99 protein-coding genes and 1 riboswitch (1 of these 100 cut by a window edge) are annotated in these 115,242 nt (G+C 34.9%); of the genes, 47 read left to right on the top strand and 52 right to left on the bottom strand.

What is annotated here, in order from left to right:
• The 9 genes from ACFFLS_RS24195 to ACFFLS_RS24155 all read right to left on the bottom strand — a co-directional run.
• Nucleotides 1-3,333, bottom strand: a 3,333-nt coding sequence (locus ACFFLS_RS24195) for a cadherin-like domain-containing protein (protein ID WP_379689696.1), incomplete at its 3' end; no start/stop codon positions are given.
• A 377-nt stretch (nt 3,334-3,710) separates the two neighbouring features.
• Entirely contained in the window at nt 3,711-4,793 is a 1,083-nt protein-coding gene (locus tag ACFFLS_RS24190) for a helix-turn-helix domain-containing protein (protein WP_379682843.1), read from the bottom strand.
• A 227-nt stretch (nt 4,794-5,020) separates the two neighbouring features.
• Nucleotides 5,021-6,847: an alkaline phosphatase gene (locus ACFFLS_RS24185; protein ID WP_379682844.1), complete on the bottom strand. Its 1,827-nt coding sequence runs from the start codon at nt 6,845-6,847 to the stop codon at nt 5,021-5,023.
• A 143-nt stretch (nt 6,848-6,990) separates the two neighbouring features.
• Nucleotides 6,991-8,526 carry a RagB/SusD family nutrient uptake outer membrane protein gene (locus ACFFLS_RS24180; protein WP_379682845.1) on the bottom strand — a complete coding sequence of 512 codons (1,536 nt, stop codon included), beginning with the start codon at nt 8,524-8,526 and terminating at the stop codon, nt 6,991-6,993.
• A gap of 19 nt (nt 8,527-8,545) precedes the next feature.
• Complete coding sequence (locus tag ACFFLS_RS24175; protein WP_379682846.1) at nt 8,546-11,935, bottom strand: SusC/RagA family TonB-linked outer membrane protein; 3,390 nt, start codon at nt 11,933-11,935, stop codon at nt 8,546-8,548.
• 66 nt (nt 11,936-12,001) lie between these two features.
• Complete coding sequence (locus ACFFLS_RS24170; RefSeq protein WP_379682847.1) at nt 12,002-12,922, bottom strand: FecR family protein; 921 nt, start codon at nt 12,920-12,922, stop codon at nt 12,002-12,004.
• 103 nt (nt 12,923-13,025) lie between these two features.
• The gene (locus ACFFLS_RS24165) at nt 13,026-13,580 is read right to left on the bottom strand and encodes an RNA polymerase sigma-70 factor (RefSeq protein WP_379682848.1); all 555 of its coding nucleotides are present in this window, start codon (nt 13,578-13,580) and stop codon (nt 13,026-13,028) included.
• A 464-nt stretch (nt 13,581-14,044) separates the two neighbouring features.
• The gene (locus tag ACFFLS_RS24160) at nt 14,045-14,497 is read right to left on the bottom strand and encodes a response regulator (protein ID WP_379682849.1); all 453 of its coding nucleotides are present in this window, start codon (nt 14,495-14,497) and stop codon (nt 14,045-14,047) included.
• A 1-nt stretch (nt 14,498) separates the two neighbouring features.
• The gene (locus tag ACFFLS_RS24155; protein ID WP_379682850.1) at nt 14,499-17,153 is read right to left on the bottom strand and encodes a PAS domain-containing sensor histidine kinase; all 2,655 of its coding nucleotides are present in this window, start codon (nt 17,151-17,153) and stop codon (nt 14,499-14,501) included.
• Between the two features lie 337 nt (nt 17,154-17,490).
• Here ACFFLS_RS24155 and ACFFLS_RS24150 point away from each other — a divergent pair, with 337 nt between their 5' ends.
• The 8 genes from ACFFLS_RS24150 to ACFFLS_RS24115 all read left to right on the top strand — a co-directional run bounded on the left by ACFFLS_RS24150 (nt 17,491) and on the right by ACFFLS_RS24115 (nt 27,552).
• Entirely contained in the window at nt 17,491-17,925 is a 435-nt protein-coding gene (locus ACFFLS_RS24150; RefSeq protein WP_379682851.1) for a hypothetical protein, read from the top strand.
• A gap of 5 nt (nt 17,926-17,930) precedes the next feature.
• Complete coding sequence (locus ACFFLS_RS24145) at nt 17,931-21,527, top strand: DUF4132 domain-containing protein (RefSeq protein ID WP_379682852.1); 3,597 nt, start codon at nt 17,931-17,933, stop codon at nt 21,525-21,527.
• 21 nt (nt 21,528-21,548) lie between these two features.
• Nucleotides 21,549-21,938, top strand: a complete 390-nt coding sequence (locus tag ACFFLS_RS24140; RefSeq protein ID WP_379682853.1) for a hypothetical protein — start codon at nt 21,549-21,551, stop codon at nt 21,936-21,938.
• 54 nt (nt 21,939-21,992) lie between these two features.
• On the top strand, nt 21,993-22,547 hold the full coding sequence (locus ACFFLS_RS24135; protein ID WP_379682854.1) for an HD domain-containing protein: 555 nt from the start codon (nt 21,993-21,995) through the stop codon (nt 22,545-22,547).
• 104 nt (nt 22,548-22,651) lie between these two features.
• Entirely contained in the window at nt 22,652-23,458 is an 807-nt protein-coding gene (locus tag ACFFLS_RS24130; protein ID WP_379682855.1) for a helix-turn-helix domain-containing protein, read from the top strand.
• 94 nt (nt 23,459-23,552) lie between these two features.
• Nucleotides 23,553-25,205 carry a serine hydrolase domain-containing protein gene (locus ACFFLS_RS24125; protein WP_379682856.1) on the top strand — a complete coding sequence of 551 codons (1,653 nt, stop codon included), beginning with the start codon at nt 23,553-23,555 and terminating at the stop codon, nt 25,203-25,205.
• 14 nt (nt 25,206-25,219) lie between these two features.
• Complete coding sequence (locus ACFFLS_RS24120) at nt 25,220-26,353, top strand: hypothetical protein (protein WP_379682857.1); 1,134 nt, start codon at nt 25,220-25,222, stop codon at nt 26,351-26,353.
• Nucleotides 26,350-27,552, top strand: a complete 1,203-nt coding sequence (locus ACFFLS_RS24115) for a DUF1028 domain-containing protein (RefSeq protein WP_379682858.1) — start codon at nt 26,350-26,352, stop codon at nt 27,550-27,552. The genes ACFFLS_RS24120 and ACFFLS_RS24115 overlap by 4 nt, the downstream gene beginning before the upstream one ends.
• A 19-nt stretch (nt 27,553-27,571) precedes the next feature.
• On the opposite strand, the gene ACFFLS_RS24110 is transcribed toward ACFFLS_RS24115, so the two are convergent.
• The 14 genes from ACFFLS_RS24110 to ACFFLS_RS24045 all read right to left on the bottom strand — a co-directional run bounded on the left by ACFFLS_RS24110 (nt 27,572) and on the right by ACFFLS_RS24045 (nt 45,589).
• Nucleotides 27,572-29,005: a glycosyltransferase family 2 protein gene (locus ACFFLS_RS24110; RefSeq protein WP_379682859.1), complete on the bottom strand. Its 1,434-nt coding sequence runs from the start codon at nt 29,003-29,005 to the stop codon at nt 27,572-27,574.
• A gap of 10 nt (nt 29,006-29,015) precedes the next feature.
• Nucleotides 29,016-29,837 (bottom strand): hypothetical protein, encoded by an 822-nt coding sequence (locus tag ACFFLS_RS24105; RefSeq protein ID WP_379682860.1) that lies wholly within the window; start codon nt 29,835-29,837, stop codon nt 29,016-29,018.
• A gap of 2 nt (nt 29,838-29,839) precedes the next feature.
• A complete protein-coding gene (locus ACFFLS_RS24100) occupies nt 29,840-31,054 on the bottom strand; it encodes a YaiO family outer membrane beta-barrel protein (protein WP_379682861.1) in 1,215 nt (404 codons plus the stop codon).
• Complete coding sequence (locus ACFFLS_RS24095) at nt 31,054-31,419, bottom strand: response regulator transcription factor (protein ID WP_379682862.1); 366 nt, start codon at nt 31,417-31,419, stop codon at nt 31,054-31,056. Before ACFFLS_RS24095 ends, ACFFLS_RS24100 begins: the two co-directional genes overlap by 1 nt.
• Before the next feature lie 75 nt (nt 31,420-31,494).
• Nucleotides 31,495-33,480, bottom strand: coding sequence for an ATP-binding protein (locus ACFFLS_RS24090; RefSeq protein WP_379682863.1), 1,986 nt, complete (start codon nt 33,478-33,480; stop codon nt 31,495-31,497).
• Nucleotides 33,481-33,580: 100 nt separating this feature from the next.
• Nucleotides 33,581-34,363, bottom strand: coding sequence for a hypothetical protein (locus ACFFLS_RS24085; RefSeq protein ID WP_379682864.1), 783 nt, complete (start codon nt 34,361-34,363; stop codon nt 33,581-33,583).
• A 73-nt stretch (nt 34,364-34,436) separates the two neighbouring features.
• Nucleotides 34,437-35,846 (bottom strand): TolC family protein, encoded by a 1,410-nt coding sequence (locus tag ACFFLS_RS24080; RefSeq protein WP_379682865.1) that lies wholly within the window; start codon nt 35,844-35,846, stop codon nt 34,437-34,439.
• Nucleotides 35,846-38,995, bottom strand: a complete 3,150-nt coding sequence (locus tag ACFFLS_RS24075) for an efflux RND transporter permease subunit (protein ID WP_379682866.1) — start codon at nt 38,993-38,995, stop codon at nt 35,846-35,848. Before ACFFLS_RS24075 ends, ACFFLS_RS24080 begins: the two co-directional genes overlap by 1 nt.
• Nucleotides 38,996-39,021: 26 nt before the next feature.
• Complete coding sequence (locus tag ACFFLS_RS24070) at nt 39,022-40,164, bottom strand: efflux RND transporter periplasmic adaptor subunit (protein ID WP_379682867.1); 1,143 nt, start codon at nt 40,162-40,164, stop codon at nt 39,022-39,024.
• Nucleotides 40,165-40,431: 267 nt separating this feature from the next.
• A complete protein-coding gene (locus ACFFLS_RS24065; RefSeq protein WP_379683390.1) occupies nt 40,432-41,184 on the bottom strand; it encodes a LytR/AlgR family response regulator transcription factor in 753 nt (250 codons plus the stop codon).
• A 5-nt stretch (nt 41,185-41,189) separates the two neighbouring features.
• Nucleotides 41,190-42,278 carry a sensor histidine kinase gene (locus ACFFLS_RS24060; RefSeq protein ID WP_379682868.1) on the bottom strand — a complete coding sequence of 363 codons (1,089 nt, stop codon included), beginning with the start codon at nt 42,276-42,278 and terminating at the stop codon, nt 41,190-41,192.
• An 84-nt stretch (nt 42,279-42,362) separates the two neighbouring features.
• Nucleotides 42,363-43,406 carry a beta-ketoacyl-ACP synthase III gene (locus ACFFLS_RS24055; protein ID WP_379682869.1) on the bottom strand — a complete coding sequence of 348 codons (1,044 nt, stop codon included), beginning with the start codon at nt 43,404-43,406 and terminating at the stop codon, nt 42,363-42,365.
• A gap of 10 nt (nt 43,407-43,416) precedes the next feature.
• The gene (locus ACFFLS_RS24050; RefSeq protein ID WP_379689693.1) at nt 43,417-44,745 is read right to left on the bottom strand and encodes a hypothetical protein; all 1,329 of its coding nucleotides are present in this window, start codon (nt 44,743-44,745) and stop codon (nt 43,417-43,419) included.
• A gap of 13 nt (nt 44,746-44,758) precedes the next feature.
• Nucleotides 44,759-45,589 carry a universal stress protein gene (locus ACFFLS_RS24045; protein ID WP_379682871.1) on the bottom strand — a complete coding sequence of 277 codons (831 nt, stop codon included), beginning with the start codon at nt 45,587-45,589 and terminating at the stop codon, nt 44,759-44,761.
• Between the two features lie 287 nt (nt 45,590-45,876).
• On the opposite strand from ACFFLS_RS24045, the gene ACFFLS_RS24040 reads away from it, so the two are divergent.
• Nucleotides 45,877-46,671 (top strand): hypothetical protein, encoded by a 795-nt coding sequence (locus tag ACFFLS_RS24040; RefSeq protein WP_379682872.1) that lies wholly within the window; start codon nt 45,877-45,879, stop codon nt 46,669-46,671.
• A gap of 62 nt (nt 46,672-46,733) precedes the next feature.
• Here ACFFLS_RS24040 and ACFFLS_RS24035 read toward each other — a convergent pair whose 3' ends face one another.
• The 7 genes from ACFFLS_RS24035 to ACFFLS_RS24005 form a co-directional block, all read right to left on the bottom strand.
• Nucleotides 46,734-47,678 carry a DUF4465 domain-containing protein gene (locus tag ACFFLS_RS24035; protein ID WP_379682873.1) on the bottom strand — a complete coding sequence of 315 codons (945 nt, stop codon included), beginning with the start codon at nt 47,676-47,678 and terminating at the stop codon, nt 46,734-46,736.
• A 65-nt stretch (nt 47,679-47,743) separates the two neighbouring features.
• Entirely contained in the window at nt 47,744-48,958 is a 1,215-nt protein-coding gene (locus tag ACFFLS_RS24030; RefSeq protein WP_379682874.1) for a hypothetical protein, read from the bottom strand.
• Nucleotides 48,959-48,962: 4 nt separating this feature from the next.
• Nucleotides 48,963-50,198: a PKD domain-containing protein gene (locus ACFFLS_RS24025; RefSeq protein ID WP_379682875.1), complete on the bottom strand. Its 1,236-nt coding sequence runs from the start codon at nt 50,196-50,198 to the stop codon at nt 48,963-48,965.
• A gap of 41 nt (nt 50,199-50,239) precedes the next feature.
• Nucleotides 50,240-51,520, bottom strand: a complete 1,281-nt coding sequence (locus ACFFLS_RS24020) for a hypothetical protein (protein ID WP_379682876.1) — start codon at nt 51,518-51,520, stop codon at nt 50,240-50,242.
• 4 nt (nt 51,521-51,524) lie between these two features.
• Nucleotides 51,525-52,670, bottom strand: a complete 1,146-nt coding sequence (locus ACFFLS_RS24015; protein WP_379682877.1) for a DUF5074 domain-containing protein — start codon at nt 52,668-52,670, stop codon at nt 51,525-51,527.
• Complete coding sequence (locus tag ACFFLS_RS24010) at nt 52,667-54,712, bottom strand: TonB-dependent receptor (RefSeq protein ID WP_379682878.1); 2,046 nt, start codon at nt 54,710-54,712, stop codon at nt 52,667-52,669. Before ACFFLS_RS24010 ends, ACFFLS_RS24015 begins: the two co-directional genes overlap by 4 nt.
• A 110-nt stretch (nt 54,713-54,822) precedes the next feature.
• Nucleotides 54,823-55,031, bottom strand: a riboswitch (cobalamin riboswitch).
• A 132-nt stretch (nt 55,032-55,163) separates the two neighbouring features.
• Nucleotides 55,164-57,026 (bottom strand): TonB-dependent receptor plug domain-containing protein, encoded by a 1,863-nt coding sequence (locus ACFFLS_RS24005; RefSeq protein WP_379682879.1) that lies wholly within the window; start codon nt 57,024-57,026, stop codon nt 55,164-55,166.
• Nucleotides 57,027-57,421: 395 nt separating this feature from the next.
• Between ACFFLS_RS24005 and ACFFLS_RS24000 the strand changes: the two genes are divergently transcribed.
• The 3 genes from ACFFLS_RS24000 to ACFFLS_RS23990 all read left to right on the top strand — a co-directional run bounded on the left by ACFFLS_RS24000 (nt 57,422) and on the right by ACFFLS_RS23990 (nt 58,549).
• Entirely contained in the window at nt 57,422-57,868 is a 447-nt protein-coding gene (locus tag ACFFLS_RS24000; RefSeq protein WP_379682880.1) for a response regulator, read from the top strand.
• A gap of 119 nt (nt 57,869-57,987) precedes the next feature.
• Entirely contained in the window at nt 57,988-58,317 is a 330-nt protein-coding gene (locus ACFFLS_RS23995; RefSeq protein WP_379682881.1) for a hypothetical protein, read from the top strand.
• A 25-nt stretch (nt 58,318-58,342) separates the two neighbouring features.
• Nucleotides 58,343-58,549, top strand: coding sequence for a YtxH domain-containing protein (locus ACFFLS_RS23990; protein WP_379682882.1), 207 nt, complete (start codon nt 58,343-58,345; stop codon nt 58,547-58,549).
• 65 nt (nt 58,550-58,614) lie between these two features.
• On the opposite strand, the gene ACFFLS_RS23985 is transcribed toward ACFFLS_RS23990, so the two are convergent.
• Nucleotides 58,615-59,106: a hypothetical protein gene (locus ACFFLS_RS23985; protein ID WP_379682883.1), complete on the bottom strand. Its 492-nt coding sequence runs from the start codon at nt 59,104-59,106 to the stop codon at nt 58,615-58,617.
• A 268-nt stretch (nt 59,107-59,374) separates the two neighbouring features.
• Between ACFFLS_RS23985 and pdxR the strand changes: the two genes are divergently transcribed.
• Nucleotides 59,375-60,787, top strand: a complete 1,413-nt coding sequence (pdxR, locus tag ACFFLS_RS23980) for a MocR-like pyridoxine biosynthesis transcription factor PdxR (RefSeq protein ID WP_379682884.1) — start codon at nt 59,375-59,377, stop codon at nt 60,785-60,787.
• Nucleotides 60,788-60,910: 123 nt separating this feature from the next.
• Here the strand turns inward: pdxR and ACFFLS_RS23975 are convergent, their stop codons facing one another.
• Complete coding sequence (locus tag ACFFLS_RS23975; RefSeq protein ID WP_379682885.1) at nt 60,911-61,174, bottom strand: DUF2024 family protein; 264 nt, start codon at nt 61,172-61,174, stop codon at nt 60,911-60,913.
• Between the two features lie 334 nt (nt 61,175-61,508).
• Here ACFFLS_RS23975 and ACFFLS_RS23970 point away from each other — a divergent pair, with 334 nt between their 5' ends.
• Nucleotides 61,509-62,240 carry a YggS family pyridoxal phosphate-dependent enzyme gene (locus tag ACFFLS_RS23970; RefSeq protein ID WP_379682886.1) on the top strand — a complete coding sequence of 244 codons (732 nt, stop codon included), beginning with the start codon at nt 61,509-61,511 and terminating at the stop codon, nt 62,238-62,240.
• Between the two features lie 74 nt (nt 62,241-62,314).
• Nucleotides 62,315-63,019, top strand: a complete 705-nt coding sequence (locus ACFFLS_RS23965; RefSeq protein ID WP_379682887.1) for an AAA family ATPase — start codon at nt 62,315-62,317, stop codon at nt 63,017-63,019.
• Between the two features lie 338 nt (nt 63,020-63,357).
• On the opposite strand, the gene ACFFLS_RS23960 is transcribed toward ACFFLS_RS23965, so the two are convergent.
• Nucleotides 63,358-64,800 (bottom strand): glycosyltransferase family 2 protein, encoded by a 1,443-nt coding sequence (locus tag ACFFLS_RS23960; protein WP_379682888.1) that lies wholly within the window; start codon nt 64,798-64,800, stop codon nt 63,358-63,360.
• A 518-nt stretch (nt 64,801-65,318) separates the two neighbouring features.
• On the opposite strand from ACFFLS_RS23960, the gene ACFFLS_RS23955 reads away from it, so the two are divergent.
• Both ACFFLS_RS23955 and ACFFLS_RS23950 read left to right on the top strand, forming a co-directional pair.
• Nucleotides 65,319-65,768, top strand: a complete 450-nt coding sequence (locus ACFFLS_RS23955) for a response regulator (protein WP_379682889.1) — start codon at nt 65,319-65,321, stop codon at nt 65,766-65,768.
• 11 nt (nt 65,769-65,779) lie between these two features.
• Nucleotides 65,780-69,400 carry a PAS domain S-box protein gene (locus ACFFLS_RS23950; protein ID WP_379682890.1) on the top strand — a complete coding sequence of 1,207 codons (3,621 nt, stop codon included), beginning with the start codon at nt 65,780-65,782 and terminating at the stop codon, nt 69,398-69,400.
• Nucleotides 69,401-69,470: 70 nt separating this feature from the next.
• Here ACFFLS_RS23950 and ACFFLS_RS23945 read toward each other — a convergent pair whose 3' ends face one another.
• Nucleotides 69,471-69,854 (bottom strand): lipocalin family protein, encoded by a 384-nt coding sequence (locus ACFFLS_RS23945; protein WP_379682891.1) that lies wholly within the window; start codon nt 69,852-69,854, stop codon nt 69,471-69,473.
• 268 nt (nt 69,855-70,122) lie between these two features.
• Between ACFFLS_RS23945 and ACFFLS_RS23940 the strand changes: the two genes are divergently transcribed.
• From ACFFLS_RS23940 to ACFFLS_RS23925, 4 genes are read left to right on the top strand one after another with little or no spacing between them, the layout of a single operon-like run.
• Complete coding sequence (locus tag ACFFLS_RS23940; RefSeq protein WP_379682892.1) at nt 70,123-70,293, top strand: hypothetical protein; 171 nt, start codon at nt 70,123-70,125, stop codon at nt 70,291-70,293.
• Between the two features lie 8 nt (nt 70,294-70,301).
• Nucleotides 70,302-70,472, top strand: a complete 171-nt coding sequence (locus tag ACFFLS_RS23935; RefSeq protein ID WP_379682893.1) for a hypothetical protein — start codon at nt 70,302-70,304, stop codon at nt 70,470-70,472.
• Nucleotides 70,473-70,494: 22 nt separating this feature from the next.
• On the top strand, nt 70,495-70,665 hold the full coding sequence (locus ACFFLS_RS23930; protein ID WP_379682894.1) for a hypothetical protein: 171 nt from the start codon (nt 70,495-70,497) through the stop codon (nt 70,663-70,665).
• Between the two features lie 12 nt (nt 70,666-70,677).
• Complete coding sequence (locus tag ACFFLS_RS23925) at nt 70,678-70,845, top strand: hypothetical protein (RefSeq protein WP_379682895.1); 168 nt, start codon at nt 70,678-70,680, stop codon at nt 70,843-70,845.
• 79 nt (nt 70,846-70,924) lie between these two features.
• Here ACFFLS_RS23925 and ACFFLS_RS23920 read toward each other — a convergent pair whose 3' ends face one another.
• A complete protein-coding gene (locus ACFFLS_RS23920; protein ID WP_379682896.1) occupies nt 70,925-72,046 on the bottom strand; it encodes a hypothetical protein in 1,122 nt (373 codons plus the stop codon).
• 336 nt (nt 72,047-72,382) lie between these two features.
• Between ACFFLS_RS23920 and ACFFLS_RS23915 the strand changes: the two genes are divergently transcribed.
• The 11 genes from ACFFLS_RS23915 to ACFFLS_RS23865 all read left to right on the top strand — a co-directional run bounded on the left by ACFFLS_RS23915 (nt 72,383) and on the right by ACFFLS_RS23865 (nt 80,735).
• Entirely contained in the window at nt 72,383-72,565 is a 183-nt protein-coding gene (locus ACFFLS_RS23915; protein ID WP_379682897.1) for a hypothetical protein, read from the top strand.
• A gap of 51 nt (nt 72,566-72,616) precedes the next feature.
• The gene (locus tag ACFFLS_RS23910) at nt 72,617-74,326 is read left to right on the top strand and encodes an ATP-binding protein (protein ID WP_379682898.1); all 1,710 of its coding nucleotides are present in this window, start codon (nt 72,617-72,619) and stop codon (nt 74,324-74,326) included.
• 6 nt (nt 74,327-74,332) lie between these two features.
• The gene (locus ACFFLS_RS23905) at nt 74,333-75,001 is read left to right on the top strand and encodes a response regulator (RefSeq protein ID WP_379682899.1); all 669 of its coding nucleotides are present in this window, start codon (nt 74,333-74,335) and stop codon (nt 74,999-75,001) included.
• 150 nt (nt 75,002-75,151) lie between these two features.
• Nucleotides 75,152-75,382, top strand: a complete 231-nt coding sequence (locus ACFFLS_RS23900; protein WP_379682900.1) for a hypothetical protein — start codon at nt 75,152-75,154, stop codon at nt 75,380-75,382.
• A gap of 1 nt (nt 75,383) precedes the next feature.
• Nucleotides 75,384-75,662 carry a membrane protein insertion efficiency factor YidD gene (gene yidD / locus ACFFLS_RS23895; protein WP_379682901.1) on the top strand — a complete coding sequence of 93 codons (279 nt, stop codon included), beginning with the start codon at nt 75,384-75,386 and terminating at the stop codon, nt 75,660-75,662.
• A 30-nt stretch (nt 75,663-75,692) separates the two neighbouring features.
• Complete coding sequence (locus ACFFLS_RS23890) at nt 75,693-76,748, top strand: type I restriction endonuclease (RefSeq protein ID WP_379682902.1); 1,056 nt, start codon at nt 75,693-75,695, stop codon at nt 76,746-76,748.
• Nucleotides 76,749-76,883: 135 nt separating this feature from the next.
• The gene (locus ACFFLS_RS23885; protein WP_379682903.1) at nt 76,884-77,231 is read left to right on the top strand and encodes a hypothetical protein; all 348 of its coding nucleotides are present in this window, start codon (nt 76,884-76,886) and stop codon (nt 77,229-77,231) included.
• Nucleotides 77,232-77,261: 30 nt separating this feature from the next.
• Nucleotides 77,262-77,675 carry a hypothetical protein gene (locus ACFFLS_RS23880; protein ID WP_379682904.1) on the top strand — a complete coding sequence of 138 codons (414 nt, stop codon included), beginning with the start codon at nt 77,262-77,264 and terminating at the stop codon, nt 77,673-77,675.
• A 12-nt stretch (nt 77,676-77,687) separates the two neighbouring features.
• On the top strand, nt 77,688-77,900 hold the full coding sequence (locus tag ACFFLS_RS23875) for a hypothetical protein (protein WP_379682905.1): 213 nt from the start codon (nt 77,688-77,690) through the stop codon (nt 77,898-77,900).
• A 205-nt stretch (nt 77,901-78,105) separates the two neighbouring features.
• On the top strand, nt 78,106-79,458 hold the full coding sequence (locus ACFFLS_RS23870; RefSeq protein ID WP_379682906.1) for a GH1 family beta-glucosidase: 1,353 nt from the start codon (nt 78,106-78,108) through the stop codon (nt 79,456-79,458).
• A 155-nt stretch (nt 79,459-79,613) separates the two neighbouring features.
• Entirely contained in the window at nt 79,614-80,735 is a 1,122-nt protein-coding gene (locus ACFFLS_RS23865; protein ID WP_379682907.1) for a nuclear transport factor 2 family protein, read from the top strand.
• Nucleotides 80,736-80,867: 132 nt separating this feature from the next.
• Here ACFFLS_RS23865 and ACFFLS_RS23860 read toward each other — a convergent pair whose 3' ends face one another.
• Together ACFFLS_RS23860 and ACFFLS_RS23855 are read right to left on the bottom strand one after the other, a co-directional pair.
• Nucleotides 80,868-81,233 (bottom strand): hypothetical protein, encoded by a 366-nt coding sequence (locus ACFFLS_RS23860; protein WP_379682908.1) that lies wholly within the window; start codon nt 81,231-81,233, stop codon nt 80,868-80,870.
• Nucleotides 81,234-81,604: 371 nt separating this feature from the next.
• Nucleotides 81,605-82,243 (bottom strand): hypothetical protein, encoded by a 639-nt coding sequence (locus tag ACFFLS_RS23855; RefSeq protein ID WP_379682909.1) that lies wholly within the window; start codon nt 82,241-82,243, stop codon nt 81,605-81,607.
• 615 nt (nt 82,244-82,858) lie between these two features.
• Between ACFFLS_RS23855 and ACFFLS_RS23850 the strand changes: the two genes are divergently transcribed.
• Both ACFFLS_RS23850 and ACFFLS_RS23845 read left to right on the top strand, forming a co-directional pair.
• Nucleotides 82,859-83,065 carry a hypothetical protein gene (locus tag ACFFLS_RS23850; RefSeq protein WP_379682910.1) on the top strand — a complete coding sequence of 69 codons (207 nt, stop codon included), beginning with the start codon at nt 82,859-82,861 and terminating at the stop codon, nt 83,063-83,065.
• 133 nt (nt 83,066-83,198) lie between these two features.
• Nucleotides 83,199-84,824 carry a tetratricopeptide repeat-containing sensor histidine kinase gene (locus ACFFLS_RS23845; protein ID WP_379682911.1) on the top strand — a complete coding sequence of 542 codons (1,626 nt, stop codon included), beginning with the start codon at nt 83,199-83,201 and terminating at the stop codon, nt 84,822-84,824.
• A 44-nt stretch (nt 84,825-84,868) separates the two neighbouring features.
• Here ACFFLS_RS23845 and ACFFLS_RS23840 read toward each other — a convergent pair whose 3' ends face one another.
• From ACFFLS_RS23840 to ACFFLS_RS23795, 10 genes are all read right to left on the bottom strand, one after another.
• Nucleotides 84,869-85,240 carry a hypothetical protein gene (locus tag ACFFLS_RS23840; RefSeq protein ID WP_379682912.1) on the bottom strand — a complete coding sequence of 124 codons (372 nt, stop codon included), beginning with the start codon at nt 85,238-85,240 and terminating at the stop codon, nt 84,869-84,871.
• Nucleotides 85,241-85,576: 336 nt separating this feature from the next.
• Nucleotides 85,577-87,016: a TolC family protein gene (locus tag ACFFLS_RS23835; protein ID WP_379682913.1), complete on the bottom strand. Its 1,440-nt coding sequence runs from the start codon at nt 87,014-87,016 to the stop codon at nt 85,577-85,579.
• The gene (locus ACFFLS_RS23830) at nt 87,009-90,176 is read right to left on the bottom strand and encodes an efflux RND transporter permease subunit (RefSeq protein ID WP_379682914.1); all 3,168 of its coding nucleotides are present in this window, start codon (nt 90,174-90,176) and stop codon (nt 87,009-87,011) included. Before ACFFLS_RS23830 ends, ACFFLS_RS23835 begins: the two co-directional genes overlap by 8 nt.
• A 103-nt stretch (nt 90,177-90,279) precedes the next feature.
• Nucleotides 90,280-91,362, bottom strand: a complete 1,083-nt coding sequence (locus tag ACFFLS_RS23825; RefSeq protein WP_379682915.1) for an efflux RND transporter periplasmic adaptor subunit — start codon at nt 91,360-91,362, stop codon at nt 90,280-90,282.
• Nucleotides 91,363-91,532: 170 nt separating this feature from the next.
• A complete protein-coding gene (locus ACFFLS_RS23820) occupies nt 91,533-91,913 on the bottom strand; it encodes a hypothetical protein (RefSeq protein ID WP_379682916.1) in 381 nt (126 codons plus the stop codon).
• A gap of 154 nt (nt 91,914-92,067) precedes the next feature.
• Nucleotides 92,068-92,472 (bottom strand): GNAT family N-acetyltransferase, encoded by a 405-nt coding sequence (locus ACFFLS_RS23815; protein WP_379682917.1) that lies wholly within the window; start codon nt 92,470-92,472, stop codon nt 92,068-92,070.
• Between the two features lie 102 nt (nt 92,473-92,574).
• On the bottom strand, nt 92,575-93,183 hold the full coding sequence (locus ACFFLS_RS23810) for a hypothetical protein (protein ID WP_379682918.1): 609 nt from the start codon (nt 93,181-93,183) through the stop codon (nt 92,575-92,577).
• A 149-nt stretch (nt 93,184-93,332) separates the two neighbouring features.
• Entirely contained in the window at nt 93,333-95,204 is a 1,872-nt protein-coding gene (locus ACFFLS_RS23805) for a M1 family metallopeptidase (protein WP_379682919.1), read from the bottom strand.
• Nucleotides 95,205-95,436: 232 nt separating this feature from the next.
• Complete coding sequence (locus tag ACFFLS_RS23800; protein WP_379682920.1) at nt 95,437-97,017, bottom strand: NADP-dependent glyceraldehyde-3-phosphate dehydrogenase; 1,581 nt, start codon at nt 97,015-97,017, stop codon at nt 95,437-95,439.
• A gap of 77 nt (nt 97,018-97,094) precedes the next feature.
• The gene (locus tag ACFFLS_RS23795; RefSeq protein ID WP_379682921.1) at nt 97,095-97,406 is read right to left on the bottom strand and encodes a rhodanese-like domain-containing protein; all 312 of its coding nucleotides are present in this window, start codon (nt 97,404-97,406) and stop codon (nt 97,095-97,097) included.
• A gap of 360 nt (nt 97,407-97,766) precedes the next feature.
• Here ACFFLS_RS23795 and ACFFLS_RS23790 point away from each other — a divergent pair, with 360 nt between their 5' ends.
• Together ACFFLS_RS23790 and ACFFLS_RS23785 are read left to right on the top strand one after the other, a co-directional pair.
• Entirely contained in the window at nt 97,767-98,396 is a 630-nt protein-coding gene (locus ACFFLS_RS23790; protein WP_379682922.1) for a Crp/Fnr family transcriptional regulator, read from the top strand.
• 220 nt (nt 98,397-98,616) lie between these two features.
• The gene (locus tag ACFFLS_RS23785) at nt 98,617-99,402 is read left to right on the top strand and encodes a sulfite exporter TauE/SafE family protein (RefSeq protein ID WP_379682923.1); all 786 of its coding nucleotides are present in this window, start codon (nt 98,617-98,619) and stop codon (nt 99,400-99,402) included.
• 129 nt (nt 99,403-99,531) lie between these two features.
• On the opposite strand, the gene ACFFLS_RS23780 is transcribed toward ACFFLS_RS23785, so the two are convergent.
• On the bottom strand, nt 99,532-99,918 hold the full coding sequence (locus ACFFLS_RS23780; RefSeq protein ID WP_379682924.1) for a helix-turn-helix transcriptional regulator: 387 nt from the start codon (nt 99,916-99,918) through the stop codon (nt 99,532-99,534).
• Nucleotides 99,919-100,153: 235 nt separating this feature from the next.
• Nucleotides 100,154-100,558 (bottom strand): hypothetical protein, encoded by a 405-nt coding sequence (locus ACFFLS_RS23775; RefSeq protein WP_379682925.1) that lies wholly within the window; start codon nt 100,556-100,558, stop codon nt 100,154-100,156.
• 338 nt (nt 100,559-100,896) lie between these two features.
• Between ACFFLS_RS23775 and ACFFLS_RS23770 the strand changes: the two genes are divergently transcribed.
• Nucleotides 100,897-101,448: a hypothetical protein gene (locus ACFFLS_RS23770; RefSeq protein WP_379682926.1), complete on the top strand. Its 552-nt coding sequence runs from the start codon at nt 100,897-100,899 to the stop codon at nt 101,446-101,448.
• Between the two features lie 151 nt (nt 101,449-101,599).
• Here ACFFLS_RS23770 and cydB read toward each other — a convergent pair whose 3' ends face one another.
• From cydB to ACFFLS_RS23755, 3 genes are all read right to left on the bottom strand, one after another.
• Nucleotides 101,600-102,676 (bottom strand): cytochrome d ubiquinol oxidase subunit II, encoded by a 1,077-nt coding sequence (cydB, locus tag ACFFLS_RS23765; protein ID WP_379682927.1) that lies wholly within the window; start codon nt 102,674-102,676, stop codon nt 101,600-101,602.
• A gap of 2 nt (nt 102,677-102,678) precedes the next feature.
• Nucleotides 102,679-104,025: a cytochrome ubiquinol oxidase subunit I gene (locus ACFFLS_RS23760; RefSeq protein WP_379682928.1), complete on the bottom strand. Its 1,347-nt coding sequence runs from the start codon at nt 104,023-104,025 to the stop codon at nt 102,679-102,681.
• Between the two features lie 355 nt (nt 104,026-104,380).
• Nucleotides 104,381-104,971 (bottom strand): HD domain-containing protein, encoded by a 591-nt coding sequence (locus ACFFLS_RS23755; protein WP_379682929.1) that lies wholly within the window; start codon nt 104,969-104,971, stop codon nt 104,381-104,383.
• Between the two features lie 203 nt (nt 104,972-105,174).
• Between ACFFLS_RS23755 and ACFFLS_RS23750 the strand changes: the two genes are divergently transcribed.
• From ACFFLS_RS23750 to ACFFLS_RS23705, 10 genes are all read left to right on the top strand, one after another.
• Nucleotides 105,175-106,590, top strand: a complete 1,416-nt coding sequence (locus ACFFLS_RS23750) for an MBL fold metallo-hydrolase (protein ID WP_379682930.1) — start codon at nt 105,175-105,177, stop codon at nt 106,588-106,590.
• 88 nt (nt 106,591-106,678) lie between these two features.
• Nucleotides 106,679-107,248 (top strand): YeeE/YedE family protein, encoded by a 570-nt coding sequence (locus ACFFLS_RS23745; RefSeq protein WP_379682931.1) that lies wholly within the window; start codon nt 106,679-106,681, stop codon nt 107,246-107,248.
• 10 nt (nt 107,249-107,258) lie between these two features.
• Nucleotides 107,259-107,738 (top strand): DUF6691 family protein, encoded by a 480-nt coding sequence (locus ACFFLS_RS23740; protein ID WP_379682932.1) that lies wholly within the window; start codon nt 107,259-107,261, stop codon nt 107,736-107,738.
• Nucleotides 107,739-108,031: 293 nt separating this feature from the next.
• Nucleotides 108,032-109,618 (top strand): glycerol-3-phosphate dehydrogenase/oxidase, encoded by a 1,587-nt coding sequence (locus ACFFLS_RS23735; protein ID WP_379682933.1) that lies wholly within the window; start codon nt 108,032-108,034, stop codon nt 109,616-109,618.
• Between the two features lie 291 nt (nt 109,619-109,909).
• Nucleotides 109,910-110,368, top strand: a complete 459-nt coding sequence (locus ACFFLS_RS23730) for a MarR family winged helix-turn-helix transcriptional regulator (protein ID WP_379683391.1) — start codon at nt 109,910-109,912, stop codon at nt 110,366-110,368.
• Between the two features lie 13 nt (nt 110,369-110,381).
• The gene (locus tag ACFFLS_RS23725; protein ID WP_379682934.1) at nt 110,382-111,014 is read left to right on the top strand and encodes an NAD(P)H-dependent oxidoreductase; all 633 of its coding nucleotides are present in this window, start codon (nt 110,382-110,384) and stop codon (nt 111,012-111,014) included.
• A 31-nt stretch (nt 111,015-111,045) separates the two neighbouring features.
• A complete protein-coding gene (locus ACFFLS_RS23720) occupies nt 111,046-111,612 on the top strand; it encodes a YceI family protein (RefSeq protein WP_379689690.1) in 567 nt (188 codons plus the stop codon).
• A 204-nt stretch (nt 111,613-111,816) separates the two neighbouring features.
• Nucleotides 111,817-113,097, top strand: coding sequence for a beta-helix domain-containing protein (locus ACFFLS_RS23715; protein ID WP_379682935.1), 1,281 nt, complete (start codon nt 111,817-111,819; stop codon nt 113,095-113,097).
• 298 nt (nt 113,098-113,395) lie between these two features.
• Nucleotides 113,396-114,796 carry an anthranilate synthase component I family protein gene (locus ACFFLS_RS23710; protein ID WP_379682936.1) on the top strand — a complete coding sequence of 467 codons (1,401 nt, stop codon included), beginning with the start codon at nt 113,396-113,398 and terminating at the stop codon, nt 114,794-114,796.
• Between the two features lie 72 nt (nt 114,797-114,868).
• Nucleotides 114,869-115,242, top strand: the 5' portion of a protein-coding gene (locus ACFFLS_RS23705; RefSeq protein ID WP_379682937.1) for a hypothetical protein. The gene runs 67 nt beyond the window's last position; 374 of the gene's 441 nt are visible here — the first part of the coding sequence; the start codon lies at nt 114,869-114,871; its stop codon lies beyond the right edge, outside the window.

Below are 115,242 nucleotides of genomic sequence, written 5' to 3'. Positions count from 1 at the left end.
GCCTTCGGCAACCGTGTAAGAGTTGTCCACAGCAACTGGCGCGTCGTTTACTGGAGTCACCGTTATCGTCACTGTTGCGGTGTTTCCGTCAACCGTTCCGTCGTTGGCCTTATAAGTGAAGCTGTCTGTCGTAGTCTCGCTTCCGTCGTGAATGTAGGTGAACGAGCCGTCTGTATTCAGTGTCAGTGTCCCGTGCGAAGGATTCGCAACCAAGACTGCCGTCAAGGCATTGCCTTCCGCATCAGAATCATTTCCTAGGACTCCAGGTGCAGAAATGTTCAATGTTCCGCCTTCTGCAACCGTGTAAGAGTTGTCAACAGCGACAGGCGCATCGTTTACTGGAGTCACCGTTATCGTCACTGTTGCGGTGTTTCCGTCAACCGTTCCGTCATTGGCCTTATAAGTGAAGCTGTCTGTCGTAGTCTCGCTTCCGTCGTGAATGTAGGTGAACGAGCCGTCTGCATTCAGTGTCAGCGTCCCGTGTGAAGGATTCGCAACCAAGACTGCCGTCAGGGCATCGCCTTCCGCATCAGAATCGTTCCCTAGGACTCCAGGTGCAGAAATGTTCAATGTTCCGCCTTCTGCAACCGTATAGCTGCTGTCATCAACAGCAACTGGTGCATCGTTTACAGGAGTAACTGTTATCGTCACTGTTGCAGTATTGCTGTTCAATGAGCCGTCGTTTGCTCTGTAGGTGAAGCTGTCGCTCAGCGTCTCGCTTCCGTCGTGAATGTAGGTGAAAGAGCCGTCAGCGTTCAGCGTCAGTGTACCGTGCGAAGGACCTGATACCAAAACAGCTGTGAGTGGATTATTTTCCGCATCTGTATCGTTTAGCAATATACTGTTTGCTACCGTAACCGTAAGCGTTCCGCCCTCTGCAACTGTATAATTATTGTCGTCGTTGGTAACAGGCGCATCATTCACAGGATTAATTGTAATGCTAACAGTTACTGTCGAACTATCCTCATATCCATCATTTGCTTTATAAGTGAAGCTGTCGCTTAAGGTCTCGCTTCCGTCATGCACATATGTGAACGAGCCGTCTGAGTTCAGTGTCAATGTTCCGTGAGTCGGATTAGAAACTAAAATCGCTGTCAAGGCATCACCATCCGCATCGGAATCATTTGTCAGAACACCCAAAGCAGCGGTAGCTGTTAAAGTTGCTCCTTCGTTAACAGTGTAACTATTAGCTGTAGCTACTGGAGCTCTGTTAATAATACTTAAAACAGCGGTATTTGAATTAGGCTGTGCACAAACATTCGAAGTACTTGTCACATCTAATCTATACATATAACCGTGGAATGAACGTGGAATGCCAGTTAAAGTAAGCGAATTTGTAGTCGCATTAGAAAAAGCCGGATTAGTGCCACCATTTGTAACGGTTGTCCAAGTTGTACCTCCGTTAATACTTTGTTTCCATGTATAAACAAGATGATTACCTGAAACTACTGTACTAAATGTAGCATTACCTCCCACATTTGCATTGCGGTTAGACGGATCAGTTGTAATGGCTACAATATTTGAAACCAAATAATTTGGTTTAGAAGTTCCTGTTGTATTAACTGGAGTAGCATAAGAAGCTCCTACAACTGTACCATTGGCATTTGTTGCAGGCGGTAAACCTGTTCCATAAAAACCATTATTGTCTGGGTCGACTCCTGTATTTCCGTACGCTTCAACTGAATCAGGGCAACCGTCGTTGTCTGAATCTAAATCCAGTTGATCAATCATTCCGTCTAAATCATTATCATATCTGTCGTCAACTGTATCTTTATTCGTATCTACAAAACCAGGTGCGCTTGGATTAAGAAAGTTTGGTTTTAAAGCACCCGTTTGATACGCGAAAGGATCTGGCAAACCTGCAGCTCTTTCTACAGTATCTAAAATTCCATCATTATCATCGTCTAAATCACATTCTATCGAAAGACCGTCTTCATCATCAATTCCAACGTAATTTGGATTTTCTACTGGAACATATAACGAAACGCTTCCACCTGCAGAACCGTTCTGAGATCCATTACGATCTCCTCCTGTATGCTGTCCTCCTTCACCTCCACCAGAATTCAGCGTCACGTTTGATGGTAATGCAGCCATTGAATATAACAACGCACCACCACCACCGCCTCCACCTGGGCCGTGTAATACAGTAGTATTTAAATCCTGACCGTCACCACCTTTGGCAGAAACAGTTAAATTTCCAGTAAAAAGAGGGGTTTTCAAAACAACCGTTCCACCGGCTCCTCCTCCTCCTCCTCCATCTGGATCACCAGAAACATTTACGGGTTGTGGAGAAAAACCATCTGCAATAATAGAATGTCCGTTTCCGACAATCTCATTAGCAAAAATAATTACAATACCACCTCCATCAGCAGCTGAAGAAGGATTGTTTGTTGTAACATATCCAGAACCTCCTGCTCCTCCAAGAAATACTTTATCTTGTGCAAAAAAAGAAGATAAGGAAACACCTCCTAAACCTCCAGCACTATCAGTAGTATTACACCAGCGTCTTCCACCTTCACCTCCGGCACCATAGTTAGATCCACCGCCTCCGCCTGAATCTCCTGCAATACCAGATCCACCACCGTTTGCTCTTGGAGCACGGCCACGGTTAGTATTATTATCATTAATTACAATACCATCTCCTTTCGTATAGGAAGAAGTGGCTGTACTGCTTAAAACATATTGTGTGGTTGGATTAGAATCACAGTTGTTATCCGGACCGTTTTGATCCATCCTGATTCCCTCATAACCTTGCCCTGCTACATCAATATCCGCATTAAATATTAATTTTCCACTTGTTTCTATAGCCAAAACACCACCGTTCCTTTGTGCAGTGGTCCATTCTTTTGCTGTTAATTTACCAGCGATAGTTACATCACCTGTATATCTCGGAACTCTAACTACCTGAACCATACCGCTAGTGGTGTTGTAATTTTTCACTAGAGGATACATAGGTGTCACCACATTCCCCACGATACTTTTTATTTCAAAAAATTCGTAGTTACCTGTGCTGTTTATTGCCGTTACCCTACCAGCAGTAGCTGTATTAGTAGTTTCAATAGTTGCTCCTTTCATTTGGATAATCAAAGCTTTATCTCCTGCGACAAGTCCGGTTGCATTACTCACTGTAATTGTGTGAATACAGCTTGCAACACAAGGATCGCAACTAGGCTGATTGATTCCAGTAACTGAAAAATAACTATTTACTATTCCCGAAATACTTGTCTGTGAAAAACCATTGAGGCTACACAAAAACAAAAAACCGACCAAAAACTGTTTCAAGGTCCGTTCTTTGTTAAACGTTAAAATTTTTAGATAAGTAAAGTTCACCATATATTAAAACAATTTAAAATTCCGAATAAGCATAACAAAGCCTGTACGCTCAAGTCTCTTTTCTGAAACCTGGCGCAAATGGTTTTATTAATAAATTTTTATAATGGCTGAAAAATCAGCAGAGATAAACAATTAACAATCCGAACAACTGATTCTGAAAAGGTTAATTATTTCTTTCGGCGCCAAATGTAAACGAAAAATAAAGCTATGAATAGTCAATTCGGACATATTTTCACTTTAAAAAAAATGTTAATTACTGAAAGAAAATTAGTATATTAACAATGAAAATGGCGTATTTAAAAAACTAAAAATAAAATAGTTACCTGATATCAGGTATATTGATTAAAAAAGTTTAAAAAAGTCCTTTTAGTTTTATTTTATGGAAAAAAGTTATTTTCTACTTCTGAAAAACGCACTTCTGAAGGCAGTTTTCCAAATCTTTTTTTGAAACTTGAAGCAAATCTTCCTGCCGAATCATGACCAGTAATCACTGCAATTTCCTGAATATTAAAATCTGATTTTTGAATAAGCTGCATAGCAAGAACCAAATTCTTTTCTTTGTGATACTGCAACATCGAAAAACCATAAACGGCCTTAAAATTAGATTTCAACTTTGTAGGAGATGTATTCACTTCTTTAGCAATATGTTCAATGCCAATAAAAGGAAGATGCAGATGCTGCAAAACAATTCGTTCTGCTCTGGAAACATTAAGATAATCGAGATTGGTCAACGAGATATTATCTTCTATTCTTGTATCTACAAAAGCATTATCAAAGAATTCGGTTATTAATTTCATTGACTTCTTTTTGAGCTTCAAATTATCAGCTTCAGAATTGGTTTCTGCTTCTAAAATTTCAGAGATATCTGCTCCAATTTTATGTGCTTTTTCAGAAATATCGAGCCAAGTATAGGATCCTCTATTTCCGTTAAAGAAGTTTAGAATTGTTTTTCGGTCTTTAAATTTCTTCGAAGAAAAATTCTCTTTTACCCAATCTTTGGTCATCGCAATACTGAAAAATTTCCCGTCTGCTTCTTTATAAAAATAACTTGAAATCTCTGTACCCGGTTTACTGATTGTCCAACAAGTGCTTAAAAGTGTTAAAGAAGTGCCGTCTTTTAATGGAAATTGATATTCAAAAACAGAGAAAGTCAAAAGATAATAATCACTATTTTTATCTGCATCGTAACCAGACAAAGCCATGATATTCTCTTTGAGCGTCATATAGAATGTAAGCAGCCAGAAACCTTCTTCAAATTCTTTATAATACATCTTCGCCTTGCATAGTGGTGTATTAAAAGTAATGAGGCTTTTTAACGGAAAATGTCTTGTTATAGGTAACTTCAATATACTTTCCAGCATTATTTCCGGTGTATTGAACAAATAAGGAAATTGAAAAAAACCATCTTTGAGCAGAAAAAGATATTTCTGGATATGTTTGGGCCAATTATCTAAGGTCATTTAAAATTTAGCAGTTTGGGGGATAAAATAAATTATGTTTCTGTGCATATATTAGGTTGAGGCAAAAATAAAAACATAGCCGTAAATAACAGCAGGTAAATCTACGTATATTACATTTTTCTCGTTCAAATGCAATTTTTTAACAAATAACCAAGGATATTCCTATAATTTTAAAACAAAAAGCCCTGCTCAATGCAGGGGTTTAATTGTTCTATTTTTTGTCTAAACTATTTTGTAGAAAGCAATTCCATTATTTTGCTGTAAATAGAAGTATTTTGGTAAACACCAGAAAATTTTTCTGCTCCTGGTCCATAGGCAAAAACAGGAACCGGAACTGATGTATGATCATTGGTGCTGAAACTTCCGTGAACATATCCTTTTTCGATGTTTCCATCAATTAAAGACAAACCGCCAGTTTCATGGTCTGCCGTAATAATCAATAAAGTGTCCGGGTTATTGTCTACAAATTCCATCGCTTGTCCTGCCAATTGGTCAAAATCAAGCATTTCGCGTACAACATATTCTACATTAGTCTGATGTCCGCCGTAGTCAATCTGAGCTCCTTCTGCCATTATAAAAAACGGATTTTTTGTTTTTGAAAAAGTGCTGATTGCTTTGGCTAAAGATTTGCCCAAAAAATTGCCTCTGCCGTCTTTTTTAGAAACCACTGCATCATTGTCCAAAACGACAAAACGAGAGTTTTTTAAGGTGTCAAGACTTGCGAACTTATCGGAAAAGGAATACCCTTTTTTTATCAATTCTTCAGCAATATTTTTACCGTCTTTTCTTGAAGTAAACTCCTTACTGCCTCCACCGATTAAAATATCGGCAGAACTATTTAAAAAATCTGCAGCTATAGGTTCACTGAAACTTCTTTCAGGCTGATGTGCATAAAAGGCCGCTGGAGTGGCATCGGTTATATTTCCGGCAGAAATAATCGCTGTTTTAAAATTCTTTTTAGCCAGTTGCTGTGTAATTAATTCTAGCGGTTTTCCTTTTTCATCAACACTTATAAATCTGTTGTTTGTTTTATTCCCGGTTGCCATTGCTGTTGCGCCCGCGGCCGAATCGGTAATATAACTGTCAGATGCATAAGTAATCGAAAATCCTTGGGTTGGAATATTAAACAGATTCAATTGCCCTTTATTGGCTGTATAACCAGAATAAATCTGTGTAAGTCCCATACCGTCTCCAATCAGAAGAATGATGTTTTTTGGTTTTTTATTTTTCGCAAAAGCGGTTGCTTTTTTAGGTACATAAGCCTGATAAAATTCGGTATTCTGATAAAAATTAGCTTTCAGTTTTTTAATAAAATCGGTTAAAGCGCCAACATTATCAGTGCCAATAAAATCAACTTTCAGATTCATTAAAGTCATCCAAGTATTGATATTATCCTGAGTTGCCCAAAATCTGATTTTTTTGTTTTGATCATGTACTTTTTTTATAACATTCTGAACCTTTTCGATATCAGTATGAGTCAAAACACCTTTTCCGTTCCAAGGCGTTATTTCTTTTAAATCCTCACTGATCATTTCGACACGGTCAAGCTGATCCTGAGAATAATTTTCATTCAATCTTCCATCAAAAGAAATAAATGGAGCAAAATCTTTCCATTTATTAGGTGCCGGCCTGTTTCCAGAAATAATTATCCTGATGTTTTTATTAGAAATAATCTCTGGAAAATTTTTAAGTTGCTGTTCGATTAATTTCAAAGTCGCCTCTGCATCCGATTTGACATCAATCATTAAAATTAAAGGTTTCCCACTTGGATAAGCCTTTCCGCCAAGGAATTTCAACTTTGCAGAAAGCGGTTCCAAATACATACTTTTAAGCGAATTCTGGGGTTTGACTTCCTGTAAAGTATGCGATACCAACAACTCATTATTTATTAAAAAAACATCGGCTTCGATTACACCAGCTTCATCAGCATAGGCGGCATAAAAAGGCAGTGGCGCAGCATAATCATTATGTGAATGAATATTAGACGAACTGTATTCCTGCGCATGGGCAAACAGGAAAAAATGGAGGCAAAAAAGGGTGATTATTTTTTTCATTGAAAATAAAATTAATCATCTTAAAGCTGTAGGTAACTTTAAAAATGAATATTATAAGGAGTGTAAAATCAAAATTTTACAACTGCAGAGCTTACAGCAAGCCCTGCAGTGTAAAAAACTAAAAAAACACAATGAAATTACTTTTACCAGCCTTGGTTCTGAAACAAGGCTCCTTTACTTACTGCTATTTCGTCTGGTGGAATAGGCCACACATGGTGAATTGCAGGATTAAAATTACGGGCAGGATAAATTACCGTTCCGTTATAATGATGCAATGGTTTTGCATAGGTTTCTTTTGCATCTCCCCAACGTACCAAATCAAAGTGACGGTCTGTCCATTCTCCAGCCAATTCACATCTTCTTTCTCTTTTTAGATCGGTCATAGTAGCTCCAGCCAAATCTCCTAAACCAGCGCGGTGACGAATCATATTGATTTCTGTATCAGCATTTTGACCTTTCATTAATTTCGCTTCTGCTAACATCAAAATCACATCTGCATAACGCAAAAGCGGTACATTTAAAGCTGTTGAGGGTTTGTCTCCATTTGCATTTACATAACGAATATCTACCGCTCCGGCACCCGTTTTTGGATAACTGAACGGCTCCATATATTTTTTAAACTGATAACCCGTTCTGTTACTTGAACTTACTACATACTTTCCTTCGTTAAAAACAGCAGCTTCTCCAAAATAAGTAAAATGATCTCCTTTTTGTAAAATAGTAGCACTTCGTCTTTTATCAGTCGGATCGTAAGTATCAAATAATTCTTTTGTCGGATAGAAATTTCCCCATCCGTTGTAAACTCCCCATCCTTTATCTTCTAGGCAAACTCCAGGAAAGATTGAGCCCAAAGAAGTATTTTCTGCACTAGAAGTTACAGACCAGATATACTCTGACGACCAGTTGTTTTTGATTGTAAATACATCTGCAAAATTTTCTAGAAGTTTGTGCTTACCGCTTGCTACAATCATATTAGCATACTTAATAGCATTATCCCAGTCTTTTGCATACAAATAAGTACGAACCAAATATCCCCAGGCGGCAGTTTTATGAGCACGACCATAATTGTCTGCTGTCATTTCATCAAAATAAGGAAGCAATTCTGAAGCTTTAATCAAATCGTCAGCAATGTAAGCGTAATTTTCAGCCACATTTTTTGTACGAGGCACGTAAACATTTGTTGGGTCGTTTCTGTCCTGAATCGGAATTCCGGCACGATCATCTCCGTAATGATAAGCCAATTCCAAATGCATAACCGCATGATTAAAATAAGCTTCTCCCAACATTCCGTTTCTTGTTTTTTCGGCTAATGGAATAGTAGGAATGTTACGAATTACATCGTTGCATCTTTTCATGATTTCGTAATGAATACGCCAAATATCTTTAGTATCCGATTCTGCTCCGTCTACAATAAAATTTTTGATTCTTTCTGCATTCTGTCTTGGTTTGGTACCGATATCATCGCTGGCATTGTTAAGCCAGAAAAAACCACGGCCATACATATTATCGTCTGAGTACAATGCGTAGATTGAATTGACCCCCGCTTGCGCATCAGCAGCTGTTTTCCAGAAATTTCCGCTTGACGGAGCTCCCTGAGGCACGACATCAAGTTCGCTTTCGCAAGATACCGTTCCCAGCAGCAGTGCAAAACTCAATAATACAATACTTAAATTTTTCATCTTATGTTTTTTATTTTTTTTAAAAAGTTGCATTTACCCCTGTCATGTAGATTCTTGAAAGCGGATATTTACCCAAATCCATTCCGAAGTTATTTAAACCAACTTCAGGATCCATTCCTGAGTATTTTGTGATTGTAAACAAGTTTTGTCCCGAGATAAAGAATCTCAATTTTGCTTTTCCGTTCAACCAGCTTTCTTTAACGGTATAACCGATAGAAAGGTTTTTCAATCTTAGGAAAGAAGCATCTTCGATATAAAAATCTGAGATACGCCCAAAGTTGTTGTTGTTGTCTGTTGAAGAAAGAACCGGAATATCAGTATCTGTATTCGTTGGCGACCAAGCATCTTTAGAATCTGCAAGCAAGTTATATCCAGGGAATGAAGCGTTTAATCCAGTATGTTTTACCGCATTAAAAACACTGTTTCCGGTAACGGCATTCAAGAAGATATTCATATCAAATCCTTTGTATCTGAAATTCGCATTCAAACTGTAAGTTGCTTTTGGAAACGGACTTCCTAAAACAACCCTGTCGCTGTTATTGATTACACCGTCTCCGTTTACATCTTTAAATTTCATATCTCCTGCAACCGCATTTGGCTGATAAGCTGTTCCGTTTGAGTTTACATAAGCTTTTGCTTCATCATTACTTTGAAACAATCCATCTGTCTGATATCCGTAAAAAGCACCTACTGGACTTCCTACTTGATAAATATTAGCTAAAGGCAAACTTCTTACACGACTTAAATTCAAAGGTTCAAGTGAACTCAAATCATCTTTGATCGAAACAATTTTGTTTGATAAAAACGAAGCGTTTGCTGTAATATCAAATTTAAAATCACCACGAGTTTTTTGATATGTCAAACTTGCTTCGATACCTTTATTTTCAACATCTCCAGAGTTTACGATTCTTCCTTCAGGAGTTCCTGAAAGTCCTGGCAATTGGTCACGCACCAACATGTCTTTGTTCGTTTTTTTGTATACATCAACAGATCCTGTCAAAGCATCGCGCAATAATGTGAAATCTAAACCAAGGTTAGCCTGCTCAGAACTTTCCCATCTTAGATTTGGGTTTGATAATTCGCTTTCTGCATAACCATAATTAATAGAAGGCGTTGCTCCAATTAAAGCTGTAGTTTGGTTTAACGGCACACTAAACTGGTATGGTCCAAGGTTTCCTAAGTTACCAATCTGTCCCCAGCTTGCACGAAGTTTTAAGCTGCTTACAATCGGATTTAGGTTTTTCATGAAATCTTCTTCAGAAATCAACCATCCTGCAGAAACAGAAGGATAAACTTTCCAGCGATTTTCCTGTAATAATTTTGAAGTTCCGTCACGGCGTACAATTCCAGAAAGCAAATATTTCTGATTGAAATCGTAATTAATTCTTCCAACATAAGAAGAGATGATTTCGTCTGACATTCCGGCTGCAGTCTGCTGAATCAATTTTGCGTTTAACAAATAACGTTGTGAAGGATCTTCGTTATCAAAACCAGTTCCTTCAACTGTATAAAAATCTTTTTTAGTTTCCTGATAGGTATATCCTGCCAAAGCTTTAAAATTGTGCTTTCCTAATGATTTTTCATACGAAATGGTCTGCTCGCTCAATAAATCTGTAATTGTCAAAGATTTTTGTGTCAACCTATTAAAATCAAAAATCTTACCTGGCTCCGTAACTTTTACCGTAAAATCTTTTGCATTGTCTTGAATTCTAGTATAACCCCAGTTTGTTTTCAGTTTTAATCCCGGAATTACTTCCCATTCTGCATAAGGATTAATCAATACTGTAGAAATAGGATTTCTGTTGTCAAGTCTTTTTAAATAAGCCACTGGATTGACTACGTCACCATAAGAGCCAATATATTTTTCTGGTACACCTCCAAATTGGCCTGAACCGTCTTCTCTGTAAACTGTAGCATTCGGCGGATAAAAAATAGCGGCTAAAATAGCTCCTGTATATGCATTTGCAGTATTAGCTGTTTGTCCATTTGTAAGCGAGTATGAAAAATTCTCTCCAATTGTAAAATTATCTGCAAGCTTATAAGAAGAATTTGCTCTTGCTGTATAACGGTTTCCAAAAGTATTCAATAAAATACCATCATTTCTTCTGTAACTTCCTGAAAGAAAGAAATTAGATTTTTCTGTTTTTCCATTGATAGAAAGTGACAAATCTTGTATTTCTCCTGTTTGGAATATTTCGTCCATCCAGTTTGTTTTTGTAGTTCTTGCTGTCGGCTCAAAAGCTGTATCAAAAGCAGGAATTCTTGGCATTCCAGCATTGTCTCTAGCAATATTCATTGCATCGGCATATTCTGCTGCGTTCAGTACATCCAGTTTTTTAGCTACATTCTGAAAACCTCCTTGGTAATTTACATTTACATTGATACGGTCTGAAATTCCCTTTTTCGAAGTAATCAAAATTACCCCTCCAGAAGCTCTCGCTCCATAAATCGCAGCCGAAGCCGCATCTTTTAAAACACTAATCGAAGCAATATCATTCGGATTTAAAGTATTTAAAGAACCGCTGTAAATAATTCCGTCTAAAACAATCAGCGGTGTTTCAGCATTCAAAGAACCAATACCACGAATGTTGATTGTTGGAGATGCCGTTGGGTCTCCACCATCATTAATAACGGTAACACCCGCAACAGTTCCCTGCAATAATTCGGCTGCAGAATTATAGGTTCTGCTTGAGGTTTCTTTCATAGAAACAGAACCAACAGCTCCTAAAACTTCATTTTTTTTCACACTTCCATATCCCATAACTACAACTTCCTGAAGCTGTTTCATATCGGCAGCCAGTTTTATGGTAATATTTCTTTCAGATTGCGTTGCTTTAAACTCCTGAGTTACATATCCTACATACGAAAATATAAGCGTTGCTTCTGGGGCATTGATTTCAATCTTAAAAGTTCCGTCAAAATCTGTCGCCGCGGTCGCATTAGAAGTTTTGTCTTTAATTCCGACACCTGGAAGAGGCATTCCGTCGTCTCCTCCAAAAACAGTTCCACTGATAATAATTTTGTTTTGTTCCGCATTTGCTGTTTTAAGGCTTTTTTTAACGACAATATTGTTGTTTACAATTTCGTAGCGCAGTAAAAAACTAGAACATACTTTATCTAGCGCTTGTTCTAACGGAACATTCGTAAGTTTCAAGCTAATTTTCTGACTCGTATTAATCTGATTGCTTTCGTACATAAAATGTACATCGGCTTGTTTTTCTATCTGTTGAAAAATATTTTTTATCCCTTCGTTTTCGACTTTTAAGGTTACTCTTTTATTATTGGTTTCATTTGCCGCTTTGAGCGATATTCCAGTTAAAAGTAATACCGCAAGAAAAAGCAGTTTGGGCGATAAGGCTTTTTTAATGCTTTGAAACTTTGCGGTGTCCCACATTTGTTTTTCATTCATAGTTGTTGGAGTTTTAATTGTTTTTGGATTGTATAAAGTTTCTACGTAGTTATTATTGATTAAGAATTATTCGATTACAAACACTCCAGCTTTCTGATTGTAACCCGCATTGATAATATTGCATACCAAAGCAACAACCTGATCTGCTGGAAGCTCTTTGAAATAGGCGCTTATTTTAAGATTGTTGAGATTCTTGTTTTTGAGTTCTACCACCACATTATAGTCACGACTGATCGTGGCGATTACTTCTGGAAGCGGTGTGTCTTCAAAAACGATTATATTTTTCCGCCAAAGCGAAATCGAATTAATCGGCACATCTGTATAAGCATGAAGCTTGTTGCTTTTGGATTTAAAAACGGCTTTTTGCCCCGGAGTTACGTTGACATTTTCTTCTGTTACAGTCGATTTTACATTTACCTTTCCGGTTACAACCGAAACTTCCTGAATGTTTTTATCTGGATACGCCTGAACGTTGAAACTAGTTCCTAGAACTTTTGTATCCATTTTTGCCGTATGAATGATAAAAGGATGTTTTGCGTCTTTGGCTACATCAAAAAAAGCTTCGCCCGTTAAGCTTACTTCGCGTGTATCTCCATTAAATGTTTTCGGATATTTTAAGACACTGCCCGCATTTAGCAAAACTGTAGTACCATCACTAAGGGTAATTTTGGCATGTTCGCCCAATTTTGCTGCATATTGTTTTGGAGCTATTGCCGCAGTCGATTGATAAAAAAAGTAAGATCCAGCCATTAATAAAATGATAGAAGCTGCCGCAATCCAGTTTTTAGTGTTTAGAAAAAATAGCTGTTCCGATTTTTTTATAGCTCGCAATTCTCTATCTAATTTTGCTTTGGAAGACAAAATGATCACCTTGTCTTCATCATCCAATTGTGGATTGTCGTACCAGTTATTCCACATTTCTTCTCCTTTTAAAGAAGGTTTGCTTTCAAGAAAATGTTTTATATGATTATGTAATTGATCCGGCATTATAATATGTTTAATCTTTCTAATAGTATGTCTCAAAAATTCCTGTTGCAGGTAGGCGCGCCAGGTTACGCTTGTGTTAAGAAATAAATGCTGTTTTAAAACTTCAGTTGAATTCTCCCAAATAAGTGCGCATAAATTTCAATGCATAAGAAATATGGTACTTTACAGTTTCGCTCGAAACGTTTAATTCTTCTGCTATCTCTTTATTGGTGTACTGTTTGAATCTGCTGAGAATAAAAACCTCTTTTGATTTTTTAGGAAGCAATGCTGCTGCTTTATTTACTGCATCATGAAGCTCGTCATGAAAAATGGCGTCTTCGATTGAATTGGTGTTAAGATCTTCTTTTGAACTGCTATCGATAACCTCTTGGATGTATTGGTCGGTGACTGAATTTTCTTTGATGTAATCTAAAGCCGCATAACGTACAGAAGTGTAGATATAAGCCGAAAATTTCTGAATGGATAAATTTTGGCGTCTCTCCCAAATCGTAGTAAAAACTTCCTGGACAATCTCTTCGGCAGCTGGAATCGATTTCATTCTGAGATAAACAAACCGAACAAGGGCGTCGCGGTATCTATAATAAAGTTCGTCAAAAGCTTTGTCTCCGCCATTTCGCAATAACTCGACAAGTTCTTCGTCTGTAAACTTTTTATACATGACCCATTATTTTGGCATGAATAATCAAATGAGCTGTACCGACAGATACACTCCTTCTGATTTTGTTCTGATAATGTTCCTGTTGTTTAAAAAATGACATATACAAAGTATTGGGTTCTTTTTATATGTCTCCAAAATTAAAGATGCGGGTAGGTCAGACAGGTTACGCTTACATTAATAAAAACAGGTTTGTTCAAAACATACAATTAACATACAGGTTCTTATGTTACCCATAAAACAAGGAAAACGGATAGTTTTAACAATACAAATAATGAGTTAGCTTGCTATCATAATCTTTCTCCTAATAAAACAACAAATAGGTGATAAAACCACAATTAAGTGCGTAACAAATTATTAAAACGAAAAAGTTCCCATCAGTCTAAAAATGGAAAAAATATAGTGCGACTAGTTAAAAAAAAACAAGTTTTGGCTAAAGCCATTTTGAAGTTTTTCGAAAAATTTTCTTAGTCAAGATAAAAAATATGCTTTGAGCCTCCGGCGTGAAGATTGATGATAACTTCTTTTAAGTTATCTCCGAGGTTAGACGTAATTAAGTGAAGTATGTTTTTAAAATCCCTAAAATTGCTGGGTTTTACAAAATAACAAAGCGCTCCCAAAGCTGCAGCTGCGTCCATATCATTTTTATGAGAAGAAGTCGAAATCATGATAACCGGAATTTGTCGATACTTTTCTTGTTCCTTTAAAATTTTAAGACAGTCTAGACCATTGAGCAAAGGCATATTCAAATCAAGAAAAATAAGCTCTGGAATCTGTTCTAAACTATAAAGTTTATCCATCATTTCACTGCCATTGACCGAACAATAATATTTTATGGACTGATCGAAGCCATCCAATGCTTCGCAAAACATTTCAGTATCGTCTACGTCGTCGTCTGCCAGTAAAATTACTTTTTCCATATTAAATATCCTTTTGTGTTTGCTTTAAAGGCAATGTAATACTAAATGTAGCACCATTTCCAGCAGTTCCAGACGCGGTTATATTTCCTTCGTGGCGTTCTGCAATTTTTTTACAAAGTGACAATCCTAAACCGGTACCTTCATATCGGTCCTTGGGATTAAGGCGTGTAAAAGTTTCAAAAATCTTTTCGTCTTGAACGGAATCAAAACCTATTCCGTTATCCTCGACTTTAATTAAAGCTTTATCCTCTATTATTTCTGAGGATATTGTAATTTTTGGTGGCGTACCTTCTTTAGCAAATTTAATCGAATTATTGATTAAGTTGTAAAAAAGCTGATACAGCAATACCAAAGCGCCCTCTACAATTGGAAGGTCATGGTATATAATTTTTCCGTCTGATTTTTGAAGCGAAACTTCAAGGTCTGTTTCGATGCTTTTTAGTACGTCATTCAAATCGACCAAAGTCGGTTTTTGGAGGTAGGCATTTATTTTAGAATACGCCAGAACTCCATCAATCATATTAAACATTCGGTCTGCTGCAACATGAATACGGTCCATATATTTTGCAGAAGTCGCATCTAATCCATCCTGAAGATGGTCTTCAAGACGGCTGGTAAACGTTTTTATTTTTCGTACTGGCTCTTTTAAGTCATGAGAAGCAACATGTGCAAACTGTTGTAAATCTGCATTAGAACGCTGCAATTCTTTTGTTCGTTCATCAACAAGAATTTCGAGTTTCTCTGTAATCGATTTTTGTTCATGAATATCGGTACAAGTTCCGAACCATTTCGAAATTACACCGTTTTTGTCTGTAATCGGAACGGCTTTGCTTAAAAACCAACGGTATTCTCCTGTTTTTCCATTTTTAAGTCTGAATTCGAGCTGATATGAATTCCCACTTTCAATGCTTTTGTACCAATTCCCCACAACAAAAGGAACATCATCAGGATGCAGTAATGGAATCCAGCTTTGATCACCAGTCTGATTTTCTTCAAAACAGGTATATTCATACCATCTTTTATTATAGTAATCTACAAAACCATCTGGTTCGCTTGTCCAGATAATCTGAGGCACCAAATCGGCAAGTTGTCTAAATTTTTCTTCACTTTCTCTAATTACTTCCTGAACCTCTTTTTCTGAGGTGACATCGTTAGAAGCTCCAAACCACTCTATGATATCTCCGTTTTGATCCAGTATCGGAACAGCACGCGAGAAAGCCCAACGGAAACTTCCATCAGGATTCGGCACTTTGTGCTCTAGTTCAAATATGCTTTTATCTTCCACGGATTGAGCAATAAGTTCCAAAACCTTTTCTTGATTGTTTGGAGTAATATATTTTTCCAGCCAATTGACTATGTTATTTCCAGCATTAAAAGATCCTCCATCAAGACTTCGCATAACAGTCCAATCGGCATTCATACTGTAAACCACATCTGACGAAGCATTTACCAAAGCCCTAAAACGGCTTTCGCTTTCTTCCAGCTTTTTTCTTGCCAACACTTGCTCTGTCACTTCGACAGCAACTTGAATCATTCCGGTAATCTGTCCGTCTTCAATCAAAGGACGATAAGCCAGATTATAGTAGTAATCTCGTATTTCGCCTGTGCGGTTGTGAGGTACATAGACTTCACTTTGATTAAAAGGAATTCCTTTGTTGTACACATTCTGAACCTGAGTCCAAACATATTGCCCTTCAAGTTCAGGAAGAACGTCAATCAAAGGCATGCCAATAATTTCTTCTCCACGACCAATCATTTGCAGCATATGCTTGTTGATTTGCTCAATTACCAAATCATCTCCTTTAAGAATAAGCGTTGGCGCAGGAGTTTGATCGATCATCGATCTCAACCTGCTCTCTCCTATTTGAAGTTTTTCTTCGGCCTGTTTTATTTCGGTAATATCTCGAGTTGTTCCAGCAATTGCTTCTACTTCTCCATCATCATTAATTACAGGAGCAAAAATATAATCGTAAACACGCCTTCCTAATTCTGCGTGCGGAAAAGAAACGGTTCCCCTAATTGACTTTTTGGTCGCGACTACCTTGTCGATTTCTCGTTCATGCATCAGAGCATGCCATTCCTCATATCCGTTTTCTCTTAATCCGTAACCAATAGAATCTTCTGCAGATTTCCCCCACATGGTAAGCAAAGCCTTATTGGCGTAAGTAAATCTATAATCAAGATCAAACACATACACCAAATCGGGCGTGTTGTTTATGATAGAATCGTAAAGTCTTTTTTGTTTTTCGGCTGCTGCGAGTGCATCGCTTAAAGTTAGTTCAGATTGTTTTTTTTCTGTTACGTCTTTCGCCGTAACCACCAGTACATCTGATTGTATGACAGCCGTAAAGCGAAAACAGTAATTTATATCTTTAATACTATACCATTCTTCAAAATTGGCAGTATTACCGGTTTGGGCCGTTTCTATAAATTTCTCGAGAATACCGTTTTCTTTTACAGAAGGAAAAATTTCACTAAATAATTTTCCTTTATAATCTACATCGCCAATCCATTTGAAGGAATAGTCATTAAACAATAACAACGTAAAATCTTCTACGACTTTCTTCTTATTGTACAAAGGCCTCATAACACCAATACCGTTTGAAGCTGCATTAAAAATATTCTGAAAAAGGTCTTTATTGTCAGTTAATTCCATGATGCACTTACTATTGAAAAAGCATAATAGCTCATTACTTTTGAAAATTTAAATTTTAATGTATGGCGCGCAGCAGTTATTTTTATTAGGATTGATGACCTTTTTACCAGCATTTTGCAATGCTAATATACTACTAATTTATTATAAGAAATAATATTAATTCATAACGCTTTTTCATATTTTCCATGTGTTTATTATTAAAATATAATGGTGAAAAAGTTGATTAAATTTATTTCTTAAAAGCATATGCCCGAGAAATAAAACGTAAGAATTTTATAAAAATATGTTATCTTTCAAGCCATAAATTAGCGTCAAAAAACCAATTACCCTACTTTAAATGATAACCTTTCAAATTCGGGAAAAGCTCAAAACAAAGCCGTATCTCAAAAACTTTACTGTCTACACTTTTCCTTCCTTTATTCACTTGATTTTAGAGTTGTTCGAAAAACATGAGCATGGCCATAAACAGATTTTTGAAATCGAACTTTTATTGGAAGAATTGGGTTATTCTAACCTAAAAGAAATTAAAAAAAGTGAAATTGATTCGGTAAAAAACCTCATTATCTCAAAATTGGAAGAATGGGAACTTAATGACGACAGCGAAATATTGGCCTACAAACTTTTAGCAGCCATTAAAAATAAAAATCTCACTGTTTATATAGACAATCAGATTATACAAGATTTAGAAATGCCCATTTCCATAACACCGGAATCTGTTATTGCATTTATAAACAACTCCAAATTAAACTCCATCTCATTCAAAACCTTATAAGCATTATGAACATCTTAGAGCAGATTTTTCAATTAGAAAATCCAAAATTAGAATATAAAATTTCTGAAGAATTGCACAACCTTCTATTCGATTGGTTTAATGAAAGTAAAATAAGCATTACTGTATTTGAAAAAGAATTGTTTGAGCCTCTTTTTGAAGAGATCGTGCAGAAAAATGAAAATATACAACAATATTACGACGAAGCCCGCCGATCGACTTATATTCAGTATGCATTTAAATATGTTATGTATCATAATCCTAATAATGCAATGCTTGAAAAATTCTTTAAGCTTGATGATCGCGGGATTGTGAATAATGTAGTGAGTTCGTACAAAACGCATGGAAAAGCTGATCCAAATTTATACAAAATCCTAAATACAGGAACAGAGATTGCCCGCTATTATCACGCAATTTATGCCCGAATTGACCAGAATTACAGTTATTTGCCCTGTAATTTTGCTCAGCTTAAATTTGATGAACACGTTCATTTTAATACTATTTTTGATTATGTAAATCAACAGCACTTTGAAGAAAAGCCATACATGCTGTTTTTGATATCTAAATCTCATACCCAAAAATATGATCGCAATAGTGAAGCCTCTGAAATTATTTCAAAAACAGAATATGATGCTCTAATAGAAACCGCCTTTGAAAATAGCATTTCGAAATACAACGAAACCTACAACAGAAGTTTGTCTAAAGAAATGTTTCTTCTTTTAAAAGACTTTTTAGAATTTAAACCGGTAGATAAAAAAGCCAAGATAACTTTTGATACATTCGAAGAGGCAAAAATTCTTATCGAAAAAACCAAAGGACGTGAAATCGAAATCTTCGAGCATATTTTCTATTTCTTAAGAAATGAATATATGTACGAAAAGGATAAATACTGGAATGTTTTACTGTCTGCGTTATGCCGAAATATGGATTGCACGGCAAATTGGCTGCACAAAAAAGTACTCTTTCTGCTTTTACCAGATAATAAATATAATTTCAACCTTATTTTTAGTCATATTACGTCTTTACTTCAAAAACAAGCGCAACAGTTTCATTATCATGACGGACTGGTAAAAGATTATGAAACGCTTTTATTTAAAAACACTATTATTGCTCCAAACGAAAACGGATTGGTATTCCTTCGCACCGTTGCTGAGAATATCGAAAGTAAAAGTTTAAAAAAATTCACACTGCAAAAGCTTGGTTCTTATTACTTTGACGCAAGAAATGCTTTTGATTTTTCTTATTTCAGTTATGATGAAAAAGACAAATCTTTTAAAACCATTAAGCAATTTATTGACGATTTAAACTACTTAACTCCTGTTGCATTAAAAAAGGTAAACAAACCTATTTATTACGAATCCGAAAAAGATGACATCTTCAACATCAATTATTTGGGAGAGGATATTGGTATTTGCAGGCATTATTTTGTACGCGATATTAATGCTGTATTGACAAAGGCTGAAAGTCCGTACAGACTTGTTTCAATTCCGCTTCAACAAATAAAAGAACGTTATAATCGTGAGGAGAATATTCTATTTTCTCTCGCCTTTATGAATGAAGAAGAACATGAGTTTTTTAGACAAGAATATTTGACCGATAAAAATGCTAAAAACTGGTGGTTTGAACGTTCTTATTCTAGTTACGACATTTTCTTTAAACATTTAAAAGAAGCACCCAATGTTAATCCCGAATTTTCTCATTCGACTACTGTTTCTTTTCAAGAACTTAAAAATACTAAAAATGACGCAGGAAGTTCTCAACCACAAAATGCTTTTTTAGAAGATATCAACTGGAAATGGTTTAAAGATCAATATATAGATGAACTGAATTCTAAAGAAAGCTGGTACGAAATAATGAACGTAATCTGCCAGTCTCCAAAAGGCAAAAAACCAACTACAGCGTGGCTTTCTGAACTGAAAACCGTAATTGAAAAACTAGGAACCGAAAAATACTTTAAAGAGTTGCAGGTATTACTTTCATTGTCTTTAAAAGAAGAATCCTGGTTTTTTGATTTGTATGCCAATGCACTGAAAGGTTTAATTTGGTCGTGCGCCTACATTAGTCCAAACGATTTATCGCTCAGTATTTTAAAAACCATTATCGAGTTTTCGTACGCAAAAGTATATGGTGTGGGTGCCAAATCTGTCACAACTGGGAACTTGGCTTTAGAAGCTTTGATTGGAACACAGAAAGAAGAGGCTTTTGGAATTTTAAACATCATGAGAAATAAAACCAAATACAATAAGTTTGTTACGGTTTTAGAAAAATACATGGACAAGTTTAAAGAAAATTCGACAATTCCAGAACAACTTCTTGCCGATAAATCGATACCTAATTTTGGCTTTTTAGACGGAAAGAAAAATTTTGAAATAGCAGATTGGACGCTTATTATTTCTTTCAAAAACAAAAAAATAGTCAAAGAATGGCAACATAATGACGGTCAGATTTCTAAACAGACTCCTGCTCTTATTACATCAGATTATGCTAAAGACTTAAAAGAAGTCAACGAAGAAATCAAGCAAATCAATACTATTTTTAACGATTTAAAAAAGAGAATAAAAACCTACTGGCTGTACGACAGAAGCTGGCAATTTTCTGATTGGGAAAAATTCATCAAAAACCATGATTTGCTTTATCCTCACATTGATGGATTAATCTGGAGCAACATAACCAACGGTAAAGATTTTATTTTAATTAATCATGAAATGCTGGATTTTGAGAATAACAAAGTCATCTCAAATCCTGATGACGAAATTTCTCTTTGGCATCCAGTAAAAAACGACGAAAAAAATACGATTGCTTGGCAAGATTATTTGTGGAAAAACAAAATCATTCAAAGCGAAAGACAGGCTTACAGAGAAAATTATCCGTTTTCTGAAACCGAATTGCAGCTTTCAGAAACACCTCGTTTTGCCAATCATTTTCTTGAAGTAAAAAAATTAATGGCCGTTGCAAATAGCGTCGGATGGATTTTTACTTACGAACATGAGGGTGTAAACTGGCCAAGAGCATTTTTTAAACCTTTAAATATTACAGCACATATTGTCTGCGATTACGATCGTTACAGCTATGCTATTCCAACAAAACAATTGTATTTTACAGAAAACAATTCGACTAAAATCAATGATGACAAAGCACAACAAGGTTTTGAAAAAATAAAATTAGCAACTGTTCCGTTAGTAGCCTTATCCGAAATATGTCGAGACATTGATCTTTTTATTGCCACAACGAGCGTCGCAAATAATATAGAATTGTCTGAAAACAAACAGGAATACAAATCGTATCGCACGGAATATGAAAAAGGACTTTTTTCTGATAATGCTAATGCCAAAATACGAAAACAGATTATTGAGCAAATCAAATCGGTTTTAAAACTGAATGTCGCAGGTTTTGACGGCAATTATGTTATTGTTAAAGGCATAAACGAAAATTTCAGAATTAATTTAAACAGTGGTTTTGCACAGTCTAACGAGACACAGAAGCATATTAACCTTATTCCGGAAATTAGCAGTTTGAAGTCTAACAAAAAACTCCGTCTGCCGATTGAAGATGATGAAACACTATACATTATTTTAGCTAAAATACTGTATTTGCAAACGCAGTAATTTTATCAATGAAATAAAAAAGTGAATCAAATTTCAGTCATAAAAAAAATACAATTAGGAAAAAACGGTTATCCTATAGATAATCTATTCGCTAATTTGAACTTTAGTTTCTATTGTGGTGATGGAAAAGTAAAACACGATATCAATTTATCTTTTCAAAAATCGAAGTTTTTAAGCGAGCTTATTAAAAGCGGAGAAATCACAATAGAAACTCTGGCAAATTGTCAAAAAGTCAAACAGGAAGATTTAGGCAACCCTGAAAAACAGTTTTTGTATCGATATCAGATTTATAACCCTGTCGAATGCAGCAATTCTTATCTGGTGATTTTCTCCATAGATGAATATCGCGAATATTGGAGTTGTTTTATTTATGAGGTATTGCAGATTGAAAGAATTTCGCATACGCTTTAGAATTAATACAATAATTAGTATCTTGTAAAGATATCAGCCTTAAAAATTATTTTTATGAAAAAATGGTCAATAGACAAATTGCAAAATACGTGGCATTTGGTTTCAAAACTTCATCAGGGACAAAAATACGGTGCAAATGAAGAGGGATTACATATAGAATACATCAATCACATCGGAAGTGTGGTTTTTGAAGTCATACAATCGTTGGATCATGAAGATAGTCTCGATGGCGATTTGGCTGTAACCTGCGCGCTCCTGCACGATACCATAGAAGACACCGAAACTACATTTGAAAAAATCAAAAGTTTATTTGGCGAACAGATTGCAAATGGCGTAAGTGCTTTGACAAAAAACACTTCTATGGAAAGAAAAGAAGACCAGATGAAGGACAGTCTGATGAGAATTGTACAACAGCCAAAAGAAGTCTGGTCTGTAAAAATGGCCGACAGAATCTGTAATCTTTATTCGCCACCTTATTATTGGGATTCTGAAAAGAAAAAACAATATCACGCAGAATCACTTTTAATTTATGACACCTTAAAAGAAGGCAATACGTATCTGGCTAAAAGATTAAAAGAAAAAATCGAAAATTATACCCTTCATTTTTAAGCTTTATTATTTTCCTGAACATTGTATTAATTTTCTTAATTTAACATCCGATTAAAATTTCTCTAAAACGAAAAAAACAATTGCACTAAAAAGCAATTTTACGGATGGAACAATTAAAAACAGGACAGTTTTTCGGGCAGACCAGCAGACATATGCAGTTGGGCGGTCTTACCATTACCGATACAGAGTATACGCACGAAAAAGTAGACTGGCATTTTCATGAAAAACCTTACTTTACTTTTGTACTTCAGGGAAAAGTTTTAGAGGGCAACAAAAAAGAAATTTACCAATGTTCTGCTGGTTCATTACTTTTTCATAATTGGGACGATTCTCATTACAACATCAAACCTCCAGGTTTTACGCGTGGCTTTCATATCGAAATTGAACAAAATTGGCTTGATCGGTTTGATTTTTCTTTAGACGATTTAAAAGGAAGCCTTTCTGTAGAAAATCCGGAAGTTAAATTATTGTTTTACAAACTTTTTACAGAAAGCTACATCAATGACAACTACAGCAATTTGTCTGTAGACAGTCTGCTTTTAAATTCACTTAAAAACATCAAAAAAACGGATTTGCTCAATTGCAATTCTGTCCCGAAATGGGTGCAAACTTTAAAGGAAATCCTTCACGAAAATTTTTCTGAAGAGCTTTCGCTGACTTCACTTTCTAAAATTCTAGATGTGCATCCGGTTCATCTTTCGCGCTGTTTTCCAAAATATTTTGGTTGCACTTTTGGTGAATATATTAGAAAAATCAGAATTGAAAAATCGCTTGCTTTACTAAACGACAAAAACAATTCGCTAGTCGAAGTTTCGTGTGTAACAAATTTTTCAGATCAGAGTCATTACATAAGATGTTTTAAAGAACAGATTGGATTAACGCCTTCTAATTATCGCAAACTATTAATTTAATGCATCTTACAAAATAATACTGAATGTTAATTTCATTCTATTTCAATAATATACAACGTTCTATATTTGTCTTTTAACCTAAAAATATATTAGAATGAGAACAACCTTCTGGTGTATCAGCTGCATTTTTTTATTATCAATGTCGAGCAAGGCTCAAAACATTGTAACTCTTGAAACGGTCACCAATCCGATTCAGATTAAAAATACAGGAAAAATCATTTTTCTTTCAAAACCCGCAAAAATAGAAGATTTAAAAGAAACAGACTTTTTAGAATCTATTCTATTTAGAAAAGATGAGAATCTGTATCTTGAGATTTTTACCGCCAATTCACTGACCAATTATCTACATGAACTTAATCCAGAATTAGCTTCAGAGGAACTTCTAAAAAACGGTAACTTCCAATTTAGTTTTTATGTAGATGACAAACTCATTTACACGGAAAATCTAAACACAAGAGCCGGAACTATTGAAAACAAAAACAAAGCGACAAGTTTACAAATTCCGCTTTTTAGTACTACACAAGAAAATTCATGGGGACGTTATCTCTGGTCTCGTTTTTATTTTGGAAACGGTGGCGAAGATGCTCTTTTTTCGGGAAAACATCTGCTTAAAATCGAAATCAAGCCTTATCTAAAATCAGCCGGAACAATTAAAACCGGAAATATAATTGCGCAAGGCACAATCAAAACTGATGCAGTTCCGGTTACAATTGAAGAAAAGCTAACTGTTATTCAGAAAATCAAACCACAGCAGGAATGGGAAGTTTCTTCATCAAAATATGATACGCTTCTTATTCGAAACCTGAATCAGAGAATACTCGAAAAAAGATTTAAGGATATTACGAGCATTGCCGTCATTAAAAAAGGAGAATTACTGCTGGAAGAATATTTTAACGGCGCCGACCGAAATAAACTTCACGATACGCGTTCTGTCGGAAAATCGTTTGCTTCGACTGTTATGGGAATTGCCATAAAAGACGGATTTATTAAAAATGAAAATGAGACATTGAAGCAGTTTTATGATCTGAAAAAATTCGCGAATTATTCTGCTGAAAAAGAAAAAGTCACACTTAAAAGCCTGCTCACAATGAGTTCCGGTTTTGATGGATCGGATCAGGATGAAAATTCTCCTGGAAATGAAGAAAACATGTATCCAACAGACAATTGGATAAAATTCGGCTTAGATCTTCCGATGGACTCAAAAAAACAAATCGGTAAAAACTGGGATTATTTTACCGCCGGAGTTGTAATGCTTGGCGACATTCTGAATCAGCGCGTACCAGAAGGTTTGGAAAATTATGCAGAAAAGAAATTATTCAGCCCGCTCGGAATTAAAGAGTACAAATGGCAGTACACACCTCAAAAAGTAGCCAACACTGCGGGTGGACTTGGTTTGCGAACACTTGATTTGGCAAAATACGGACAACTTTATCAAAATAAAGGTTTATGGAACGGAAAACAATTGCTCTCAAAAGAATGGATTCAAAAAAGCTTTACCAATTATTTTCCTAAAGATGAAAATGTACCCGGCTACGGATTTTTATTCTGGAAAGAAGTTTTTACCGTAAACGGAAAAACGTACGAAACTTTTGGTTGTAGTGGCAATGGCGGCAACAAAGTTTATGTTTTTAAAGACATTCCGCTTGTCGTAGTTGTAACCGCGACAGCTTACAACAGGTCATATGCACATACGCAGGTAAAAAGAATGATGCAGGAATTTATTCTTCCAGCTGTTATAACTGAATAAACCAAAATCTAAAAATGAAAAAGATCTCCTTTATCGTATTTAGCTTATTTGCACTGACTATTCAGGCACAAAAAAGACCGAATGTTATTAAAGCTTCTACTGCTTCAGCTTTTATTCAAGAAGAAAATCAGGAAAAAAAACGTTGGCATCTTAATCCGAAAACCAAGCCTGATGTTTACACTTTAGATAAAAGTGCGAAAGCAAAATGGGTGAAAATTTACACCGATAGCGATTCGCTCAAAATAAAATTAAAGCCTGGAGAAAAATACGATTTTGTGGTGCTCTTAAACCAAAAAGATTCCTGTTTTACGCGTTTTGAAAGTCCAGCATTGAAAAACTCTTTCAAAATAAAACCAGAGATTCACGATACTATTCCGTTTGTGCTTTCTGAGTACAATAATATTATTTTTAAAGTCAGACTGAATCAAAAAGACACAATTGATTTGAAATTTGATACGGGCACAACTGATTTTCTACTGACAAATGAGGGAATTAAACAATTAAACATTCAAAATCTGAATGGACATACTTTTCAGATTGGGAATCAAACTTTTGACAAACAACATATTTATCCTGTAGAACTTTCTGGTCAGGGAACTATCGGCCGTTTTGGCTGGAATATATTTGATGGGAAAATCGTTGAAATAGATTATGATAAAAATGTGTTTATTATTCATTCCAAATTATCTAAAATTTCCAAAGAATATCAAAAATTCGATATTGAATACACCCATACCTTGTTTTGTATTAATGGAGAACTTCAAATCAAACAGAATAAGTACAAAGGAAGATTTTTATTCGACAATGGATACCAAAGAACCATTATGCTGGATGATGATTTGATGAAAGAACAAAAGTATCCAAAAAACGAACTGACGGTTATCAAAAAAGTAATAATGAAAAACGGCGAAGGAAAAGAAATTCCGGTGCTTACAGTCAATAACGAACGTTTAAATCTGGGGCAATATTCCTTGACAGATATTCCGGTGCAACTGCTTTCTGGAAATAATCCTGCACGTTTTAAAACTCATATTCTAGGTAATGAAGTATTGAAAAGATTCAACACAATTCTTGATTTTCAAAACAATACTGTATACTTAAAACCAAATAATTTGTGGAATGAACCTTATACAGAAAAAGTCTTATGAAATTGGTTCGTCAAATTATTTTTTCAGTTTTTGTTTTTACTAAACTAAATGCACAAAATCTGCCTAGCCTTTTATTAGATAAAAATATAAACGCCACTTTTTCTATTACTGCCTTTGATGAAAAAACTCAGGAATGGGGAATTGCAGTAGCCACCAACAACATTTATGTAGGCAATTCGACAGTTTATATTGAACCTGGAATTGGTGCTTTTTCGGTCATCGCCGATACAGAACCAGCTTACGCAATCAACGGATTTAAAAATCTGAAAGAAGGAATGTCGATTAAAGATGCCATCGAGTCTACCAAAAACAAAGACGAAGAATGGTTTTATCGTCAGGTTTCGGGTTTGGATAAAAACGGAAACGCTTTTGCTTTTACAGGGCAGGCATTAGAATATTGGCAGGGAAAATCGGCACATATTGTTGGAAAATCTTTTGTAGTCATGGGAAATCAACTGGCAGACGGCGTCCTTGAATCCATGGCAAAAACATTTACCGAAAGTACAGGAACTCTAGCCGAACGCCTATTGAAAAGCATTACTTCAGGACAAAATGCAGGAGGACAGATTCAAGGAAAACAGTCTGTTGCTTTGGTTGTAAAAGGAACTCAAAACGAATGGTATAATCAGATTGATCTTCGTGTAGACGATTCTAAAACACCTTTTGAAGATTTACAAAAACTATTGAATTACCATTACGGACGAATTCGTCTTAATCAAGCTGTAAATGCAATAAAGAAAAAAAATATTGAAAAAGGCACCAAATTACTAGCCGAAGCACAACAATTGCTCGAAGGATGGAATGGTATTTATCCGAAAATTTCAACTGCTTTCCTTTTGTTGAATGATGAAAAAACTGCTGTTGCTTACATCAAAAAAGGATTAAAAGAAAATCCAAACTGGAAAGAATATCTGCCTGTTTTTTACTGCTTAAAAAATCATCCTGAAATTGCAGCTTTACTAAACGAAAAACAGTTTACAGAAAAAGACTGGACAAACGCTGCTTCTACCCTGCTCACACTTGGCCGTGAACAAGAAGCGTTTCAAATTCTCAATAAAAAACCAAGTTCTCAATTGTATCTTGTTTTCGCCAAAGCATATCAAAAACAAGACAAAAAGAATCTTGCAAAAGAATATGCCGAAAATGCCCTAAAACTGGATGCTAAAAATGCAGAAGCCAAATTGATTTTAAGCCAATAAACCGGCAATAAAAATTACATTATGTCTTTTTGGTGAATCCTTTTCGGGTCATTTCGCCCCAGCCTTTGGTTCCTTTGATTTTGTCTTTATATCCTATCAAAGCAGCATATACGGTAAGCGGATGAAAATATACAGGCTCGATAAAAGCGGCTAACAACAATTTAAAAAAGTCGGCCTGTTTTGGATATTTATGATACGTACGCTCTTCGCTGAAAAGCGCAATAACAGAGAACATAACAGCAAAAGTATAGACAAACAACACGAGCAGTAAGAAGAAATGCCAGTTGAGCAATCCGAATATGATAAAGAAAACTGTAATGACAAGACCGATAAATTCTATTCCCGGAGCCAGAAATTCGAACAATGTCCAATAAGGAACACTCAACATACCGAGAAGTTTGTATTTAGGGTTTAAAAACATTTTTTTATGAAAACTTAATGTTTCTATAGTTCCCCTCATCCAACGACTGCGTTGTTTCTTGAATATTTTGAAATCTTCGGGAGCTTCTGTCCAGCAAAGCGGGTCAGGAATATAACAAACTGTATAAGGAAGTTTATTTTCGAGCATATAACGGCGCATTCTTACTACCAATTCCATATCCTCTCCAACAGTTTTAGTATCGTAACCACCTGCCAAAAGTGCAATTTCCTTATCAAAAGCACCAAATGCACCACTGATCAGCAGAAGTCCGTCTAGTCTTCCCCAAGCCATACGCCCGAGAAGAAAAGCTCTTAGATATTCTAAAACCTGAATTCTAGACAACATTACATCTGGAACATTTACTTCAACCAGACGTCCGTTTTTAATAACACATTGGTTGGCAATTCTAACAACACCTCCAGTCGCAATTATTCGTTTTCCTGAAGATTCTAAGAACGGTTTGGCCAGTTTCAAAAGCGAATCCTTATCCAAAATACAGTCCACATCAATACAAACCACATAAGGGTTATTTGCGATATTAAGCCCAGCATTCAGGGCATCGGCTTTACCTCCATTTTCTTTGTCTATGACTACAAGCTTTTTAAAAGCCGCATTTCTGGAAACATATAATCCTTTGATTTTTTTAGTTTCAATCTGTGGATGAAAATCCCGTTCTGCCAAAACAAGATCATAAGTCTTGATCAGAATTTCCATCGAATTATCTTTACTTCCATCATTTACAACTATAACTTCATAATTATTATAATTTAATGAGAGTAGCGATTTCACGTTTTCTTCAATCGTAAAACTCTCGTTGTAAGCCGGAGCGATAAGCGACAGTTTTGGAGCAAATTCGCTGGTAAGAAGCACTTCATAATCGACAAAGCTGTTTTTCTTAAGGTAGCTTCGCAGTGCTTTTGTCGACAGATAAGCCAATACTAGATAAGAAGACATAATCAAGATTGCATAACCCAAAATCAGGAGTATATACATATCGAGAAACCACTCTAAGTCATTAATTAAAAAATCCATTTTTGTTCTTTTAAAGTGTCAGCGTCTGCAAAACGTTTTGTGCTTCGTATTTTATTAAATTGTTAGTGGTCCTAGCGGCCAATTCGGCTACATAAGGAACTTTTTGTGTAAGCTTTAATTCTTTGATAAGCTTTAGTCCAAGTGCTACTACAGTTGTATTTTGCGATTCGAGTAAAAGCTCAACTCCTTTTGTATCGCCAATATCATGTTTTTTGAAAGCACTGATGATGTTTACCTGCGTCCAGTCGTCAATCGGATCGGAATGTTCTGTAAGATGTACGATTCCTTTGGTTCCGGCAAGTTTTATACAAGCATTTATCGCCGTAATCTTTAACGTTTTGTTTCGGGCTTTAGAAAATGCGACAATATTGCCAAAAGCATCAGAAATATTCAGTTCTGCAAGTTCTGTTATTCCTTTGCACTTAACTTCCCATTTCAGGCTTTTTAGTTTTCTAAACGAACCTTTTATCAATCCCGAATCTTTGTAAAACTGTTCGAGCTTCTGCGCATAAATTCCCTCGTAATTTTTATGAAGATTGATAAGCGATTCTACAACAGTTTCTCTGAAAAAAGAAGTATCAAAAAGCACCATAAGGTTTTTATCTTCTTTAATAACCGAATAAGAAGCGTCTTCAAAAATTATGGAAGCCATTAATTTTTCGATTAAAATACTGTATTCATTTCTTAATCTTTCTTTTTTGATATTCCTGTTTCGGCTTTCGATGATTAACAAGTACAGAAAAACAGATGTTGCAACAAACAAACAGATTGAAAAGATGAGAAACGGCACTTCCCATTGACCGTTTTTGTAAAACTCCCAGATTTTTTCCATGCCTAAAAACGTTTCGTGACAATTAGCTGTACATTAAATCTGTTTCTGTATTCTCCCGGAATATATTCTTCATATTCATAAAGAAAAATCGGGCGTACAAAAAATGAATCTCCTAAACGATGCTGGTACTGAATGCCTGCTCTATACGCTTTAAGCGGTGCTGTAAAACCGTTATAAAGATAGAGATAAGGAACGTTTCCATACTGAAGTTCGAGTCTGATTACGCTTTCTTTCTCCTCATTTGTTTTTTGTAAACTTAAAACGTGCGAAAACAGTTCGTTTTCAGTATCGTAATACGGACGATAAGCGATGCTGTATGAGCCAGCATTATACGCCAACTGTCCTGTAAGAAGAGTTATATCGCTGGCATCAAAATGCATAAAACGAGCGCCCAGCGAGAAATCAAACTTTTTGTATGGAGCAAAATAATATTCTAAGCCTCCTTTTGCAATAGGAAAAACAGTTTCTCCTGTTGAAATTCCGGCATTGGCATACAGATAACTTTTATTTTTGAATGTCTGATAATAATCGGTTTCGAAAAGCATTTGAGTATCATTGTTTGCATGACCAATATTTGCTCTTCCGACAATAGCCGATTTTGAAAATTTATGAGAATACTCGGCATATCCATAATGAAAAGGAGATTGTCCCGGATCGGAAGTAGACACATTTAAATAAGAAACAGAAACTGCATTTTTTGCTTTACGTCCAATTAGTGTTCTTATTCCTCTAAATGCCTGAGTACTGTTTTCGGTAACTGGCAGACCATCGATAATTTCTAAAGCTTCTTGATTGCGATTGAGTTTCTCGAGACAATTTACTTTTATTTTCAAAACTTCGGCATCTTGAGGATTTACTGCCAAATATTTATCGCAATATTGAACACAGGAATCCCATTGCTCCGACCAATAATAAATATTGATAACAGCTAATAAAGCATCTGGATTTGGATTGCTTCTATCCGTCAATGGCTTTATTATTTTTAAAGCTGTCTGATACTCTTTTTTCCAGCTGTAAATTCGTCCTGTATACACCTGAATGTCTTCGTCTTGGGGAAATTTAACTCGCAATGGCTCAATCAATGACAAGGCATTATCAAAATTTCCTTTCTCAACTTCACTTTTTACCTTCTGCATAACCGCATCTGGAGAAATTTCTTGTGCAAATGCTAGAGCTGAGAAAAACAAGAATAGTATTGAGTAACAGAATTTATTCATTACACACGCGTATTTAGCAATTTATTAATTCGAACTAAAAGAACCGCAGGGCTTACGGGTTTGGCTATAAATTCGTTTGCACCTATATCAAAAGAATCCAATTCGGTTTGTTCGACACCTGACGAAGTCAATATAATGATCGGAATATCAGAACTAATGTTCTGTCTTACATATTGTGTAATTTCCATTCCGCTGATGCCGGGCATGTTGATGTCTGTTAGAATCAAATCATAGTTTTTTGTTTCGATAGCATCCAATGCGTCTTTTCCGTCAGAAAACTGATCAACGGTAAATCCTTTGGATTCTAAGAAAAATGATAATGATTTGCGTAGGATATCATTATCTTCTGCTAAAATAATTTTCATTGGTTTTAAATATTTTGGGGCTTTATTCCTCCATATTATCTACATATTGTAAAGCTAGTTTATATTTATGTTTTATCATAATTCCTTCAAAATTTTAACGGCATCTTCAATACCGCAATACAGTAAATTGATTCTATCCTCGATTTCGTTTGTTAATTTTCCTAATGAAGATTCTTCTTCAATTAAAGAAACGTAGCCGCTAAGATCTGTAAGCATAAAAATATCCAAACTAGATTTCATATTATGAGCCAGCCTTTTTACTGCATCTGCATTATTTTGCTGAAAAACTTCTTTAAGCTGTGCCACTTGTTCTGGAATTCTTTCTACAAAAATCTGAATCATTTCTTTTCTGAAATTCTCATCTCCGCATGACATTTCTTCCAGAAAAGATAAATCAAGAATTCTATCAGATTTAGTCTCATTGTCTTTATTCATAGCGGTTTTTATGGCTTTTAAAAGAGCTGCCTGCTTAAAGGGTTTTGGCACATAAGCATCCATCCCGACATTAAAACAACGTTCCTGCTCGCCAACAAGAGAGTGTGCAGTCATAGCTACAATCGGAATGCTCATTTTCATTTCGTTTCGAATATATTCTGTAGTTTGATATCCGTCTTTAATCGGCATCTGCAAATCCATTAGCACCAAATCATATTTGTTTTCTAATAAAAGTTCGATGCCTTCTTCGCCGTTATTTGCAACATCCAATTCAAAGCCAAAATTATTGATTACGCTTTTGGCAAGTTTCTGATTTAGAATATTATCCTCGCAAAGCAGTATTTTAAGTTCCCCCAAATTATTTGAGGATGATGTTTTTGATACAGTCTGGTTTTTAGATGCTTTTTTATAAGTCAAAGTAAAGAAAAACTCAGAACCTCTTCCCTGATCGCTTTTTACATTAATTTCTGCATTATGAAGATCGACCAGCTGTTTTACAATATTTAATCCTAAACCAGTACCTCCAAATCTTCGGGTTGTAGATTCTTCGGCTTGTGTAAATCGGTCAAAAATGGTTTTAAGTTTATTTTTTTCAATTCCGATACCAGAATCTTTTACCGAAAATCGCAGCGAATAATCATCTTCTGTTTCATCAGTTTTTTTAACAGAAACCGTTACTTCTCCTTCAGTTGTAAACTTAAGCGCATTTCCTACCAAATTTACCAGAATCTGATTTAATCTTCCTTGATCTCCAATAACCATTTCAGGCATATCTGCATCAAGATAAAGATTGAATTCTACATCTTTGGCAACCTTTATCTTTAAGAGATTGTAAACATGTTTAAGGGTTTTTCTCAAATTAAAAGGTTCCGAATCTATAGTCAGATTTCCCGATTCTATTTTAGAGAGATCGAGGATGTCATTGATAATCAAAAGAAGGTTTTCGCCAGCAATCTGTACGTTATCAATATATTCACTCTGAATTTCATCTAAGCTGGTCTGCGCCAAAAGATCTGTAAAACCGATTATTGCATTTAAAGGTGTCCTGATTTCGTGGCTCATATTGGCCAAAAAACGATCTTTTGCCAATACAGCACGTTCGGCAATTTTTTTCTGAGCGTCCAGTTCGAAATTTTTTGTTCCCAATTCGAGCTGTGCCATTACGTGTTTTGCTACAATCGACAATGCATTTCTTTGATTTTCATCAAGCTTTTTAGTAACATGGTCAACTGCGCAAATGGTTCCAATATTATAGCCGTCGGGAGTCGTAAGCGGTACACCTGCGTAAAACCTTACATTAAATCCGCCAGTTACATTGGGATCGTCTTTAAAACGTTCATTTAAAAATGTATCGTTTATCTCGACCATTGTAGATTCCAAAATAGTATATCGGCAGAAAGTAATTTCGCGTGGCACTTCAGAAACACCAATACCAATTTCAGATTTAAACCATTGTCTGCTTTCGTCAATAAACGAAATATGAGCGATTGGCACACCACAGATATACGAAACAAGCTTTGTCGCATCATCAAAAGCATGATCTGGCAGTGTGTCTAATATGTTATAACGTCTTAAAGCGGCTAAACGTCCTATTTCATTTTCTGGTATTGGAAATTTATCATTCATTTTGTCAGCGGGTAGTGCCTGCAAAGGTAAACTAATTTGCTCTAAAACACTACAATCCTTATGTTTTAGGCACTAGCCATTATTCAAACTAAAAATAAACCTATAATTCTTCATATCCAAAAAGCTCAATTTTAGCCACAATTACGACAAGCATATCTTCTAAAAGAACTTTTTTATCTCTAAATTCTTTCTGTACTAAGCCGTTGCTTATTCGCAAAATAAATTCTCCTGAACTAACATAATTTGAAGCATCTTCTCCAATTTTTGGCGGAATCCTTTTCAAAGCTTCACGAAGTGTTACAGTGATAATCTTATTATGAATGACTACCAAACCTGAGCCTTTTTCACCCAATTCAAAATGATGTCCTCTATGTTCAAGCAGTTTTATCAAAGCATCCATAAAACAGAGAGCTCGCAGTAATTTTTTATTCGAAACATTAAAAAAAAGAACTCCTTCAGAACGCGAAAAAACGTCGATTGAGATTTCTTTATCAGTCCAAAACAATTTAGTTCTTTCGATTATTTGTTTTGGTTTTTTTAACGAACGTGAAACTTTTAAAGGAGCCTTTAAATCGCTGCGGATTTCTTGAGCCAAATCCAGCAGAGGTGTTGCTTTTGAAGTCTTGCGAAGTTGCAGTTCATAACCTTTTTTTACAATTTCGATATGACTATTTCCAAAATAAACGGGTGAAAGTTCGGGTTTTGGAGCTTTTAAATAAGGTGATTTTGTCCAATACGTGCTTCCCGGAAGTGGTACCTCCAGTTTGAAACAGGCATCTTTTATTCGTAATCGAGGAATATTGTATTGCCTAACGATATGATTCATCGGTAATTTCCAGACCAAATCATACAATTCTAAACGACTGAATTTAACTTTTTCCATATGAATGAATGGCTTAAAAGCATAAAAAACAAATACTCCGTTGTATCAACGAAGTATTTGCTTGTGAATTAATTTAATTTACCCCTCCGCCTAAAGCTCGGTACAGCTCAGTGGCGGCATTTAATTTTTCTAATTTGATACTGATTAGTTCCAGATCATTCTGCAATGCGCTGTTCTGTGCTGCGATTACTTCAAGATAAGTAGCCATGGCACTTTTGTACAATAAGGATGCATCTGTCGTGGCCTTCTCTAATGAAATTGCTTTTTCAGTAGCTCTTTCAATCCGTTCGTCAGCATATTTTAGTTTAGCAAGCGCGCTCGAAACCTCTCCTACAGCAGTAATAAAAGTCTGCTTGAACTGAATTACTGTTTTTTCTTGTTCTAAAGACGCAATTTCATAAGCCGTTCGCAGTGCTTTTTTCCTAAAAATCGGCTGCGCAAGATTGACAGCCAATGTTTTGGTAATCGACCCTGGAAAATCGAACCAGTCATCAAATTCAAATGAATTTGCTCCAATTGATGGATTTATACTCAAAGTCGGATACATATTGGCTTTTGCAAGTCCTGTCTTGGCTGTTGCCGACATTACTGCAAATTCACTTGCCTTAACATCGGATCTACGGCTTAAAAGCAAAGCTGGAACACCTGCTGTAATACTGACATCAATTTTAGCGGCATCCAAATTTCCGGCACGACTAATAAGGTTTGGATATTCACCACATAAAATTTGCAAGGCATTTTCCTGAACCGCAATATTTGCTTTTGCCATCGGAACCAAAAGTTCTGCTGTTTTTTTCTGTGCTTCCGTCTGATTTACAGCCAAAGAACTAATACTTCCCGATTTATACTGAAGTTGCATCATATCTAATGTACTGGTGCTTAACTCAATATTTTTCTCAGCGATTTTCAGCTGTTCATCCAATCCAAGGAGATTGTAATAAGCCTGAGCCACCTGTACAATAATTCGGGTTTTTAATGCCGAAAGATTTTCTCTCTGGGCAAAATAAGCGGCTTTAGCATCACGTTTCTGTAACGCCGCTTTTCCCCAGATATCGGCTTCCCACGAAAGTCTCAATACCGCATTGTAATCGTCCATATAATTTTTGCTGGTAAACTGCGAGCTTAAAGAACCATTCAGCGAGTTTTTAGACATGTAGTTTCGACTTGCCCCAGCTTCAAAATCAAGAGTTGGCAACAGCGACAATTTTGCCTGTTTATAACTCAGATCCAGCTGTTCCATACTTTTCATTGCAATAAGCACCTCGTTATTTTTAACGAGGGCTTTTTCAATCAAATCAACCAGCAAAGGATCTTTATAATAATTTTTCCATGGAAGAAGAACCGTGTCTCCTGTAACCGAAGCTTCTTGATTATACTGCTCCGGAGTCTGCAAATCTGTTCTTGCATATTTCTTTCCGACCACACATGAAGTGAGCAGCAATGCAATGCAGAAAGAACTTATTATTGTATATCGTATTTTCATTACTCTTGCTTAACTGTTTGAATTATTTTTTTGCTTGATACTTTTTCCTGCAGATACTGAAAGACAATGAATAGAAGCGGAATTACAAAAACTCCTAAAATCACACCGCTCAACATCCCGATTGAAGCGCTGACACTAATAGATCTATTACCCACAGCTGTTCCTCCAGAAGCAAACATTAACGGAATCATACCAACAATAAATGCCAGCGACGTCATTATAATGGGTCTTAACCTTGATTTTGCTCCTTCGATTGCCGCTTCAATAATACTTAACCCTGCGAGACGTCTTTGTAATGCAAACTCAACAATCAAAATGGCATTTTTAGCCAGAAGTCCGACAAGCATGATTAATCCGACCTGAACGTAAATATTGTTATCTAAACCTACTGCTTTAACTCCGGCAAAAGCACCTAAAATACCCGTTGGAATTGAAAGCAAAACGGCAAGCGGTAATAAGTAGCTTTCGTATTGCGCTGCTAATAAAAAGAATACAAACAATAGGCATAATCCGAAAATCGCAACGGTTTGGTTTCCTCCTGCTTTTTCTTCCAAACTTAAACCTGTCCATTCGTAGCTGTAATCTGCTGGAAGATTATCCAGAACTTTCTCTAAATTTCCCATAATCTGACCGTTACTATAACCTGGTAAAGCCATTGCTGTAATATTTACCGAATTATAAAGGTTGTAACGGCTTACTGATTCTGGTCCGTATACTTTATGGAATTTAACGATTGATTTTACTGGAACCATTTGCATATCAACATTTCTTACGAAGATTTCATTAAATGCATCTTGATCCATTCTAAAAATTCCGTCGGCTTTTACATTCACTCTGTAAAACTTACCAAATCTGGTAAAATCTGAAGATTGATCTCCTGCAAAATAAGTCTGAATGTTTCCTAAAAGCTCTTTTATATTCACTCCCATCTGGCGGGCTTTGTCTTCATCAACTTCCAATTCCAATTGCGGATAATCGGCTCTAAAAGTCGTATACGCATATTGAACTCCCGGTTGCTGCATAATTTGACCAATCACTTTATCAGACATCTTTTTTAAAGTTTCTGGATCTCTTGCCATTCTATCCTGCAAGACAATTTCTGCTCCACTTGTTACCCCAAATCCTTCCACTGGAGGCATTCTGAATACCATAATCGAACCTTCTTTAATTGTCGATAATTTGGCCGTAACGCTATTCAAAATTTCATCAATATCCTTTACTTCCCCTCTTTCTTTTTTAGGCTTTAGTTTGATAAATCCTAAACCGTAAGCTGTACTGGCACTGTTGCTCAAAATGTTAAATCCCGTAATACTCGTATTAACATCAATAGCTTTTTCTGATTCTAATATTTTCTCCATTCTCTCAACCACTGCAGTCGTACGATCCAACGCTGTTCCTGGAGGCATAGATAAACTGTACACCATGAATCCGTCATCTTCTAACGGAACAAAACTTTTTGGTGTAGACATCATCATATAAACTGCAAGTGCCGTAATTCCGGTAACTAATCCTGCAGCAATCCATTTTTTTCCGATAAGGAAACGAACACCTTTAATGTATCTTCCTGTCAGGTTATTGAAACTTGAATTGAAACCGACGAAAAAGCGGTCTTTAAAACTCGTTTTTTCTTCGTGATTGCCATGTTTATCTCCGTGATTTTTCAACAACAAAGCGCATAGTGCTGGTGTAAGCGTCAAGGCATTTACTGCTGAAATGATGATTGCAATCGCTAATGTATATGCAAATTGTTTGTAGAAAATTCCGGAAGAACCCGTCATAAATCCAATCGGAATAAATACGGCTGACATTACTAAAGTGATTGAAATTACAGCTCCTGTAATCTCCGCCATTGCACCGTGAGTAGCTTCTTTTGCTGAAATTCCTGCATCTTCTTCCATTTTACTGTGAACGGCCTCGACAACTACAATCGCATCATCGACCACAATTCCGATGGCCAGAACCAAAGCAAAAAGTGTTAGGATATTAATCGTAAATCCGAAAACCAATAGGAAGAAAAACGTTCCCACAATCGCAACTGGAACCGCAATAGCTGGAATAATCGTCGAGCGAATGTCCTGAAGGAAAATAAACACTACGATAAATACCAGAATAAAAGCTTCAAATAATGTTGATTTTACCTGCCCTGTTGCTTCGTCCAATCTTTCTTTGGTACTCATTACGTTTACGTATTTAATACCTGGAGGGAAAGACTTTGAAAGTCGTTCTACTTCTTTATTAATCCCGATTTCAATATCGTTGGCATTAGAACCAGAAGTTTGTAAAATTGCCATTGTCACAGCATTTTTACTGTTTGATTTGTTGTCCCCGCTGTACGAAATAGAACCAAATTCTACTCGTGCCACGTCTTTTAATCTTAAAACATTACTGCCATTGTTTTTAACCACAATATTTTCATATTGCTCTGGCTTGTTCTTTTTTCCTTTGTAGCGAATTACATATTCTAAAGCCGCTTTGGATTCTTCTCCTAATTTACCCGGAGCCGATTCTAAACTTTGTTCTGCAATAGCCTGTGTCACATCTGAAGGAACTAAACCTGCATTTGCCATTTTACGCGGATCGAGCCAGATTCTCATGGAGTAATCTTTCTGACCAAAAATCTGAACTTGTCCAACACCTGGAACACGTTTCATTTGCGGTACAAGGTTTATATTCGCATAATTCTGCAGAAACAATTCGTCGTATTTGCTATTATCATCTGTGTACAAGTTGAAAATAACAATCATACTATTCTGTTGTTTCGAAGTCGTAAGTCCCATACGAACAACTTCCTGCGGTAATTTTGGCGTTGCCTGCTGTACTCTGTTCTGAACGTTTACGGCAGCTTGATCTGGATCTATACCTTGCTTAAAAATAACGCTGATTGAAAAAGATCCGTCGTTACTGGCTGTAGACTTAATGTACTGCATATTTTCAACTCCGTTAATCTGTTCTTCCAGTGGTGTTACTACAGAACGAATAACGGTTTCACTATTTCCTCCTGGATACGAACCACTTACCATTACGGTTGGTGGCGAAATATCAGGAAATCTCGTTACAGATAATCTGGTAAGACCTATAATCCCCAATATTACCAATACAATAGAGATAACTGTGGCCAATACCGGCCTATCTATTATTTTCTTTAACATGGAAAATGTTATTTTATATTTTTAAATCAATTATTGTTTGATGGTGTTTTTGGGGCATTTTTAGGAACCACTTCCATGCCGTCATTTAAAACATCAATAGAATTTAAAGCGACTTTGTCACCGCTTTTTACACCGCTTTTCACGAAATAGTTGTTCCCAGCGCTTCCTGCGATTTCAATAGGAACCATTGCCACTTTACTGCTGTCTTTCAATACAAAAACAAAAAATTTATCCTGAATATCCTTGACACTTGCCATTGGAACAGAAACGACTGAAGACAAACTATTCTGAAGCACGATTCTTGCCGAACCGCCTGATCGCAATAGTTTTTTAGGATTTGGAAAAATGGCTTTCATTGTAATTGACCCTGTAGTACGGTCAACATTGCCACTTGCGGTTTCTAAAGTTCCTTTGTGCTCATAAACCGATTCGTCGGCCATAATTAGGCTGACCGATTTTTTTGAATTCGAATCTTTCATAAAAGAAAGGTAATCGGCTTCGCTCATTGAGAAATAAACAAAAACAGTATTAATCTCAGATAAAACCGTCAACGGAACAGCATCTGCTGGCGTTACCAAATTACCGATACGATTCGGAATTCTGCTGATATAACCGCTTACCGGAGCTTTAATCAAAGAAAAATCAGCATTAAGCTGCGAAGATCCTAAAGCTGCTTTTGCCTGTGCTGCCTGTGCTGTTGCTGCGTCAAGATTAGCTTGGGCTGTTTTCAGCTGGATTTCGGTATATACTTTTCCTTCTACAAGCGGTTTTATTTTTTCTACTTCGAGTTTTGCATTTGCTACAGCGGCCAAAGCACTTTTATACGAAGCACGACTGCTGTTTACTTGTTCTGCAAATACATCTCCTTTAATTTTAAAAAGCGATTGTCCTTTGGTTACATAATCGCCCTCTTTAACATAAATAGCTTCAAGATATCCGGAAACCTGTGCTTTAATATCAACATTGACGCTTCCTTCAATAAGTCCAGGATATTTTTTATCTACTTCTCCTGTTAACGATTCAGCTTGAAGAAAGTCAACTTCGGGTTTTGGAGCAGCAAATTCGCCGGCATTTTCGCCTGCTTTACCACAAGAATAAAGGCTGGCAAAAAGTAATAAAACAGCCAGCTTTTTTAGCGGCATATAATTAAGAAAAATTTGTTTTGTCATTTTTATATCATTTAACGAGTATAGAATTCGATGACAAAGAAACGTTTCAAAACCGCCTTAATTTGGGAGAATTTTACTCAAACGTCGTTTTTTAATACTGAAACGATCAATGGATAATCTGAGAAAATTAAGCGGTGATTTCGGCAGGAAGCATTGATTTAAATACTTTCGTCAGATGAAAGTCGTGCCCAAAAATAAAGAACCCGATAAGTTTAAAAAACTGGCGGGTTTCTAAATAAGTATATAAATTTCACTTAAGTGAAAAAACTAACGATCCATCCATTGTTTAAAAAAAGGAGCTTTTTCTCTGCTGATGATCACCTCATGATCGGCAGTTCTTTTGAGCTGGATTTTGAGTTTGGAATTGAAGTAATTTGAAATGGATTTGATGCTTTCTGCACGAATAAAAAACTGTCTGTTGGCACGGAAAAAAAGGTATGGATCAAGTTCTTCTTCCAGTTCTTCCATAGTCTGGGCAATGGGAACCACAGTCATATCTTTTAGAAAAAGGTGCGAGGTTTTAAATTCAGAATAAATAAAATCGATATCTGAAACATTGACACTTTTATAACCATCGCGAAAGTTTACCAAAAATCGAAGACGAAATGCTGGTTTGGTTACAAAATCTTTTATTATTGCAGTGATATCGCTATTTCGCTGCGATTTCGAAAGTGACTTAAATTTTTGCAGCGCCTGTTCGAGCTCGTTTTTCTCAATTGGTTTCATGAGATAATCGATGCTGTTAACTTTAAATGCACGAATTGCATATTCATCATAAGCTGTCGTAAAAATAACGGGACAGTTTATTTTTACTTTTTCAAAAATAGAAAAACTTAAACCGTCAGCCAGACGAATATCCATAGTGATAAGATCCGGCATCGAATTGTTTTTGAACCACTCCACTGCGCCTTCGACAGTATCGAGAATATCCAGAATTTCGCAGTCGGGTTCTAATTCCTGCAGCAGTCTTTTTAAACGGCTGGCATTAATACTTTCATCTTCTACTATTAAAATTCTCATCATTCTTATATTAAAGGCAGTCGCACAAAATAAAATCCGTTCAACTCCGAAAATTCGGGTTGTCTATCAAATAGGATTTTATATCTAAATTTAATGTTTTTATTTCCAATTCCGGTCGAAATCAGAGTTTTTCCAGTTGTGGCCTGCATATTGTTTTTTACTATAATATCTCCATTATCAGAATAAATAGCAATCAAAAGCGGGTTTGAGGTTGTAGCACTATTATGTTTTACTGCATTTTCAACCAAAAGTTGCAATGTAAGAGGTGGTAATTCTTGTTTGAAATGTTCTTCGTCAAGCGAAATAGTAAGCTGTACTTTCTCTCCGAGTCGTTTTTTAAGGAGATAGAAGTAAGCATTTAGAAATTCAATTTCTTCTTTTACTGTAATCGTATCTTTGTCTAAATTTGAAATCATATATCGGTACACCCTCGAAATATTTTCTAAAAACGAAGCCGCCGATTCCTGGTCTTCATGAATCAATTCTGTCAGTGTACTGAAATTGTTAAACATAAAATGCGGATCAAGCTGTAGTTTCAAAGATTCTAGTTCAGAACGCGTTACCGCTTCTTGCAACTGCGATGCCTTTATTTTTAATTCCGCCGCTTCTTCTGACGTAACACGCCAACGGTTGAGCAGAAAAATCCCTGTGTGAAATGAGCTGATAAACAAAGACAAAATTGCGGCAATAATATTCGACTGCCAAATCACTAAAAGTTCGCTTTCATTTGGTTTCTCCGGATACAAAAATGACCAAAGAAATGAAAAAAGATAGTTTAAAAGACTGTTTCCGATAATGATAAAGAAAAACTGTGCAATAGCCCTTATAATCGGTTTTTGCTCCCAGCTGATCCAATAATTAAGACTCCGACCGACAAAGAGACTCAACTCTGTCAAGATTGCGCAGTAAATCAAGATGATTAGAATGTCTTTTGTCCAACCGATTACAATTAAGGAATCAACAGTTCTATCGTATGGATTGAGAAGAAAATACGACCATAAATAAACAACAAACACTGCAGGAATTACGATAACCCTGTAATATTTGTAGAAAAAAAGCCTTCCTTTTGTATTATTTACACTGTTAAATTTCATGTTTAATTTTAAAATCACTGCTTATTCTCAACACATTCGAGTCAAAAATGAAAAGCAGTGATTTATTATGATTTCTTCAAAAGATTACGATAAGCATTCTATTGCTTCCGTTTTTTCAGATTTCTGAGTAACGCTTTTGCGTTCTCTCATAGTTCCCCATTTCAGACAAGTTGCGCCCCATGAAAAACCAGCGCCAAAAGTGGTAATAAGTATATTTTGTCCAGTCTTAAAATCATCTTTAAAATCCCAAAGACAAAGCGGAATCGTAGCCGATGTAGTATTTCCATATCTTTCGATATTAACTTTTACCTTTTCCATCGAAATATCAAGTGCATTGCTTACTGCATTGATGATTCTCAAATTAGCCTGATGTGGCACTACCCAGTCAACCTCTTCTTTATTAAGGCTATTTAGTTCCAAAGCATCAGAACAAGCTGTACTCATTGCTTCTACCGCTTTTTTAAAGACAAAAGCCCCGTCCTGTTTTAGGTAATGCTGTCTGTGAACAATAGAACTCATGCTCGCAGGAACGGCAGAACCTCCCGCAGGAACGTAAAGTGACGAAGTTCCTGTTCCGTCTGTTCGCAAAACGCTTTTATGCAATCCGTAACCCGATTCTGTTTTTTCAAGCAGAACCGCACCGGCTCCATCGCCAAAAAGAATACAAGTCGTACGGTCGTCATAATCGACTATCGAACTCATCTTATCGGCACCTACAACCATTATTTTCTGGTAACGTCCGCTTTCTATCATCGCAGAAGCAGTTTCCAAAGCAAATAAAAATCCACTACAAGCGGCATTTAAATCCTGTCCGAAAGCATTTAAAAGGCCACTTTTTTCGCATACTTTAGATGCTGTTGGTGTAAGAATATGATCTGGAGTTGCGGTAGCTAGAATTAAGACCTCAACTTCCAACGGATCAACTTTATAATTTTCAAGAAGATTTTTAACTGCTTCAGCCGCAAGATCAGAAACGGCCTGATTTTCGCGGTCTGCAATTCTTCTTTCTTTTATTCCTGTTCTTTTTTCAATCCATTCTTCGGTTGTTTCTACCCTTTCTGAAATTGTTTTGTTATTTAAAATAGAAGACGGAACAAAGCCGCCTACTGCTGTAATCGCTGCTTTCATTTTTTTGTTTTTAGAAATAAATGCTTTTAATTTTCCTTTTACAAGGTTGTACAAAATAACGATGAAAATTGAAAAATACAATACCAAAAAGCATAATAGGGAACACAATGCTTATACAGCCCGCTAAAACTATGATTCCAGAAGACAGCAATTCAAAAAATGAGATTTGTCCGACATGACTTACATTAACGGAATACAAGACAAAAACTAGCATCACAATCGTTGAAGCCAAAAGTTGGCGAAAAATTGTGGTACCCGCATCTAATACAACTGTACTTAACATTTTTTCTTCTTTGAAATTATAAATAACCATTTCTGTAAAAGCAAATGCTCCTAATGCCGTAACAATCATGTTTCCGAAAAACACCATTTCTATCAATTGACTGGATTCCCAATTTAAAAAAGAACACAAAATGGTCAGAAAAATGTAATTAGAAAGAATCATTAATGCAGGAATCATTGCCAATGCATAACTTTTGTAGCGATAAACCAAAGCAAAGAAATAAACCAGAAAAGCTGTCATTAGAATCCTGTCATCAGAATCTGCAATAAGAAACAATAAATCGGACTGCAACACTAAAACACTGCCTATAAATGCTGCTAAAGCAGCAAAAACAAGTACCGCCGTTTTTTTATTGCTAACAAGCGAACTTGTAATCCAGACGATTCTTTTGGCAGCAATATCTATTTTTAGATTAATTTTCAGCAACAGCTGCTCCGAAAATGAAAGCTTTAAATCGTCTTGTTGTCTTTCTTCATTAATGTGATACAACAATTTTATGCTTAAAATTGGAAGCAGTAATACGCTGTTTAGAATCAAAACCAAACTTCCGACAGAGATAATCGATTTAAAATCGTTCCCGTGGTGTGAAAGCAAATCTGAAAAAGAAAACAAAACCAACAACAATAAAACCGGCACAACAGCTGGAAAAATAACACTTAACGTTTTAGTTACTGCAGCAACGGCATTCCATTCTGAAGGTTTTTTATTTTGATGAATGAAAAGCAATAAAAAAGTATTCGTTAAAAATGCAACGCCAAGCAGTACAATAAATACTGGAAGATCGGAATTATCGAGACATACATCGAAGAGGTCCATCAAAAAGAACGTCCCCAAAATCGTATTTAAAGAAACAACCATGCTGATAAACACCGAAATCAAATCTTTTAAAAACAAATAACTTGCGCTGGCCGTCAGCAAAAACAAAATCAGTAAGCTGTTTTGGTCTACTGAAAATGGAATTCCGTTTTTTAGTACCGAAATACATCCAGAAACGAAAAGTAAAACTGGTAGAAGGGTAATTACAACAATATTATTATTAGGGTAATTTATTTTCATAATAATTAACTATTTACATCGGATAAGACAATAAAGGAATATCTAGACCAGCCGCCATTATTCTTGTTTTGCTTCTGTGTACCAACGAATCCCAAAATCCGTATTTTTGAGGTACCATAACCAAAATATCAGCTTCATAGCTTTTAATCTCTTTGCAAATTTCATCAATTACTGCGTTAGAACGTACACTTTTGTAAATATATTTTACTTTTTCCATATCAAAATCAGATTCAGGACTCCATAAAAGTTCTGTCTGTTCTGATTTTAACACATCTATTCTTTCGTCAACACTAAAAAATTCAATTTCCAAACCTATTGTACCAACCACCTTTCGCAACCAGCTGAATCTTTTTATAGAAGACAAACTTAGGGAATCACTTGCGTAAAGTATCTTTTTGGTATTAATAAAACGTGCAGTTGACGGAACTGCAAGCACCGGTATATTGATGTTTTTTATGACTGAAGTAGTGGTATTACCGAGCAAATCTTGTTCAAAAGAACGTTCTGCCATTCCCATAACTACCAACTCTGCTTTTGATTCTTCTATTAAAACCTGCAACTGATCTTCTACAAAAGAATACGTACAGGAAGTTTTTACCTCTAGATCAAAAAGCTTGGAAATATCTTCACCTAATGTTTCCAGCTTTTTAGACTGTTTTCCGATTTGCTGCTGCATTGCTTCAGCAGAAATAAGCGAATTGGCACTGTGGACACTTAAAGAAAAGGAATTGAATAAAATAAGTTTTGCTCCGGTCGATTTTGCAAGTCCGGCCGCATAGGTAACGGCATTATTGGCGGTTTCTGAAAAATTGGTAGCGGCGATTATAGTAAGTGATGAAGACATAAAACAATTTATTAGTTTTTATTATTACAAAATTGCTTAATAAGGCTTCTTATTTCTGTAAAAATTAACTGTAGCGGTATATTTTAGCCCTCAAACGGAAATTTTGCCTGCTGAGCTGAAGATGATTTAAGATAAAAATTCGTTTTTTTACAACTATTTGTTTTGTCCTGTTTTTATTATTTTTGATGAAATCATATAGATTCATTTTTTAGATTGAATAAAAAGCAAACGATACTTATTGCAGAAAAAATGCCCTTAAAAAATCAAATTAAAAACCAAAAAACTGAATGAAAAATCACTTTATAACCTGTATCATTCTGATTGTACTTTTTAGTTCCTGTAAGGATAATTCGGAAAAAAAAACCGATTCTGAAAATTCTGTGAAGGAAGAACAAAAAATAGATAGTCTAAAATCGGAAGAAGTAGATTCGATACAGGCAGATCCTGAAATTTCGATTATAAAACCAAAAACAATCCCATTGACGGACGAACTTAAAAAACATATCGGAGAAGAAATTGACAGCGTAAAAACTATCGATTTTACAGGAGATAAAGTTCTTGATTTTATTTGTATAGCAAAACCGGACACAACAGGTATTGCAAACGAATATTGGGTTTCATCTGAATACAAAACAATTAAAAAAGTAAAGAATAATCTAAACACTATTCATCATCGTTGGTTCATCAATCTCGATGACGATCCGGAACCCGAAATATATGAGGCAATTGGTGAGGAAGATGGTGTCAATTATACGATTCAAGATCAAAATTTGCAGACAGGAAAAGACAAAATACTGCTTTATATTAATCCGGTCATAATTGAAAAGAATAAAATATATTGGGGTTACGCGTGGGATACTAAAAACATAATCGCTCGAAAAAATGGAAAGGTCACCGAAGTATTCTGCTCTCTAAACCATACAATCGAAAGAGACGGAAACGAGGAAACAAATCCAAAAGCTCAAAAACAAATGCCTGTGCTCTTTTTCTCAGGACATCACACACAAGAAGGATTTCAACTCATTATTAAAGACGAACAATGGTTATCCCTTAAAGAAATTATAAAAAAAACAAAACGATAAAAAAAGAGCTGTCTTTTCAGACAACTCTTTTTACATAACTAAATCTAATTGTTGAAAAAAATTTAATCAACACGTTTTACAGAAAGCTTATCCAAACAGAAATAAGCTGCTGTATTCATACCATAAATCGGATGAGAATCTGTTGATGCCATTTGGAAAATAAGATATTGTACCTTTCCAAGACTTGCCAGATTGGTTGTGTTTACGTTAACCCAGCCGGTTGGCATAACCAACGAAGACCCTGTGTAATCTGCTAAAGAATGCACTATCGGATTACTTATGATTCCGTTTTCATCAACACCATAAATCAACAGTTCAAAATGATCACCTGTTGCAAAAGGTTGCGCAAAACCATCGCCATTTAGACAGCCGTAATATGGCCATGGATGAATATTAATTTTTAATCCTTTTACTTCATACAAACCTGTATTTCCTACTTTAATCCAGTTTGAAAAATCGCTTTCGCTGAAAGTAGTTCCTTCAGGAAGTTTCGGATCCAGATAACTTGACCAATACGCTACGATATACGGATCTCCGGTTGTTCCTGGAGTTCCGGCAGCAATTGTTGACGAAGTCCCGAAACCGCTTCCTGCCATTGTCCCCCATTGATGAGGCACCCAACCGTCTGATCCACCCGGACCTGCACCAGAGCCGTAATCTGTAATATCGTTTACATTAGAAACTATAAAACCATCCCAATAATTGTATCCTGCTGACGTTGCTGAATGTGAAAAGGTAAAAATATCTACATTCAACTGCGTATTAGACACATAAGTATTCTCCCAATATTTACCACCGGTTGTTGTAATACCACTGGTTAATAAAGCACTCGTAAGATTAAGCGTTGTCGTTGTTCCAATAGCTGGATCTGTAACAGCTGTTTTTGCCGTTTTACCAGAATGTGCAACTGCCGATGCGCTGCCGTCAATCAAAAGATCTTCGTCATTGCTACAAGACCCAAGTCCGAGCATCAAACCAAACGTCAATAAGTAAATTACTTTCTTCATGATTTATAAAATTTAAGGGTTAATAATCTTTTTTAGGTAGTTCTTTATTTCTCGTTGTGTAAAAATTATTTCTTCGGGAAATTTATATCGGAAACCTCGTCGTACATATTGGTCAAAACACCAGCGGAACCCAAAGCCGTGAAAGTAGAAACATATACTTTTACAAAATCGACTCCAGGTAAATGAACTTTTTTTCCGTCTTTATCTACTGCCCAAGAAATATCTATTGAAGGGTCTTTAATACCGCCGTAACCCCATTCAAAAGTTCCGACATTAAAAGTTGTTCCTGCACCATCACTCACATCTTTTGTAGGTATAAATACTTTTGTCCCTTTTAATGTATAAGTGTCACCCTGCCATTCTGGATAATAATTAACTCTTCTATTGTTAAGTGTTTTTGTAATTTTACCTGATCCGTTTTTATTATCTGTCCATGATAGATATTCGGTATCGTACTGCCAAGGTAATGATCCAGCTACTGGACTAGCACTTGGATTAGGTTTGTGATAAGTAACCTCGTAATTTTTTACTGTAGTCGATTTATGGTACTCACTTCCTGCAATTTCATACCATTCATTTTCATCTGCTTTTCCGTTTTTATTCGCATCGTATGCGACTGCGATACTTACAGGAGAAAGTTTTACTGCTGTTGCTCCAGTCGCCATTTGCACTGTAAAATCTCTTTTTCCGTACACATTAATAACAGTATGATCAAAAGCAGTTACAATGTATCCTCCAAATGTTCCCAAATAAACAGAACCACCGTCTTTTATACTTTGTTGAGCTGCTTCAAAAGCTTCTTGTTTTGTACTGTAATTATCTATATTATGTGCAGGTGCGGGTAAAAAATCAATCAGCGTTAAGGCTTTTGCAGTGTAGGTTTTACCAGTTTCAGAAACAGTAACTTTTGTCGAAGCTTGTTTCTCAATTTCATCCACTTTAATCTTAAGATTTACTACATAATCTGCAACGTTTGCTGCAATAAATAGTAATGTTTTATTGTCTCCGATAATCGAATCTTTTGCAACACCATCTTTCCCTGTAACTTTAATAGACCATTGGTATGTTTCCGCTTTTCCGGCAGCATTGTCTATGGTCACTTCTGGAGCAATCTCTACCGCATTATATTTGTCCACAGCAAATTCTGAAGCCAGTTTTAAAGCAATTACAGGATCTTTAGCAGGTTCTATTACTTCTTCTTGTTTTGAATCGTCACTACTGCAGGCATTAAAAGAAACAAAAGCAATTAGCGCTACACTATATTTTAAATACTTTTTCATGGTCTTAGTTCACTTTTTTTAGATTGTATTTTTTAAGTATATGAAGGTCTCCAGCTCCTGCAAAAACAGTTGCCATTGAAGATTGCTGCTGACATAGTCCCATTGGTTCGCTTACGCAGTTCACTACTTTTACAAAATCGATTCCAGGAAGATTGGCTTTATTCCCGTTTTTATCTACAGCCCAATCGATATCGATATCTGGGTTTATAGCATTTGCATATCCCCATTCGGGTGGAGTTGAATACCATAGTGTTGTCTGACCTGCTCTTGCGGTTTTAAAATCAACATTAAGTTTTAAACCTTCATAACTAACTGTAGTTTGAGTAGCCCATAAAGGATAAAATTCTTTTTTACCTCTTGGCCTCGCCAAATAGTATTTATTATCTTGATTATTTTCACAATAAACGTGTTCGTAATCTGTCCAAAGAGCACTTGAAGTTACCAAAGGTTCTCCTGCTGCTTTTTTATTATAAGTAACTTTAAAATTCTTTACTGTAGTCGATTTAGCGTGTTGGCTTCCGATGATTTCATACCATTCCTCTTCATCTGGTTTTCCGTTTTTATTTTTGTCATATGCGACAAAAATCAATCCTGGTGCCGGCGGATTTGCTTTTGCTCCTGTCGGATTTGTGACGTCTCCTCCATAAATTCTAAAATCGTTTATTCCTGGAACATTCACGACAGTGTGATCAAAACCAACCACAATTGAACCTCCGAAACCTCCTAAATCCAGTAAATAACCAACACTTGTTTTATCGATTCTCCCTAAAGCTGTTTTCATAACATCTTCTTTAGAAAAACCGTCTTTGTACAAATCATTTGCAAACATTCCTGGGGCAGGATCAAAATCAAAAATGCGGGTTATATACGGGTTGTAATCAGCGGTTTCGTTTGATACGTTTACAATCGTACTTTTACTACCTTTTTTATTGTCTGCCGTTACATTCAAAGTAAATTCATAAGAACCCGCATAAATAGCGGTAAAAACTAAATCTTTCGTGTTTCCGACAATCGAATCTGTTACTTGGTTTACTGGATTTTTAGTCATAATCCATTCATATTTTGCAGTCGCACCAGCATCTGAAGTTGTAATATCTAAAACCGTAAAAGTTGGCGTTTCATATTTTTCTTGAAGTGTAATATCAATCACATTTGCATTTTCGTCTTTGTCGTCACTGCTGCATCCGATAAAGGCAAATACACCTATCAGCGCTAAAATTCGGGTAACATTTTTTTTCATAATTTGGATATTCTATTTTTGATTTGATACTAGTTAAAAAATTATCTGGTCGGAATATTTTCGCCTAAAAGATGCAAGTCATTCGCCCCCATTATTTCCGTTGAAGTTTCGCCAAGCCAGCCAGCTTGCTGATTTAAACCATTGTAAACTTTTACAAAATCAATTGCAGGAAGATTTACTTTGTTTCCTTTACTGTCGATTGCCCAGTCAATATCTATTGCCGAATCGTTGTCATTGTTTGGAGCATTATCTGCATACCCATACAAAAAGGCATACTGAACAAAATAGCTTCCGTTGCCGCTTTCGTCTACTGCATTATCCGGCAATCTTGTTCCTTTAAAAGTAATTGATGCCTGATCTTTCAACCATTTCGGCCAATATTCCAAAGAATGGTTGTAAGCATTATTCTGCGCTAGATAACCATCTTTTCCTTGATTATCTTTCCAATAGATATATTCCATGTCGGTAAAAAGCACCGTTCCTGTACCACCACCCGGAACTGGAATTTTGTTAGGATCCGGTCTGAAATAGGTAATTTCATAATTCTTGACTGTCTTTTCCATTTTATGCCCAGCACCCTCAATTTCGTACCATTCATCATCCGGAAGTCCGTTTTTATTTTTATCATATGAAACCATGATAACTCCGGCTTCACTGCTTCCGCCACGCATAGTCGCGTCTGGATTCGGATTTGCATCTGCCCAAAAAGCATTGCCTAAAACCCTAAAATCACGTTTCCCTTTAAGGTTTACAATACTATGATCAAAACCAAAAACGACATAACCTCCAAATGCGCCAAGCGAAATCAAGTCGCCATTCTTTTTAGCCAGATAATTATTGGCTCTGGTCAAAATTCTTTCTGCCGTATCTCCATCATTCGCCACTGGCAAATCATTTACAAATTGACCTGGAGCTGGTTTAAATTCATATACTTTAGAAATAAAGCTTTTTAATTCTTTAACAGCTACACCCACAGTAATTTTTATGTTTTCTTCTTGTACTTTTCCGTTCTCCGTTACAGTAACTTTAAGTTCATAGATTCCAGCTTCTGCGGAAGCAAACAAAATTTCTTTTCCATCTGTATTTGGCAAAGAATAATTTTCAGAAGGGACTTTTACGATTGTCCATTTGTAAACAGCTTCAGAACCTGCAACAATTTCGGAGTGTAACGAAATCAGACTGAAAACTTCTGTTTTAAGCTCTCTTGTCTTGTTTTCATTCGAAGGAGAATCATTATCATCACCTCCTGAACAATTTGTCAGCACTAGCGCGGTAAATAAAAAAAGTACCAGTCTAAAAGGTTTTAAAAATTGTAGCTGCATGGTTTTAGTTTTTAGTTATAAAAGCAATATGCGCCGGAATATTTCCAGCAGTTGTTTTCCATTTCAATTTTCCTTCAGGTGTAAAACAGTAGATATATCCCGTTACGACATAATTTTGGGCATCGGTAATATAGATTTCTTTTGTTTCGGGATTAACTTTAAGTCCGTACGGAATCATGATCTGTTTATCGGTACCGTCGGTTATGATTTTATCGCTGATGATTTTTTTAGTTTTGGTGTCGAGAATTCCATAAGTAATTTCATTACTATTCGTCAGATAACTCCAAGAAACGCTGTAATAATAAAGCAGGTCATCCACCAAACACATTCCTAAAACCGGAATATCAAGCTGTTGCTTTTTCTGGTCTGTTTGTGTATCAATCACAAATAAATTGGAAGGTGTATTGTAATAATCTCCTCTTGAACTAACATAAATATCGCCACGACTGTCAATCTGCATGCTGTAAAGATTGATTCCGACGTCTATTTTTTTAATTTCTGTGAAAGTTTCTAAGTCAATTACAGAAATAGTGCGGTCGTAATTCGGAACTCTGTAGCCTCCTGAATTTGCTACATACAATTTACCATTATGAATCACCATTTGTTCGGGCTGATAACCAACAGTTACTTTTCTTTTTATTTCTAAAGAAGTGGTATCAATTTCGGCCACAAAACCAATTTCGGCATTAGGATCTATGGCGACTGGCCCCGCATAAGAACTTACATAAGCTTTGCCTTTATAAAATGCCACATAACGGCAATTTGGAATGTCTATTTTTTTGATGCGTTTTGCAGTCCATTTTTCTAAAACTTCTACTTTGTTGGATACATTAATGACAGCATAAACCTTGTTTCCGTAGATTTGAATATCGTTTCCGACATCACCCAATTCTTTTACAACCGACGGATTTCTTTCTGAGTAAATATCGGTAGTATAATTTCCTGTCCTGTAATTAAAGAGATCAATACTGGCACGATTCATCCCCATATTGCCTTCGTTAAGAAGATAAAAACCTTCTAAATTTCCATCACTTCTCGGAGCAGCGACACTTTTATCAGAAGAAAGAAAAATAGTTTCGTCTTCTCTGCAGGAAACAAAAGCAAGAACTATAAATAAGCTTATTAGTTTTTTTATGAATCTGATTCTCATAACGCTATACTGATTATAAATTTAAAAGTCCGTCTTGGCATCGGATAATTGTAGATCACCTCATAATGCTGATTGAGCGTATTGTTTACCTCAATAGCCGTATTCAATTTATAACCGTTGAAGGCAAATGATTTCTGTACCGCTAAATCGTGTGTATACCAAGGCTGAACTTCGTTTACTTTTATATTGTTGACATTTCCGTTGTAGCGTTTTCCGACATAAATAAAACTATAGTTAAAATTCCACGATTTATAGCCAGCATTAAAAATCCCCGAACCGCTGTGCCACGGCGTGTACGGAATCTGGTCTCCATAAGAAGACATTTCTAATCCGCGGAATTTAGTAAAGTCACGGCTTTCTGAGTAAGTATAAGTCAGATTTGCTGTTAAGCTTAGTGTATTGATGTTCTTGCCGATATTCAAAACCGTTTCGATTCCTTTACCTCGAACTTGTCCCATATTGGTCATCATCCAACGGAATAAATTTCCGGTTGGCGCCGCTACGATTTTGTCTTTTGTATCGGTATAATAAGCATCTGCCTGAAACGAAAGTTTATCAAAAAAGTAATGATTCTGAGGTAAATTATAGGTAAAACCGATATCGTATTGGTTCATATACTCAGGTCTGAGTGTGCTGGAACCTACCATTGTGTAGTACAAATCATTGAAAGTCGGCATCCTGAAAATGCGTTTCGCAAAAGCTCTTAAATTGAAATCGTGTTTTTTAAAGGGCGTATACCCTAAAAACAAGGCAGGCGTATATTCGGTTTTATCGGGAGCTTTGGCATTGTAACGAACTTCTTCCTGAACAAAAGTTCCGAGTACATTTCCTAAAACCTTAAAACCTCCAATTCTATAAGAGCTTGCCAAAGAAAACAAGGCCGTATAACGCTGCGGAAAAGAAAATTGTGTCTGAATACCACGTCTTGTGGCATTTAATTTATTGTATTGAAAATCTGTTGAAAGCGAAACATCCCAAGTAGGAAGAATGCTGTACATATTGACAGCCGAAAAATAAACTTCTTGCTGGTAGTAACTGTCATCAGACTGTGCACCTTCGGTTACGATTTCGCCTAATACATTTGTCGTATCTCTTGCAATGTAATGTGTATAATCATACGCATATTTTGCACGGGCCTGAAACTTATATTTTTCCGAAAAATCTTTGACTAAAAAAGATTGCGCAAAAAAGTTTTTGTCGAATTGTCTGAATCCATCCGAAAACTTATTTTCTACAATTGCACCAGGCGCTCCTCTTTCTGAATCGTAATAATAGACTTTGGCATCCCAAGAACCGTTTTTTATTTTTCCGTAAAGGCCAGATTCAATTCGAAGCGCTTCTATATCGCTGTTATGTCTTATCGCAGTAGTATCATAAGCGGTAGAACCATCCTGATTTTTTCGGGTATATCTAAACTTGAATTCTCCGTTTGATTTTATGTATTCTGAGCTGAGGCTGAAACTTACTTTATCGCTTATTTTTTGTTCCCATCTAAAAGAAGGATCGTAATAATTGATAGACATTGTCTTGAAACGAAAAAGCAGATTGCTCTTTTTGCTTCCTTCAAAAACAGGCCTTTTGGTTCTCAAATAAATAGTAGATGCTGCCGAAAAATCTTTGGCAGATTGGAATATTTCGCTTTTCTGTCCGTTATACAACGTCAGCGATTCCATATCATCCAGAGAATATTTACCTAAATCGGTTACGCCGTTTTGCGCATTTCCAAGCTGGATTCCATCATAAAAAACGCCGACATGGTGCGTACCCATATTACGGACATCAACCGTTTTTAGTCCGCCCAAACCACCATAATCTTTTATTTGTGTTCCCGCAAAATAGCGAAGCGCATCGGCAACATTATGACTGGCCAGATTTTCGAGCATTTTACCCGAAAGCGTCTGAACCGGAATAACTTCCTGATAAGGTTTGGCTTTTAAAATTACTTCTTTTAAAACACGAAGACTATCTGCCGTTTCCTGCGAATACAGTAAAAACGGAAAAAATAAAACAAAAAAAAGTAAAAAGTCTTTGGTTTTAAACATCACTAATTTAATTAAATAAACTTTCTGTGATATATAGAACCATGTGAAAAGAATCCCGTTATCCTAATAACAGGTCGTTTCTTGTTGCTCAACTTCTTACCACGAAAGTCTCAAACTATGTGATCTTGGCAGGTCTCCTGACTTGTTCCATCTTTAAACGGCCTTCTCATCCCGCAAAGCGGAACAATGGCATTAGTAATTGTTTAAAGACTTGTATAGAACTTACAGTAGCGGGCCTGTTCAGGATTTACACCTGATTCCCTTTTAACTGTTTTTAATAAAAATTTTATAAAAACAGACCAAAATCTGGCGCAAATATAGTATTATCTTTATAAAAAACAGGTTTTCAAAAATCAAACTCTTAAAAAAAGGCTTGTACAAAATTTTGAAAACAAAAAAAAGGTGTTCAAAAACTGAACACCTAAAGTAGATTTCTATATTTTATTTTTCGTTAGAAAGTCACAAATTTCACACCCAAACTAAACCATCTTGAAGGCAACGGAACTGCTCCAACTTCATAATAAGTAGTGTTGAATATATTTTGAGCATCTGCAAAAACAGTAAACTTTTCTATAGACTGACTTATTCTGAAATCATTTATCCAATAAGAAGGTCCAGTGACTCTTTCGTTAAAACGAGTTGCAAACAATACCGACAATTTTTTGTATTGAAAGTCGATCGTATTGGTCAGTTGATGCTTTAATGAAGAAATCAGGTATTTTGAATAAATTTCGGTTCTAGAATTTTTGAACTCGGCATCTAGATACGAATAACCTAAAACAAAATTCAGTCTCGAATCTTTAGAGAAATCAATTCTGTACGTACTGCGAAGATTTACGCCATTTGTGCTTAAGTCGCCTGTGTTCTGACTCTGCCAAGCTACTGTCGTAACCATTCGAGTCCAATCGATGTAATTGGTTATTTTTCTGTAGAAGTAATTTGCATTGAAAGTAAATTTTCTTCTGTTGAATTTAAAACCAATTTCACTCTGAAAAGCATTTTCAGAATCTAAATCAGGATTTCCGACATTTCCGGTCTGTTTTAAATACAAATCTGTAAACGACGGAATTCGCTGGCTTGTACCCACATTACCAATGATTTTGAATTCATCTGTAATTTCATAACTCGCATCAACTCCAGGATAAACCTGCCATTTATAATCTGAATTGTAATTAAGATAAGTCCCTAAATTTACACTTAGTTTTTCGAAAAAATTTGTTCTGTATTCGGCATAAATCCCGACATTATCACGATCATGATCCCCAATGTTTGAAGAATGAATATCCTCATTTCTAAATTCGGCACCAAAACCAATTTCGCCTTTAGAAAGTTTTACTGTAGAATTCAATTCTGCCGCAATAGAATTGGTATAGTGTTGGCTTCTGCCGGCATTCAGATTTGCAATACCGTAATAACGATAATCGTCATAATTGTATCGGTAACTTACTCTCGGCATGATTTTCCAGTTTTCAGTAATTGCATGTTTCGACTGGAGATTGGCAAAAGTAGTCTGTACTACTTCACTTGAATTTATGTCACCCGGTGCAGCATAAAATCCGTTTGCTCCAAAACCATTGTTGATATAACCGAATGAACTTAAAATTTCATTAGAATCATTCAACTGTACATTTCCCTGATAAAAAATCTTATTATTCTCAAATGCGGTATTGTAGCGGTATCCGTTGCTTTTATCATGAGAAGCAAAAATCGAATGCTGGTGTTTTTCTTTACTTAAAACTGCTCCAAGCTGAATTCCGGTTCCAAAAAAAGTGTCTCCCGTATCTTGCGAATCTTTTTCAAAATTCGAACCAGCATAGGAACTTACCAAAACACCAGATTCTGTAGGCTTTTTGGTTATAATATTAATAGCTCCTGTAAGACTGTTTACGCCATAAATAAAGGCTGCGGGACCTCGAATAATTTCGATTCGCTCAATTACCTCAACCGGAATCGGGATATTAAGCATATTGTGTGCCGTCTGTGGATCAATGATTTTGGTTCCGTTTAAAAGAACAACTGTTTGCTCGAAACTTCCTCCGTCTATGCTGACATCTGCCTGAGTTCCGAAAGGACCTCTTTGACGAATGTCTACACCATTGGCATATTGAAGCACTTCCTGAATGGATCGTCCTGGAAGTTTTTCGATTACGGTTTTATCAATAACGTATATATTTCGGTTTTTCTTTGAAATCGGAGTGCTGAAACGGTTATCCTGAATAATCACTTCATCAATATTAATGATCGAATCGTTTTGTGCCTGAGCGTTTAAAGCCGCACTGATTAAGCCCAGTACTGCCAGATAAACTTTTGTCATTTTTTTAATTTTTGCCAAAAGTAGTATAGATATTCTATAAATCAGCAAATTCGGTTGGAGTAAGTAAAATAAAATTCATTGTAAAAGCAATAAACAACTCACAATTAATCGGTTAGTTTGATCTATATAAAATCGTTATTATTCAATATTTTAACGATTACTCCGACATTTGACAATTGTTTACAATCGTAAAATGCTACTTTACTCTTACTGTAATAATGTTTTGCATTCATTAATTCTAAAACCTTTCTGAAGGGCTTTAAATGCCAAACCTTAAAATAATATAAGAATTAACCCAAATCCTATAACCGAATACATTTTTAAAAACGCAATTTTTGTAAGCTAAATTCCATTACCGACCAATTAAACTTGTTTAATCAAAATTTTAATAAAAAATGGCTGATAATATTATACAAATTCTCTTAGCTGATGATGATCCAGATGACCGTTTGTTTTTTTCTGAAGCATTTGAAAGCACTTCACTGCGGTATAAATTAAAAATGCTTAACGATGGCCAGGAATTAATGGACTATCTTCTACACCCTGAGACGACACTTCCCTCGATTGTATTTTTAGATTTGAATATGCCTAGAAAAAACGGGATTGATTGTTTGAAAGAAATTAGAGCAGACGAAAAACTTAAAAACTTATCTGTCGCCATCTATTCGACTTCATCGAGCACAGAAGATATTGATAACGCATTTATTCTTGGTGCCAACATTTACATCAAGAAGCCTAACAATTTTAATGAATTAAAAAGGGTATTGCAAAAAGTAGTTACGGTAAACTGGCAGTTTCATACTGCCAATCTCAACAAAGAAACTTTTATGCTCACAGTTTAAATGCTGAATTCAAAAATCTGATTTTAAAAATATTATAAGTTTTAAATTGAATTCTGTAAAATATTTTGATTCAGATTTGCAAATTTTGTATGACATCATTTAACTTAAAACTTGGAGCCATGAAAAAAGATTTGATGAACGATTTCATACAAAATGATATCAATTACCAATGTACGCCAGACCATATTTATACGGCAAACGAAAATGAAGATTTGGATCAAGAATTTACATCGGGAAACAATCCTGATACAAATTACCGAAATGCAACCCAAAACGAATCTGAAGAAAAAATCATAGAAAGCGGCCTGAATCTGGCAGAAGACAATACGCCTTTTTCAACGCACGACGATCATAATCCTCACGACAGTTACAATTTAGATCATGAGGACGAAAAACCCTTTTATAAAGACGATAAAAATACCGCAGACCCGGAGTTTGCAGTTGATTAATTAGTATTAATTTAAATTTAAAATCATGAAAAATACAGAAACAATATGTGTCCTTTTAGGAGGATTCGCAATAGGAGCCGCTCTTGGAGTATTATATGCACCAGAAAAAGGTGAAGATTTAAGAAACAAAATCGCTGATATGAAATCGGACTGTGTCAATAAATTGAAAGACAAACTTTCAAACTTGACATCAAAAGCTGACAATGACATTAATGATCCTGCTACAGTCTAATTGCTGTTAAATCCAAAAAAAAATCTGCTTAAAGCAGATTTTTTTTTGTTCACTTCCATAATTTTTTAAAATGTGATTCTTACTCCAACCTGATTATTAGAAGCTACAATTGTAGTTTTAATTGGTTCAGAATCATTCGTGTTTTCAGCCAATTTACTATTGTAAGAAGTCAAAGCCTGTTTGATTTTTTTAGGATAACCAATCTTAATCGGAATTGAAGCCACCACAAGAATTCCACCAATTATGGCACCTGTCATTTTAGTACGTTCTGCTGTTCCTTCGGCAGTAATATTTGTGGTCGCCATCGCCTTAATGACATTTAGAGTTCCAATTGCTAGTCCGCTGTAAAAAAATACGTTACCAAATGTTTTTTTACTTCTTCCGGCATTGTACAATTTTAGCGCTTCAGGACTTTGGTCCATATATGCCCTTACGGCATTCGAGTTTAATCTTTTTCCTTCAGAATCATAAACTGTTCCGGCTGTTCTGTAATGCAATTGTTGCGCGAATCCTACTGTTGCGATGATAAAAAATAAAATAGTTAATTTTTGTTTCATTGGTTTAAGTTTTTTGGTTGTTATTTTAGGGATGGAGACAAATATATAAAATGGAAAAAACTTACAAAGAATAAAGTTCTAAATTTCAAAATCCAATATTATCCTTTATAAATATTCTTTCTCCTGCATTCTATATTCTATTCTCTATATTCTATTCTCTATATTCTATTCTCTATATTCTATTCTCTATATTCTATTCTCTATGTCTTAAAAACCGTAAATTTGATTTGCAGTAAATTATTTTTCACAATTAGAAGATAGCTCTCAGATGTTACGACCTTGGCCACTAGAAATTCAGTTAAACAAAAAATCAGATAAAGCATTGTATCTTCAAATTGCAGATGCTGTTATAGAGGCAATAAAAACCGAAAAACTAGTCAGTGGCAACGCGCTTCCAGGAAGCAGACAACTTGCAGGATTATTAAATGTAAACCGCAATACCATTATAGAAGCTCTTGATGTTCTAACTGCAGAAGGCTGGCTGGTTACCATTGACAGGAAAGGAACTTTTGTAACTGATTCGCTTGCCGAAATCATTCCTAAAAAAACAAAAAAAGAAGCAACAGAAAACACCATCGAAACAGCAAAATCGCATTTAGTTTTTGATGACGGATTTCCAGACAGTCGTCTGGCTCCTATGGGCGATCTGGCACGTGCTTACAGAGAAATTTTTAGCCGAAAATCACGCTGGCAGCTTATGGGATACAGCAGCGAACAAGGTAATTTAGAGTTTAGAAAATCTATTGCTCAAATGCTTAATTTTAAACGAGGCATGAGTATTTCGCACAATCAAATCTGCATTACAAGAGGCAGTCAGATGGCGATGTATCTGGCCGCACATTGCGCCCTGAAAACCGGAGACGCTATTTTGATTGAAAATCCGGGATACAAACCTGCTTGGGAGGCTTTTGAAAATGCCGGTGCAGCATTACTTCCGGTCGATGTCCAACAAGACGGTTTAGACATTCAACAAATTGAAAAATACCTACAAGAACACCAAAACATAAGAGCCGTTTATGTTACGCCACATCACCAGTTTCCTACTACGGTTACTTTGTCTTTGAAAAAAAGATTAAGACTTATCGAGCTTTCAAATCAATTCGGTTTTACCATAATTGAAGACGATTACGATAACGAATTTCATTTTGCACATCGTCCTGTATTGCCTCTATCGAGTTTTTCGGGATTACAAAATTACATTTACATCGGAACTTTCAGTAAAATTGTAGCGCCTGCACTTCGAATCGGTTATTTGGCAACTTCTTCAGAAAACATACATAAAATAGCTAAACATAGAAAGATAATTGATGTTCAGGGCGATAACATCATGGAAGAAGCCGTTTTAAACCTCATCAACGAAGGCAAGATAAAACGTCATCTAAAAAAGGCTAATTTGGTTTATAAAAATAAAAGAGATTATTTCGAAAGCCTTTTAAATCAACATCTTCAGAACAAAGTCACTTTTACAAAACCCGAAGGCGGACTAGCATTTTGGATTGTTCCCAATTCTAAAATCGACGTTTTACAAGTGCATGAAAAACTGAAATTACAGGGAATTCAGCTGATGAGTCCAAAGAAATTTAGTTATAACAAAACTGTCAAAGGATTTCGTTTAGGCTATGCTTCACTTTCAGAACAACAGATGGAAGAAGGCATTAAAGCGCTTTCTAAACTTTTGTGAAAATTCTAAAAAATTAGACGCGGATTTTACGGATTCGCTATCGCGGAAAATAACTGATTTTAAAATCTGCGCTAATCTGCGTTTTCGCGATAGCAAATCCGTTTTATCCGTGTGGCATTAAATTTAGTTGCAATTTTCCATTTCAATAATAGAGAAACCATTTGCCCGAATCTGATTTTCAACCTCGATTGGAGCTTTATCTATATGGCAAAAACGGCATTCTTTAGACGATAACGTTTGTCCTTCCTGCGCTACAGTTTTTAGGTATTTTTTACCATATTCATACACTTGTTCGGCATCATTCGCATTTTCGTCAACCAAAATATCAAAGTGCATTATTTTTCCGTCTTTACGGGTTACGTAAGTATCCCAAACTGCTATTTTCATCTTTTTAATTTTATAAGTTACTATCAGAAATAGTTTTATTGTTTTTATACTACAAATTTATATTGGATTCAGAAGTTGAAAATCATCCAGTTTTTGCATTTTTCGGAAAATACTGGTCCAGCAGAAGTGTACTAATTTAAGATAATAATTAGGAGCTATTCCAGCCATCCACTTTATCTTTTCCTGCCTAAAGAAGGCAGAAAAAGGATGCCGTTTCTGTCTGGGCTATTTTACAACACCCATTTTCAAAAGAAACTTTTTGCTTTAACTGGACTAGCATAAATACCAAAAACTGGACTAAAACCACAATCCAGATTAAATCTAAATTTGCGAGATGAAAAACGAAATTATTTTTAACTTACTAAAGGTGCATCAGCGCATCGAAAATGCCTGCAAAGCTTCGGGACGAAATCCTTCAGATGTGCAGCTTTTATTGGCTACGAAAACCGTTCCTGCAGATAGAATAAGAATTGCAATTGAAGCCGGAGAAACCTTAATTGGAGAAAACAAAATGCAGGAACTACGCGATAAAAACGACATTTTAAGCCGATTGCCAACCGAACGTCATTTTATTGGCCATCTCCAAACAAATAAAGTAAAAGATGTTTTAAAATATGCTACCTGTATTCAGTCTCTTGACCGTCTGAATCTCGCTGATGAATTGCATAAGCAACTTCTGAATCAGAACCGAAAACTGGATGTTTTTGTGCAGGTTAACACTTCTTATGAAGAAAGCAAATTCGGCTTAGAACCAGAAAATGTTTTGGATTTCATCAAAATAATAAAATCGTATGAAACTTTAAACCTCAAAGGTTTAATGACGATTGGCCTTCTAGATGTCGAAAAAGAAAAAATGCGTCCTTCCTTGCGGCTTCTTAAAACCATCCGTGATCAAATCTATGCCGACCAAATCGACAGGATAACCGATTTAAAACTTTCGATGGGAATGTCACAAGATTTAGAAATTGCCATCGAAGAAGGTTCAAATATGGTACGAATCGGAACTTCAATCTTCGGAAACCGTTTTTTAGGAAAAGAAATCTGGAACGAAAATCTGGCAGAATAAGCCATTCGTGAAATCGAACCTGAAAATTAAAAACATATTGAATAAACCTTACTTTTGCAGCAAAAAATCAAAAAATGAACCTACATGATCTTACCGTAATCGATACAGAAAAAATTGCTCTCGAAGATTTGTTTTTCAGCGATGAAAATAAAAATGCTTTAACGCAGATCATTAAGGAACATCAATACATTCAAGAACTTCAAAAATACAATCTAAAAGCCGACAATAAGATTTTACTGCACGGAAGCTCTGGATGTGGAAAAACGACTACAGCAAAAGCAATTGCGCAAAAACTTCAGAAAAAAATCGTCATCATAAATCTCAGTACCATTATTGACGCAAGAATTGGAGAAACATCTAAAAACTTAAAAGCAGTTTTTGACAAAGCAATTCGGGAAAAAGCGGTTTTGTTTCTGGATGAATTTGACCAAATCGGAAAAAGCCGTGACAGCGAAGACAAAGACGTAGCCGAAATGCGTCGTCTAGTCAATACAATTATTCAGTTGTTTGATTATTTTCCTTCAGACAGTTTGCTGATCTGTGCTACAAATCATTATGATATTATTGACAGCGCACTTCTAAGAAGATTTCAGCTTCGCTTAAAATACGATCTGCCTTCGCAGGAACAGCTTGAAATCTATTACGACAAAATTTTAGGTCAGTTTCCGAAGCATTTTCAAAATATCGAACGCCGTTTCGGAATTTCGTATGCCGAAGTTCTGGATTACATTCATACCACAATGAAAAAACAGATTATCGCTTCGCTTGAATCGGAATAAGTGTTCTAACAATATTATTAACCCGTTCGGTGGAATTATTTTTTTCAACTCTATTAAATCAGTTTATGTATAAATCTGTCTAAATCTGCTTTAATCTGTATGAATCTGCGTGAAAAATTTATAAGTAAAAGAATTTCACGCAGATTTTAAAAGATTTCAGCAGATTAAATTAGATTTTAATTTTGAGTTAAGCTATTTTATTCTATTTCACCCAACAGGTTATTATAAAACAAAAACAGCTGCAAAAGTTATTTGCAGCTGTTCTTCTTTAAAAAAAAGAAAGATATTCACTTGGGGAAGGAATATATTTTAATTTTAAAATATTCCATTTTTATATCTTAAAGACCTCTTGTAAGCCATCCTCTTTTGCTTGCTGTCGCAATTGCGTAAGGCGCGATCCAGAATAAACTGAAGGTGTAAAAAACACTGTAAGAGTAAGCCCAGAAAGACTCTGAAAGATTGTATCTTTTAGCATAAAATATCATCGAAAAGGTTGACAGAATCAAAATTCCTAAAAATGTTGAACTTAAAAATAAAGCAGGATGAACCGCAATAAAAAAGAACATAAACAACAGGAATGGATACGTCATTGCAATTTTGAAAAACTGATTTAAAAACAACAGTCTCGCTCCTACTTTTGATTCTTTTCTAAAGTTTTTGAAAACAAACTTTGCCATTGCAAGATTTTCACGAACATTACTTCTGCTCCATCTGATAAACATTTTATAAAGTCCTTTATAATCTTCAGGAACATTGGTCAATACAACTGCATTACGCTGAAACAATACATGCAATCCTTGTTTTAAAATCATATTGGTCATAGCGCGGTCTTCTCCAATGTCAGACGGTTGTCCCATAAAAGTCTGGTTGATCCACTCAGGAAGACAGTTAAATACAGCATCTTTTCTGTAAGCTGCCAAAGCGCCTGGCGTACACAAAACAGAACCTACTCTACTTTCGGCAGAACGCATAAATTCAAAACTCATTACAAAACTTACGTTCAGCATTTTTGGCAAAATAGCTTTTTCATTGTTCAGAACCTGTACATTTCCGGCAACGGCACCACATTTTTCATTTACCATAAACGGACTCACCAAATTTCTCAAAGTATCTTTTTTCACAATAGAATCACTATCTACCGTTACAAAGATTTCTCCGGTTCCTAGATTAAATCCACGGTACAATGCGTGACGTTTTCCTTGGTTTTTTGGTTGCTGAAAGATGGTTACACGATCTCCCAGTTTCTTTTTTGCTTCTTGCATCCAGTACCAAGTATCGTCTTTACTTCCATCATCAATAGCCAAAAGTTGGATTTTATGAGCTGGATAATCACTCTCTGCAAGACTTAATAAAGTATTGTAAACTAATTTCCCTTCGTTGTAAGCCGGAACAATCACGGTACAAGTTGGAAGCAAATCGTCTGAAACCGACGGAATCGCTTTATATCCAAGATATAGATAAGAGTTATACAAAAACACTCCTGTTTGATAAAAAAATAAAAGCGTAGCAATTATTAAAAACGGAAGTCCCCACGAAGAATTGATTCTTTCCATTTGGAATGCTTCAAAATCTTCTTGCAAATGATAAACAGAAAAAGCTCCTGCAATCATTAAGGCAAACGTTCCTACTACAATAGAAAGTCCAAGTTTGCTGGCCGGCCTGTGTACAAATGCCTTAGACGACGTACTCTGAGAATTAAATATTTTATTGGTTAATGAATCTGTGCGAACGGCACTTTTTGCAGTATAAAATTGGTCGGAGATAATTGTTTCGCTTTCCATGCTTGTATGTCTGTTAGTTTGTACTATGGCTTTTAAAAAATTTTCGTTTTAGATTTATTGATTAGGAAATCCAAAAAACAAATTGATGTAATGCCAATAAACAAGCGGTGTGCCATTATTTCTTTTTATTGATTTTTAGACAGTTAGAACAAAACCCAATAAAATCATGTGTGTAATTTTTTCACACTTGTAACCCGAGGTAAACAAAAAATGTATCTTTTTTTAATGAGATTGGAAAAAATAGAAAACCGAAATTTTCTAAAAACGAGAAGTAATTTCTAAGGCTTTTAACAGCTTTCTTTAATAACGCACTTTTCTAAAAAAAATTGTAATGACAAAAATAAAAATCAAGACATTTTTCTAAATACAGATTTATTTCTAAACAAAACTTTCAGTTTGTAAAAAAAATACTAATTTTTCAAAAAATAAGTTAAATTAATCGTCATACAAGTGCTCAGAGCTGTTGAAATTAGTATTATCTTAGCATAAATAAAAAAACAAAACATAGTTTCTCACCAATGAACCAACTCAATTTCAACATATTATTAGCCGATGATGATGTAGACGACTGCGATTTTTTTAAAGAAGCCCTCGAAGAAACATCTGTAAAAGCCAACCTTTTTATGGTTCATGACGGTGTTCAGCTAATGGATTATTTAGAAAAAAAAACACAAGACAACCTTCCCGATGTCCTTTTTCTTGATTTGAATATGCCTCGTAAAAACGGATTAGAATGCATTTCTGAAATTAAGCAAAATAAAAAACTAGCCGAGCTTCCTATAATTATTTTTTCAACTTCGCTTGACAGCGAAATTGTGGAGACATTATTTAAAAAGGGTGCTTCTTATTATATACGCAAACCAGGCGATTTTTCTAAACTAAAAAAAGTAATAGAAAATGCCTTAACAACAGCTGCTGCAGAAAATTTTAAACAGCCTGCAAGAGCTTCCTTTGTACTGCAACCCTAAATTTATTTTGAATGGACCACAATAAAAAGGAACATTATTTTCTGTCTGATGGTGGAAAAATGGGTGAATTATTCCGTTCAAAAGACTGGAACAAAACGCCTTTAGGTGATCCTGAAAATTGGCCGGCAAGTTTAAAAACAATGACTGCGATGATGCTTAGCAATTCGTCTGCTATGTACATTGCTTGGGGAGAAAAATATACGCTGCTGTACAATGACCCTCTTTTGTCGATTCTTGAAAATTCTAAACATCCGGATGCTGCAGGTTCTCCAGTTGAGATTGCATTTTGCGAGATATGGGATATCTTACAACCAATGTTTAAAGAGGTTATGCAAGGCAAAGCATTAACCTTAAAAGATTATAAAATACAAGTAAACCGAAACGGCATTAGCGAAGACTGCTATTTTGATTTTTCATACAATCCCATAAAAAAAGAAGACGGTACGATTGGAGGAATTTTGGCTGCAGCTGTAGAAACAACACATAAGAAAACTGCTTCTAAGCTTGAAGAAAGTGAACAGAAAATAAGACAGCTTGTAGAAAACGTACCATTTCCGATTGCAGTTTATGCCGGGAAAGAAATGCGTATTGAACTTGCCAACGAATCTATTATTAAAGTTTGGGGAAAAGGTCCCGACGTAATCGGAAAAACATACAAAGAAATACTGCCAGAACTAATCGACCAGTCTGTTTTTGAACAAGTTGCTACAGTTTTAGAAACTGGACAATCTTTTCATACCCAAAATACTCCTCTTGATTTAGTGGTAAACAATCAACTGCAGACTTTTTACTTTAACTACAGCTTTACTCCTCTTTATGATACCAACGGGAAAATTTACGGCGTAATGAATACGGGTGTAGATTTGACCGATTTGAATATTGCCAAGAAAAAAATTGAAGAAAGCGACAAACGTTTCCGCAATACTGTGAAGCAAGCTCCTGTAGGCATTACCATTCTGCGCGGTCCTGAATATGTGGTTGAAATAGCAAACGAAAATTACCTGAAAATTGTAGACAGAGAAGAAAACTCTTTTGTAGGTCGTCCGCTTTTTGAAACACTTCCTGAGGTCGAAGAAACGGTCAGCAAACTGCTTAAGAACGTTCTTAAAACCGGAGTTCCTTTTTTTGGAAATGAAATTCCGGTTCCGCTAAACCGCTACGGGAAACAGGAAATCTCTTATTTTGATTTTGTGTATCAACCTTTGAAAGAAGAAGATGGAAACATTTCCGGTATTTTGGTCACTGTTACCGAAGTAAGTGAAAAAGTTCATACCCGAAAAAAAATAGAACAAAACGAAGACAGGCTTAAAATTGTTCTCGAAGCCAGCGAACTCGGGACATGGGAGTTGGATGTAAAAACAAGAAAACCGAATTATTCGCAACGTTACTTAGAAATTGTCGGAGGTTATACCGAAAATGTAGAACTGAGTCATGATGAACTTTTAAAACACCTTCATCCTGACGATATGCATATCAGAAATAAAGCTTTTAAAGATGCATTAAATACAGGTGTTCTTAATTATGAAGCCCGTGTAATCTGGAATGACAACTCCATTCACTGGATGGAAGGAAAAGGAAAAGTTTTTTACGATGAAAATAAGGAACCCGAAAGATTAATCGGTACTATTCGTGATATTACTGCAGAGAAATCCTATCAGACAAAAATCGAAGAAAGCGAAAAAAAACTGCGAGATCTTATTATGAAATCACCTATTCCGAATGCGATTCTGCGTGGAGAAGATTTTGTGATAGAAATGGCCAATCTGGCATTACTGCACAATATTTGGAAGAAAAACGAAAATGAGGTTCAAGGAAAAAAAATATTTGATTTGTTTCCAGAGCTTCAACAGCAAAAATATGCCGACCTCTTAACGAAAGTTTACAATTCTGGAGAAACTTATTCTGAATCTGAATCGCTTCTTCAGATTGGAAATGATGAAAACGGACATACTGTTTATGTTGATTTTGAATATGCTCCAGTCCGCGAAAGCGACAATTCGATTTCGGGCATCAAAATGACACTTATTGACGTTACCGAAAAAGTAGAAACGAGAAAAAAAATAGAGGAAAGCGAGAAAAAATTCCGCTCCTTGACAGAAAGCCTTCCTCAGTTGATTTGGGAAACCGATGAAAAAGGAAATGCTTTGTTCACTTCAGGAAAATGGCTTGAGTACACAGGAATTGAACCTGGAACAGAAGACGCTTGGAAAAAAATGATTCATCCTGATGATTTTGAAGAAAACACAAAAGTTTGGCAACATAGTCTGACAACGGGCGAAATTTATCGTTCTGATGTACGGTTTAGAAGAAAAGACGGTGTTTACAGATGGCATACTGTTATTGGCGAACCCGTTTTTGGAGTCGAAAATCAGATTGTAAAATGGGTGGGCGCTTTTACAGACATTCATACTGAAAAAGCTTTTATGCACGAACTCGAACAACAGGTCAGTGCGCGAACACGAGAACTGATTCTGATAAATGAATCGCTTCGAAAAAGTGAAGAACGTTATCATTTAATGGTTGAAGAAGTTCAGGAATATGCTATTTTGTACCTCAACCATAATGGCATAATCGAAAACTGGAATGTAGGTGCTGAAAAAATAAAAGGCTACAAAACAGATGAGATTGTCGGGAAATATTTTGCCATTTTTTATTCGGCGGAAGACCAAAAAAACAATCTCCCGCAAAAGCTCCTTCAATTAGCCCGAGAAAAAGGAAAAACTGTACATCAAGGCTGGCGCGTACGTAAAGACGGAACTAAGTTTTGGGCTAGTGTTGTAATTACGGCAATTCATAACAAGCAAAATGAGGTAATTGGTTTTTCGAAAGTTACGCACGATTTAACCGAAAAAAAGAAAGCAGACGACAAATTAAGACTCAACGCCCTCGAATTGGAACAAAAAAACAACGAGCTCGAAGAAATGAACAAAGAACTGCAGTCGTTTGCCTATATCTCAAGCCATGATTTACAGGAACCCCTGCGAAAAATCCAGACATTTGCTTCTCAGATTATCGAAAAAGAATCGCAAAATCTTTCAGATAACGGGAAAGATAAATTCAGGCGTATGCAGAATGCCGCGCAACGAATGCAGACACTGATTAATGACCTCCTTTCGTATTCTCGAACCAATATTCAGGAACGTATTTTTGAGAAAACAGATTTCTCTCGAATTGTCGGAGAAGTAAAAGAAGATCTTAGAGAAGAATTAGAACAAAAACATGCTGTAATAGAAAGTACTCAGAGTTGCGAAATAAACATTATTCCGTTTCAATTCAGACAGTTGCTTTATAATTTGATTAGTAATTCGCTCAAATTTTCGAAACCTGAAATTCCGGCTGTCATTAAAATTACTTGTGAAATCGCAAAAGGTTCTTCACTTAAAAATGAAAAACTGAATGTTCTAAAAAATTATTGTCACATTACGATTACCGATAACGGAATTGGTTTTGAACCGCATTACAGCAAAAAAATATTCGATGTTTTTCAACGACTGCACGGAAGAGATCAATATAAAGGCACCGGAATCGGATTGGCAATAGTGAAAAAAATCGTAGAAAACCATAACGGAATCATAACCGCAAAAGGCGAACTCAACGAAGGCGCATCTTTTGATATTTATATTCCTTCTTAAAAAAATTATAAAAAAAAGCGGTAGCAAATCTAATTGCCACCGCTTTTTCTGATTTAATTAAAATGATAAATTATCTACTGTAAACAGTGATTACACCTGTAGTTTTATTTTTAATTTTCAACTCCTTGTTTGTAAGGTTCATGATATCGCTTGTAGAACTAACGTTACCAACAGTAATCGTTAAATCATTGTGAGATCTTACATAAGTTCCGGTAGTTTCTGTTAAAGCACAATCAGTTCCTGCATAATCCCCCATAACTGCTGTACTACTTAATTTTAATTCTAAATAATCTCCAGGACATCCGGCTTGGTTTTGTGGTGCATCTACTAATTCTTCTTGTCCATTTATAGGATTAATTATTCCTGTTTGGCGAAGGTTATATTTCCCTTGAATAGGAACGATTGTTTCTCCTTCGTTATCGTCATTACTGCATGATGTTGCAAATACTCCCAAGCTTAAGGCTAATACTAATAATATCTTTCTCGTTTTCATGTTTATTTGTTTTAAATTTTGTATGATTTTAATACTGCTAAATTATCCAGTATATACCTACAAACTGTTTCATGATTTTGACAATGATTTATATAAATTTCATCATCATATTATGTAAAACTTAATTCTTTATTTGTAACAGAGAAGTTTCCTTGTTAAAACATTTTTTATATTTTTAATTTTACAATCTGGAATTATTCCAGAACCAAAAATCAATTATAATCATACTATGAAAAAAACAATTTTAGCGGGATTTTGTGCTCTCATGTGCATCGGATTCCATTCTTGTACTTCAGATGAAGACAATCTTGAGTCAAATACCAAAAAAAATTCAGAAATCCTTTCTGTTAAAGAAGGACCTGATGATGATCCAATAAATGTAAAACCTCCTAAAAAATAAGTAATAGAATGAAAAAAATATACATAGCAGGTTTTTTTATCCTTTTTACAGCCATTATGGTTTCCTGCACATCTGATGATGACAGTATTGAAACAAAAACTAAAACCAGTAAAGAAGTTCTTTATGTTAAAGAAGGACCTGGTGATGATCCAGTTCCAATAGAGCCACCAAAAAAATAACAATTAATTATTTCAAAAAGCAATGAAAAAAATAGTTTACGCAGGAGCATTTATCCTTTTTACAGGCATTATGGTTTCCTGTACATCTGATAATGATAGCATTGAAACGAAAAGTAAAACCAGTAAAGAAGTTCTTACAGTTAAAGAAGGGCCTGGCGATGAACCAATAATTGTTCCACCACCTAAAAAATAATCTTTATTCAATATGAAAAAAATATATTTAACAGGGGCTTTTGTCCTTTTTACAGCAATTATGGTTTCCTGTACTTCTGAGGATGACAGTATTGAAACGAAAAGTAAAACCAGTAAAGAAGTTCTTTCTATAAAAGAAGGACCTGGCGATGATCCAATTGTAGTTCCGCCACCAAAATAGCATATCAAATAATTAGAAACAAAAAGGGAAATGATTTTCATTAATCATTTCCCTTTTTTTTAGAACACATTGAATAGAATTATTTGTCGAAATCTTTTGTTACATACTTACCAATAATATACTGTGTAACTGGCCTTAATGCTTTTCCATTTTCTGGATGAATTCCATGTGTATTAAAAAACTCAACACTGTCTCCTACTTTAGTATACCAAACAACTGCTTTTTCATTCTTAAAAAAAACTGTTGTATCACAGACTTTAATCTTTTTTAGGTTTATAATTCTTTGATCATAGGGCTGTGGAGAATTATAAGTTCCTATTCCTTGTATTTCTAAATTGCAACTCACCTCTTCGTAGTGATCACCTGACCACTGCATGCATTCTTTTTGGAAAAAATTAAAATAAATAACTGTAGCTAATGAACCTGTAGCTATTAATACAAAAATAATTGCTGTTGCTGCGATAGTTAATTTTGATTTTTTGAGTATCCTTCTAAAAAATATCTCTTTAGCTTTTGCTGTTTCTTCTTCAATTTTTTCTTCTTTTACTAGTTCTTTAACTTGTTTTGAATTTTCATCCAAAACCGTATTAAATCCCAAATTTTCATTTGGCATACTTGCATCATTAAAAATTTCATCTTGCCAAAATTCCTCTTCTTGATTCAAGATTTCATCTTCTAATAATTCTTCCAATGACGACTCTTCTTTTAAACAATCATCATTGCTCTCAATTTGTTTTTCATCTTCATTTTTAACAAGAACCAATTCCGGTAAATATGGATTTTTTGCAGGTTGATGAATATCATTCATAGGTTCATCTATGTTTACAAAACCTCTGTCTCTAAATTTCCTAAAAGGTCTTGGTTCGAAATTTACAAGAATAGCAGCTAAATCAACAGTACTAATTTTTGCAGTATTCTTTGTTCCTAAATAAAAATCTTTAACCTTTCTAAATTTATCTGTAAACTTAACCGAAATATCTTCGTTCCTTTCGTCAAACTCAAATTTAAAAAAACTACGATATATATTAAGATCATTTGAATTAGGTCTAGAATTGAAAACCTCCCAACATAAATCTCTCAAATTTGCTTGAGTTGGATTATCTAAATAATGAGAAAATGAGCCATCTTTTTCAATTTCATATTTATTTCTAATAGCTTTTCTGTATTCATTTTCAATTTCTTCACGAGTAATGTTTGGCATAAGTATTTGGAATTTTGTGATTTTTAATGGAATTCTTATGGAAAATTCTGAGATAAAGGAATTCCCGGAATTCCGTATCAAAACAGCTCTACACCCCACATAACTTTGCCTCATCGAATCAGTTAAAGCTTTGATCTGCAGGTCTAAGCAAAAGTACTAAACTAGTTCAATCAATAAGTGCGGAAAACCGTAAAACGGAGTTTATCCGGGAAGTATAAATGAAAATTTTACTGTCTACGCACTTCACTTCCCAAAATCATTTGGTATTGCCTTAAACAAAATCTGGAAAAGTTCCGGACAGCAATACCCATGTCTAACTTTTTAACATTAATTAAAATGAAAAAGCTAATCTTTTTGGGTGCGTTGACACTATTATGTAATACATTATTTTCTTGCACCGCAGATGAATTTGAAACTCAAACAAAAAAAGAAAGTAAAAAAGAAGTAAGTCCAACGTATGCAGGCGGTCCTGGTGATATTCCAGTACCGCCACCACCACCACCGCCAGAGGATGAATAAATAAAGTTATTTTTCTATAAATAATTATTAAATTCGGGGAAAGTAAATTTTATGTTACGATCCCCGAATTTTTATTTTATAATTTTTCTTTTTCTGCTTTCCTCCTGTAAGGACAAAAAAGCTATATCTCTTGATATAAAGCCTAGTAAAAAAGAAGCTATTAATTTCCGTCAAAAAGGAATAGAAAACTTTGACAAGAAAAACTTTAATGTCTCCTTCTACAATTTTAATAAGGCAAAAATAGCCTACGAAACTTTAAAAGACAGTGCTAATATTGTTTTCTGCCTTACTAAAATGGCTTCTATACAGCAAATCAATGGTGATTATTACGGAAGTAAAGAAACACTGACCGAAACACTACCTTATATCAAAAAGAGAGGTATTTATACAGTCTCTATAAAAAACTACTTTGGCATTGCTGATAAAGAACTTTCACTTTACGATGATGCTATTTATTATTATAAAGAAGCTGCTAAAGATTGTACAGATTCTATAACAAAACAAGCTCCTTTAGGCAATATTGCATCAGTATATATTCAGCAAAAAAAATATGATCAAGCAATTAACATTTTAGAATCTCTAAATAAAAAAATAGCCAATAACATACCAGGAACCTCTAGTAAAGCAACAGTTATAGATAACTTGGGCTACGCATATTTCAAAAAAGGACTAAGTGATAAAGGTTTTTCATTAATGAATGAAGGACTTGAAATGCGGAAAAAAGATGATGACATTTACGGAAGCATTGAAAGTAATCTTCACTTGGCAGAATACTACAGTAAAATAGACTCTAAAAAATCCAATCAGCATGCCTTAGAAGCTTATAAAACCGCTACCAAACTAAACAGCATTGACGAACGATTAAGAGGTTTGCAATTTCTGATTTTAAATAATTCTGGTATTCAAAGCAATCAATATGCGCAAAAATATATTACGCTAAACGACAGCATTATCAAAATCAGAAACAATTTTAAAAACAAATTTGCCAAAATAAAATACGATTCGAAAAAAGAAAAAGACGAAAATCAGCAACTGCGTTTAGAAAAAGCAGAAAACCAATTATCTCTAGAAAGAGCACAATTCAAACAATTTCTATTCATTGTTATTTTTTGCTTTTTAGCGGTCTTAATCTTTTATCTTAGAAAATACTATCGAAAAATCAATAGAATCGAAAAAATCAAAACTGCCTACGATACCGAAACCAGAATTGCCAAAGACATTCACGACGAATTGGCAAATGATGTTTTTAACACCATTACCTATACACAGACGCAGCCTTTAGTAAACGAGGACAATAAAGAAATGTTGCTGCAAAAACTCGATCGTATTTATAGCCGCGTACGTGGTATTTCTCGCGAAAATAATGATGTTGACACTGGATCAAATTATGCCACTAATTTAAAAGAAATGCTTTCTACCTATAATAGCAATCAAACGAATGTTATCATTAAGGATATAGAAAGAATAGATTGGAACTCTATTGAAGATTTAAAAAAGATTGCGATACAGCGTGTTCTGCAAGAATTAATGGTCAACATGAAAAAGCACAGCGAAGCAGCTGTTGTCGTTGTAAAGTTTGAAAGCAATTCAAATAACTTATTTATAGATTATTCTGACAACGGAAAAGGCTTCGAAAAAGCAAAAATTATAAAAAATGGTTTGCAAAATATGGAAAACCGTATTTTGGCTACAAAAGGAACTATTACTTTTGACACTGAACCTGATAAAGGTTTTAAAGTAAAAATAACAATGCCTAAATAAAAGCCTATGTTTAAAAAAGTAATTTTAGCAGAAGATTTTGAAGAATTCAATTTAGCAGTCAAACAAACTTTAGAAGATTTTAATATTGTTGATTTTCAGCATGCAAAATATTGTGATGATGCTTTAACAAAAATAAGAATAGCGATTCAAGAACAAAAACCATATGATTTATTGATTAGTGACCTTTCATTTAAAAAAGATCATCGTGAAGTAAAAATCGAAAGTGGTGATGAGCTAATTCAGAAAGTTCGTGAAATACAACCCAATTTAAAAATCATTGCCTACTCTATCGAAGACAAAAATCCTCGTATAAAGTCACTTTTTGAAAATTCTGAAATCGATGCTTTTGTGCTAAAGGGCAGAAACAGTATAACTGATTTGAAAAAAGCAATTCAGATACTTTCTAGTTCAGACCAGAAATTTATTTCTCCCGAAATAGCTTCGGCATTACAAGAAAAAAACAATTACGAAATTGATGACACAGACATTAAAATTCTGAAATATTTGGCTGCCGGAACTTCACAAGACGAAATAATAGAAATTTTTAAAAGCTCTGATATAAAACCCAACAGCAAAAGTGCAGTCGAAAAAAGATTATCTAAACTAAAAGACTTTTTTAAAGCGAATAATACTGTTCATTTGGTTTCGATTACAAAAGACATGGGAATTATTTAAATCCTTAAGTCACTCTTTATATCAAGCTCCTTCGGGAGCTTTTTTTATTTCTTTACTTTAATTTTTTCAGATTATGGTTTTCCGTAATATACTGGTTTTTATTGGGGTTACTTTTGGATTGTAAAACAAATTAATTAAAACTAGAAAATTATGGAACATATCGTAGTACCATTTGCAGCTTCAATAGATAGAAGAAAAAATACATCTGCTCAAATTGCCGAACAATTACAAAGCGCAATAAAATATCATACTGAAAAAGGCTGGAAATATGTTCGGGTAGAAAACATCACAACATTTGTCAATGCAGAAATAGGATGTTTCGGAATTGGAGCGAAACCTGCTCAAACACTTTTCACTCACTTAATTATTTTCGAAAAATAGAATGAAGTATTTAATATTACTATTTATTCGATTGTATTGGTTTTTAATTCCACAATCCAAAAGAAGAAAATGCATTTTTAAAAAATCATGTTCAAATTATGTGTTTGAAACAACACAAAAAGAAGGTTTTTTAAAAGGATTAAAAGCATTTCAATTTCGATACAAAAATTGCAGAGGAAACTTCGCAATTTTTCAGAATCCAATTGACAATAAAATTCAAATGATTCTTACTTCACAGATTATAATTAGCGAGGACGAAATTGCAGAAAGACTTGTTTAAAACTTTATAGCAACACTAAAAATTTTTATTATGGAAATGACACTTCAACTTAAATCGTTAGCTGATAAAATTACGCAACTAAAAGACAAAATTGAGACCGAGGAATCTACTAAACATGCTTTTGTTCTTCCTTTTATACATATTCTAGGTTATGATGCTTTTAATCCGCTTGAAGTAGTACCTGAGTTTACAGCAGATTTAGGGTTAAAAAAAGGAGAAAAAGTAGATTACGCCATTTTTCAAAGCGGTGATCCAATTATTATCGTAGAATGCAAAAGCTGGAAAGAAAAACTTACTGTACACAACTCTCAATTATTCCGTTATTTTCACGTAACGAAAACACGATTTGCGCTTTTGACAAACGGAATCCACTATCAATTTTTCACAGACTTAGATGCTCAAAATAAAATGGACGAAAAACCATTTTTTGAATTTGATATTACGAATCTAAAAGAAAGCACAATAAATGAAATCGCAAAATTTCACAAATCAAATTTTAATGTTGACAATATCGTTACCACCGCTAGTGCTTTGAAATACATTAAGGAAATCAAAAAGCTAATAAGTTCAGAATTAGACAATCCTACAAATGATTTCACAAAACATTTTGCAGCTAAAGTGTATACTGGTCGTCTGACAGAAAAAGTTTTGGAAGAATTTAAAGATTTGGTTCAGAAATCACTAAATCAATATATAAGCGAAAAAATTAATGATCGTTTAAATGCGGCTTTATCAAAAGAAACAATCAAACAACAAGATGAACAAATCGAAATAATCGAAGAAGACAATAAAATTATTACTACCGAAGAAGAATTGGAAGGGTATAGAATTGTTCTGGCAATTTTGAGACGAAAAATTCCAATTAAAAGAATCGTTTATCGAGATACACAATCTTATTTCGGAATCCTTCTTGACGATAACAATCGTAAACCGCTTACAAGACTTCATCTTAATGGAAGCAAAAAATATATTGGTCTTTTTAATGACAATAAAGTCGAAGTAAAAACAGCTATTTCCTCAATCGATGATATTTATCTTTTTGAAAAAGAATTATTGGATACAGTTGCATTGTACGAAACTGAATAAAATATAATATCTATCGACAGAAAAAATCGCCAATCTACTAGTAAAAAAGTATTCATTACTAAAAAATCAAAGAGTTTTACAAAATCCCGTATAAACACGCATACATAAAAATCTTTTTCTAATTAAATTATGAATATGAAAACAAAATATTATGTACTTATTGCAATTGGTCTATTTTTAATAATTGCAGGATTAACAAATCCTGGAACTGAAAAACACAAAGAAGAAGTACGGTTAAAAATGAATACAATCTTTCATGAAAAATCTAAAAAAGACGATATCTCTCAAGATGAAAATGCTGTGGGAAGTGTCATAGCGCAATCTATGATAAATATGATTGTTAACAATTTAGTTTCTTCTTCTAATTATATTTTATTCTCAACCACAGAAGTTACTTTCCAAGGAAAAACAAAAACTATTGGTGTAGGCTTTCTAGGAAATATCTTTCTCTCTAGCAAGATGGATGAAGCTTTAAAAGAATAAAGAATTAAATTGACTAAATACCACAAACCTATGCAGAAAAAATACTTTCTCTTCTTTTTTCTATTCTTCCTTATTTCCTGTAAAAAAGCAGATGCTCCCCCACCGAATTTGCAGGTAAATTCGTTTTACAAACCTGTAATAACCGCAGATGACCGCAAGACAATTACGCAGGAAGAAGCCAAAACGTACCACGTAAATACCACTTACAAATACGAATACAGAACCGGAAATCCTGGACATTACAAATACAATTATGATGTAAAGGGAATAAACATAAAAGGCGATTCTGTTTTTGGAAATATCAATACCGAGGGAAAATACGGTGCCGGAATTTTAATCGGTGATACCGTTGCAGAAATCGAAATCAACACCGAATGGATTTCGCACGGAAAACTGAAAGCTCTTGATAAAAAAGGAAACGAATATAATTTAATTGTAAAATAAAAATCCCCCAATATGAAAAATATACTTCTTCTGCTAATTCTAATTTTTCTAACATCATTTAGGCCGCAGGAAAAAAAGGTTTATATGTGTGGCTCTACAGGAGCAAAAAAATATCATCTTAAAGAAACCTGCAGAGGCTTAAGTTCCTGCAGAAGCGAAATTATAAAAACTTCGCTCAAACAAGCTCAGGGTCATGGACTCACTTTATGCGGTTGGGAAGATTAGAAAACCTAATCACATTTAAACATTTGATAATAATCGCTTTACAATAATTTCACATTAGTTTACTTAATTTGAATTAAAACTAATTGTTATGAAATTCTTGAACCTAAATTTTCTGAAATCTTTCAAAGAATGGCTTTTTTTAAGAGCTATGCAATCTTCTTTCCTTCATTAATAAACGACCAAAATAAAAGGAAATTACGATTGAATGAATAAAATTGAAAGCTCATTTTTGAACAAAAACCAATTTGGTGAAGATTTCTTGTGGGGTGTTTCAACCGCCGCTTTTCAAATTGAAGGAGCACATGATTCTGACGGAAAAGGTTCTTCTATATGGGATGTTTTTACTTCTCAAAAAGGAAAAATAAAAAACGGACATCATGCCCTGACTGCCTGCGATTTCTATAATTGTTATCAAGACGATATTGAACTAATCAAGGAATTAAATATTCCGAATTTCAGGTTTTCTATCAGCTGGCCACGTATTATGCCTACTGGTGTTCATCCTGTAAATCAGGCGGGAATTGATTATTACAACAAAATTATAGATGCACTGATTGCTTCGGGAATCGAACCTTGGATCACGCTTTATCATTGGGATCTTCCTCATGCTCTCGAAATAAAAGGAGGATGGACAAACCGCGAATCTGTTTCTTGGTTTAAAGAATATGTCGAGGTTTGTGTACAGCATTTTGGTGATCGCGTAAAAAACTGGATGGTTATCAATGAACCTTCTGTATTTACAGGAGCCGGTTATTTTCTTGGAATTCATGCTCCTGGAAAAAAAGGAATAACCAATTATCTAAAAGCCATGCATCACGTTACGCTGGCAACTACGGCTGGTGCGAAAATAATACGAAACAGAATTCCAGAAGCAAATATCGGAACTACATTTTCATGCACCCATATCGAACCGGCAACAGAAAGCCAAAAAGATGCTGAAGCTGCAAAACGTGTAGACACCTTATTAAACAGAACTTTTATCGAACCAATTTTAGGATTGGGCTATCCGCAAAAAGATCTACCAGTTCTAAAAAAACTGAATAATTATATTTTAGAAGACGACTTAAACAATCTCGACTTCGATTTTGATTTTATAGGCCTGCAATGTTATACGCGCGAAGTCGTAAAATATTCTCTTCTGACGCCTTATATCGGCGCCGAATTGGTAAGTGCCGAAAAAAGGAATGTAATTTCAACAGATATGGGCTGGGAAGTTTATCCGCCTGCGTTGTATCATATTTTGAAAAAATTCAATGATTATGACGGAATCCGGAAAATCATTATTACAGAAAATGGCGCTGCTTTTCCCGATATTGTCACCAACGGAAAAGTCTACGATATAAAGCGAACGCATTTTATTCAAGATAATTTGGAACAAATTTTAAAGGCCAAAAAAGAAGGCTTAAATGTCGAAGGTTATTTCGTTTGGAGCCTGACCGATAATTTTGAATGGGCAGAAGGTTATAACGCTCGTTTCGGCCTAATCCATGTTGATTTTGAAACCCAAAAAAGAACCATTAAAAACTCTGGATTGTGGTTTAAGGATTTTCTTTCTTAAAATCAATCTTTCCTTATAAAAACAAAAGCCTTTCAGGAAATCTGAAAGGCTTTTTCTGTCTCAATTTGTAAATCAGGAGTACTGAATTCCTATATCCGTACCGATTAAAACGCTACCAATCATAGATTTGTGAAAAATTAATTTTCAAAAAGTTTATGAAAAAAGTTATCTATTTTATCGTTCTATTATTTTCGCCAGCTTGCTTATTAGGGCAAACGGAAGAGGCATTAGTTAAAAAATGTATAGAAAATTACATTGAAGGCACCTCATACAACAAACCTGACAACATCGAAAAGGCATTTTATTCTGAAGCCAATCTATTTTTAAGCAATAAAGACAAAGAACTATGGATTGTACCAGCCAGCGAATACACCAAATGGTTTAAAAAAGACAATCAGGGACAATTTAATGGTCGAATAGGAAAAGTTATTTCAATTGATTTATACAATAATATAGCTTTGGCTAAGGCCGAAATACTTATCCCTGACAAAAAAATGGAATTTATCGATTTGTTTTTGCTAAAAAAACTGCAAGGCGAATGGAAAATAATCAGTAAATCTGCAAGCAGTCTAAACACCAATAAATCAGGACAGCATATCTTATTTATTGTTTCGAATGCACATTACTACGGTAAATCGACGATAGCTACGGGCAATAGTTTTTCTGAAATCGTAAATGCTTACGATACTTTTAAAACAGCAGGATTTACAGTCGATTTTGTAAGTCCAGAAGGCGGAAGCATTCCATTAGCCTATATCAATACATCCGACACGTTACAAAAGCAATATTTGTTTGATCCTGATTTTATGTATGCACTAAAAAACACTAAAAAACCCAACGAAATTGATTCCAAAAACTACAAAGCCGTTCATTACATTGGTGGCGGATCTGCTATGTATAATGTGCCCGAAAATAAAGAAATTCAAACTATTGCTTTAAAAGTGTATGAAGAAAATAAAGGCATCATCTCCTCTGTCTGCCATGGAACTGCCGGAATTGCAAACTTAAAAACAAACGATGGCAACTATTTAGTAGCAGGGAAAAAAATCAGTGGTTACCCCGACTCATTTGAAAAACAAGACGGAGAATATTTTAAGCACTTTCCATTTTTAATTCAAAAAACAATAGAAGAAAGAGGAGGAACTTTTAAATTTTCTGCTCGTAATCTATCGCATGTAGAAACAGATGGAAGAATTGTTACGGGACAAAATTTTCAGTCGTCTAGTGGCGTAGCTTTAAAGATTATAGAATTAATCAATAATGCCAAAATTGAGTGATAAAACAAGTATTTAGGAATGTTTTTGTTTTATTTATCCTTCTGTCTTTTTGTTACCCTTTTTCATCAAGTGAATAAAAAAGCCTTTCAGAATTTTACTTCCGAAAGGCTTTTTGCTTACTGTCTTAACGGATTAATGAAAAACAAATTCTCTTTCCTGTTTCAAAATTCCGATATGAATTTTGCCATTCTGTTTTAAGTGCGCCGTCACCATGACGTACTTTTCTTCGGGATATTTTATGTCATAACTAAAGGTTGTGTCTTTTACTTTAATCTGAAGCAAATGTTTTCCTTCGTCTGATATTGCAAGTTCTGCTGTTTGATAAGTAGGAAGCGCATTAGTTGATTTTAGATTAATTTCCTGAACTTTATTTTTATCAAGAAGTATTTCCAGTTTTAAATTGTCAAGTTTTGGATCAGTTGGCTGTTCAAACGCTATAACGTATTTTTTACAACCAAAAGCGCATAAAAGAATTAAGAGTGTCAAAAGCTTTTTCATTAAACATATTTATTAACCGATTATGAGAAATCAAATTCTATTTAAATGTTTTATAAATGTAAATAATTTTATTGCAATTAAGCCATTCAAAAAATTACATTTTAACGGCTTCAAAAATTGATATTGAATGGTGAATTATTTATCAAAAAAAAGATTCAAAAACAACATGAAAATTCAGTCATTTCAGTGATTTTCAATGCGTTTAAAATAGGTTTTTCAAGAATTTATTCTTATATTTATAGTGTAAATAACAGTAAAATATATGCCGAAAAACAAACTCATTAAGTGCTTGACTTACTTCTTAAAAAGCCATTTTTTTTACCACATGATGCATTTTAATTTTCAAAATGCTTTTAAATTTCATTTAGAAATTATTCCTCTTGCCCTTTTTTCTGTACAAAATACAAACAGACAGAAGACACTACCGCGACCGCTCCAACTGCAATCGTAATTACTTTTTCTGGATAGATTTTCTGATTTATTGTTTTAGAAAATATGTCTTTCAAATTCAGCAAAGGATTTCCTTTTACGGGAGACTCTTTAGGCTCTTTATTTTCATTCACCAAACTTTCTTTTTCTATGATTTCATTCTTTAGTTCAGCTTCCTCAATTGGCCCAACGGCAAACTCGTTTTCTTTAGCTTCTATGCTCCTGCATTTTTCTACAAATTTTTTAAAAGGGCGTGGCTGAAAATCAACCATAACTGCGGCAAGATTTATAGCATCGATATTAGATGGATCTGTTTCGCCCTTAAAGAAAGTCTCGATAGGTCTGAATTTATCTTTCTGATCCTTAAACTTATTCTTTTGGGTGTAATCAAAATCAAGGCAGAATAAATTTCTAAAAATATTTAGATCGTCTCGGGTCGGATTATTTTCAAAAATAAGCCAGCACAAATCGCGGAGTTTTCCTCGCGAAGGGCTGTATAAAAAATCGAAATATTCCCCCTCTTTTTCAATCTCGTATTTAATTTTAATTGCCTTTTTATATTCTTCTAATGTTTTATTCATATGGTATCTTTTACAAACTTCTTTTGACTAGTTAATTTCATTTTTCACCAAAATATTTTTTCTATGCCTATACTTTCAATTTTTATTCCAATTCTATATTATTTCTATAATTTTTTTTTACTATTCTCAGCCAACTTTTGTCAGACTTACTGCATCTATTAAAACATAGATCGTTTTCAGCTTTAAATATCTTTTTTGCATCTTAAACTTAATCTTTTTAATATGATGAAAATTCAATCTCAACAAACTTTTAAGCACTTCAAAATCATTTTTTGGTTGCTGAATCCTTTGTGTTCAGTATGAAATTTCGGGAATTTTGAGGAATTCTGGGAAAACGCGGGAATTCTGGGAATTCCCTATCTACAATGGCTTAAAAGCGTCTTTCCTTTGCCATAGAAATTAGTTCAAGTTTTGTCTGCAGACTAAAACAAAAACCGAAACTAGTTCAATTTATCAATGTAGAAATCCGTAAGACCGATTTTATTCGGGAAGTATAAATACGTCTTACAGTTCTACACGATCTACTTCCCAAAACCAATTGGTATTGCCGCCAATAAAAATTCTGGATCATATCCGGACCGCAATACCTATGTCTAATTTCTAAATAATATCAAAATGAAAAAACTATTACTTATAAGCGCTTTTGCGTTATTCTTCACTATATTTTCTTGTACTCCAGATGAGTATGAGACTACTGTAAAAAAGGAAACTAAAAAGGATTTAGATCCTTCAAAATCAGGATATGCTGATGATGGTCCTGGTGATGGTGTTGGTGGTAACGGTGGCGGTGGCACAGTTCCTCCTCCAGAATTGGATGAATAAAATATATTTTTAGTATCTAATAAATTACTATTTTCGGGGAAAGCAAATTTATATGTTTCGTTCCCCGATTTTTCTTTTTATTACATTTCTTTTTCTTTTTTCCTGCAAAGAAGAAAAGAAACTTAATATAAATATGGAACCTATACGGAAAGAAGCGCTTAGTTTACGAAATAAAGGAATTGAAAATTTCCAAAAACAAAATTTCACTACTGCTTTTAATCAATTCAACAAATCAAAAAAATTGTATGAAGTTATAAAAGACAGTGCCAACATTGGATATATAAATATTCAAATAGCTTCAATTCAACAAACTAATGGCGATTATTACGGCAGTAAGGAAACATTAACCGAGGCCCTAACGTTTTGCAAAAAAAACAGTCCTTACACAGCAGCCATAAATAATCTTATGGGCATCGCAGAGAAAGAACTCGCCCTTTATGATGAAGCTATTCTTTACTATAAAGAATCTGCAAACATTTTTACAGGTCTTGATAAAAATTTACCATTGAGCAATATTGCGGCTGTATATATTTTTCAGAAAAAATACGATAAAACTATTGCAATATTAGAATCTATCTTAAAACAGAAATTGATAGACCAAAAGTCTGAAGCCTTCAATAAGTCTCGAATTACAGACAACTTAGGGTACGCCTATTTTAAAAAAGGAGAAGACGAAAAAGGATTCCGCTTAATGAATGAAGCACTGGAACTAAGAAAAGAAATCAAAGATACTTACGGAAGCATCGAAAGTTATTTGCATTTAGCCGATTATTATTCTAAAAAAGATCTTCGAAAATCTGATGAAAATGCGATGGAAGCTTATAAAATCTCAACCCAATTAAACAGTGTTGATGAAAGATTAGAAGCGCTTCAAATTTTAATTTCTAATGATAATAGCAGCCAAGTTCCTAAATACACTCAAAAGTATTTTTCATTAAATGATAGTATTATCAAGGTTCGAAATAACTTTAAAAACAAATCAGCCAAAATAAAATACGACGCTCAAAAAGAAAAAGACGAAAATGAAAAGCTGCGTCTTGAAAAAGCCGAAAACTTATTATCACTGCAAAAGGCCAAATATCAGCGTATTGTTTTTGGAATTATTTTTGTTTTCTTGGTTGTTTTGATAACTATTTTAATCCGTTATTTTCGAAATAAGAATAAGGCCATTAAGGTCAAAACTTCGTATGAAACTGAAACACGGATTGCCAAAAAAATTCACGACGAATTGGCAAACGATGTTTATAATGTGATCGCTTTCGCTGAATCGCAACCATTGGCTAAAGAAAACACAAAAGAAAACCTGTTGCAGAAACTGGATGATATTTATTCTCGTGTTAGAGGAATTTCCAAAGAAAACGACAGTATTGAAACTGGAGCAGATTTTACCAAAAGTATAAAAGAAATGCTCTCTGCTTACAGTACCAATCAGCAAAATGTTTTGATTAGCAATCTGGAAAGCATTCAATGGGAAACTATTGATGACATTAAGAAGATTACCGTAGCTCGAATTTTACAGGAACTTATGGTTAATATGAAAAAACATAGCCAAGCTAGTCTTGTAGTAATAAAATTTGAGAGCACCCAAAATGCGGTTTTAATAAATTACAATGATAACGGAAAAGGTGGTGAAAAAAGCAGTCTTGTAAAAAGCGGTCTCAAAAACATGGAAAGCCGTATACAGGCCGTTAAAGGAAGTATTGAATTTGAAACCGAACTAAATAAGGGATTTAAAGCAAAAATAATACTGCCAAAATAAAAAACATATTAGCCTTTAAGAACGAAGGCTTTTCTCATACTTTTTTAATGAAAAATAAATCCTTCTTTTTGTTTCAAAATACCCATTTGGATTTTGCCATTCTTTTTTAGATAAGGACCTACAATAATATATTTTTCTTCTGGATATTTCACATCATAACCAAATACGGTATCTTTTAATTTTACTTCTAAAAGATGTTTTCCTTCATTTGAGGTATACATATCAAATGTTTCGTAAGAAGGCATAATATTATTTGCTTTTAAATTAGTTTCTTTAACTTTCTTTTTATCTAAAAAGATTTCAAGTTTCAAACCATCAAGTTTCTTTTCATACGGCTGTTCAATTGAGACAATAAACTCTTTTTTAGAATAACTAAAACATAAAAACATAATTGATACTATAAGAAGTTTTTTCATTATAATTTTCTTTAGAATTAACCCGTTGGGTGTAAATAAAATAGTATAAATTTTGACACAGATTACACAGATTCGTTATCACGAAAACGCGGACAAAAACGGATTTTTTGATTCTTTATACAAAATCTGTTTTTGTCTGCGCTTTTACGAAGTAAATCCGTTTTATCCGCGTTCTATTTTACTCAAAGCTGCATTTTCTAAACGTAATTACGTCCAACGAATTTAGATTTATATAAAAATAATATATTTTAAATAAGCCAATTAGTCTTTCCATAAAAAAAGCCTTTCAGAATTTTACTCCCGAAAGGCTTTCTCTCTACAAATTAACAGGCAAAATTATTTCCATCCGCCGCCAAGTTCTCTGTAAACATGAACCGCAGCGTTTAATTGTTCTTTTTTGGTATCTATTAATTCTAATTTTGCTTCTAAAGCATCTCTCTGCGTCATTAAAACTTCAAAATAATCAACTCTTGCCGATTTAAACAAATCATTAGACACATCGATAGATGTATTTAAAGCTGCGACTTGCTGTGATTTTAAATCGTAACCTTTCTGAAGATTTTCGATTTTAGAAAGCTGGGTCGAAACTTCTAAATAGGCATTTAAAATTGTTTTGTCGTAATTGTATAAAGCCTGAAGCTGTCTGGCATTGGCGCTTGAAAATTCTGCCTTAATAGCGTTTCTGTTGATTAGAGGAGCAACCAAATCTCCAGCTAAAGAATACAATAACGATTCTGGCATTGTCAATAAATAAGACGGTTTGAAAGCTTGCACTCCAATTGCAGCCGAAATATCCAATGACGGATAAAATTCGGCACGAGCAGCTTTTACGTCTAATTTTGCGGCAGCCAATTCTAATTCAGCTTGTTTGATATCCGGACGGTTCAATAATAATTGAGATGGCATTCCTGATTTTACTTCTGCTGGAAGCAGGGCTAAAAATTCAGAATGATCTCTTTTGATTTCCTGTGGATACCTTCCTAACAAAAAGTTGATTTTGTTTTCGTTTTCTTTAATCTTCTGTAAAATATCAAATTCTAAACTTTTAGAAGTCAAAACCTCAGCCTGAAATTTCTGAACGCCAAGTTCCGTAGCTCTTGCTGCTTGTTTTTGAACTTTTACAATCTCTAATGCATTCGATTGCAATTGAATAGTTTGTTTTACAATATCAAGCTGACTGTCTAAAGCCAGCAATTCATAATAAGAATCGGCAATTTCTGCAATCAGGTTTGTTACTACGAAATTTTTCCCTTCAATAGTTGCCAAATAGCGGTCTACAGCGGCTTTTTTAGAATTGCGCAGTTTTTTCCATATGTCTACTTCCCAATTCGCGTAAGCAGCAACCGTAAAATCTGGAAGCGGATCCGGAGTTTCGACACCTGGCTTAATCTCGGTAGTTGCATCTCCCGCACCTTGACTCGTATATCTTCCTACTTTTTCTATTCCCGCTCCAGCGCGAATACCAGCAGTAGGAAGCAATAGTCCTTTTCTAACGCGGATATCATTTTTTGCAATTTCGATTTCCTGCAGCGTTATGTTCAGTTCCTGATTGTTTTTAAGCGCTATCTCAATCAGTTCATTAAGATTTTGGTCTTTAAAGAAATCTTTCCATTTAATGGATGCTGTATTAATTGTATCCAGATTTTTTGCATTTCCGAATGACTCAGGTACAGGCGCGCTAGCAACATTTGTCTCCGCTGCAGGGGTTTTGCAACCCGTTACAGCAAGACAAAGCCCCAAAGCAATACCGTATTGATATAATTTTATTTTACACATGATTGTTGTCTATTTCTTCTGTTAATGGATTCTCTTCTTCATGTTTTACCAGTTTGTGCTTTTCGGCAATTATACCAAAAATATAATACAAGCCCGGAATTACGAATACGCCGCAGATAGTTCCGATAAGCATACCTCCTGCAGCCGCGGTTCCGATTGTTCTGTTTCCAATTTTACCTGGACCGGTTGCAAAAGCAAGTGGCAATAGTCCGGCAATAAAAGCAAACGAAGTCATCAAAATTGGACGGAAACGTTCTTTCGCTCCTTCCATTGCGCCCTCAAAAACTGTTTTTCCAGCGGCATGTCTCTGAATCGCAAACTCTACAATAAGTACGGCATTTTTACCCAATAATCCGATAAGCATTACCATCGCAACTTGTGCATAAATATTGTTTTCTAATCCCGTCAATTTTAGCAAAAGAAAAGCTCCAAAAATACCCGCAGGCAGCGAAAGAATAACTGATAATGGAAGAATAAAGCTTTCGTATTGCGCTGCTAAAACCAAATAAACGAATCCTAAACAGATCAAGAATACCCAGATTGCCTGATTTCCTTGTGCCACCTCATCGGCAGAAATACCAGCCCAGTCAATATCATATCCTCTTGGCAATTTTTTCTCAGCCACTTCCTGAATCACTTTAATCGCAGTACCCGAACTGTAACCTGCAGCCGGAGAACCACTGATTTGCGTAGAAGTGTACATATTATGACGCGTAATCTCTGAAAGTCCATATACTTTTTCTAATCTCATAAAAGCAGAATACGGCACCATTTCGTCACGGTTGTTTTTTACATATAATTTTAAGATGTCGTCTGGCTGTGCGCGGTATTCTGGCGCGGCCTGAACAATAACTTTATAGTTGATTCCGAATTTAATAAAACTGATTTCGTAATTACTTCCGACAAGCGTTGATAATGTGTTCATTGCATTTTCGATAGACACCCCTTTTTGCTGTGCGAGATCATTGTCTACCTTCATCATGTATTGAGGGAAACTAGAACTGTAAAAACTAAACACGTTCGACAATTCTGGCTGTTTGTTCAATTCGGCAACGAAATCATTGTTTACTTGCTCCATTCTTTTATAATCTCCAGAACCCGTTTTATCTAATAAACGAAGCTCAAATCCTCCAGCAGCACCATAACCCGGTACAGCAGGCGGTTGAAAAAATTCGATATTAGCACCCGGAATGTCTTTAGATTCCTCTTCTAATTGTTTCATGATTTCAAGAACAGAATGTTTTCTTTCGCTCCAATCTTTAAGATTGACCAAACAAGTTCCTGAATTTGCACCTGTACCTTCAGATAAAATCTCATAACCTGCCAAAGAAGAAACCGATTTCACTCCGTCAATATGTTCAGCAAGTTTCTGCAACCTTTCTGCTATATTGTTTGTTCTTTCTAATGAAGAACCCGGAGGAGTCTGAATAACGGCATAAAACATTCCTTGATCCTCATTCGGAATAAATCCTGAAGGAACCGTACTGCTTATCAACCATGTTCCAGCACAAAATCCAAGAAGCGCTATAATCGTAACCGCTCTTCTGTTTACGATTTTGCCCAGTAAATTTTGGTATTTTCCTTGCGCTAAGTTGAATTTTTCGTTGAAAGCATCAATAAATCTATTTACTGGCGTTTTCTTTTTAGGCGCACTATGATTATTTTTCAACATCATGGCACAAAGCGCCGGTGTCAATGTCAAAGCCACAATACCAGAAAGTATAATCGCAGTAGCCATTGTAACAGAAAATTGTCTGTAAAATACCCCAACTGGACCAGACATAAATGCTACCGGAATAAATACTGCCGCCATAAGGAATGTAATCGCTACAATTGCCCCTGCAATTTCGTGCATTGCTTTTTTGGTCGCTTTATAGGGCGACAGATGTTCTTCTTCCATTTTGGCGTGAACGGCCTCGATAACTACGATTGCATCATCGACTACGACCCCGATTGCCAATACTAAAGCAAATAATGTGATTAAGTTTAACGAAATATCAAAGAAGGTCATAAATACAAATGTTCCTACCAAAGAAACCGGAACCGCAATTGCCGGAATTACCGTTGAACGCCAGTCTCCCAAGAAAAGAAACACGACCAAACCAACCAGAATAAAAGCTTCTACTAAAGTGTGAATTACTTTTTCTATAGAAGCATCAAGGAATTTAGAAACGTCATACGAAATCTCATAATCCATTCCTTTTGGGAATTTCTGTTTGATTTTTTCCAGTTTTGCTTTTACTTCTTCAATAACCTGATTTGCATTACTTCCAAAAGACTGTTTTAATACAATCGCTGCAGATGGTTTTCCATTCAAATTAGAATAGATATCGTACATCGAGCTTCCAAATTCTATCTTAGCGATATCTTTCAGTCGCAGAAGTTCTCCGTTTGGATTTGCTTTTATTACAATATTCTCATATTGCTCTTTTGTTGTAAAACGTCCAGAATATTTCAATACATATTCGAATGCCTGAGAACGTTTACCCGAACTTTCTCCTGTTTTACCCGGAGAAGCTTCTAAACTCTGGCTTGATAATGCCTCCATAACTTCATCAGCAGAAACCTTATACGCAAGCATACGATCCGGTTTTAGCCAGATACGCATAGCATATTCACGTGTACCTAAGATATCTCCCGAACCAATACCATTTACCCTTTTTAGTTCAGAAAGAACATTGATATCGGCATAGTTGTACAAGAACTTCATATCGGTATTTTTGTCTGTACTGTAAAGGTTTACATACATCAACATACTCGGTACTTCACGAGTAATTTTAATACCTTCTCTGATTACCAATGGTGGCAGTTTATTGGTAACAGAAGCTACACGGTTTTGTACGTTAATTGCAGCTTGGTTAGGATCTGTTCCTAGGTTAAAAACAACTTTTATGGTTGCTTCACCATCATTTCCTGCATCAGAAGCCATGTACTTCATTCCAGGAACTCCATTTAAAGCTCTTTCTAAAGGAATAATAACCGATTTGATCATCAGCTCACCATTTGATCCCGGATAATCGGCGGTAACATTCACCATTGGTGGCGAAATGGTAGGGAATTGGGTAATTGGCAAATTCAATACAGAAAGAATTCCCAAAAAGACAATTATCAGCGATATTACTATCGACAAGACAGGTCTTTGAATAAATTTATTAAACATTTTATTTTTTTTAAATGATTAAACCAAAAGGAAATTTTTTATAATCATTTCTAAGGCCATGTTCCAAACCTGAAACCTGAAACTTGAAACAATTACCCACAATCTATTCCGCTTTTAAGCGTAAATGATTCATTACTTCTTTAGGAGATTCGTAATCAAATTTTATCTTGTCGTTTTCTTTTACTTTCTGAACGCCTTCCAGTAAAATTTTATCATTTTCTGTAATACCGCTTTTTATCACGTATAAATCAGGGATTTCGCCAGTAATTGTAATTTCTCTCGAAGTAACCTTATTGTTTTTATCTATTACAAAAACATATTTCTTGTCCTGAATTTCGTAAGTCGCTTTTTGTGGAATCAGGATAGCATTTTTAAGAGGAACAATCATTTGAACCTGTCCTGTTTCTCCATTTCTTAAAAGTTTTCCTGAGTTTGGGAATCGGGCTCTGAAAGCGATATTTCCGGTTTCGTTATTGAATTCACTTTCTATAACTTCAACATTCCCTTTTTCTTTAAAAATATCTCCATTAGCCAAAACTAACGACACTTTGTTATCGGCGCGATCTTTGATATTCGTTTCATAACTAATATACTCAGGTTCAGAAACATTGAAATAAGCAAACATCTGACTGTTGTCTGAAAGGCTTGTCAGTAATTCGCCTTCATCTATAAGACTTCCTAATTTTAATGGAATACGGTCAATCGTCCCGTCAAAAGGAGCTCTGATTTCTGTAAATGACAAATGTAGTTTTGCTAATGAAACTTCTGCTTTAGCCGATTGCAGTTTTGCTTGCGCAACACTCAGTTCGTTTTTAGAAACGATATTTTTATCAGCTAATAATTTAGCATTCTGCAATTCGATTTCAGACGATTTTTGTTCTGCCTGAGCTTTTAGCAATTCTGCCTGATACATATTCGGCATAATTCTGAACAATAACTGTCCGGCCTTTACAAACTGTCCTTCATCGACATAGATGTTTTGCAGAAAACCTTTTTCCTGCGCACGCAGTTCGATATTTCGAACGGATTTTATTTGTGAAACATACTCTTTGGTAAACGAAGTGTCGATTTTTACCGGATTGGTAACTGTAAATTTTTCAACTTCTTCTTTCTCTTCTTTTTTAGATGTACAACTGGTTAAGCACACCAAGGCGATAAAGCCTGCGAACAAGACAATTCTTTTCATGATTTTTAATGGAAATTAAGCGATTGAATGCTTGGAATACAGAGATTCCTTTTAGATGGTTTTAGACATCAGCGCCTTGGTCAGACCTTAATTTTCATATAAGGAGAAGTAAAAGTGTACATCACAAGATATGCATGATCGCAACTAGGCAGCCAATGTATACTTGTAAATCAAATTCTTAATACTCGTTGAGTAATGTATAAAGGATTTGAATGCCCAAAGACAGGCGTAGAAAATTTAAAACGATTAGACTCTTTTGATCCAGACTGATCTGAAAGAGCCAGATACAAAGTATCAATCAAACTGTACGAAGCCGCAAAAAACTTATTCGTAAGTCCATCAACATCATCACTTCCAAGAAGATCTTCTTCGATATCAACATCGGCGTCTTCAATTATTGAAGAACCGCGGTCTTGACTTGTAAATTTAACTCGATGTTTTTTATCAATATTTTCATGATGAGAGCCACCAAGAGTATTTGCATTAAGATATTGACCTCCGCCTGACAGAAGCAAATTCATGAATACTAAAAATACTATTAACTTTCTCATTTGGGTGCGAAAGTACTAAAAGATCGGAATAAAAAAAATAAAATAAGAAATCCTTAACAACTAAAAATAAGCGAAAACGTTTTCATTTCCATTTAAATTTAAAACACAAGAACTAATTTTTCAAAAAGAAAATAATCTACTACAAATCAATTATTTACAAAAATATTTCCATTACAGTAAATTCCTGTCCTGCTTTTGAAAAAACGCGATTTGTATCTCGCATGCCGAATTTTTCGTAAAATGATTTTTTATTCGTCCTTGCATTACACCAAACTTTTTTAAGATTGCTGCTTTTGGCAAATTCAAGGATATAATTCATTAATTCTGAAGCTATTCCTTGCCCTTGATAAGACTCCAAAGTTGCTAGTTTTCTAAACTGCATTTCATCGTCATTGATAAAACAAGATACAATAGAAACTAATTTTTCTTCTACAAAAACGCCGAAATGCTGTCCCGAATTGTCTTCTTCCAACTGAACAAATTCAAACGGTTGATCTGGCCACATTACTTCATGGCGAATCTGCCAAGTGTCTGAAGCATTTATTTTTTCAATTTTCATTGGATATTTTTTTTTAGAATTCAAAATTACTTCAATTAAAAACATCAGGTACTTTAAATCATAATAAAAAAGGGAATCTTTTTAAAGATTCCCTTTGTCATTTTAGATTCGTACATAATACCGTTCCAAATTTTCGGCATTGATTTTTTGAATTCCGTTTTCTGTCTTTACAGCCACATTGATAACATGAAGCACGTTTGATTTTTCATTAATCTGACAGTTCCAGATTGTACCGTCTGAAAGGATTATTTCTGAGAATAAGGATACAAGACTGTTTTCGTCGTTGTAAACCAAATTCTCTTTTTTAATCAAGGTTTTGACTTTTGTTTTTTTGTCAACTTCATAAAATAGAATTTCATCTTTGTTGATTTCGATTATTTCGTCAACACCAGACTGATTCTCTACATTTGTTGAAGCCCAAATCGGCTGATCTCCTGATTTTTTCCAAGAACCGATTGCTTGATCTAGAATGTCTTTTCTTAAAATCTCTCTTAAAGTATCCACTTTTTTAATAGCTTCCTGAGCAATCTGATTTTCAGGTTTAATTTTTGCTGCTAAAGAAAATAAGTCAATCGCTTTAACATAGTCAGCTTTTTTGTAATACGAAATAGCTGCCTCGTATTTACCTTTCTGAAACGCAGTTTTAGGGTCGTTCTGCGCAAAAATCTGAAAAGAAAATAAGAGAGCAACAAACATTAATTTGTTTCTCATTGGTAGTAGGTTAATTTGTTTTTTGCAAACCTACATTTTTTATTGACAAATTCTTACTTTTTCAACATAAATATCACCTGTTATAAACAAAAAATCACCTTTTTGTTTAAAAAGGTGATTTTTTTCTCTCAAATGGAATAATCTTATTTTTACTGCCAGCTGTTGTTTTTTGGAGTTGCATCCATAAAAATACCACCGTCAAGCTCTACTTGCTTTATTTTCTTTGTCCCTTTTAGAATTACTTTTGCTGATTTTTGATTTTTCTCCCAAATTCCTGGAGTCTGATGCAGTGTTTCTTTTGAGTTATCTGCATAAGTAATAATTACGTCAAACGGAATTGCAAATCCTCCGATATTTTCAACAGTAATTACTTTACTATCCGAAGAGACACTTTTTACAGCTATATCAAGATAACTATTACTGAAAAACCAGTTATTAAAAAACCAATTCAGATTTTTTCCTGATGCAGTGTTGAATGAATTAAAATAATCCCACGGAATTGGATGTTTTCCATTCCACGTATCCATATAATGGTGCAGCGATTTTTTGAATAAATCGTCTCCTAACAAATCTTTTAATGCCAAATAAGACAATGAAGCCTTTCCGTATGAGTTGTTTCCGTAACCTGCACCCGAAACCTGCGTTGACATTGTAATGATTGGCTGGTCCTGTTCTCCTGAAGGATCGCCGATGTAACTCTTTACTCTAAAATTTTTATAAAATTTATCGGCAGCTTCTTTTCCGTGTTCTGCGATTCCAATCAAATATTCTAAAGTGGTTGCCCATCCTTCATCCATAAAAGCATAACGGGTTTCATTAATTCCCATATAAAAAGGAAAATACGTGTGTGCTACTTCATGATCTTGCACCAATTGCGCAAAAACAGCATCGCCCATTTGCGAATCGTTGCACATCATCGGATATTCCATATCTGCAAATCCCTGAAAAGCCGTCATTTTAGAAAACGGATAAGGAACTCCTGGCCAATTATTAGAAAACCAATCTAAAGCATATTGATTATTTTTAACCGAATTTACAAAATCGGTTCCTTTTACATCGTAAGCCGCTTGAACACTGGCGCGACGATTTGTTTTTTTATCTACCACAACACTGCTCGCATCCCATAAATAGTGATCGCTTAAACCAAAGCAGACATCTGTAATATTTTTAGCTTCAAATTTCCAGACATTCCAATCGTATTGTTTGGTTACAATACCGCTTTTCATTTCCTGTTCGTTTGCGATATGCAGAATTTCGTCTGTTACATAAGATTTTTTCAAGCGTGCAGCAAAATCAGGTTGCAAAACCTCATCAGGATTTAATAAATCACCTGTTGCATAAACCACATAATTTTTGGGTGCTTTTACAGAATATACATAATCATTAAAATCGTTATAAAATTCCTGACGATCAGTATGAGGAAGTTTGTCCCAACCGTTATAGTCGTCATAAACCGAAACGCGTGGGTAACTATAGGCAACAAAAAATGTAGTTTCGTCAATTTGACCTTCTCTTCCGCTTTCTTTAGATAATGGATAATTCCAATCTATATTCAGGGTTGTTTTAGAATGTGGCAAAATTGCTTTCTTGAGTTTTATCGTTCCGACTGTTCCCCATTTTTTTGCATCTTCTTTATAAATTTCGTTATCGATTTTTAATGAAGTTATTGTAAGACCTTCACTTAAAAAATCATTACTTACACTACCACCACGAGGAGAAGAAGGTTTATGAAGATTATTGACAAATCGGATGACAATAGTTTTTAAAGTATCATTACTATTGTTGTGGTAAATAATACTTTCTGAACCGTTTACCATTCTCGTTTTGGGTTCTACGGCAATTTCCATATTGTATTTCCCGTGATTCTGCCAATAATTTTTTCCTGGCTTTCCGTCTTTAGAACGTGTTTCTTTTGCGTATGCCGCTTTAATATTTCTGGGCATATAAAGTTCTTGTGCAAAATTATTTTGGGCAGAAAGAACAAATGCTATTAGTATAATTTGCAAAAATCTCTTTTTCATAAATGATTCTTAGGTCTTTAAATTGTTTTTGTATGATAAGACTGCTGCCTTAAAGCAATGTTACAAATTTAATTATTAATTTTTAACGGCTGCTAGTTGATCGTTTATTGTTTGTAACTAACATGACTAACAGCTAAAAATCTTAACATCTCAGAATCTCAGTATCTTCCAAAAAAAACCGCCTGAATCAAAAGAAACAGACGGTATCTATAATAATATATAACCTTGATGTCTACAAAATGTAATCGGTATTAATGAAATTTGATTCTTTGCTGTTTAGCAATTCCTGCAGAATCTCATTATTGTAATCGATATCTTTTGAAGCTACGAAAGTACGGATTGAAAAAGATCGCAATGCATCTGGAATACTTAAAGTTCCTACTGCCGAATCTTTACGTCCTGTAAATGGGAAAGCATCTGGACCTCTTTGGCAAGAACTGTTGAGGTTTACGCGACATACTAAATTTACCAAAGCATCGATAAGCGGTGCAAGTGTTTTAATGTCTTTGCCAAACAAACTTACCTGTTGTCCGTAATTTGATTCGGCCATATCTATTAATGGCTCTTTAATATCTTTGAACGAAAGAACTGGAACAACTGGCCCAAACTGTTCTTCGTGGTAAACACGCATTTCCTTGTTTACCGGATACAAAACTGCTGGAAAAATATAATTGTCTGTATGTTTCCCTCCTTTTTCGTTTAGGATTTCTGCTCCTTTTGAAGTCGCATCATCAATCAATCCTTGTATGTATTTTGGTTTGTCAGATTCTGGAAGCGGTGTTAACGAAGCTCCTTTTTCCCAAGGATTTCCAAACTGCAATGAATCTACTTTTTCAGAAAAACGTCGGTTGAATTCTTCTCTTATTGATTCATGAACATACAACACCTTTAATGCCGTACAGCGTTGTCCGTTAAAAGACAAACTTCCAGTAATGCATTCCTGAATAGCCAAATCTAAATCGGCATCTGGAAGAATAATCGCAGGGTTTTTGGCTTCTAAACCTAAAATCAGACGCAATCTGTTTTTGTTCGGGTGCTGATCTTGTAAAGCAATCGCCGATTTACTATTTCCAATTAAGGCAAGAACATCAATTTTTCCAGATTTCATGATTGGTGAAGCTACTTCACGGCCTCTTCCGTAAACAATGTTGATTACCCCTTTTGGGAAACTGCTTCTGAAAGCTTCTAATAATGGTGAAATACATAAAACCCCATGTTTAGCAGGTTTGAAAATCACAGTATTCCCCATAATCAATGCCGGAATCAGCAATGAAAAAGTTTCGTTAAGCGGATAATTGTAAGGTCCAAGACACAAAACCACTCCAAGAGGTCCACGGCGAATCATTGCGTTTACACCCTGTACTTTTTCAAAATGCGAACTACGTCCGTTTAATTCTTTATAGCTAGCAATAGTGTCGTAAATATATTCTACCGTTCTGTCAAATTCTTTTTGAGAATCACCCAATGATTTTCCGATTTCCCACATTAGATATTTTACTACCTCTTCGCGGGTTTCTTTCATCTGTTTCACAAAATTTTCCATGCTTTTAATACGGTCAGCAACTTTCATGGTCGGCCATAATCCTTGTCCCATGTCGTAGGCAGCAGTTGCGGCTTCAACAACTTCGGCCGCTTCTTTTTCTGCCATAAAAGGAATTGACCCTAATAAGGTCGGCGAATATTTTTCTGTTGAGGAAATAGTAGAAAACACAGGTGTGGTTTGCCCTGTCCATTGTTTCAATTCTCCATTTACAAGATAAGTATCTTGGTTTATCAGCGTATTGATCTGATATTCTTCTGGTATAAAACTCATAATTTGGTTATTTAATAGGTCTGGTAATTCTATTTTCAAAAGAAAAAAGAGGCTACTTCTGCCTCTTTTTTATGTTTTTATGGTTGTACGGTTTCGCCTTCCCAATCCAGGATACCACCAAGCAGATTATAGGCATTTTCTATACCCAATTCATTCATAATCTGGCAGGCTTTCGCACTTCTGGCTCCAGAACGGCAGTAAACGTAGTAGTTTTTATTTTTGTCTAATTCTTCGATTTCATAAATAAAACCTTGTCCTTTATGAATATCAATATTTATGGCATTCTCAATGTAGCCGTCATTAAATTCGTCTGCGGTTCTTACGTCAAGTATAACTGCATTTTCGTCAGCATTAAGCTGCGCTACCCAATCTTCTTGTGATAAATTCATAATAAATGTGTTTTTGTAAAATTACGACGTTTCTATTTACAAAAAACGCCTCAAATGCGATTTCGATTATTATTCTCAGAAAACGTTTTAGAGAAAGCATTATAATCAGTGAATTACAAATTTAGTTACTATTTTTAAAATTATAGTCTATAAATTCGATAGAAAATAGGATTTTTTCATTTGCATAAAATTAATCTAAAATCTATTCTTTTGACAATTAATCCCATTTCAAACTATTATCTTTGCAAACAATTACAACATTCAATTCGATTTTGATAAAAACATCTTTTTCGAATTCTAAAAAACTACACGAATTAATTCGCGGAAAGCAAGTAGAATTCAAAGCAAAAAAACGACCAAATGCAGCATTCATTAAAAACCATTTTCCCTAATTTCTCCAACGAACTTATCGCTGCAGTTGAAGAAAATGGAACTCCTCAAGATTTTAAGGCCGGAACAATTTTAATGCGTACGGGACAATACATCAAAAACACCGTTCTGATTACAAAAGGTAGAATCAAAATCTATCGCGAAGGCGAAGATGGAGGCGAATTTTTGATGTATTATCTACAACCCGGACAAGCCTGTGCCATTTCGATGATTTGTACCGCAAAAAGCGAAAAAAGCCAGATTATGGCAAAAGTTGTCGAAGATGTTTCCGTAATGATGATTCCGCTACAGATGATGGACAAATGGATGATGGAACACCGTTCTTGGTACGAATTTGTTATAGAAACTTACCGAAATCGTTTTGAAGAAGTTTTAGAAGTAGTCGACAATATCGCTTTTCGTTCGATGGACGAAAGACTGGAATTCTACCTAAAAAGACATTCTGATGCCTGTGGTTGTTCTGAAGTGAATTTATCCCATCAGGAAATTGCTGCCGAACTGAATACTTCACGAGAAGTGGTCTCGCGTTTACTCAAAAAAATGGAACAACGAGGCCTCGTAAAACTCAACAGAAACCAAATTGAATTACTTAAACACTAAATTCAATTAAACCATTAAGATATTAAGCTATTTAAGTTTTGCTTTCTTTTTTATATTAATAAATGTAATTAAGCTTTATTTTTCTTAATGCTTCTAAAGGAAATTTAGTACTGTTACTTAATTATCTTAATGTCTTAATGGTAAAACTATTTAAGTCTTCTGTGATAAATGTTACTGTAGGTTTGTAATTTCTGAAGCAATTTTGCCTAAAAGATTACAAATGGAAATCGCAGGTTATTTAGCATCAATCATTATTGGAATCACGCTTGGCTTGATCGGCGGAGGCGGCTCGATTTTGACCATTCCGATTTTGGTCTATTTGTTTAAAGTAAACCCAGATCAGGCTACTTCTTATTCTTTATTTATTGTTGGATTAACCGCTATGTCTGGCAGTTACAGCCATTACAAAATGGGGAATTTAAAACTAAAATCTGCTTTGTATTTTGCTCTTCCGTCAGTTATTTCAATTTTGATAATCCGCGAAGTCATTTTTCCTAAAATTGCCTCAACCTTATTTTCTGTTGCTTCGTATACAGTATCAAAGGATTTTTTAATCATGATCATCTTTTCAGTCTTAATGATTACAGCTGCCTTTTCGATGATACGGAAAAACCAGCCGGAAATAAAATCTGCACAAACCAATTATCTGCAACTTAGCCTTATTGGTTTTCTAGTCGGAATCGTAACAGGATTTCTTGGTGCTGGAGGGGGGTTTTTAATTATTCCTGCATTGCTTTTCTTCGCCAATCTACCAATGAAACAAGCAGTTGGAACTTCATTATTAATCATCAGTATTAATTCGGCTATTGGTTTTGCCGGCGATTTATACATTGGCACACCCATAAACTACACTTTTTTACTAAGCGTTTCTGCAATGGCTTTTATCGGAATGTTTATCGGAAGCAGGCTTTCTACAAAAATAGACGGCACAAAACTAAAGCCTCTTTTTGGCTGGTTTGTACTCGTTATGGGATTTTATATTATTGCGAAAGAAGTCTTATTTTAGATTTTAATATTCTCACTAATTGCGCGTTAGTGTAAATTTTTAAATATTTTGAATTTAGTTTCACTTGTAGAGTAATCTTTGTCAAAGCTTTTAAACTTTGACAAAGATGAAACTAAAATCAAGTTGAGCTTACAACTCACCAAACCTGTTTTTATAACGACCAAGCTCGATTTCAGTCTGGCTAAGAAGTTTTTCTAATAATTGAATCTTATCTTCGTACAGTTCTTTTAAAACTGAAGTGTTTTCTGTGTTAATCAAAATACTGCCATTATTATTACCAGTAACCCTATTAAAATTGTTAAAGTATCTATGGTAATCAAAACTGATAATATCTTCTACGCTTACGTCTAAGATTTTTCCTATTTCTACTAGTTTTTCATAACTCAAAGACGTCTTTCCTTTTTCTATTTTACTGTAACCTGCCTGAGTTACACCTAGTTTCTCTGCCATATATTCTTGAGTGTAATTCTTTAACTCTCTAATGCTTTTAATTTTGTTTTTAATTGTTGCGGCCATATAAAATCTGATTTGGGGTCATGTATAGTTAAAACAGCCAGCTGTTCATTTTTTTAACAGCATAACTATACCTATTTTTTGGGAATTCTAAGTTACTTTATCGAGATGAATAAAGTGGTATTTTATTATTTTTTTCGCATGGTAATAACAAAACCATATACAAACGCCGCCATTATGAAAATGAAGTCGTAGCGCGGGATTCCGAATGTAAACATGATTGTTTTTTTTCTTAAATCTATGCCGTTTTTTTAATATTCTGATTAAACTGGAGTTCCAAAAAAGAGTCAATCTGTTTACCAATCAATAGACGATCATTTGATGCAATTTTTATCCTTTTTTCGTTATCATAAACATCTTTTATCATAACCAGATATACAAATTCATCTGTATGGTAAAATCTTGCAATTACGAGAATCGTATAGCATAAAACTGCCGGAATTATATAATACAAATCACTAACATTTGTAAAAATCATAAAGTAATAAGTAATTGCTGTAACGGCGGCAAAAGCGGTATTCTCTAGATAAAACATTTTTTTTCTCCGAACCAGTCCTAGTTCTTTGATTTCATCAAAATGATAATGCCACTGTTTCGATTTGAAGCGAAAGGTAATCTTGTCGGAAGTGAGTGTAATGAACATAATTAATCTGCGTGTAATACTAAAGTTAGGGATTATAAGCAAGAAATCCTCTTTAGGAATATTCTTAGTTTCGCAATATTAGGCAATATGTTCTTTTTTTTCCTACAATTAAAATTATAGAATATAACTGTGAGTTGTAATTAAATCTTTACATAAAAATTAATCATGTTTTGAGTGTTTCCTACAACCATGTTATGTATTTTATTTCATACATCAATTTCTTAATCAAACATTAACTAAATGATTATCAAAACATAAACAAATATTTTTTAAGTATTGAAAAATTATTCTTTCACTGGCATTAAGTTTGATTTGCATAGGTCTTTAACAATTTCGGCATGAAAAAAACTACTTTAATCACAATCTTACTTTCTATTTCCTTTTTCTGTAATAGCCAGATTATTTACAAATCGAACAACTATAATGATACTGAAATTGAAGTCGAATCTGGTTCAGACAGACCTTATTATAGAAAAGATGTATTTGGAAATACAATAATTGAAGATTCTTATGGACAAGCTGTAGTGATTTTAAAAAAAGATATTTTCGACAATATCATCATTACAGATTTAAAGGGAAAAACAATAGCAAGACAAAAAAAAGACATTTTTGATAATGTTATAATAGAGGATGGAAATACTCAAATTATAGTCAAACAAAAAAAAGACATCTTTGACAACATTGAAGTCGTTGGAAAAAAAAATCAGGTTTTGGCAAAACAAAAAAAAGATTTTCACGGAAACATTGCAATTGTCGATAAAGACGATAAAATTATATCTTATCGACAAGATGATATTTATGGAGTTATAGTAATCGAGAGAGAAAATGATAGAGCAATATATCTTAAAAACTGGCAGATTTATGGAAAAATGAAGGTCTTTTTCGACTAAAAAAAAATAATTACTTGAAGCTTAATTCAGACTCGAATCAATTTTAAATATTTGCATAAAAAAAACCTCCAGCAAAAACTGGAGGCAATTGATATAATTTCTATACAGATATTGATTTGTGAAAATTTGTGCAATTAGTGGCAAAACAAAATCAATGTTCTCCATATCCAATATCATCCATTTTCCCACTGAAAACACGATATTGAATAATAAAATACACAATTACTAAGGCCAAAGCGATAAAAAACCAGCTCATTCCGGCAGATAATCCGTATTCGTGAGCGGCGGTATTATAAATTGTCAAAGACGGATTTACTTTATTCGTTGAAGGCAAAACATTCGGAAAAATGGAAACGGCTGTTGATGCAAATCCGCCGACTAAAAATAAGGTTGAAAATACAAAACCATGACCATCTTTTTTAAAGGAACGAACTTTAAACAATCCCAAAATTCCGACAAAGGTCATTAAAGGAAAAAACCAAAGAATCGGGTTTTCAACAAAATTATGAAATGGCTTTGGTTCTATAAAATGCCAAATCTGAAGTGAAATACAAACCAAAACCAGCAAAACAATATTCAAAGCAAAAACCACTTTTTTCAATTTCGGATTCAGTGACGAATTTGTTTTATAAATAATCCAGTTTGCACCGTGAATGGTCAAAGACACAACACTAACAACACCGAGAAAAAGCGTAAACCAGTCAATAATTCCCAATTCATTTGCTTGCGGACTAAAAGTCGGATTCCATAAAGGCAGAAAAAAATAATGTGCTTCTTGTGTTGAAACGCCATTTTGAACCATTCCGAGATTAACACCGCGAACGATATTCCCTAATGCAATTCCGAAGAAAAGTGCCAAAAGCAAGCTTGCAATTCCGAACGCTTTATCCCAAATACTTTCCCACATAGGATTATGAATCTGTCCACGCATCTCGAGTCCGATGGCGCGAAAAATCAAAAGCCATAAAATCATGATCAACGGAAGGTAAAATCCGCTAAAAGAAGAAGCGTATAAAGTCGGAAAAGCAAAAAACAAAACACCTCCGGCCGCAATCAGCCAAACTTCATTGGCATCCCAAAACGGACCAATAGCATTTGTGATTGCTTTTTTGTCTTTTTCTGTATCAGCAAAAAATAAATGAATAATTCCTGCACCAAAATCATAACCGTCTAAAACCAGATAAACGGCCAAAATTCCCATTAAAACTACGTACCAAAAAAATTCCATACTTATATTTTTTCTGTTGAAAGTTCCACATGATGAGGTCCTTTATTGATAATTTTCCCAACCAAAAGTAAAAACAGCATTCCCAGCAAAAGATACAAACCGATAAATCCAAGCAAGGTAAACAATGTATTTCCTGAAGAAACTGTTGGCGAAGCTCCTGCTGCTGTTCGTAATAAATTGTAAACCAACCAAGGCTGTCTTCCTAATTCGGCCGTGTACCAACCTGTTGTATTGGCAATGTACGGAAACGGCATCATGAACATTAATGACCAAAGAATCCATTTGGTTTCAAATAATTTCCCTCTGATCAATTGGAAAAGCGAAATCACCATTAAACCAATAAAAACCGTTCCGAGACCTACCATAATATGATACGCATAATACAATCCAGAAATATTTGTCGGATGAAGATCTTCTTCAAACTGGTCTAAACCTTTTATTTCCTGATCCCAATTTCCATAAGTCAAGAAACTTAGAATATTTGGAACCGCAATTTTATTATCCAGCTTTTTGTCTTTCACATCGGGTTGACCGATTAAAACAATTTCGGAACCTTTTTTTTCGGTATGAAAAATTCCTTCCATTGCCGCAAATGTTACAGGCTGATATTTCACAACATTCTTCGCAGCTAAATCTCCCGTTGGAACGGCCACGATAACGCTAGAAATCAATCCGAAGATTACACCTGTTTTAAGGAACAATTTTCCAAAAGAAACATTCTTCTGACTTAAAATATAGAAAGCACCGATTCCGGCAACAACAAAAGAACTCGTTACCAGAGAAGCGGCCTGATTGTGTAGATAAGACGGCCATAGCCATGGATTTAAGAATAACGCCTGAAAATTGTTCAATACAAATTTTCCGTTTTCTAAGATTTCGTAACCAACAGGATTCTGCATCCACGAATGTGTAGCAATAATTAAAAATCCGCTAGCCCAAGAACCAATCATAATTAACAATCCGGTTACAAAATGCCATTTATGTCCGAGGAGTTTTTCTCCAAATAAAAATAATCCGAGAAAAGAAGATTCGAGAAAGAAAGAAAACATTCCTTCCATTGCCAGTGTCTGACCAATAATTCCTCCTGTTAATTCGGAGAATTTTGCCCAGTTGGTTCCAAACTGAAATTCCATCGGAATTCCGGTTACAACACCCATTGCAAAATTCAGGGCAAAAATCTTCATCCAGAAATGGGTGGCGTGATTGTATTGTTCGTCTTTAGTTTTTAGATATTTCCACTTGAAGTAAACGATAATGAGCGAAAGACCCATTGTAAGTTGTGGAAAAAGGTAATGAAAAGTAATGGTGAACGCGAACTGCATTCGGTCATAAAAGAGCATTTCTTCCATAAGTGGTAATTTGTTTATGAAGTTCCACAAATTTAACCATTACAACCCGAATTAACGCCCTTTAAAAAAAGTTTATCGCTTGATATTTGTTAAACTTTTCAACAATTTTATAAAAGTTTGTCATTTCGATCGTAGGGAGAAATCACACTAGAAATTCGACAAAGATTGGTGATATACGTTGCGGAATTCCGTGTGTGATTTCTCCCTACGATCGAAATGACAATATTATGTATAGATTTACGTGATAAAACATAGCCCGCGGTTTCAACCGCGGGAAACGTATCGTAATTATGCATGAGTTCCTGCGGTTGAAACCGCAGGCTATATTTGATTTTGATTGCGTGGTTATTATTGGTTATTTCTCTAAAATTCCTTTTACTACACTTTCATTAATCAACCCCTCGGCATAATTCCATAAAGTTGCTGAGCCGTTTTTTATGACGCTTTTCTTTTCGTAGACTTTATCATATTTGACTCCAAACTCTTTCCATGTTCCGCCGTTATTAGAAGTATTTTGCAATAATGGTTCCAATCTGTCCATTGATTTGGCAAATTTCGCTTCGTTAGTTTCGCCAGCTTCAAATTCTTCCCAAATGCTGATAAATTCTTCTTTTTGTTTTTCAGGAAGCAAACCAAAAATTCTGTTGGCTGCTAAACGCTCTTCATCGGTATTGCTGTGATTTTTTGCAGTATCATAAATAAAAACATCTCCTGCATCAATTTCTACAATATCATGAATCAAAACCATTTTTACCACTTTCAAAACATCAATCGAAACATTAGAATGCTCTGCGAGAACGATGGCCATTAAAGCCAAATGCCAGCTATGTTCTGCATCATTTTCGCATCGGTCGCTGTTAAACAATTTCGTTTTGCGCTGAATGTATTTTACCTTATCAATTTCTTTTATAAAAGCAATTTGATCCAATAAGTCCTGTGTGTTCATTTTATTTTTGTTTTGAAATGACATTCGTCATATGCAAAATTAAAGCTTAAAGCGTAATTGCAGTACTTTAAAATTAATTAATCCAAGACATATGATAAAATCCATATTATTTTACACAAAAACCTAATTTCTGTAACATTAGTCACCTATTTTTTTAAAAAACAAAGTTACCTTTGTATCCCATCATTTTTATAATACCTATCATGAAAATAGAACAAATTTACACCGGATGCCTTGCGCAAGGTGCATATTATATCACTTCAAATGGCGAAGCGGCCATTATTGATCCGCTTAGAGAAACACAGCCTTACTTAGATCGTTTGGAACGTGACGGAGTTAAACTGAAATATATTTTTGAAACCCATTTTCACGCAGATTTCGTTTCTGGACATGTTGATTTAAGTAAAGAAACTGGAGCACCAATCGTTTACGGTCCAAATGCTGTTTGCGAATTTGATTGTGTGTCTGCAACTGATGGACAAGAATTTAAGCTCGGAAAAGTAACTATTAAAGTTTTGCACACTCCTGGACATACTATGGAAAGCACTACTTTTTTATTAATTGACGAAAACGGAAAAGATCATGCGATTTTCTCCGGAGATACTTTATTTATAGGCGATGTTGGACGTCCAGATTTGGCTCAAAAAGCATCTGGAATGACTCAAGACCAACTGGCTGGAATTTTATATCATTCGCTGAGAGATAAAATCATGACGCTTGCAGATGATGTAATCGTATATCCTGCGCATGGTGCGGGAAGTGCTTGTGGAAAAAATATGAGCAAAGAAACCGTTTCTACTATCGGGAATCAAAAAGCGACAAATTATGCTTTGCGTGCTGATATGACCGAAGCCGAATTTATCAAAGAAGTTACAGATGGCTTGTTGCCTCCTCCAGCTTATTTCAGCATGAATGTTGCCATGAACAAACAAGGTTACGAAAGTTTTGAAACCGTTTTGCATAACGGAATGAAAGCGATAAATGCAAAAGAATTTGAAGTTGTTGCTGAAGAAACTGGAGCGCTGATTTTAGATACAAGAAGTGCTGCTGATTTCAGCAAAGGATTTATTCCGCAGTCTATCAATATCGGAATCAATGGTGATTTTGCACCATGGGTTGGGACTTTGATCGCCAATGTAAAACAACCAATTATTTTGGTTACCGCAGTTGGTATGGAAGAAGAAACCGTAACTCGTTTAAGCCGTGTTGGTTTTGATACTATAATCGGACATTTGGAAGGCGGTTTTGATGCTTGGCAAAATGCAGGTTTTGAAGTTGATACCGTAAATAGAATTACTGTAGACCAATTTGCCAGTGAATTTAAATTTGGCGAAGATAAAGTTGTTGACATTCGTAAAGAAACAGAATACGAAGCTGAACATATTGATGATGCTTACAGCAAGCCTTTGGCCTACATTAATGACTGGGTAAAAGACATTAATCCAAACGAACACTTTTATTTGCATTGTGCAGGAGGTTATCGAAGTATGATTGCCGCTTCTATCCTTCAAGCAAGAGGTTTCAGAAATTTTTCTGAAATAGAAGGCGGTTTTGGAGCTATCTCTAAAACCGAAGTTCCAAAATCAGATTTTGTTTGTCAGAGCAAAGTATTAAAATAACTTAAAGATACAGAGATTCAAAGTTACAAAGGGACAAAGTTTTTTCCCTTTGAACCTCTGTCCCTATGAACCTTTGAACCTAAAAAAAATGAGTTTACTAGAAATCATCAAAGAACCCTGGCCTTGGTATGTTGCAGGTCCGTTAATTGGATTAACCGTTCCAATTTTATTAATTATTGGAAATAAATCTTTCGGGATTAGTTCTTCATTGCGTCATATTTGTGCGGCTTGTATTCCGGCAAATATTTCGTTTTTTAAGTACGATTGGAAAAAAGAAAGTTGGAATTTATTCTTTGTTTTCGGAATATTTCTTGGTGGCGTAATAGCTGCTTATCTGCTTTCTAATCCAAATCCAGTTGAGATTGCTCCAGAATTATCAGATAAATTGGCAACTTACGGAATCACAGACCACAGTGGCCTAGTTCCTGTTGAGTTATTTTCGTGGGAAAGCTTATTTACGCTTCGCGGTTTCATTATGATGGTTGTGGGCGGATTTTTGGTTGGTTTCGGAACTCGTTATGCCGGTGGATGTACCAGCGGACACGCAATTATGGGATTATCAAATCTGCAGTGGCCATCATTAGTAGCCACAATCTGCTTTATGGTTGGTGGTTTTGTAATGTCTCTTTTGATTTTACCTTATATTCTTTCACTTTAAAATTTGTAAAATGAGTAATCTAGAAAATAAAAATACAGACAGCGAAGGAATCAACGCAAGCCATAAAAAAGAAACAGCATTCGCAAATCTTAAATATTTAATTGTCGGCATCTTTTTTGGAATTTTATTCGTAAAAGCCGAAATCATCAGCTGGTTTCGTATACAGGAAATGTTTCACCTCGAATCATTTCATATGTACGGCGTGATTGGATGTGCAGTGGCGGTTGGCTTAATATCAGTACAATTGATTAAAAAATTCAATATCAAAACCCTTGATGGTGAGAAAATAGAAATCCAACCAAAGACATTTAGCAAAGGACAAATCTACGGTGGATTGATGTTTGGTTTCGGATGGGCAATTACTGGAGCTTGTCCAGGACCGCTTTTCGCTCAGATCGGAACTGGAGCAACTGTTATTGTGGTTACCTTAGTAAGTGCTATTTTTGGAACTTGGGTTTATGGTTTGATAAAAGATAAACTGCCACACTAAAAATTTGTTTCAAGTTTTGCTTGTTTCAAGTTTTATGTTGATTTAACCGCAAAGCACGCAAAGACAAACAAAGTTCGCAAAGCTTATTTATAAAGCTTTGCGAACTTTGCATTTTATAAAAGCCATAATTGCAAAGAAACTTGCGTCCTTGCGTTTAATATGTTCAAAGTTAATAAGCTTGAAACATGAAACCTGAAACAATTAAAAAACTAGATTTCTTTCTTCATCAATTTTTAATTTCCTTTTGTTAAGTTTGTTTTAAACAAATATACCCCATAAAAGCAGCGTAAAATATGAACCGTTCAGAGCAGTTATCCAGATTAGAGAATACAGAAAATTGGGACGTAATAATTATAGGCGGAGGTGCAAGTGGTCTCGGAACCGCCATTGACGCTGCAAACCGAGGTTATAAAGCCATTTTGCTAGAAGCAGTAGATTTTGCAAAAGGAACTTCTAGCAGAAGTACTAAACTGATTCATGGCGGTGTTCGTTATCTTGAACAAGGAAATGTCCATTTGGTTCGAGAAGCGTTAAAAGAAAGAGGTCTATTAGCACAGAACGCAAATCATTTAGTCAAAAACCAAGCGTTTGTTATTCCGAATTATCATTGGTTGAGTGGTTATATCTACACAATCGGATTAAAGATTTACGATTTATTGTCTGGTTGTCTGAGTTTAGGAAGTTCAAAATATCTTTCAAAAAAGAAAACTATCGAACTGCTTCCAAACGTAGAAAAAAACGGATTAGTAAATGGCGTTATTTATCAGGATGGTCAATTTGATGATTCTCGTCTAGCCATAAATTTGGCTCAGACTGCTGTCGAAAACGGCGCTTGTCTTTTAAACTATGCAAAAGTTGTCAATCTAGTAAAAGACGATAACAATCAAGTAATTGGTGTTCAGGCAATCGATCAAGAAAACGGAAAAACGTATGATTTGAAAAGTGCTGTTGTAATCAATGCAACGGGCGTTTTTACCAATGCCATCATGAAACTTAATGATAAAGTTTATAAAAAATACATTGTTCCGAGTCAGGGAATTCATTTGGTATTTGATAAATCGTTTTTGCCTGGCGAAAATGCTCTAATGATTCCTAAAACAAAAGACGGAAGAGTTTTGTTTGCAGTTCCGTGGCATAATCGTGTTGTGGTTGGAACGACCGATACCCTAATTAAAAAACAAAGTTTAGAGCCAATTGCTTTAGAAAGCGAAATTGAATTTGTTTTGGAAACTGCTCAACGCTTTTTGACCAAAAAACCGACAAGAGAAGATGTACTTTCTGTTTTTGCTGGATTACGTCCGTTGGCTGCACCTAAAGAAGAAGGCAAAAGCACAAAAGAAGTTTCGAGAAGTCATAAAATCATCGTTTCAGAAACTGGGTTAATTACGATTACTGGAGGAAAATGGACAACTTACCGAAAAATTGCTGAAGATATTATTGACAAAGCAATCAAAACAGGCAAATTGCCTAAAAAAGAATGTCACACGGAACATCTTTCTATTCATGGAAACAAAACAACTACTTCTACAGATAGAGAAAATCACCTTTATATATACGGTTCTGATATTTTTAAAATAATCGAACTTCAAGAAAACGAACCTGAATTAAAAGAAAAATTGCATCCTAATCACGAATTCACGTTGGCAGAAGTTGTTTGGGCAGTTCGTTACGAAATGGCGCGAACGATCGACGATATCTTGGCAAGACGTGTTCGATTACTGTTTTTAGATGCGAGAGCCGCAACTGAAGTCGCAGAAAAAACAGCAAGAGTAATTGCCAAAGAATTAGGTTATGATGAAAATTGGATAATCAAAGAAATCTCGAACTTTAAAGCGATTTCTCAAGGATTTTTTCTCTCAGAATTCAGAAAATCTTCCTAATTAACTCAACAACAGAGCTCATATCGGCAATCTCTCCTATTTATTGTTAAGAAATTCACCTTACAAAAACTTCAAGCCAAATAAAAACGACCAACACACCTTCTAAACTTTAATTTTACATTAAATTACATTATATCAGATATTTAAATAATAAAATTAAGTAACTTTATTCTCGTTCTAAAATCCTATTTGGAAACAGATATTTAGTATTAACAAAAATTTAACATGACATTTGTATATACAACTATTAAAAGTTCTACATTTGTATATACAAATTATACACTTACGACTATGACAATTGAAGAAGTTATTAAGAGTACGGTTAAGATGGATAATGCGAAAAAAGTTATTCTGAATATCATGTACACACAGAATGTGATTCAAGATCATTTCAACGAGTTAATCAAACCGTATGATTTGTCTGGAGAACAATATAACGTGTTGCGTATATTAAGAGGGCAAAAAGGAAATCCGGCCAATATGTGCGTGATACAAGAAAGAATGCTGGCAAAAACAAGCAATACGACACGATTGGTAGACAAATTATTGTTGAAGGATTTTGTTACAAGAAACGTTTGTCCGGACAACCGAAGAAAAATCGAAGTCCTGATTACACAAAAAGGATTAGATGTTTTAGAAGAATTAGATCCTAAAATAGATGAGCACGAACGTGCATTTGCTGATAATTTAAAACCAGAAGAATTAGTCTTTCTAAATCAGTTATTAGAAAAATACAGAACCAATAAATAAAGTAACATACACTATGAGCAATTTCTTAGAAAATCAAAATTGGAGATATGCAACCAAACAATTTGATGCTTCAAAAAAGATATCAGATGCAGATTTCAACACTTTAAAAGAAGCTGTTAGATTAAGCGCTTCTTCATACGGATTACAACCTTACAAAGTAATCATTGTCGAAAATGCCGAATTAAGAGAAAAATTGAAAGCTGCGGCTTGGGGACAAACTCAAATTACAGATGCTTCTCACCTATTTATTTTTGCAAATGATTTAAACCTTGACACTGTTTCTGTCGATAAATATATTGAGAATATCAGTAAAACAAGAGGTGTTCCTGTTGATGCTTTAGGCGGATTCAGCGATATGATGAAAGGTGTGGTAACCAATTTATCTGCCGAAGCAAAACACATCTGGACAGCAAAACAAACTTATTTAGCTTTAGGGAACTTACTAAATGCAGCTGCCGAATTAAAAATCGACGCTACTCCAATGGAAGGTTTCAATGCGGCTTCTTTCAACGAAATTTTAGGTCTTGACAAATTAGGCCTAAACGCTTCAGTAATCGCAACAGTTGGTTACAGACATGACGAAGACAAGTCACAACACCTAAAAAAAGTTAGAAAATCTAGCGAAGAATTATTTATCACTCTATAATTATTATTAATCCAAAATCAATTTTAACAAAATGAAAAATTTTAAAACATTTGCAATAGCATTATTCGTAGCAGTGGCTAGCGTTTCAGTAAACGCACAAACTAAAAAAATCGACGTAAAAGCATCTACTATCAAATGGGTAGGTAAAAAAGTAACTGGAGAGCACTCTGGAACTGTAAACTTTAAAGATGGAGCTGTAGTTTTCAAAGGAAAAAAATTAACTGGAGGAAGCTTTACAGTAGATATGACATCATTGACTGCAACAGATTTAACTGGAGAGTACCAAACAAAATTGAATGGTCACTTAAAAGCTGACGATTTCTTTGGAACTGACAAATACCCAACTGCAAAATTAGTTTTCAAAACTATTGGTGCAAAATCTACTGATGTTTACACTGTAACTGCAGATTTAACTATCAAAGGAATCACTAAACCAGTAACTTTTGACATCACAGTTAGCGGAAACACTGCAACAAGTGCATTCAAAATTGACAGAACTAAATACGACATCAAATACGGTTCTGGTAGTTTCTTCGAAGGTTTAGGAGACAAAACTATCAACGACGAATTTGAAGTGGCTGTATCTATAAAATTCTAATATTAGAAGCTTACTAGTTCATAAATTCAATAAACCCCAATAGTTTAGGCTATTGGGGTTTATTTTTTGCATAGTTTTCAAAAAAATAACACATTTAACACCTACATAACATATTGGTAATAATCAACAGGGTTTTGATTAACATAAGGGGGCTAATTTTGGGTCAATTAAAAAATCAAAAACTAGAAATTAAAAATCATAGTTATGAAAAAAAAAGTACAAGTTATTCTTATTATCTTAATTAACAGCCTATTTCTACACGCCCAACAACAGCCAAAAGGAATTATTGGAACCACTAACTGGCTTAACAACTGGACCAATTTTAAACCTGCCGCTAACGAATATAACGAAGCCACAAATATAATTGCCGGAACTATCGAAAAAGACACTAAACTGGTTAAACGCAATACTTATCAGTTGGTCGGCGTAGTTTATGTTACCAATAATGCTACTTTAACAATCGAACCCGGAACTGTCATTCGTGGAGACGATAAAACCTGCGGCACACTCGTAATTACAAACGGTTCTAAAATTATTGCAGAAGGACTGGAAACAGATCCTATCATTTTTACTTCAAACAAAGAAAAAACAGAAAGAAAACCAGGTGATTGGGGCGGTATTATCATTATGGGCAAAGCTCCAATAAATACTCTAGGAGGTTTGCTAACATTACCTTTTGATCTAGAACCAGCCTTAAACCACTATGGAGGCCAAGATGCCGAAGATTATTCAGGAATACTAAAATATATTCGAATTGAATATGCAGGAAGAAAATTAAGCGCGCAGAAAGAACTAAACGGACTTTCTCTAGCTGGTGTAGGCAAAAAGACGTTGGTAAGTCATGTACAAATCAGTTTTTCAAATGATGATTCTTTCGAATGTTACGGTGGAAATCTGAATATGAATAATTTAATTTCGTACAGAACGACAGATGACGACTTTGATTTTACGCAAGGCGCTCAAATTAATCTTACCAATAGTATTGCAATTCGTCATCCGTTTTCTTCGGATATTTCAGGATCTAGATGTTTTGAGGTCGATTCGTACGAAAAAATTGCTAATACCGATATGACGAAACCGTTGACCAAAATAAACGCATCAAATATTACATTGATCAACTTGGAAGAAAACAATCAAGGATTGGTAAGAGAATCGGTTTATGTGAAAGAAAATACGTTTTTCAGCCTTACAAACAGTGTAGTTTCTGGATTCACTCCTTTTGTTTTATTGGAAGGAAGCATCGGAAACGGAGAAGCAAATCTTTCGAAAATCACTTTAAAAAATGTGGTTGCCAATAATTGCGCTGGCGAAATAAGCAGCGAATCGACAAGCAACGATCCAGGACTAAAAAGCTACTACAGCAATCCGGATTTTGGCGTTCAATTCACAAAAATGAAAAATAATGAGCTATTTGCTCTGCCAAATATCAAAGTAAATCCAGATTTTAGATTGAATGTAAACAACACGATAGCCATTGGTAATTAAGCTTTTGAAAACATTCTAAACTCTAAAATTTAACAAAATTGAAAATTTAGAATAGATTTTTTTTAAATTTTATGTACTCTATTTAAAATTACATTTATATCTTTGCTTCAACAATAAAACAAATGAGAACAATTTTAAACAATACTTGGTGGTGGAGTAATTTACGTCAGACGTCGTGAACGAAGCTTCCTATGGTATTGTAAAAACTATAAATATAAAAGGCTTGTCATCACGACAAGCCTTTTTTTTTGGACTAAAATTGAAATAACAAAAACAATAAAAATAAAATCTATTTACTTTGAAACCTTTTATACTCAACACACATTACAAACAAATTCTGGCAGATACTATTACGCCAGTAAGTATTTATTTTAAAATAAGAGATAAATTCCCAAACAGTCTATTGCTGGAAAGCAGTGATTATCACGGAAATGACAACAGTTTTTCTTATATCTGTTGTAATCCTATTGCGACAATAAAAATTGAAAACGAAGTAATCTCAAAAACTTTTCCCGACGGAATTTCAGAAACCATTTCGATTGATGCTTCAACGAATATTCCTGAGGTAATTCAGCAGTTTTCTGCTAAATTCCAATCAGAGAAAAATGATTTCAAATTCATTAATAACGGATTATTCGGTTACATTTCTTATGATGCCGTTCGTTATTTTGAGAAAGTTTCGATTGCAAAAAAAGACAATGCCACTTCAATTCCAGATGTGTTTTATGCAGTTTATCAAAACATCATTGCCATCAACCACTTTAAGAACGAAGCGTATATTTTCTGCCATAGCGTAGACGGAAAAAATAATATTGCCGAAATCGAGCAATTGCTGCAATCAAGAAACATTGCATCTTATAAATTTACCAAAGAAGGTGAAGGATTTTCAAACTTAACAGACGAAGAATTCAAGCATAATGTTGCTTTAGCCAAAAAACATTGTTTCCGTGGAGATGTTTTCCAATTGGTTTTATCACGTCGTTTTACACAAGGTTTTAAAGGTGACGAATTCAACGTTTACCGCGCTTTAAGAAGCATTAATCCATCTCCGTATTTATTCTTTTTTGATTATGGAGATTTCAAAATATTCGGTTCTTCGCCAGAAGCACAAATTATCGTAAAAAACAGAAAAGCCGAAATTCACCCAATCGCAGGAACTTTCAAGAGAACCGGAAACGACGAACGCGACGCGCTTTTGGCCAAAGAACTTTCTGAGGACAAAAAAGAAAACAGCGAACACGTAATGTTGGTTGATTTGGCGAGAAACGACTTAAGCCGCAACGGACACGATGTAAATGTTGAAAAATACAGAGAAGTTCAATTTTTCTCTCACGTAATTCACCTAGTTTCAAAAGTTACAGGTCATTTGCATGAAAAAGCCACAACCATGCAGGTAGTTGCCGACACTTTTCCGGCCGGAACATTAAGCGGTGCGCCTAAACACAGAGCAATGCAACTAATTGAAGATTACGAAAAAACCAATCGTAATTTCTACGGAGGAGCAATTGGTTTTATGGATTTTAGCGGAAATTTCAACCATGCCATCATGATTCGAACTTTCCTTTCTAAAAACCATCAATTGCATTGTCAAGCCGGTGCCGGAATCGTAGCAAGTTCTGATGAAGAAAGCGAAATGCAGGAAGTTTACAATAAATTAAGAGCATTGAATACGGCGCTGGAAATGGCAGAAAAAATATAGTTTCAAGTTATTGGAATGTGAAGCAAAAAGCTTAGAATCTTAGTCACTTAGAACCTTAGCAACTTAAAAATCATGAAAAAAACAATTTCAATTTTAGTTTTGATCGTTGCGATGACATCTTGCAATTCTGAAAAGAAGAATCCTATTGAAGGAACTTGGCGTCTTATAGCAGCTGAAACGACAGAAAAAGATTCAATCTTTTCGACTTTCAATAAAAACACAAAAATGATTAAAATTATAAATGACAGCCATTTTGCTTTTTTAAATCATGATTTGAAAAACGGAAAAGATTCCACAACAGCATTGTATTTTGCAGGAGGCGGAAAATATACTTTGAAAGACAGTATTTACACCGAAAATCTGGAATATTTCAATAACCGTGATTGGGAAAACAACAAATTCGAATTTGTAGTGAAAGTTCAAAACGACACTCTAATTCAAAAAGG

This window comes from Flavobacterium procerum, from assembly GCF_042431625.1.
Lineage (GTDB): Bacteria > Bacteroidota > Bacteroidia > Flavobacteriales > Flavobacteriaceae > Flavobacterium > Flavobacterium procerum.
This window is presented reverse-complemented; position numbering and strand designations above follow the sequence as displayed.

Coding starts and splice junctions, on each gene's coding strand:
- ACFFLS_RS24190 (WP_379682843.1), bottom strand. CDS start 4,793: ATGACCTTAGATAATTGGCCCAAACATATCCAGAAATATCTTTTTCTG.
- ACFFLS_RS24185 (WP_379682844.1), bottom strand. CDS start 6,847: ATGAAAAAAATAATCACCCTTTTTTGCCTCCATTTTTTCCTGTTTGCC.
- ACFFLS_RS24180 (WP_379682845.1), bottom strand. CDS start 8,526: ATGAAAAATTTAAGTATTGTATTATTGAGTTTTGCACTGCTGCTGGGA.
- ACFFLS_RS24175 (WP_379682846.1), bottom strand. CDS start 11,935: ATGAATGAAAAACAAATGTGGGACACCGCAAAGTTTCAAAGCATTAAA.
- ACFFLS_RS24170 (WP_379682847.1), bottom strand. CDS start 12,922: ATGCCGGATCAATTACATAATCATATAAAACATTTTCTTGAAAGCAAA.
- ACFFLS_RS24165 (WP_379682848.1), bottom strand. CDS start 13,580: ATGTATAAAAAGTTTACAGACGAAGAACTTGTCGAGTTATTGCGAAAT.
- ACFFLS_RS24160 (WP_379682849.1), bottom strand. CDS start 14,497: ATGGAAAAAGTAATTTTACTGGCAGACGACGACGTAGACGATACTGAA.
- ACFFLS_RS24155 (WP_379682850.1), bottom strand. CDS start 17,153: ATGGAATTAACTGACAATAAAGACCTTTTTCAGAATATTTTTAATGCA.
- ACFFLS_RS24150 (WP_379682851.1), top strand. CDS start 17,491: ATGATAACCTTTCAAATTCGGGAAAAGCTCAAAACAAAGCCGTATCTC.
- ACFFLS_RS24145 (WP_379682852.1), top strand. CDS start 17,931: ATGAACATCTTAGAGCAGATTTTTCAATTAGAAAATCCAAAATTAGAA.
- ACFFLS_RS24135 (WP_379682854.1), top strand. CDS start 21,993: ATGAAAAAATGGTCAATAGACAAATTGCAAAATACGTGGCATTTGGTT.
- ACFFLS_RS24130 (WP_379682855.1), top strand. CDS start 22,652: ATGGAACAATTAAAAACAGGACAGTTTTTCGGGCAGACCAGCAGACAT.
- ACFFLS_RS24125 (WP_379682856.1), top strand. CDS start 23,553: ATGAGAACAACCTTCTGGTGTATCAGCTGCATTTTTTTATTATCAATG.
- ACFFLS_RS24120 (WP_379682857.1), top strand. CDS start 25,220: ATGAAAAAGATCTCCTTTATCGTATTTAGCTTATTTGCACTGACTATT.
- ACFFLS_RS24115 (WP_379682858.1), top strand. CDS start 26,350: ATGAAATTGGTTCGTCAAATTATTTTTTCAGTTTTTGTTTTTACTAAA.
- ACFFLS_RS24110 (WP_379682859.1), bottom strand. CDS start 29,005: ATGGATTTTTTAATTAATGACTTAGAGTGGTTTCTCGATATGTATATA.
- ACFFLS_RS24105 (WP_379682860.1), bottom strand. CDS start 29,837: ATGGAAAAAATCTGGGAGTTTTACAAAAACGGTCAATGGGAAGTGCCG.
- ACFFLS_RS24100 (WP_379682861.1), bottom strand. CDS start 31,054: ATGAATAAATTCTGTTACTCAATACTATTCTTGTTTTTCTCAGCTCTA.
- ACFFLS_RS24095 (WP_379682862.1), bottom strand. CDS start 31,419: ATGAAAATTATTTTAGCAGAAGATAATGATATCCTACGCAAATCATTA.
- ACFFLS_RS24090 (WP_379682863.1), bottom strand. CDS start 33,480: ATGAATGATAAATTTCCAATACCAGAAAATGAAATAGGACGTTTAGCC.
- ACFFLS_RS24085 (WP_379682864.1), bottom strand. CDS start 34,363: ATGGAAAAAGTTAAATTCAGTCGTTTAGAATTGTATGATTTGGTCTGG.
- ACFFLS_RS24080 (WP_379682865.1), bottom strand. CDS start 35,846: ATGAAAATACGATATACAATAATAAGTTCTTTCTGCATTGCATTGCTG.
- ACFFLS_RS24075 (WP_379682866.1), bottom strand. CDS start 38,995: ATGTTAAAGAAAATAATAGATAGGCCGGTATTGGCCACAGTTATCTCT.
- ACFFLS_RS24070 (WP_379682867.1), bottom strand. CDS start 40,164: ATGACAAAACAAATTTTTCTTAATTATATGCCGCTAAAAAAGCTGGCT.
- ACFFLS_RS24065 (WP_379683390.1), bottom strand. CDS start 41,184: ATGAGAATTTTAATAGTAGAAGATGAAAGTATTAATGCCAGCCGTTTA.
- ACFFLS_RS24060 (WP_379682868.1), bottom strand. CDS start 42,278: ATGAAATTTAACAGTGTAAATAATACAAAAGGAAGGCTTTTTTTCTAC.
- ACFFLS_RS24055 (WP_379682869.1), bottom strand. CDS start 43,406: ATGAAAGCAGCGATTACAGCAGTAGGCGGCTTTGTTCCGTCTTCTATT.
- ACFFLS_RS24050 (WP_379689693.1), bottom strand. CDS start 44,745: ATGAAAATAAATTACCCTAATAATAATATTGTTGTAATTACCCTTCTA.
- ACFFLS_RS24045 (WP_379682871.1), bottom strand. CDS start 45,589: ATGTCTTCATCACTTACTATAATCGCCGCTACCAATTTTTCAGAAACC.
- ACFFLS_RS24040 (WP_379682872.1), top strand. CDS start 45,877: ATGAAAAATCACTTTATAACCTGTATCATTCTGATTGTACTTTTTAGT.
- ACFFLS_RS24035 (WP_379682873.1), bottom strand. CDS start 47,678: ATGAAGAAAGTAATTTACTTATTGACGTTTGGTTTGATGCTCGGACTT.
- ACFFLS_RS24030 (WP_379682874.1), bottom strand. CDS start 48,958: ATGAAAAAGTATTTAAAATATAGTGTAGCGCTAATTGCTTTTGTTTCT.
- ACFFLS_RS24025 (WP_379682875.1), bottom strand. CDS start 50,198: ATGAAAAAAAATGTTACCCGAATTTTAGCGCTGATAGGTGTATTTGCC.
- ACFFLS_RS24020 (WP_379682876.1), bottom strand. CDS start 51,520: ATGCAGCTACAATTTTTAAAACCTTTTAGACTGGTACTTTTTTTATTT.
- ACFFLS_RS24015 (WP_379682877.1), bottom strand. CDS start 52,670: ATGAGAATCAGATTCATAAAAAAACTAATAAGCTTATTTATAGTTCTT.
- ACFFLS_RS24010 (WP_379682878.1), bottom strand. CDS start 54,712: ATGTTTAAAACCAAAGACTTTTTACTTTTTTTTGTTTTATTTTTTCCG.
- ACFFLS_RS24005 (WP_379682879.1), bottom strand. CDS start 57,026: ATGACAAAAGTTTATCTGGCAGTACTGGGCTTAATCAGTGCGGCTTTA.
- ACFFLS_RS24000 (WP_379682880.1), top strand. CDS start 57,422: ATGGCTGATAATATTATACAAATTCTCTTAGCTGATGATGATCCAGAT.
- ACFFLS_RS23995 (WP_379682881.1), top strand. CDS start 57,988: ATGAAAAAAGATTTGATGAACGATTTCATACAAAATGATATCAATTAC.
- ACFFLS_RS23990 (WP_379682882.1), top strand. CDS start 58,343: ATGAAAAATACAGAAACAATATGTGTCCTTTTAGGAGGATTCGCAATA.
- ACFFLS_RS23985 (WP_379682883.1), bottom strand. CDS start 59,106: ATGAAACAAAAATTAACTATTTTATTTTTTATCATCGCAACAGTAGGA.
- pdxR (WP_379682884.1), top strand. CDS start 59,375: ATGTTACGACCTTGGCCACTAGAAATTCAGTTAAACAAAAAATCAGAT.
- ACFFLS_RS23975 (WP_379682885.1), bottom strand. CDS start 61,174: ATGAAAATAGCAGTTTGGGATACTTACGTAACCCGTAAAGACGGAAAA.
- ACFFLS_RS23970 (WP_379682886.1), top strand. CDS start 61,509: ATGAAAAACGAAATTATTTTTAACTTACTAAAGGTGCATCAGCGCATC.
- ACFFLS_RS23965 (WP_379682887.1), top strand. CDS start 62,315: ATGAACCTACATGATCTTACCGTAATCGATACAGAAAAAATTGCTCTC.
- ACFFLS_RS23960 (WP_379682888.1), bottom strand. CDS start 64,800: ATGGAAAGCGAAACAATTATCTCCGACCAATTTTATACTGCAAAAAGT.
- ACFFLS_RS23955 (WP_379682889.1), top strand. CDS start 65,319: ATGAACCAACTCAATTTCAACATATTATTAGCCGATGATGATGTAGAC.
- ACFFLS_RS23950 (WP_379682890.1), top strand. CDS start 65,780: ATGGACCACAATAAAAAGGAACATTATTTTCTGTCTGATGGTGGAAAA.
- ACFFLS_RS23940 (WP_379682892.1), top strand. CDS start 70,123: ATGAAAAAAACAATTTTAGCGGGATTTTGTGCTCTCATGTGCATCGGA.
- ACFFLS_RS23935 (WP_379682893.1), top strand. CDS start 70,302: ATGAAAAAAATATACATAGCAGGTTTTTTTATCCTTTTTACAGCCATT.
- ACFFLS_RS23930 (WP_379682894.1), top strand. CDS start 70,495: ATGAAAAAAATAGTTTACGCAGGAGCATTTATCCTTTTTACAGGCATT.
- ACFFLS_RS23925 (WP_379682895.1), top strand. CDS start 70,678: ATGAAAAAAATATATTTAACAGGGGCTTTTGTCCTTTTTACAGCAATT.
- ACFFLS_RS23920 (WP_379682896.1), bottom strand. CDS start 72,046: ATGCCAAACATTACTCGTGAAGAAATTGAAAATGAATACAGAAAAGCT.
- ACFFLS_RS23915 (WP_379682897.1), top strand. CDS start 72,383: ATGAAAAAGCTAATCTTTTTGGGTGCGTTGACACTATTATGTAATACA.
- ACFFLS_RS23910 (WP_379682898.1), top strand. CDS start 72,617: ATGTTACGATCCCCGAATTTTTATTTTATAATTTTTCTTTTTCTGCTT.
- ACFFLS_RS23905 (WP_379682899.1), top strand. CDS start 74,333: ATGTTTAAAAAAGTAATTTTAGCAGAAGATTTTGAAGAATTCAATTTA.
- ACFFLS_RS23900 (WP_379682900.1), top strand. CDS start 75,152: ATGGAACATATCGTAGTACCATTTGCAGCTTCAATAGATAGAAGAAAA.
- yidD (WP_379682901.1), top strand. CDS start 75,384: ATGAAGTATTTAATATTACTATTTATTCGATTGTATTGGTTTTTAATT.
- ACFFLS_RS23890 (WP_379682902.1), top strand. CDS start 75,693: ATGGAAATGACACTTCAACTTAAATCGTTAGCTGATAAAATTACGCAA.
- ACFFLS_RS23885 (WP_379682903.1), top strand. CDS start 76,884: ATGAAAACAAAATATTATGTACTTATTGCAATTGGTCTATTTTTAATA.
- ACFFLS_RS23880 (WP_379682904.1), top strand. CDS start 77,262: ATGCAGAAAAAATACTTTCTCTTCTTTTTTCTATTCTTCCTTATTTCC.
- ACFFLS_RS23875 (WP_379682905.1), top strand. CDS start 77,688: ATGAAAAATATACTTCTTCTGCTAATTCTAATTTTTCTAACATCATTT.
- ACFFLS_RS23870 (WP_379682906.1), top strand. CDS start 78,106: ATGAATAAAATTGAAAGCTCATTTTTGAACAAAAACCAATTTGGTGAA.
- ACFFLS_RS23865 (WP_379682907.1), top strand. CDS start 79,614: ATGAAAAAAGTTATCTATTTTATCGTTCTATTATTTTCGCCAGCTTGC.
- ACFFLS_RS23860 (WP_379682908.1), bottom strand. CDS start 81,233: ATGAAAAAGCTTTTGACACTCTTAATTCTTTTATGCGCTTTTGGTTGT.
- ACFFLS_RS23855 (WP_379682909.1), bottom strand. CDS start 82,243: ATGAATAAAACATTAGAAGAATATAAAAAGGCAATTAAAATTAAATAC.
- ACFFLS_RS23850 (WP_379682910.1), top strand. CDS start 82,859: ATGAAAAAACTATTACTTATAAGCGCTTTTGCGTTATTCTTCACTATA.
- ACFFLS_RS23845 (WP_379682911.1), top strand. CDS start 83,199: ATGGAACCTATACGGAAAGAAGCGCTTAGTTTACGAAATAAAGGAATT.
- ACFFLS_RS23840 (WP_379682912.1), bottom strand. CDS start 85,240: ATGAAAAAACTTCTTATAGTATCAATTATGTTTTTATGTTTTAGTTAT.
- ACFFLS_RS23835 (WP_379682913.1), bottom strand. CDS start 87,016: ATGTGTAAAATAAAATTATATCAATACGGTATTGCTTTGGGGCTTTGT.
- ACFFLS_RS23830 (WP_379682914.1), bottom strand. CDS start 90,176: ATGTTTAATAAATTTATTCAAAGACCTGTCTTGTCGATAGTAATATCG.
- ACFFLS_RS23825 (WP_379682915.1), bottom strand. CDS start 91,362: ATGAAAAGAATTGTCTTGTTCGCAGGCTTTATCGCCTTGGTGTGCTTA.
- ACFFLS_RS23820 (WP_379682916.1), bottom strand. CDS start 91,913: ATGAGAAAGTTAATAGTATTTTTAGTATTCATGAATTTGCTTCTGTCA.
- ACFFLS_RS23815 (WP_379682917.1), bottom strand. CDS start 92,472: ATGAAAATTGAAAAAATAAATGCTTCAGACACTTGGCAGATTCGCCAT.
- ACFFLS_RS23810 (WP_379682918.1), bottom strand. CDS start 93,183: ATGAGAAACAAATTAATGTTTGTTGCTCTCTTATTTTCTTTTCAGATT.
- ACFFLS_RS23805 (WP_379682919.1), bottom strand. CDS start 95,204: ATGAAAAAGAGATTTTTGCAAATTATACTAATAGCATTTGTTCTTTCT.
- ACFFLS_RS23800 (WP_379682920.1), bottom strand. CDS start 97,017: ATGAGTTTTATACCAGAAGAATATCAGATCAATACGCTGATAAACCAA.
- ACFFLS_RS23795 (WP_379682921.1), bottom strand. CDS start 97,406: ATGAATTTATCACAAGAAGATTGGGTAGCGCAGCTTAATGCTGACGAA.
- ACFFLS_RS23790 (WP_379682922.1), top strand. CDS start 97,767: ATGCAGCATTCATTAAAAACCATTTTCCCTAATTTCTCCAACGAACTT.
- ACFFLS_RS23785 (WP_379682923.1), top strand. CDS start 98,617: ATGGAAATCGCAGGTTATTTAGCATCAATCATTATTGGAATCACGCTT.
- ACFFLS_RS23780 (WP_379682924.1), bottom strand. CDS start 99,918: ATGGCCGCAACAATTAAAAACAAAATTAAAAGCATTAGAGAGTTAAAG.
- ACFFLS_RS23775 (WP_379682925.1), bottom strand. CDS start 100,558: ATGTTCATTACACTCACTTCCGACAAGATTACCTTTCGCTTCAAATCG.
- ACFFLS_RS23770 (WP_379682926.1), top strand. CDS start 100,897: ATGAAAAAAACTACTTTAATCACAATCTTACTTTCTATTTCCTTTTTC.
- cydB (WP_379682927.1), bottom strand. CDS start 102,676: ATGGAATTTTTTTGGTACGTAGTTTTAATGGGAATTTTGGCCGTTTAT.
- ACFFLS_RS23760 (WP_379682928.1), bottom strand. CDS start 104,025: ATGGAAGAAATGCTCTTTTATGACCGAATGCAGTTCGCGTTCACCATT.
- ACFFLS_RS23755 (WP_379682929.1), bottom strand. CDS start 104,971: ATGAACACACAGGACTTATTGGATCAAATTGCTTTTATAAAAGAAATT.
- ACFFLS_RS23750 (WP_379682930.1), top strand. CDS start 105,175: ATGAAAATAGAACAAATTTACACCGGATGCCTTGCGCAAGGTGCATAT.
- ACFFLS_RS23745 (WP_379682931.1), top strand. CDS start 106,679: ATGAGTTTACTAGAAATCATCAAAGAACCCTGGCCTTGGTATGTTGCA.
- ACFFLS_RS23740 (WP_379682932.1), top strand. CDS start 107,259: ATGAGTAATCTAGAAAATAAAAATACAGACAGCGAAGGAATCAACGCA.
- ACFFLS_RS23735 (WP_379682933.1), top strand. CDS start 108,032: ATGAACCGTTCAGAGCAGTTATCCAGATTAGAGAATACAGAAAATTGG.
- ACFFLS_RS23730 (WP_379683391.1), top strand. CDS start 109,910: ATGACAATTGAAGAAGTTATTAAGAGTACGGTTAAGATGGATAATGCG.
- ACFFLS_RS23725 (WP_379682934.1), top strand. CDS start 110,382: ATGAGCAATTTCTTAGAAAATCAAAATTGGAGATATGCAACCAAACAA.
- ACFFLS_RS23720 (WP_379689690.1), top strand. CDS start 111,046: ATGAAAAATTTTAAAACATTTGCAATAGCATTATTCGTAGCAGTGGCT.
- ACFFLS_RS23715 (WP_379682935.1), top strand. CDS start 111,817: ATGAAAAAAAAAGTACAAGTTATTCTTATTATCTTAATTAACAGCCTA.